General features: G+C 34.3%; 94 protein-coding genes and 2 tRNA genes (2 of these 96 cut by a window edge). 45 read left to right on the forward strand and 51 right to left on the reverse strand.

Going from position 1 to position 115,343, the window contains the following annotated elements; genetic code table 11:
• A protein-coding gene (locus tag E0F98_RS09670) for a sodium:solute symporter family protein (RefSeq protein WP_132110895.1) crosses the window boundary here: on the reverse strand, nt 1-955 show its 5' portion. It extends 923 nt beyond the left edge of the window; only the first 955 of its 1,878 coding nucleotides appear in the window; the start codon lies at nt 953-955; the stop codon falls past the left edge of the window.
• Nucleotides 956-961: 6 nt separating this feature from the next.
• Nucleotides 962-3,229 carry a GH92 family glycosyl hydrolase gene (locus E0F98_RS09675; protein WP_132110897.1) on the reverse strand — a complete coding sequence of 756 codons (2,268 nt, stop codon included), beginning with the start codon at nt 3,227-3,229 and terminating at the stop codon, nt 962-964.
• A gap of 462 nt (nt 3,230-3,691) precedes the next feature.
• Here E0F98_RS09675 and E0F98_RS09680 point away from each other — a divergent pair, with 462 nt between their 5' ends.
• Both E0F98_RS09680 and E0F98_RS09685 read left to right on the forward strand, forming a co-directional pair.
• Nucleotides 3,692-4,513: a sensor histidine kinase gene (locus E0F98_RS09680; RefSeq protein WP_317126195.1), complete on the forward strand. Its 822-nt coding sequence runs from the start codon at nt 3,692-3,694 to the stop codon at nt 4,511-4,513.
• Nucleotides 4,514-4,567: 54 nt separating this feature from the next.
• Nucleotides 4,568-5,278 (forward strand): LytR/AlgR family response regulator transcription factor, encoded by a 711-nt coding sequence (locus E0F98_RS09685; protein WP_132110901.1) that lies wholly within the window; start codon nt 4,568-4,570, stop codon nt 5,276-5,278.
• 290 nt (nt 5,279-5,568) lie between these two features.
• On the opposite strand, the gene E0F98_RS09690 is transcribed toward E0F98_RS09685, so the two are convergent.
• From E0F98_RS09690 to E0F98_RS09705, 4 genes are all read right to left on the reverse strand, one after another.
• Nucleotides 5,569-7,482 carry a SusD/RagB family nutrient-binding outer membrane lipoprotein gene (locus E0F98_RS09690; RefSeq protein WP_132110903.1) on the reverse strand — a complete coding sequence of 638 codons (1,914 nt, stop codon included), beginning with the start codon at nt 7,480-7,482 and terminating at the stop codon, nt 5,569-5,571.
• A gap of 19 nt (nt 7,483-7,501) precedes the next feature.
• Nucleotides 7,502-10,624 (reverse strand): SusC/RagA family TonB-linked outer membrane protein, encoded by a 3,123-nt coding sequence (locus tag E0F98_RS09695; RefSeq protein ID WP_132110905.1) that lies wholly within the window; start codon nt 10,622-10,624, stop codon nt 7,502-7,504.
• Nucleotides 10,625-11,237: 613 nt separating this feature from the next.
• Nucleotides 11,238-11,927, reverse strand: a complete 690-nt coding sequence (locus E0F98_RS09700) for an SIMPL domain-containing protein (protein ID WP_132110907.1) — start codon at nt 11,925-11,927, stop codon at nt 11,238-11,240.
• A gap of 53 nt (nt 11,928-11,980) precedes the next feature.
• Nucleotides 11,981-12,619, reverse strand: a complete 639-nt coding sequence (locus E0F98_RS09705; protein WP_132110909.1) for a rhomboid family intramembrane serine protease — start codon at nt 12,617-12,619, stop codon at nt 11,981-11,983.
• Between the two features lie 115 nt (nt 12,620-12,734).
• On the opposite strand from E0F98_RS09705, the gene E0F98_RS09710 reads away from it, so the two are divergent.
• Complete coding sequence (locus tag E0F98_RS09710) at nt 12,735-13,604, forward strand: lysophospholipid acyltransferase family protein (RefSeq protein WP_132110911.1); 870 nt, start codon at nt 12,735-12,737, stop codon at nt 13,602-13,604.
• A gap of 79 nt (nt 13,605-13,683) precedes the next feature.
• Nucleotides 13,684-15,249 (forward strand): protein adenylyltransferase SelO, encoded by a 1,566-nt coding sequence (locus E0F98_RS09715; protein ID WP_132110913.1) that lies wholly within the window; start codon nt 13,684-13,686, stop codon nt 15,247-15,249.
• Nucleotides 15,250-15,330: 81 nt separating this feature from the next.
• Here the strand turns inward: E0F98_RS09715 and E0F98_RS09720 are convergent, their stop codons facing one another.
• From E0F98_RS09720 to E0F98_RS09735, 4 genes are all read right to left on the reverse strand, one after another.
• On the reverse strand, nt 15,331-16,818 hold the full coding sequence (locus tag E0F98_RS09720; protein WP_132110915.1) for an aminotransferase class V-fold PLP-dependent enzyme: 1,488 nt from the start codon (nt 16,816-16,818) through the stop codon (nt 15,331-15,333).
• A 211-nt stretch (nt 16,819-17,029) separates the two neighbouring features.
• Entirely contained in the window at nt 17,030-17,611 is a 582-nt protein-coding gene (locus tag E0F98_RS09725) for a porin family protein (protein ID WP_132110917.1), read from the reverse strand.
• A 32-nt stretch (nt 17,612-17,643) separates the two neighbouring features.
• Nucleotides 17,644-18,420: a zinc metalloprotease gene (locus E0F98_RS09730; RefSeq protein ID WP_132110919.1), complete on the reverse strand. Its 777-nt coding sequence runs from the start codon at nt 18,418-18,420 to the stop codon at nt 17,644-17,646.
• A 95-nt stretch (nt 18,421-18,515) separates the two neighbouring features.
• On the reverse strand, nt 18,516-19,559 hold the full coding sequence (locus tag E0F98_RS09735; RefSeq protein ID WP_132110921.1) for a hypothetical protein: 1,044 nt from the start codon (nt 19,557-19,559) through the stop codon (nt 18,516-18,518).
• Nucleotides 19,560-19,966: 407 nt separating this feature from the next.
• Here E0F98_RS09735 and E0F98_RS09740 point away from each other — a divergent pair, with 407 nt between their 5' ends.
• The 5 genes from E0F98_RS09740 to E0F98_RS09760 all read left to right on the forward strand — a co-directional run bounded on the left by E0F98_RS09740 (nt 19,967) and on the right by E0F98_RS09760 (nt 26,634).
• Nucleotides 19,967-20,482: an RNA polymerase sigma factor gene (locus E0F98_RS09740; protein ID WP_132110923.1), complete on the forward strand. Its 516-nt coding sequence runs from the start codon at nt 19,967-19,969 to the stop codon at nt 20,480-20,482.
• 62 nt (nt 20,483-20,544) lie between these two features.
• The gene (locus tag E0F98_RS09745; RefSeq protein WP_132110925.1) at nt 20,545-21,453 is read left to right on the forward strand and encodes a FecR family protein; all 909 of its coding nucleotides are present in this window, start codon (nt 20,545-20,547) and stop codon (nt 21,451-21,453) included.
• A complete protein-coding gene (locus E0F98_RS09750; RefSeq protein ID WP_132110927.1) occupies nt 21,446-23,971 on the forward strand; it encodes a TonB-dependent receptor in 2,526 nt (841 codons plus the stop codon). Before E0F98_RS09745 ends, E0F98_RS09750 begins: the two co-directional genes overlap by 8 nt.
• 147 nt (nt 23,972-24,118) lie before the next feature.
• On the forward strand, nt 24,119-26,035 hold the full coding sequence (locus tag E0F98_RS09755; protein ID WP_132110929.1) for a DUF294 nucleotidyltransferase-like domain-containing protein: 1,917 nt from the start codon (nt 24,119-24,121) through the stop codon (nt 26,033-26,035).
• A 2-nt stretch (nt 26,036-26,037) separates the two neighbouring features.
• Nucleotides 26,038-26,634: a 3'-5' exonuclease gene (locus tag E0F98_RS09760; RefSeq protein ID WP_132110931.1), complete on the forward strand. Its 597-nt coding sequence runs from the start codon at nt 26,038-26,040 to the stop codon at nt 26,632-26,634.
• Nucleotides 26,635-26,638: 4 nt separating this feature from the next.
• On the opposite strand, the gene E0F98_RS09765 is transcribed toward E0F98_RS09760, so the two are convergent.
• The 14 genes from E0F98_RS09765 to E0F98_RS09830 all read right to left on the reverse strand — a co-directional run bounded on the left by E0F98_RS09765 (nt 26,639) and on the right by E0F98_RS09830 (nt 42,772).
• Nucleotides 26,639-27,127, reverse strand: a complete 489-nt coding sequence (locus E0F98_RS09765) for a 4'-phosphopantetheinyl transferase family protein (protein WP_132110933.1) — start codon at nt 27,125-27,127, stop codon at nt 26,639-26,641.
• Between the two features lie 2 nt (nt 27,128-27,129).
• Nucleotides 27,130-27,378, reverse strand: a complete 249-nt coding sequence (locus E0F98_RS09770; RefSeq protein WP_132110935.1) for an acyl carrier protein — start codon at nt 27,376-27,378, stop codon at nt 27,130-27,132.
• 10 nt (nt 27,379-27,388) lie between these two features.
• Nucleotides 27,389-28,663, reverse strand: coding sequence for a beta-ketoacyl-[acyl-carrier-protein] synthase family protein (locus E0F98_RS09775; protein ID WP_132110937.1), 1,275 nt, complete (start codon nt 28,661-28,663; stop codon nt 27,389-27,391).
• A 228-nt stretch (nt 28,664-28,891) separates the two neighbouring features.
• Nucleotides 28,892-29,320 carry a 3-hydroxyacyl-ACP dehydratase FabZ family protein gene (locus tag E0F98_RS09780; protein ID WP_132110938.1) on the reverse strand — a complete coding sequence of 143 codons (429 nt, stop codon included), beginning with the start codon at nt 29,318-29,320 and terminating at the stop codon, nt 28,892-28,894.
• Between the two features lie 19 nt (nt 29,321-29,339).
• The gene (locus tag E0F98_RS09785) at nt 29,340-30,392 is read right to left on the reverse strand and encodes a type III polyketide synthase (protein ID WP_132110939.1); all 1,053 of its coding nucleotides are present in this window, start codon (nt 30,390-30,392) and stop codon (nt 29,340-29,342) included.
• Nucleotides 30,389-31,102, reverse strand: a complete 714-nt coding sequence (locus tag E0F98_RS09790; protein WP_132110940.1) for a methyltransferase domain-containing protein — start codon at nt 31,100-31,102, stop codon at nt 30,389-30,391. Before E0F98_RS09790 ends, E0F98_RS09785 begins: the two co-directional genes overlap by 4 nt.
• Before the next feature lie 6 nt (nt 31,103-31,108).
• Entirely contained in the window at nt 31,109-32,236 is a 1,128-nt protein-coding gene (locus E0F98_RS09795) for an NAD(P)/FAD-dependent oxidoreductase (RefSeq protein WP_132110941.1), read from the reverse strand.
• 103 nt (nt 32,237-32,339) lie between these two features.
• Entirely contained in the window at nt 32,340-34,247 is a 1,908-nt protein-coding gene (gene acs / locus E0F98_RS09800) for an acetate--CoA ligase (RefSeq protein ID WP_132110942.1), read from the reverse strand.
• Between the two features lie 523 nt (nt 34,248-34,770).
• The gene (gene ilvC / locus E0F98_RS09805; RefSeq protein WP_132110943.1) at nt 34,771-36,240 is read right to left on the reverse strand and encodes a ketol-acid reductoisomerase; all 1,470 of its coding nucleotides are present in this window, start codon (nt 36,238-36,240) and stop codon (nt 34,771-34,773) included.
• Nucleotides 36,241-36,250: 10 nt separating this feature from the next.
• A complete protein-coding gene (gene ilvN / locus E0F98_RS09810; RefSeq protein WP_132110944.1) occupies nt 36,251-36,778 on the reverse strand; it encodes an acetolactate synthase small subunit in 528 nt (175 codons plus the stop codon).
• A gap of 4 nt (nt 36,779-36,782) precedes the next feature.
• Entirely contained in the window at nt 36,783-38,477 is a 1,695-nt protein-coding gene (gene ilvB, locus E0F98_RS09815) for a biosynthetic-type acetolactate synthase large subunit (RefSeq protein WP_132110945.1), read from the reverse strand.
• A gap of 38 nt (nt 38,478-38,515) precedes the next feature.
• Nucleotides 38,516-40,189, reverse strand: a complete 1,674-nt coding sequence (gene ilvD, locus E0F98_RS09820; protein WP_132110946.1) for a dihydroxy-acid dehydratase — start codon at nt 40,187-40,189, stop codon at nt 38,516-38,518.
• Nucleotides 40,190-40,465: 276 nt separating this feature from the next.
• The gene (gene leuB, locus E0F98_RS09825; RefSeq protein ID WP_132110948.1) at nt 40,466-41,584 is read right to left on the reverse strand and encodes a 3-isopropylmalate dehydrogenase; all 1,119 of its coding nucleotides are present in this window, start codon (nt 41,582-41,584) and stop codon (nt 40,466-40,468) included.
• A gap of 12 nt (nt 41,585-41,596) precedes the next feature.
• Entirely contained in the window at nt 41,597-42,772 is a 1,176-nt protein-coding gene (locus tag E0F98_RS09830; protein WP_132110950.1) for a 2-isopropylmalate synthase, read from the reverse strand.
• Nucleotides 42,773-42,926: 154 nt separating this feature from the next.
• On the opposite strand from E0F98_RS09830, the gene E0F98_RS09835 reads away from it, so the two are divergent.
• Nucleotides 42,927-44,471, forward strand: coding sequence for a hypothetical protein (locus tag E0F98_RS09835; protein ID WP_132110952.1), 1,545 nt, complete (start codon nt 42,927-42,929; stop codon nt 44,469-44,471).
• Between the two features lie 79 nt (nt 44,472-44,550).
• Here the strand turns inward: E0F98_RS09835 and E0F98_RS09840 are convergent, their stop codons facing one another.
• The 3 genes from E0F98_RS09840 to E0F98_RS09850 form a co-directional block, all read right to left on the reverse strand.
• Nucleotides 44,551-44,775 (reverse strand): hypothetical protein, encoded by a 225-nt coding sequence (locus tag E0F98_RS09840; RefSeq protein ID WP_132110954.1) that lies wholly within the window; start codon nt 44,773-44,775, stop codon nt 44,551-44,553.
• 430 nt (nt 44,776-45,205) lie between these two features.
• The gene (locus E0F98_RS09845) at nt 45,206-46,954 is read right to left on the reverse strand and encodes a DUF885 domain-containing protein (RefSeq protein WP_132110956.1); all 1,749 of its coding nucleotides are present in this window, start codon (nt 46,952-46,954) and stop codon (nt 45,206-45,208) included.
• A gap of 68 nt (nt 46,955-47,022) precedes the next feature.
• Nucleotides 47,023-48,999 (reverse strand): alpha-ketoacid dehydrogenase subunit alpha/beta, encoded by a 1,977-nt coding sequence (locus tag E0F98_RS09850; protein ID WP_132110958.1) that lies wholly within the window; start codon nt 48,997-48,999, stop codon nt 47,023-47,025.
• Nucleotides 49,000-49,171: 172 nt separating this feature from the next.
• On the opposite strand from E0F98_RS09850, the gene E0F98_RS09855 reads away from it, so the two are divergent.
• The 3 genes from E0F98_RS09855 (at nt 49,172) to E0F98_RS09865 (ending at nt 51,605) form a co-directional block, all read left to right on the forward strand.
• Nucleotides 49,172-50,122, forward strand: coding sequence for an isopenicillin N synthase family dioxygenase (locus E0F98_RS09855; protein WP_132110960.1), 951 nt, complete (start codon nt 49,172-49,174; stop codon nt 50,120-50,122).
• A gap of 161 nt (nt 50,123-50,283) precedes the next feature.
• Nucleotides 50,284-50,613 (forward strand): translation initiation factor, encoded by a 330-nt coding sequence (locus E0F98_RS09860; protein WP_132110962.1) that lies wholly within the window; start codon nt 50,284-50,286, stop codon nt 50,611-50,613.
• Nucleotides 50,614-50,735: 122 nt separating this feature from the next.
• Complete coding sequence (locus E0F98_RS09865) at nt 50,736-51,605, forward strand: nucleoside phosphorylase (protein WP_132110964.1); 870 nt, start codon at nt 50,736-50,738, stop codon at nt 51,603-51,605.
• Between the two features lie 80 nt (nt 51,606-51,685).
• Here the strand turns inward: E0F98_RS09865 and E0F98_RS09870 are convergent, their stop codons facing one another.
• Nucleotides 51,686-52,504, reverse strand: coding sequence for an AraC family transcriptional regulator (locus E0F98_RS09870; protein WP_132110966.1), 819 nt, complete (start codon nt 52,502-52,504; stop codon nt 51,686-51,688).
• A gap of 163 nt (nt 52,505-52,667) precedes the next feature.
• On the opposite strand from E0F98_RS09870, the gene E0F98_RS09875 reads away from it, so the two are divergent.
• From E0F98_RS09875 to E0F98_RS09885, 3 genes are all read left to right on the forward strand, one after another.
• Entirely contained in the window at nt 52,668-54,188 is a 1,521-nt protein-coding gene (locus E0F98_RS09875; RefSeq protein ID WP_132110968.1) for a succinate CoA transferase, read from the forward strand.
• A 154-nt stretch (nt 54,189-54,342) separates the two neighbouring features.
• Nucleotides 54,343-55,194, forward strand: coding sequence for a substrate-binding domain-containing protein (locus tag E0F98_RS09880; RefSeq protein ID WP_132110970.1), 852 nt, complete (start codon nt 54,343-54,345; stop codon nt 55,192-55,194).
• A 21-nt stretch (nt 55,195-55,215) separates the two neighbouring features.
• A complete protein-coding gene (locus tag E0F98_RS09885; RefSeq protein WP_132110972.1) occupies nt 55,216-56,148 on the forward strand; it encodes a transglutaminase in 933 nt (310 codons plus the stop codon).
• A gap of 5 nt (nt 56,149-56,153) precedes the next feature.
• Here the strand turns inward: E0F98_RS09885 and E0F98_RS09890 are convergent, their stop codons facing one another.
• The gene (locus tag E0F98_RS09890) at nt 56,154-57,155 is read right to left on the reverse strand and encodes an LLM class flavin-dependent oxidoreductase (protein ID WP_132110974.1); all 1,002 of its coding nucleotides are present in this window, start codon (nt 57,153-57,155) and stop codon (nt 56,154-56,156) included.
• Between the two features lie 216 nt (nt 57,156-57,371).
• Here E0F98_RS09890 and E0F98_RS09895 point away from each other — a divergent pair, with 216 nt between their 5' ends.
• The gene (locus tag E0F98_RS09895) at nt 57,372-59,630 is read left to right on the forward strand and encodes an acyl-CoA dehydrogenase family protein (protein WP_132110976.1); all 2,259 of its coding nucleotides are present in this window, start codon (nt 57,372-57,374) and stop codon (nt 59,628-59,630) included.
• Nucleotides 59,631-59,689: 59 nt separating this feature from the next.
• Here the strand turns inward: E0F98_RS09895 and E0F98_RS09900 are convergent.
• A tRNA-Val gene (locus tag E0F98_RS09900) sits at nt 59,690-59,764 on the reverse strand.
• Nucleotides 59,765-59,979: 215 nt separating this feature from the next.
• On the opposite strand from E0F98_RS09900, the gene E0F98_RS09905 reads away from it, so the two are divergent.
• Nucleotides 59,980-61,767, forward strand: a complete 1,788-nt coding sequence (locus tag E0F98_RS09905; protein WP_132110978.1) for an ABC transporter ATP-binding protein — start codon at nt 59,980-59,982, stop codon at nt 61,765-61,767.
• A gap of 103 nt (nt 61,768-61,870) precedes the next feature.
• On the opposite strand, the gene E0F98_RS09910 is transcribed toward E0F98_RS09905, so the two are convergent.
• The gene (locus E0F98_RS09910) at nt 61,871-63,040 is read right to left on the reverse strand and encodes a proline dehydrogenase family protein (RefSeq protein WP_132110980.1); all 1,170 of its coding nucleotides are present in this window, start codon (nt 63,038-63,040) and stop codon (nt 61,871-61,873) included.
• A gap of 92 nt (nt 63,041-63,132) precedes the next feature.
• Between E0F98_RS09910 and aroB the strand changes: the two genes are divergently transcribed.
• The 6 genes from aroB (at nt 63,133) to E0F98_RS09940 (ending at nt 70,670) form a co-directional block, all read left to right on the forward strand.
• Complete coding sequence (aroB, locus tag E0F98_RS09915; protein ID WP_132110982.1) at nt 63,133-64,200, forward strand: 3-dehydroquinate synthase; 1,068 nt, start codon at nt 63,133-63,135, stop codon at nt 64,198-64,200.
• A 290-nt stretch (nt 64,201-64,490) separates the two neighbouring features.
• On the forward strand, nt 64,491-65,891 hold the full coding sequence (locus E0F98_RS09920; protein ID WP_132110984.1) for a type III PLP-dependent enzyme domain-containing protein: 1,401 nt from the start codon (nt 64,491-64,493) through the stop codon (nt 65,889-65,891).
• A 92-nt stretch (nt 65,892-65,983) separates the two neighbouring features.
• A complete protein-coding gene (locus E0F98_RS09925) occupies nt 65,984-66,955 on the forward strand; it encodes a deoxyhypusine synthase family protein (RefSeq protein ID WP_132110986.1) in 972 nt (323 codons plus the stop codon).
• A gap of 9 nt (nt 66,956-66,964) precedes the next feature.
• On the forward strand, nt 66,965-67,399 hold the full coding sequence (locus tag E0F98_RS09930) for a DNA primase (protein ID WP_132110988.1): 435 nt from the start codon (nt 66,965-66,967) through the stop codon (nt 67,397-67,399).
• A 112-nt stretch (nt 67,400-67,511) separates the two neighbouring features.
• Nucleotides 67,512-69,623 carry a DNA helicase RecQ gene (recQ, locus tag E0F98_RS09935; protein ID WP_132110990.1) on the forward strand — a complete coding sequence of 704 codons (2,112 nt, stop codon included), beginning with the start codon at nt 67,512-67,514 and terminating at the stop codon, nt 69,621-69,623.
• 93 nt (nt 69,624-69,716) lie between these two features.
• Nucleotides 69,717-70,670, forward strand: coding sequence for an alpha/beta hydrolase (locus E0F98_RS09940; protein ID WP_243699227.1), 954 nt, complete (start codon nt 69,717-69,719; stop codon nt 70,668-70,670).
• Nucleotides 70,671-70,824: 154 nt separating this feature from the next.
• Here the strand turns inward: E0F98_RS09940 and rocF are convergent, their stop codons facing one another.
• Nucleotides 70,825-71,787, reverse strand: coding sequence for an arginase (gene rocF, locus E0F98_RS09945; RefSeq protein ID WP_132110994.1), 963 nt, complete (start codon nt 71,785-71,787; stop codon nt 70,825-70,827).
• A 12-nt stretch (nt 71,788-71,799) separates the two neighbouring features.
• Nucleotides 71,800-73,083, reverse strand: coding sequence for an ornithine--oxo-acid transaminase (gene rocD, locus E0F98_RS09950; RefSeq protein WP_132110996.1), 1,284 nt, complete (start codon nt 73,081-73,083; stop codon nt 71,800-71,802).
• Nucleotides 73,084-73,309: 226 nt separating this feature from the next.
• Here rocD and E0F98_RS09955 point away from each other — a divergent pair, with 226 nt between their 5' ends.
• The 3 genes from E0F98_RS09955 (at nt 73,310) to E0F98_RS09965 (ending at nt 75,912) form a co-directional block, all read left to right on the forward strand.
• A complete protein-coding gene (locus E0F98_RS09955; protein ID WP_132110998.1) occupies nt 73,310-73,762 on the forward strand; it encodes an Lrp/AsnC family transcriptional regulator in 453 nt (150 codons plus the stop codon).
• 129 nt (nt 73,763-73,891) lie between these two features.
• A complete protein-coding gene (locus E0F98_RS09960) occupies nt 73,892-74,665 on the forward strand; it encodes a dienelactone hydrolase family protein (RefSeq protein WP_132111000.1) in 774 nt (257 codons plus the stop codon).
• Nucleotides 74,666-74,895: 230 nt separating this feature from the next.
• Nucleotides 74,896-75,912, forward strand: coding sequence for a M28 family metallopeptidase (locus E0F98_RS09965; RefSeq protein ID WP_132111002.1), 1,017 nt, complete (start codon nt 74,896-74,898; stop codon nt 75,910-75,912).
• A gap of 106 nt (nt 75,913-76,018) precedes the next feature.
• Here E0F98_RS09965 and E0F98_RS09970 read toward each other — a convergent pair.
• From E0F98_RS09970 to E0F98_RS09985, 4 genes are all read right to left on the reverse strand, one after another.
• Nucleotides 76,019-76,094 (reverse strand) — tRNA-His (locus E0F98_RS09970).
• 75 nt (nt 76,095-76,169) lie between these two features.
• The gene (bshB1, locus tag E0F98_RS09975; protein ID WP_132111004.1) at nt 76,170-76,886 is read right to left on the reverse strand and encodes a bacillithiol biosynthesis deacetylase BshB1; all 717 of its coding nucleotides are present in this window, start codon (nt 76,884-76,886) and stop codon (nt 76,170-76,172) included.
• 61 nt (nt 76,887-76,947) lie between these two features.
• Nucleotides 76,948-78,009: an isochorismate synthase gene (locus E0F98_RS09980; RefSeq protein ID WP_132111006.1), complete on the reverse strand. Its 1,062-nt coding sequence runs from the start codon at nt 78,007-78,009 to the stop codon at nt 76,948-76,950.
• 46 nt (nt 78,010-78,055) lie between these two features.
• Nucleotides 78,056-78,493 (reverse strand): PaaI family thioesterase, encoded by a 438-nt coding sequence (locus E0F98_RS09985; protein ID WP_132111008.1) that lies wholly within the window; start codon nt 78,491-78,493, stop codon nt 78,056-78,058.
• A gap of 139 nt (nt 78,494-78,632) precedes the next feature.
• On the opposite strand from E0F98_RS09985, the gene E0F98_RS09990 reads away from it, so the two are divergent.
• On the forward strand, nt 78,633-80,147 hold the full coding sequence (locus tag E0F98_RS09990) for a hypothetical protein (protein ID WP_132111010.1): 1,515 nt from the start codon (nt 78,633-78,635) through the stop codon (nt 80,145-80,147).
• A gap of 211 nt (nt 80,148-80,358) precedes the next feature.
• Nucleotides 80,359-84,012 carry a phosphoribosylformylglycinamidine synthase gene (gene purL / locus E0F98_RS09995; RefSeq protein WP_132111012.1) on the forward strand — a complete coding sequence of 1,218 codons (3,654 nt, stop codon included), beginning with the start codon at nt 80,359-80,361 and terminating at the stop codon, nt 84,010-84,012.
• 260 nt (nt 84,013-84,272) lie between these two features.
• Here the strand turns inward: purL and E0F98_RS10000 are convergent, their stop codons facing one another.
• The 3 genes from E0F98_RS10000 to E0F98_RS10010 all read right to left on the reverse strand — a co-directional run bounded on the left by E0F98_RS10000 (nt 84,273) and on the right by E0F98_RS10010 (nt 86,471).
• Entirely contained in the window at nt 84,273-84,767 is a 495-nt protein-coding gene (locus tag E0F98_RS10000; protein ID WP_132111014.1) for a DUF4920 domain-containing protein, read from the reverse strand.
• Nucleotides 84,768-85,062: 295 nt separating this feature from the next.
• Nucleotides 85,063-86,013 carry an NAD(P)H-dependent flavin oxidoreductase gene (locus tag E0F98_RS10005; RefSeq protein ID WP_132111016.1) on the reverse strand — a complete coding sequence of 317 codons (951 nt, stop codon included), beginning with the start codon at nt 86,011-86,013 and terminating at the stop codon, nt 85,063-85,065.
• 233 nt (nt 86,014-86,246) lie between these two features.
• Entirely contained in the window at nt 86,247-86,471 is a 225-nt protein-coding gene (locus E0F98_RS10010) for a hypothetical protein (RefSeq protein WP_132111018.1), read from the reverse strand.
• 735 nt (nt 86,472-87,206) lie between these two features.
• Here E0F98_RS10010 and E0F98_RS10015 point away from each other — a divergent pair.
• The 7 genes from E0F98_RS10015 (at nt 87,207) to E0F98_RS10045 (ending at nt 95,787) form a co-directional block, all read left to right on the forward strand.
• Entirely contained in the window at nt 87,207-88,982 is a 1,776-nt protein-coding gene (locus E0F98_RS10015) for an AMP-dependent synthetase/ligase (RefSeq protein ID WP_132111020.1), read from the forward strand.
• Between the two features lie 189 nt (nt 88,983-89,171).
• A complete protein-coding gene (locus E0F98_RS10020; RefSeq protein WP_132111022.1) occupies nt 89,172-89,639 on the forward strand; it encodes a MarR family winged helix-turn-helix transcriptional regulator in 468 nt (155 codons plus the stop codon).
• Complete coding sequence (locus E0F98_RS10025) at nt 89,623-92,013, forward strand: 3-hydroxyacyl-CoA dehydrogenase/enoyl-CoA hydratase family protein (RefSeq protein ID WP_132111024.1); 2,391 nt, start codon at nt 89,623-89,625, stop codon at nt 92,011-92,013. The genes E0F98_RS10020 and E0F98_RS10025 overlap by 17 nt, the downstream gene beginning before the upstream one ends.
• Nucleotides 92,014-92,076: 63 nt before the next feature.
• A complete protein-coding gene (locus E0F98_RS10030; RefSeq protein WP_132111026.1) occupies nt 92,077-92,433 on the forward strand; it encodes a four helix bundle protein in 357 nt (118 codons plus the stop codon).
• Between the two features lie 56 nt (nt 92,434-92,489).
• A complete protein-coding gene (locus tag E0F98_RS10035) occupies nt 92,490-93,671 on the forward strand; it encodes an acetyl-CoA C-acyltransferase (protein WP_132111028.1) in 1,182 nt (393 codons plus the stop codon).
• 125 nt (nt 93,672-93,796) lie between these two features.
• The gene (locus E0F98_RS16275; protein WP_317126196.1) at nt 93,797-93,859 is read left to right on the forward strand and encodes a hypothetical protein; all 63 of its coding nucleotides are present in this window, start codon (nt 93,797-93,799) and stop codon (nt 93,857-93,859) included.
• Nucleotides 93,860-93,996: 137 nt separating this feature from the next.
• On the forward strand, nt 93,997-95,787 hold the full coding sequence (locus E0F98_RS10045) for an acyl-CoA dehydrogenase family protein (protein ID WP_132111030.1): 1,791 nt from the start codon (nt 93,997-93,999) through the stop codon (nt 95,785-95,787).
• Between the two features lie 83 nt (nt 95,788-95,870).
• Here E0F98_RS10045 and E0F98_RS10050 read toward each other — a convergent pair whose 3' ends face one another.
• From E0F98_RS10050 to E0F98_RS10060, 3 genes are all read right to left on the reverse strand, one after another.
• Entirely contained in the window at nt 95,871-96,392 is a 522-nt protein-coding gene (locus E0F98_RS10050) for a DUF4251 domain-containing protein (protein ID WP_132111032.1), read from the reverse strand.
• A 79-nt stretch (nt 96,393-96,471) separates the two neighbouring features.
• Nucleotides 96,472-96,903, reverse strand: coding sequence for an META domain-containing protein (locus E0F98_RS10055; RefSeq protein WP_132111034.1), 432 nt, complete (start codon nt 96,901-96,903; stop codon nt 96,472-96,474).
• A 447-nt stretch (nt 96,904-97,350) separates the two neighbouring features.
• A complete protein-coding gene (locus E0F98_RS10060) occupies nt 97,351-99,372 on the reverse strand; it encodes a BCCT family transporter (protein ID WP_132111036.1) in 2,022 nt (673 codons plus the stop codon).
• A gap of 703 nt (nt 99,373-100,075) precedes the next feature.
• On the opposite strand from E0F98_RS10060, the gene E0F98_RS10065 reads away from it, so the two are divergent.
• Nucleotides 100,076-100,603, forward strand: coding sequence for a superoxide dismutase family protein (locus E0F98_RS10065; RefSeq protein ID WP_132111038.1), 528 nt, complete (start codon nt 100,076-100,078; stop codon nt 100,601-100,603).
• A 101-nt stretch (nt 100,604-100,704) separates the two neighbouring features.
• A complete protein-coding gene (locus tag E0F98_RS10070) occupies nt 100,705-101,904 on the forward strand; it encodes an LETM1-related biofilm-associated protein (RefSeq protein WP_132111040.1) in 1,200 nt (399 codons plus the stop codon).
• Between the two features lie 33 nt (nt 101,905-101,937).
• Here the strand turns inward: E0F98_RS10070 and can are convergent, their stop codons facing one another.
• The 4 genes from can to E0F98_RS10090 all read right to left on the reverse strand — a co-directional run bounded on the left by can (nt 101,938) and on the right by E0F98_RS10090 (nt 105,315).
• On the reverse strand, nt 101,938-102,573 hold the full coding sequence (can, locus tag E0F98_RS10075; protein ID WP_132111042.1) for a carbonate dehydratase: 636 nt from the start codon (nt 102,571-102,573) through the stop codon (nt 101,938-101,940).
• A 106-nt stretch (nt 102,574-102,679) separates the two neighbouring features.
• Entirely contained in the window at nt 102,680-104,335 is a 1,656-nt protein-coding gene (locus tag E0F98_RS10080; RefSeq protein WP_132111044.1) for a SulP family inorganic anion transporter, read from the reverse strand.
• Nucleotides 104,336-104,417: 82 nt separating this feature from the next.
• Complete coding sequence (locus tag E0F98_RS10085) at nt 104,418-104,702, reverse strand: hypothetical protein (protein WP_132111046.1); 285 nt, start codon at nt 104,700-104,702, stop codon at nt 104,418-104,420.
• Between the two features lie 139 nt (nt 104,703-104,841).
• Nucleotides 104,842-105,315 (reverse strand): Dps family protein, encoded by a 474-nt coding sequence (locus tag E0F98_RS10090; protein ID WP_132111048.1) that lies wholly within the window; start codon nt 105,313-105,315, stop codon nt 104,842-104,844.
• Between the two features lie 95 nt (nt 105,316-105,410).
• Between E0F98_RS10090 and E0F98_RS10095 the strand changes: the two genes are divergently transcribed.
• Nucleotides 105,411-106,352, forward strand: coding sequence for a LysR substrate-binding domain-containing protein (locus E0F98_RS10095; protein WP_132111050.1), 942 nt, complete (start codon nt 105,411-105,413; stop codon nt 106,350-106,352).
• Nucleotides 106,353-106,395: 43 nt separating this feature from the next.
• Here E0F98_RS10095 and E0F98_RS10100 read toward each other — a convergent pair whose 3' ends face one another.
• Both E0F98_RS10100 and mnmD read right to left on the reverse strand, forming a co-directional pair.
• Nucleotides 106,396-106,593, reverse strand: coding sequence for a hypothetical protein (locus E0F98_RS10100; RefSeq protein WP_132111052.1), 198 nt, complete (start codon nt 106,591-106,593; stop codon nt 106,396-106,398).
• Between the two features lie 135 nt (nt 106,594-106,728).
• Nucleotides 106,729-107,394, reverse strand: coding sequence for a tRNA (5-methylaminomethyl-2-thiouridine)(34)-methyltransferase MnmD (gene mnmD / locus E0F98_RS10105; protein WP_132111054.1), 666 nt, complete (start codon nt 107,392-107,394; stop codon nt 106,729-106,731).
• Nucleotides 107,395-107,698: 304 nt separating this feature from the next.
• Here mnmD and E0F98_RS10110 point away from each other — a divergent pair, with 304 nt between their 5' ends.
• A complete protein-coding gene (locus E0F98_RS10110; protein WP_132111056.1) occupies nt 107,699-108,766 on the forward strand; it encodes a branched-chain amino acid aminotransferase in 1,068 nt (355 codons plus the stop codon).
• A 156-nt stretch (nt 108,767-108,922) separates the two neighbouring features.
• Here E0F98_RS10110 and E0F98_RS10115 read toward each other — a convergent pair whose 3' ends face one another.
• A complete protein-coding gene (locus E0F98_RS10115; RefSeq protein ID WP_132111058.1) occupies nt 108,923-109,309 on the reverse strand; it encodes a pyrophosphohydrolase domain-containing protein in 387 nt (128 codons plus the stop codon).
• A gap of 739 nt (nt 109,310-110,048) precedes the next feature.
• Here E0F98_RS10115 and E0F98_RS10125 point away from each other — a divergent pair.
• The 4 genes from E0F98_RS10125 to E0F98_RS10140 all read left to right on the forward strand — a co-directional run bounded on the left by E0F98_RS10125 (nt 110,049) and on the right by E0F98_RS10140 (nt 112,787).
• Nucleotides 110,049-111,242, forward strand: a complete 1,194-nt coding sequence (locus tag E0F98_RS10125; RefSeq protein ID WP_132111062.1) for an SRPBCC family protein — start codon at nt 110,049-110,051, stop codon at nt 111,240-111,242.
• Nucleotides 111,243-111,305: 63 nt separating this feature from the next.
• Entirely contained in the window at nt 111,306-111,848 is a 543-nt protein-coding gene (locus E0F98_RS10130) for an RNA polymerase sigma factor (RefSeq protein ID WP_132111064.1), read from the forward strand.
• A gap of 33 nt (nt 111,849-111,881) precedes the next feature.
• Nucleotides 111,882-112,301, forward strand: a complete 420-nt coding sequence (locus tag E0F98_RS10135) for a hypothetical protein (RefSeq protein WP_132111066.1) — start codon at nt 111,882-111,884, stop codon at nt 112,299-112,301.
• Between the two features lie 33 nt (nt 112,302-112,334).
• Nucleotides 112,335-112,787, forward strand: a complete 453-nt coding sequence (locus E0F98_RS10140; protein ID WP_132111068.1) for a sensor of ECF-type sigma factor — start codon at nt 112,335-112,337, stop codon at nt 112,785-112,787.
• 58 nt (nt 112,788-112,845) lie between these two features.
• Here the strand turns inward: E0F98_RS10140 and E0F98_RS10145 are convergent, their stop codons facing one another.
• Nucleotides 112,846-113,910 carry a sialidase family protein gene (locus E0F98_RS10145; RefSeq protein WP_132111070.1) on the reverse strand — a complete coding sequence of 355 codons (1,065 nt, stop codon included), beginning with the start codon at nt 113,908-113,910 and terminating at the stop codon, nt 112,846-112,848.
• Between the two features lie 117 nt (nt 113,911-114,027).
• Here E0F98_RS10145 and E0F98_RS10150 point away from each other — a divergent pair, with 117 nt between their 5' ends.
• Nucleotides 114,028-115,343: the 5' portion of a hypothetical protein gene (locus E0F98_RS10150; RefSeq protein ID WP_132111072.1), read on the forward strand. It continues 61 nt past the right edge of the window; 1,316 of the gene's 1,377 nt are visible here — the first part of the coding sequence; the start codon lies at nt 114,028-114,030; its stop codon lies off the right edge, out of view.

Below are 115,343 nucleotides of genomic sequence, written 5' to 3' on the forward strand. Positions count from 1 at the left end.
ATAAATAACGTGGAATAAACAGTACTAGGTTTGTAAAACCACTCATGTATGCTGCTTCTTTTACTGATCGTGTGGATAAAATGCGCTGCATATCATAACTCGGTGTTGGACCAGCAATACTTGCAAAAAAACCTTTAAACAAAGACATACCTATAAAAGCACCAAACATTTTATATCCTTGCGTGTCAATAAGATTATTAAACGCTTCAAACTTGCCAGTCCACGAACCTTCTAGTTGACTTGAAAATAAGACATTAGACCATTCTGTCGAAATAACATGATTTATTTGAACATCAGTTACTGTGATAAAAGCATAGCCGGCGATTAAAACACCTGCGATAACCATAATCCCATATTGCAACACCTCAGTCGCTACTACAGAAAACATTCCGCCTTTAATGGTGTAAATCGTTGTCAAAAATATAATAAGGAGTGCATAATTTTGATCTGATGTTAGAAAGACCGCATCGTTTAGCATCAGCGTTAAATCCCATGGCAAAATGATGGTCATAAATTTACCTACACCTTCAAAGAAGTATGCTATAAATCCTATGGATGCAACAATAGCAAAAATAGCCACTACTAAGTGCGAAGCCCGACCAGATTTATCATCACCAAAACGTGTTAAAATCCATTCAGATCCCGTCATAATATTAGACCGCCTTATCCAAGCTGCTAAGAAAATCATGATAAAAATTTGGTTCCAAATAGGCCACATCCACATGAACATAAAACTCTTTACGCCATATAAAAAAAGGATACCAACCATCCAGGCTGTTCCGGAGACATCAAACATTCCCGATCCATTACTAAGCCCTAAGTAGTACCATTTGATACTTTTCCCACCCAGGAAATAAGAATCTAATCCTTGGGAAGCTCTTTTTGAAATCCAAATTCCAACACCCAAGGTTAAGGCGATGTAAATTGCAATAATTGCAACATCAATTATATTCATTTTCCTTTAGTTTTTAGTTTGTTGTTGCGCTTTGTCTCTTATTCCCCAATTTTTATTGGGTTTATTCCCCATAACAAAATGCAACGTACCGCCTTTTAAAATATCTTGATGTGACAATGTCGTTTTATTAAAAGGTTTTCCGTTTAATGTAGCTGATTGTATGTAGAAATTATTATGCGAAACATGTTTAGCTTCAATCACAAACGTTTTATTTTCTGGAAGATTAATAGTTGATTTTTCGAAAATTGGACTTCCTATTTCATACTCGCCCGAAGCAGGATTCATAGGATATAAACCAATAGAACTCAAAACGTACCAAGCACTCATTTGTCCGCAGTCTTCATTACCACTTAATCCATTTGGCGTTGTATTGTATTGGGTATCCATAATATGACGCGCCCAATATTGTGTACGCCAAGGTTGATTAGCATGATTGAACATATAAGCGATGTGGTGACTCGGTTCGTTACCATGCGCATATTGACCAATAAGTCCTGTAATATCAGCAGAAACATTATCACCTGTAATTTCAGAACTCTCTGTGAATAGTTTTTCTAAACGACCTGCAAATTGCTCGTTACCACCATGAATTTCAATTAAATTATCCACTGCATGCGGTACAAACCAACTGTGTTGCCAAGCGTTACCTTCAGTATAATCAGTTTGTTCTCTATGGTTCGAATGTTTAGGATCGAAAGGTGTATTCCACGATTTTCCATCAACTGATTTTCCGCGCATAAACCCACTTTCATTATCAAAAAGATGTTGGTATGCTTTAGATCGATTTAAGAAATACTGATAATCAGCCTCTTTACCTAGTTCTTTGGCCATTTGAGCCACACACCAATCATCATAAGCATATTCTAAAGTAATAGTAACTGATTCATCTATTAAACTATAAGGTATAAACCCGTATTTTTTATAATAGATAAGTCCTCGGTCGTTTTTCATCATGGTGTTTTTCATCGCTTCAAAAGCTTTTTCAGCATCAAAGCCACGAATTCCTTTTTTATATGCTTCTACAATTACTGGAATCGAATGATATCCTGTCATCGTGTTAGTTTCGTTTCCGTATAATGTCCAAACCGGTAATGTTTTTTTAGTTTCGTAATAGGCTAACATCGAATTAACAATATCAGAAACTCTATCAGGAGCAATTAGCGTTAACAAAGGATGCTCCGCTCTAAAGGTGTCCCAAAGTGAAAGTGTCGAATAAGCCGTGTAATTCTTGGCAGTGACAATACTGTCCTTTTCTAATCTAAACTGTCCGTTTTTATCACTAAAAGTTACTGGCGCTACTTGTGCATGGTATAATGCAGTGTAAAATATAGTTTTTAAAGAATCTACCGGAGTCTCGACAACAATGTGCGATAAAGCCGAATTCCATAATTTATTAGCCGCTTTCTTCGTGTCTTCAAAAGTAGCGTCTGCTGGATCTAAATTGTCTTTGGCATTAGCTACACTTACAGAAGAAAGGGCTACTTGAACGTTTAACTCCTTAGTATTAGCAGCGTCAAAAAATAATTGTGCCGAAGTCTTAGGTGCTTTGACTGAAGCTTCTTTGGTAATTTCACCACTTTGATACAAATTATGAGTTGCTATTGGTTTTGAAAATTTGGCAACAAAAAATACTTTTTGGTTGTTAGCCCAACCTTTGCTGTGACGGTAACCGCTTATCGTATAATCATCTTCTACTTTTAAGGAAGTTTCAACAGCTTTATCCCAGTTGATGGCAAACCCTAAATCAATAGCTACCGCTTGTTTATCACCTTCTTTAAAGGTGTATTTATGAAAAGCAGTTCTTGTCGAAGTAGTAAGTTCTACATTAACATTGTGGTCTTCTAAGAAAACTTGATAGTAACCTGGGGTCGCTTTTTCGTTTTTATGGCTGTAAGACGATTTGTAAGCGATGCTATCTCGCGAAGTTGCCTTTACAGATAAATCTACTTCTTTGTTTACTGGCATAAAAATAATATCAGCTAGATCTCCAATACCCGTTCCGCTCAAGCTCAAATGACTGAAACCAATCGCTACATCATCTGAATAGTGGTAACCTGAACACCAGTCCCAAGCACTCACTCCGTTTACCGGACTTACTTGTAACATTCCAAAAGGAACAGTCGCACCTGGATAGGTATGTCCGTGTCCTCCGGTTCCAATAAATGGATCCACATAACTACTTAGGTCTGTAATCTCATTCCCTTTTTCTTCTGCAGTTTTATTACAGCTTATTAGTAGAGCAGCGGCTAGAATAATTAGATACTTATTTTTCATGATTCTATTTTAATCTGATTTATTAAATGCTTCTTGTGTATAAAAATTCTAAAATAATAATGAAACTATTAGCTATTCCTGCTTCTCGGGTGATAAGCGTTTTTTAGCAAAAAATAAATTCAAAATAACTTCAATTGATAAATTTTCATAAATTTAGCCGAAATTAAAATAAATTTAGACGTACGACACCTTAAGTCTCCTGAACATCATAAAAAATATTTTTTAATGAACTATACATCTAATCGATTACACAAAATATCGTTTTGGCATCACATTATTTTTTGGTCTGTCTATTTTCTTTTCAATACTTTTAGATGGGGAAGTTACTTTAATGACTACTTATATTCTTTAAAAACAAATCTTCTGGGATTCCCTATTCATATTATTTTATGTTATTTCAATATTTATTTCCTGATGCCAAAATTCTTGTTCAACAGAAAATATTTTTTGTATTTAATTCTAATGATATCTGCGCTTTTTTTAATGGTGGTTATCAAGTTTAATCTTACTTATTTCTTAATAAGCACTAATGTCTGGCCCGAGGGACCGCACACCATAACCAAGCTATCATTAAATTACAGTATTGATATGATGTTGGGCGAGCTGTATGTCATCACTTTTGTTACCGCCATTAAAGTAACCTTAGATTTTCTTAAAGAACATAAAAGGGTTGCCGATCTTGAAAAAGCCCAATTAGAAACAGAACTACTGTTTTTAAAATCACAGATATCCCCACACTTTTTCTTCAACACACTCAATAACATTCACTCCTTAGCGCTCGAAAAGTCTAACAAAACACCAAAAATTATTTTAAAGCTTTCAGAGTTAATGCGATACCTACTTTATGAAACAAAACTAGAACGACAATCTTTAGAGAATGAAATACTTTGCATTCAGAATTATTTAGATTTAGAAAAAATTCGCCATGATGATTTATTGCGTATCAATATGACTATTTCGGGTGATATATTGGATAAGGAAATAGCGCCCATTTTATTGCTGACTTTTGTCGAAAACGCCTTCAAACATGGCGTAAATAAAAACATCGGAATTGTTAAAATCGATATTGACTTTACTATCATTAAAAATTTCCTTTACTTTACCATTACAAATCCACTACCTGCCGTATCACAGATCAAGAGCAGTCTAGATCAATCTAGCGGAATAGGCTTGGAAAACGTAAAAAAAAGATTAATATTAGGCTACGATCAGCAAGAATATGATCTTAAAATAAGTACTGATAATAACATATTTACCGTCATATTAAAAATAAAAGTAAGTTAAAGAGTATACCGTTATTTCACATAGATTAGGCTCTCATTTTTTAAATTAATACGTATGAAACTTAAATTTTTAATTATTGACGACGAGCCATTAGCTGTTAATGTCATCAAGAATTATTTACAACAAATAGAAAACGCTGAAATAGTAGCGACTTTTAATAATGCTATTGATGGATTGAATTTTTTAAATAACAATACTGTTGATGTAATCTTCCTTGATATTAATATGCCTATTTTGGATGGACTAAATTTTATTAAAAGTTTAAAAGAACCACCTCTAATCATCATTACAAGTGCCTACACCGAGTATGCATCTGAGAGTTTTAACCTTGACGTTCTTGATTATTTAGTAAAACCAATAGAGTTCCCAAGGTTCATGAAGGCTTTAAACAAAGTATATAGCCGTTTAGAAAGCAACAAAGTTGCAGTAGACACTAATAAAAAACGTCCCTTTATTTTCATTAAAATCGATAAGAAAAAAATGAAGAAGATTTTTTTAGACGAAATATTAGTTATCGAATGCCTTAAAGACTATTTAAAAATAAATACCATCAATGGTAAATTTCTTATTCACAGCACCCTATCTGATTTTACAGACCAACTGCCGTCTGGAGAGTTCATAAGAATTCACCGATCGTACACGATTGCCATTAATAAAATTGATACTGTAGAAGGTAACAGCCTTGAAATAGATGGAATGCGCTACACCATTGGAAGATCGTATCTGGAAGAGGTCAAGGAAACGATTTTAAATTCTTCTCTTTAATTCTACAAGACGATTCTATTAATTCATTTACTTTATAAATCATCCAAAAAAAAACAGCAATTAATTGCTGTTTTTTTTTAGCCCCTATGTCTTATTTCCACTTTAGTGATAATTTTCAAACACAAAAACACTTGCAAATTAGAGATGCAAGTGTTTAAATATTTTAACTCGATCTTCTGAAAATGAGAAGAAGTTTTATGAAACTAATTTCATAAAACTTCTTCAAATTCAATACATAGCAACTTAGAAAAGCTAGTATGTATTTTTAATAATTATCTATAAAAACTAACTTACTGTTGTTTTGCCCACCACAATGGAGTAAATACAGAATCAGGACCACCTAATTTACCTAAAGCTTGCTGATATCCACCGGGAATATTACTACCAAAGTTAGAAGGATATTTTAAACGCTGTCCATAAAACTTAATACTGTTAGTCATGTAATTAGCCGTTGTTAAAGCAGGCATGTCTGTCAACGGCGTTTCAATAGCTGGGTTTTCGAAAAATGGCAAACCAAGTCTTCTATGATCACTCCAAGTTTCTAATGGCAACCATGGCGTTTGAGCAATAAACTTCTGAGTTATAATCTTAGTCAAAAGGTCATTTTTCACAGTTCCATTTTTATATATATTATTTACAGGATACTTCATGTTATAAGTTCCTGTAGCATTAGTATATCCATCTTTAAACGTCATTACTACTGTTGCTGGTGGCTCTGCTGTATGTCCCCAACTAACAGAAGTTCCAACTCTGCTGTAATCTTGCGAAGCCAAATAAGTACTTAATTGTCCCGAAACACCATTGTAAGCAAAACTAGCAGCAATTCCTTGCTCGTAAGCAGATTGTCCGCTCATAGGTACACTCCAACCTCTTACTGCTGCTTCAGCAATTAAGAAATAAGATTCCCATGACGCAAAGAAAATTCTTTTATTAGAGCTATTTCTATATTTGTTGGCTAAACGAGGTAATGTCCCTGTGTAGGCATAAATATTATTTTTAACTCCTTTAGCTCCCCAATTTCCACCAACATAAGCATTCCAACTGTAAGCAGCGTCAATTTCTTTTACAACTTTATTATCAGCATCTACTAACGTTCTTTTAGTCGTTTTCGCTCCGTTCGTCCAAGATGGGTAGGTATTAAATTCTGGGTTGTTAAAATCCCCTGGGATTGCATACAAATCGTAAGCTCTTGGATCAATCGTATTGTGCAAACCGTCAAAGAAAAACCCAGCCGAAGGATCATTTGTTAACGATGTAAAATGGTTCTCAAATTTAAGCCCCATATAATTTGCAGGCTTAATATATGAAAGTTTATCTGCAGACAACATATTCGCAGAAGGAACTCCACCTAAACCAATCATTAAGTTGTTTAGGGTTGCTGATATTTCATGATCCCACCACTCTCTTGTCATTACACCAGTATAATCGTTGTAACCTGCAACTTCCTGTACCGCGAAGTTATCAGAAGCATCTTTGATGTATACATCAGCTACAGCAGCTTCAAACTCTTGTTTTGCTTTAGCTGCATCTACTTCTGACAAACGCATCGCTAAACGCATTCTTAGAGAGTTACCATACTTTTTCCATTTTACATAATCGTATCCATAAGCTGGATCTAATTTTTTCAATGAATTGTCTGCATTATCAACGCTAAGATCTAACGCAGTAGTAGCTTCTGCTAATTCTTGCAACATGTAATAATATACCTCTTTCACATCACTGTATTCTGGATTTGAACCTTGAAATCCATTCACTGGAATCGGTCCGAAATTATCACTCATTTCGCTCATCATATAGGCGCGCCAAATTCTAGCAACTTGTTTAAGATTTGCAGTATAAGGTCTAGCTTTACCAGCTTCCAATTGCTCATCTGCAATTTTAATACCTGCATTAATATTTCTTAACCAAGAAGAAACATAATTATTATAATATTGACTGGTCCAGTCATCATTTGAAGAACCTTCAGATAAAGTTCCTACTCGAGTCATTCTTCCTGCATCATCCCAATACAATACAAAAACACGTTCTGCGATGTTTGGGTCTTGCTGTGCTCCTCCGATAGAACTATTGATAAAATATTCTATTTGTACTTGATCCGCATTTGCTGCAGTCGGGTCTACGTTAACCTCTTCAAAATTGGAACAAGACAGGGAAGTTGCTAACACGAGTCCCATCAAGCTTATATTTCTTATTATTTTTTTCATAACTAATTTGCTTTAAATTTTAGAAACTTAATGATACGTTAAAAAACACACTACTTGTTGTAGGTGATGACAAATACTCAAAACCTGTTGCATTTGTACCTGTTGCAAAAACAGACTCTGGATCAATACCGTTTAAGCTGTTTTTTATCATCCAAACGTTATTTGCAGACAATCCGATCTTAGCACTTTGAATACCTGTAGCTCCTAACCAGTCTTTTGGCATGGCAAAGTTTACGTTAATATTTCTCAAACGAATATTAGTTGCATCATATATATTAGCCTCATTAATACCTAAGTTACCTGTTCTAGCAGTTATTGCCTCCCAGTATCTTTGTGCAGAAACTGGTAAAGTATTTGCTGTAAATCCTCCAGTTCCATTACTAACAACTCCATCTACAATAAGATCATTTCGTTCACCATTAACAACAGTAACGGCAGCATTTCCAGATTCTTGTAGTGCATGATTTGATCCTGAAAATATTTCACCACCAAAGCGCGCGTCAATCAAGAAACCAAAGGAAAAGTTTTTATAAGTAAATGTATTAGAAAAACCTAGCATAGCATCTGGTTGTTGCGAACCTAATTTAAATTTCTCACTTGAGGCGATAGGCAATCCATTACCATCCACAATGATTTTTCCAAAATTAGGACTTGTCTTATCTTCTACTCTTGAGTATCTAGTTCCCCAAATTTCACCATAACCACCTCTTTCAACTGCCAAAACAGCTAAATTATCAAAACCACCTAAACGGAATTGTGTTACATCATCTGCTAAACTTTCGATTGTGTTTCTGTTGTGAGAATAGTTTAAACTTGACTCCCAATTGAATCCTTTTGGATTGTGAATTACTTTTCCAATAATTGACAGTTCAACACCTTTATTTTGAACATCTCCAGCGTTAACTTTTTTAAAATTGTATCCACTTAATGGATCTAAAGGCAAATCGATTAATTGATTAGTAGCGTTAGACTGATACCAAGCAAAATCTAATCCTAAACGATTTTGGAAAAAACGAACTTCTAAACCAAGTTCTTTAGATTTAATTAACTCACTTTTTACCTCAGGGTTGAAAAGTGTTTTATTTGATCCTGCAGTAGTATTATTATTTGCATCGTTTCCTATTGAATAATAATTATACAATTGGTAAGGATTCAAGTCATTACCTACAGTAGCATACGACGCTCTAAGTTTACCAAAACTCAACCAAGCAGGTAACTCAGCACCTTGTTTAGTCAACATATCAGTTACTACAAATGAAGCACTTATAGATGGATAAAAGAATGATCTGTTTTCTTCACTTAAAGTAGAAGACCAATCATTACGCCCTGTAAAATCAAGGAAGGCATATCCATCATAATTAATTTGGAAAGTTCCATAGATAGAATTTGTTCTTCTTTCGCTTGAACCTTGTCCTATTGACGGGCTATTTACGCCATTGTTTAATGAAAACAAGTTGGGAACAACAAGATCTCCAGAACTACCATTAAGGTAATTAGATTTTCTTGCCATTAAATTTCCTCCAAGAGTTGCAGCAGTACCGAATTTACCTACAACGTCATCTTTGTTTGCAAGTAACAAGAAACTATAATTTGTTTCAATGAACGAATCTTTTCCAAAACTGTAGCGACCTGTATTATTTCCTGGACTACCTGAATACAATTTAGCTTCGTTTGTAGTGTCGTATAAATCGGCTCCCGCTTTAACTTCAGAACTCAACCAATCGTTAACTTGGTATTTTAATGAACCATTTAATAAGAAACGATCTCTTGTATCTGTACTTAATCTATTTTTTGCTGACCAATATGGATTTTCAGAGTTTTCGGCAACAAACCATCTCATTTTTCCGAATTCATCACTAGCATCTCTGTACTCATTAACATCTATTGACGCTGGCATTTGAGCAATAGTACCAAACGCATTATTTACATTACTACCGTTTAAAGGTCTGTTACCAGCCTCCATATTAATGTACTGCACTTTTACATCGGAAGTCCATTTTTTATTTTCACCAAATTTTGAAACTGCTCTGGTCATCAAATTCAGTCTTTGTAAAGTTGCTCCAGGAATATTACTATCATCTTTTAGATAGTTAACTGATGAATAAAGTGATGTAGCATCTGAAACTTGTTGTTGAAACGACAAACTATAAGTTTGATTGAAACCACCTGTGTAAAAGTTTCCTATATTATCATGAGAACTTAATCTTGTAGTATTACCGTTAAAGTCAACTACTTCTTGTCCAGCAATTTTAGGCCCCCAACTTGTACGGGAATCATTTCTAAAAACGCCTTCACTACCTTGACCAAAAGATCTTTGCGTTTCTGGCTCTAAAAACAATCGTTCAAATCCTGTTGTTACAGAAAAAGTAATACCTAAACCTTTTCTTGATTTACCGGTTTTTGTAGTAATTAAAATCACACCATTTCCTGCACGTGAACCGTATAAGGCCGCTGCAGAAGCTCCTTTTAAAACGGTCATTGTTTCAATATCGTCGGGATTTAAATCACCTAAACCGTTACCTAAATCCTGAGAAGGATTAAAGAAGTCATTATTATCTGCTCCAGTAAAGTTATCCATAGGAACTCCATCCACAACAATAAGCGGCTGATTATCACCTGTAAGCGAACTATTACCTCTTAAAACAATTTTTGAAGAACTTGCAGGTCCGTTACTTCCTTTAATAACCTGTAATCCAGAAATTTTTCCAGACAAAGCATTTGCTACATTAGTTTCTCTTGCTTCAGTAAGACTCTGTCCTTTCAATTCTTGCACAGAATATCCTAAAGATTTACGGTCTCTCTTAATACCAAGTGCCGTTACGACAACTTCATCCAGCTTACTAATATCTTCTATAAGTGAAATATTAATAGTACCTCTTCCATTAACTTGAGCTACTTGCGACACAAAACCTATATAAGAAAACTCTAAGGCCGTCTCATTATTAGGAACATTTATACTATAATTCCCATCAAAATCTGTAGTAGTCCCATTTGATGTTCCTTTAATAACGATACTTACACCTGGCAGTGCAACTTTCGTAGCCGAATCTACAACAACTCCCTTTACAGTTGTTTGTGCATTCATACCATAAGTACATACCATACATAGTACAAACAGCAATCTGATTACTTTTTTTGTCATAATTTGTTATTTCTTTGATTAGTTAAGTTAAATTAACAACATTAAACATTATCTGATGAAATATTTTCGACTAACAACAATTTTCAAGATGAGTTGGTTCAAATTTTGTTAATTATGTTAAAATACCAGCTTCATTCTTAACATAGAATTAACTTAAAAAATCATTTAAAATAGTAGGTAGAAATTTAATTGTAACAAAACATTTAAATTAAAAAATTACAACGAGCTAGCTCAGAAACAGATCGCATGCGTCATACGTATGAAAGATATTGTCTGAAAACAGAAAAGCAAACGGTTATAAATTCGTTAGTTAAACTTGAATAACGGAACTACTTTTTTTATTTTACATCTAAAATAAAACCAATTTTAACAGATACTTAAACATAAAATAAAACGGCAAAATGACGCTTTATTTTCTTTATATTTCCTGCTGTTTTAGAGCAAATTTCAAACAAAAAAACACTTGCAATTTTTAATCACAAGTGTTTTTTTTTTTTTATTTTTAATAACCGACAAACGAAAAGATGGTTTATGAAATGAACTTCATAGAATCCATCCTATTCAATTTGGAATGCTCCGTAAATAAAATTTGTTTAATTTTAAAAAGTTAAAATTATTCTAATATAAAACTCACGCTTACATTTGCAGTTATCGTGATTTCACCTTCAGCCAGCGTCTCTCTTGGAGCCGAGCTGTCTTCCATAGCCATCGATTTCATTCTTGCATAAATAGGCTGTGGTTGGTAGTTTTGAGAGTTGTCTGATACAGTCATCGCTTTGCCTACTTTTTGCCCCAATACAGACACATAGTCTTCTGCTTTGAGTTTAGCGTCTTTCATCGCTAATTTTCTAGCTTCTGATTGGTGTTGTGCTAATTTTGAAGATTGGAAAACCACATTATCAATTCTATTGATTCCCTGATTCACTAGTCCTTCCATCAACTCATCGTACTGCGATAAATTTCTCAATAGAATTTCAACGGTTTGCGTCGCATTATAACTCGTTTTCTTTTTCTCATAGTCATAAACTGGATTCAATGAAACACGCTGGGTTCTATAATCAGCTGGTGCCAAATTCATCTTTTTAATGATTTTAAGAACCGCTTCCATTTGTTGGTCATTTTGCTTTTTTACGTCCTTAGCATTATTCCCCTTTGTTTCCACAGTCGCTGTAATAGTAGCTTGGTCTGGAACAACTTTTACCTTTCCTTCTCCTGCAACACTGATTTGCGGAACTTGTTTGATTTCTTGTGCGTATGACATGGTCATCAACATCATCGACAGAGCTATTAGCGCTTTTTTCATTTTGATTTATTTTAATTAATTTATGAAGTATTTACCTTTCAAAAGTTGTGCCACTATAGTTTTCCCATTTTTGCCATCACAAAAAGAATAATTATTGGAATAGTAAGTAACACCACCATAAAAGTATGATCAACCACTAAACTTGGATTAGAAATCAGAGTAATCAAATACCCTCCGATAGCGCCTCCAAAATGTGCTGTATGTCCAATGTTGTCATTCTTAGCTCTCATTCCGTAGATAGAATACAGTAAATAAAGGATTCCGAAAAGATAAGCTGGCATTGGAATTATAAAAAAGATACCTAACATCATATCGGGCTGTAATAATATCGCCGAATATAAAACACCCGTAACAGCTCCCGATGCTCCTACTGCTCTATAATTATAATCGTCTTTATGAAATAATATGGTCAATAAACTTCCGAAAACTAAACTTCCTAAATAGATAATTACAAATGACAAACTTCCTAAATAACCAATAACTACGGGAGCGAAAAAGTAGAGCGTGATCATATTGAAAGCTAAATGCGCTATGTCAGCATGAAGAAAACCGGAGGAGATTAGTCGAATTTGCTCACCAGCGCGAACACTTCCCATATGGAATTCATATTTTCTAAAAAAAGATAAGTCATTAAAGCCTTTAAAGCTAAACAATGCATTTGCAATAATTATTGCAATTAAAATGGTATTCATAAAGTCTGTTTATTGTTATTTACAAATGTAGTAATTCTCACAGATAAGACTTGTACCACTTCAATATATCTATGCCTATTTGTTTTTGACTTATATTTGCAAGAAAAAGTACCGCATGCAATTTCTAGTTTTTATAATAGCTTATCCTTTTCTTTGGTTCATTTCCATTCTTCCATTTCGCATTTTTTATTGGTTGTCAGATGGTGTCTATTTTTTAATTTATTACATTATTGGCTATCGAAAAAAAGTAGTTAGAGCAAACATCGCTTTGGCATTACCTCATCTTAGCGACAAAGAGAGATTGGTAATCGAGAAAAAATCATACCATCATTTATGTGATATGTTTATGGAGATGATAAAAACCATGACCATATCATCAGAAGAGATGAACAAAAGATTTGTAATCACAAATCTCGAATTAATGAAAGAATATGAGCAAAAAGGAAGAAGTATTATGCTTATAGCTTCGCATTATGCAAGCTGGGAGTGGCTTATTACACTTAATCAAAAAATTAGTTATCAAGGTGTCGCTGTTTATAAAAAGTTAAGTAATAAATATTTTGATAAGCTCATCAGAGACATTCGCTCAAAATACAATACTGAACTGGTTTCCACAAGCAAAACAATACCCTATATCGCCCGCAATCAAAAAGAAAGCATTCTTTCCATTTATGCTTTAGCGAGCGATCAATCCCCAAAAGCAGATCGAATCTTTCATTGGAAATCTTTTATGGGAGTTGAAGTACCAGTGCATACTGGTCCAGAAATGTTGGCAAAAAGATATGATCTTACTGTTGTTTTTGCGAAAGTAAAAAAAGTAGGAAGAGGTTATTATGAAGCTACTTTGATTCCCCTTAGTGAGGAACCTACTTCTGTTCCCGATTTTGAAATTACCGATGCTTTTATTCAGGAAGTGGAAAAACAAATCCATGAAGCGCCCGAATATTATTTCTGGACTCATAAAAGATGGAAGCACAGACGCTAACAAGCGCGTAATAATTTTAGTTTTTATTAACTGTAGGTCTTAATATATTTGATTAATTTTGATTCTTATGCAAAACAAAATGAAGTTAAAAATCAATAATAGATTTAGTACAGAATTACCCGCAGATACTGATGAAACCAATGATACACGTCAAGTCAAAAATGCTTGTTTTTCTTATGTTACCCCCAGAATTCCATCAAAACCCACATTAATTCATTTTTCGGAAGAAGTCGCAGCGATGCTTGGTATTTCTACTGAAGAAACTAAATCTGCTGAATTCACAAACGTATTTTCAGGGAAAGAAATCTTGCCTGATTCTCGTCCGTATTCAATGAGTTATGCTGGGCATCAGTTTGGCAATTGGGCAGGACAACTAGGAGATGGTAGAGCCATAATTCTAGCAGAAATAGAACGTCAGAAACAAGTTTACACCTTGCAATTAAAGGGAGCCGGCATGACTCCCTACTCTCGTAGAGCAGATGGATTAGCTGTATTGCGCTCTTCTATCCGCGAGCATTTATGTAGCGAAGCCATGTTCCACTTGGGTGTTCCCACTACCCGTTCCCTATCATTAATACTTACAGGCGATCAAGTATTGCGTGACGTAATGTATGATGGAAACCCAGCCTATGAAAAAGGTGCTGTAGTTTGCAGAGTAGCGCCATCATTTATCCGTTTTGGAAACTTCGAATTATTCTCTTCTCAAAACGATCTCAAAACATTAAAAACACTTGCTGATTTTACGATAAAATATCATTTTCCCGAAATTAAAGAAAACACACCAACTAGTTATGTTGATTTCTTTCAGGCTGTAGCCAATAAAACCCGCGAGATGATTGTGCACTGGCAGCGAGTAGGTTTTGTACATGGCGTGATGAATACTGATAACATGTCCATTCTAGGACTTACAATAGATTACGGACCTTATGGCTGGTTAGAAGATTACAATCCTAACTGGACGCCTAATACAACGGATCGCGAAAATCGCAGGTATCGCTTTGGCAACCAAGCCGAAATAGCACTTTGGAATTTATATCAGTTGGCCAATGCTTTGTATCCTCTAATTAAAGAAGCAGCTCCCCTTGAATCGATCTTACAAGTTTTTCAAGCGCAGTATGAGAGCGACTATTTAAATATGATGCGAAATAAATTAGGCTTATCGAAAGCAGAAGAACAAGACAACCAACTAATTCATATACTCACCGAAAATCTTCAGCTAACAGAAACTGACATGACTATTTTCTTTCGAAAATTAAGTCTAATTAAGAAAGAAGATGCTGTAGAAGATGCTTTTGAATTAGTTAAAGAATCTTTCTACAAAATCGAAGAAGTTGCAGAAAAAACAGAGGATTCTTGGATGTATTGGTTTACCCAATATTTAAATAGACTGCAGCAAGAGTCGAGCTCAGATACTGATCGAAAAGTAGCGATGGACAAAGTAAATCCTAAATATGTATTGCGAAATTACATGTCGCAATTAGCCATTGAAGCGGCTGAAAAAGAGGATTATTCGCTAATCGAAGAACTCCACCTTTTATTAAAAAATCCATACCAAGAGCAAGACGAATACCAAAAATGGTTTGCTAAAAGACCAGATTGGGCCCGAGAAAAAATTGGAAGCTCTATGCTGTCTTGTAGCTCTTAGAACAAAAATATCAACCCAACAAAAAGCCCTTTAAAACATATTTTAAAGGGCTTTTTCGATATATAAAAAGATTTTTATTGGCTAATTTGAAAACCAACTCTTAACTAATTCGTCTTCTACTGGCAGTGCATCCTTGTGGATAAATTCATTACTATCCCGATTGTAAGTATAATCTAAAGCCCATGTTTTATGATTTTCGGCCAAAGCTTTAATACCATCGCAAACGTATTCAATTTCAGCAGTTGTCGTTGTAGGATGAATAGACATTCTAATCCAACCCGGCTTTCTAATTAAATCACCTAAGGTAATTTCGTCAATCAATTTATGAGAAGTTTCTTGATCTACGTGCAATAAAAAATGGCCGTAAGTACCTGCACAACTACATCCACCACGAGTTTGAATTCCGAATTTATCGTTCAGTAATTTCACTCCTAAATTGAAATGCAAGTCATCTACATAGAATGAGATTACACCCAATCGATCTTGGTGCTGGCCTGCCAAAATTTTAATATTCGAAACAGACTCTAATTCAGCAAATATGTAATCTACAAGTTCGTGCTCTCTTTTCAAGATATTATCAATTCCCATTTTATCTTTCAACTGAATAACTAGCGCCGTCTTAATCACTTGCAGAAAACCAGGAGTTCCCCCATCTTCTCTATCTTCGATATTTTCGATATATTGATGTCCGCCCCAAGGGTTAGTCCAGGAAACGGTTCCTCCTCCTGGATTATCAGGAACTAAATTTTGATATAATTTTTTATTAAAAACTAACACACCGCAGGTTCCAGGTCCGCCAAGAAACTTATGTGGTGAAAAGAAAATTGCATCCAGATAACTTTCTGGATCTTCAGGATGCATGTCAATTTCGACATAAGGTCCGGAACAAGCAAAATCGACAAAACAAAGTCCGTTATGTTGATGCATTATTTTTGCCACCTCATGATAAGGTGTACGAATTCCTGTTACATTAGAACAAGAAGTAATCGATGCAATTTTAAAACTTCTGTCTTTGTATTGCTCTAATAAAGTTTCTAAATTTTCGATACTTAACAGTCCGTCTTCAGTAGAAGGAATAACTTCTACATCAGCAATTGTTTCTAGCCAAGAAGTTTGATTAGAATGGTGTTCCATGTGAGATATAAAGACGACTGGTCTTTTTTCGGCAGGTACATTTATGTAATCCTTTAGGTTTTCAGGTACTTTTAATCCTAGAATACGTTGGAATTTATTTACAACTCCCGTCATACCGGTTCCATCTGTAATTAGTACATCGTCACTATTTGCATTTACATGCTTTTTGATAATGGTTCTGGAATGGTGGTATGCTTTGGTCATGGCCGTACCAGACACGGTAGTTTCCGTATGAGTGTTGGCTACAAAAGGACCAAATTCATTCATCAATTTTTCCTCTATAGGACGGTACAAACGACCACTTGCGGTCCAGTCTGTATAGACAATTCGTTTTTCCCCATAAGGAGACTCAAAGTCTTGATTGATACCTATGATGTTTTTGCGAAATTGTTGGAAATACTGCTCTAATTGCGTTGGATTCTCTTTAATTATCATTCTAATCATTATTTGACCTCAAAGATATTGATTTTTAGGGAACTTGCAATTACGATTAAATATCATTTAACAGCGTGCTGATTTCGGAAATTATAATTTCCGCTTTTATTCCAATGCGCAAGCAAATTGAAAATACTTCTATTCGAAAAAAAACAATACCCCTTTCAAAGTAGTACTCTGAAAGGGGTATTGCCAGTATTAAAATCAGAAATTACAAATCAAATCCAACTGAAAATTGCCAAACTCGATTTCGTGCTTTTCCTTCATCATATAAATCTCCAAGACCTAAGTGGTAACGAACTCCTAAGCTGATTCCAGAATTAGTTTTAAAACCTCCTCCAAAGTTCATTCCCCAATCTAAGTTATTGGGATCATACTCACGACTACCGCCAAATAAGCCATCATATTCTTCTTTATGAGAAATGGCTAAACCAATTTGTGGCCCTGCTTCTAAAAAGAAGTTTTCAGATGGATACGCTTTTAACATTACAGGTAAATTGATATAATTCAACTTTTGGGTAAACGTTCCGCCACCATCTTTAATCTCATATCCTTGTTGCGAATACATTAATTCAGGTTGGATCGAAAAGTTATCGCTAATAAAAGACTCTCCATAAACCCCAACATGAAAACCATGTCGTTGCCCAGTTTCTCCATCTCCGTCAAAACTTACTGCGGCAAGACTATATCCCCCTTTTATACCTGCATTTGATTGATGTGTTGTTCTTTCCTGTGCGTTCATGGACGCCATTGTAGCTACTAATAAGGCTACTGTTAAAAATTTAGTTTTCATCTGTTTTAAATTTTTGTTAGACTTAATTGTATTTATTTTCCTCCGTTTGCTTTAAGATCTGCTAAACATTGGGCATCCAGTTTTGGGGCCGAACCTCCTGAAACCATATTGGCAACACCACTTCCTGATTCTGCAGACCAATACATTAAACAACTTTCGACATTGCAATGTTTTTCATGTGCAGTATCTTCATGGTTGCTTTGCAAAGGTGCTCCTAGATTAGTTAGACCAAGAATATGACCAAACTCATGCGTTATTATTGTTGTTTCAAATAAAGATCTATTAGGTTCAAACGGACTATCGCTTAAACTCTGAATCGTCTTTTCATAAATTACAAAGGACGTATTTCGATAAGCAGTTCCTAAAACATAGCTGTTTCCAGAGTCAGAAGCAGAAGCTCCATCAATAAAAAGAGCCCAAACTGCAATCTGATTTGCCGTGTTGTACTTCGTTCTATTGGCATCTTCGATAGCGACAATTTCTTGAACAGTAAAAGTAGCTTTGCCCGGTGATGCAATGGCTCGCTTTACAACTGTAATTCCCCCTGGCTTGTTAATTCGAGCATTCAAAAAAGAAGTAAAATTACTAATTGCTGTTGCTGATGGTTCGTATCCTTGAACATAAACTAATTCAATTACCATACTTTTAAAAGTATCATCAGATAATAAATCATGAGATGAACTGCCCGTTGCCTTTTTGTTATTAATGATTGAAAACCCACCTACAGTATTTGTATCTGTACTATCTTCTTTCGAACAGGAAATTAATAAGGCAAAGACCATCGTTACTAATGCAATTCTTTTTTTCATTTTACTCTTTTTTTAGGAATCCATTTTTTAAAAACAGCAACCATTTCCAGTTGCTGTTTTAAACTAATTCAATATTTCTAAGCTAATCGCTTTAATTATATTTGCGTTAAAACTACAGTTACAGCGGCATTTGTTTTACTTTGTAAGGTAATCGTAGAAGCTGATGAGCTAACTACTTTCCATGTATTGTTTAATGCACTAAAAGTAGTATTTCCTGAGAAGTTAAATTTCAAAAATACATCTACACTTGAACTTACCTCATAAGTACCAGTTGCTTTTGTTACTAAAAAACTCACCGCTTTAACTGACCAATCATTTGTAAAATCTAAGGTATTGTCTTTGTAATTACTTGCTGTATTTACACCTGCACTAATAAAAGATTCAATTTTAAATGTACCTTTTTCTAAAATCGCTTCTAATTTTTTGCTGTTTTCTGTTGCTTGCTTTATTGCTGCTTCAGTTGTAAGAGCAGCGGTAATGCTTGACTGAAATTCAGCATCACTATTTACAGTTGTTGTCGTTCCATCTTCTAGTTTAACTGAAATAGGGTATTTAACGGAATACAATTCTGTCCCGCTCACTGCACTCATGTACGCATATAATTGTTGTTTGGATGTTATAACCACACTTCCTGTTTGTTCAAAACTTACGTTATAGGTTAAAATAGTAATTGGAAATTTAATTTCTAAAGCTGAAATGGCATTCTCACCTTTAGATTCTGCTGTACTACATGCGCTTAAAATTGCATTGTACTCGGCTTGACTATTTACAGTTACTTCTGTATAATTACTTGTTTTAACTTTTAAAGGAAAATCAAAAACAACTGTATCAGTATCATCATTAAATCTACCTAAAATTGTGATAACTTGTGAGTAACTTAATTCTGAAAGAAGTGAAACCCTAGTTCCATTTACTGTTGCAAAAGCTGGAAATGCAATTGAGGTACAGGAGTTACCGTCCAAAAAATCATCGTCTGAACCATCATACATTGCAGTACGTTTGTAATTAGTTGTCGTTGTTGAAGTTGAATTATTTGTATTTGGATTTTCACCGCTTACATCATTAACTTCATTTTGACATGATGTAAAACCTAATATTGACATCAATGCAATTCCTGTAATTACTCTTAACTTTTTCATAATTTTAAATTTTAAATATTTATATCTTTTTTATTGACGTGTTAATTTCGCCGTTCTAAGAGTAAGACAACCATGTCTAGTTTTACCCTACCCTTTTCTTAAAAAAAATTAAAATATTTTTTATTTGCTTGTAACAAGCTATTTTTTTGCCAAACTTATTTACAAACACAGCACTTCGTTTTATAATATTAAATCTATAATTTATAAAATTCTTAGAATACTAAAATTACCTAAAAAACAAAACCGCAACTAAGTTATTAGAATTCAGATGTATAATTTAAAAATAAGCTATTCAAAATGATTTTTTCAAGATATAGATACAAATTACTTCACGTACCATAATAATCGGAAATAATCCTATTTAAAAAATTAAATTACTTTTACAAAAAATAAAAGAACACAAACTGATGAACAACGGAAACAATAATCTTTGCGAAGAAAATCAATTTAGAGACTTTTACTTAAAAAATATACAATCGGCGACAAATTTTGCCTACTATAAATGTGGCGACCGAGATTCGGCCTTAGATTTAGTGCAGGATGCTTTCGCTAAAATTTGGGAGAATTGTTCCAATATAGAATTTAGCAAGGTAAAGACCTATTTACTAACTACCGTCAACAACTTATTCCTTAATACTATTAAACACAATAAAGTAGTTTTAAATTATACCAAAGAAGCTCCCAACTTAGATACAAACAACCAAAGCCCTGAATATTTACTAGAAGAGGAAGAATTTAAAATAAAATTACAAAATGCTATCGCTACCTTAAGCGAACCGCAGCGAGAAGTCTTTTTAATGAATCGAATTGACGGAAAAAAATATAGAGAAATAGCAGCGTTACTTGATATTTCGCAAAAAGCAGTAGAAAAAAGAATGTCTGGAGCACTCAAAATATTAAAGGCTCAAATTGAAAACATATAAATATTTGATTAATAGTAGGGTAAATTCTCTTTTGATTGTCTTATTAGTATAGTACCAAAGAAATGAAAAACGAAAAAGAAATATTAAAGTGGTTAAATAACGAACTTTCGAGTAAAGAAATTGCCGATTTAAAACAATCCGGTGATTTCCAAACTATTGAAAAGATCGCTCATTATGCATCAAAATTAGAAACACCAACTATAGATGCACAAGCGGCGTTAGCGTCATTTAAAACCAGATCACTTTCGAAAAAAGAAACCAAAGTAAGAACACTCAACTTCAACAGCTTCTTTAAAGTAGCGGCTGTTTTAGTAGTATTGCTTACCTCTTCTTATTTTCTATTTTTCAACAATAACCAAAGTTATGAAACCGGAATCGCACAAACAAAAACGTTCCATCTTCCTGATAACTCCGAGGTTTTACTGAATGCGGCTTCGAAAATTACATTCAATGAAAAAAGATGGGAAGACAACCGAGATCTGACTCTTGATGGAGAAGCCTATTTTCAGGTGCAAAAGGGAGAAACTTTCAGTGTGAAAACTGCTGATGGTGTTGTAAAGGTTTTGGGAACCCATTTTAATGTAAAACAACGCAAGGATTACTACGAAGTAACTTGTTATGAAGGGCTGGTAAGTGTAACTTATGATAATGAAACCGTTAAACTTCCACCCGGAAAAACCTTTAGAGTCATCAATAAAGAAATCCACGATGTTCCTGATTCTTCCATCGAAAATCCATCATGGATGCAAGACGAATCCAGTTTTACAGGAATTCCTTTGAATCAGGTAATTGCCGAATTAGAGCGTCAATACGATCTAAAAATTAAAGCCGAAGGTGTGGATAAAAAGAAGCTATTTACAGGTAGTTTTACACATAACAATCAAAAAATCGCTTTAGAAGCAGTGACCATTCCTTTAAAATTAAGCTACAAAATAGAAGGAAAAACTATCATATTCTATAACTATGAATAAATGGATTCTTTATTTATTATTAGCTACAGTCAGTATTGGTCAAGCACAGACCTCATCATCTAAAACCGCTTTAACGGCAATTATTAGCAACATTGAGAAACAATTTAATGTAAAATTCTCTTATGCTGTAGAAGATGTGGCGGCAATTACTATCGAAAAACCAGCAGCTGATCTAACGCTTTCGCAAACTATAGAATACCTCAACTCAAAAGTACTTTTAAACTTCAAAGCGCTTGATAATCGCTATGTAACCGTTTCTGTTTTAAACAAAACTTTGCCCGTATGTGGAATCGTGTTCGCTCAAGATTCTCAAACTTCCTTGCCCGGAGCCTCAGTTCGAATTGATGATAGTTCCAAAGGAACCGTAACCTCTAAAAATGGCGGATTCACATTGGAAAATGTAGCCTTGGACGCCACTATTACTATTTCATTTATTGGCTATGAATCTAGACAGTTTACCGCTAACGAACTATTTGCACAAGATAACAATTGCAAGAAAATATTTTTAAAACCGTCAAAAGAAGAACTCAATCAAGTCTTAATCAATGTTTACCTAACCGCGGGATTGCAGAAGTACATTGACGGAAGCACCGTTTTAAACACTAAAAAATTCGGTATCCTTCCCGGGCTTGTAGATCCAGATGTACTACAGTCTATCCAAGCTTTACCCGGAATAGAAAGCACTAACGAAAGTATAGCCAATATTAACGTAAGAGGCGGTACCAATGACCAAAATTTAATGCTTTGGGATAATATAAAAATGTACCATTCCGGACATTTCTTCGGTTTGATTTCGGCCTACAATCCTAACGTCACTAATAAAGTTGTAGTAAGTAAAAACGGAACTAGTGCGGCCTTCAGTGACGGAGTTTCCAGTACGATCAACATGAGTACAAACGATAAAGTGGGAACTGCATTTTCAGGTGGTGGCGGTGTAAATTTAATTAGCGCTGATGCTTTTTTAGAGATTCCACTGGCTAAAAACCTTGAGTTGGACGTAACTGCACGTCGATCTGTTACTGATCTATTGAACACACCAACTTTTACCAACTATTACCAGAGGAGTTTTCAAGACTCAGAAATAAATGCTAACATCGATGATAAAAGTACCAACTCTGATTTCTATTTTTATGATTTCACAGCCAAACTACTTTTCGACTTAAACGACAAACATGCCTTTAGAGCTAATATTATCGGAATCAATAATGCATTGAATTATGCTGAATATTCGAATCCCGACCAAAGTGAGTCTAAAATAAGTACCCTTTCGCAAAAGAATATTGGATACGGAGGAAGTTGGAAAGCCCAATGGACAGACGCTTTTAACACAGAGGCTATAACTTATTTTTCCAGATACAATATTGACGCCACCGATTATCGTGTACCAACGGACCAGTTATTGACAGAAGCCAATGAAGTTCTTGAAACTGGAACGAAACTGAACGCATTCTATAAAGTAAATGCAAACCTTAGCTTATTAGTAGGATATGAAGTCAATGAAACGGGAATGCTCAACCAAACTACCGTAAGCGCGCCTGCTTATTCGAGTACTATAAAAGGCGTTTTACTGAAACATGCTGTTTTTACAGAAGCAGAGTACAACAAGAATAATACCTATTTAAGACTGGGAGCGCGCTTGAATTATTTTCAAAAATTTGACAAACTCCTGGTAGAACCTCGATTTAATCTTCGCCAACAAGTGACTAAACAATTTGCCCTAAAGCTGGAAGGCGAATTTAAAAATCAAACTACAACTCAAATTATGGATTTTCAAGACGATTTTCTAGGCGTTGAAAAAAGACGCTGGGTACTGGTCAACAATGAGGATATTCCTATCGCTACCAGTAAGCAAAGCTCTTTTGGACTGGAATTCAAACAAAATAAATTGAATATTGAGTTAACAAGTTTTTATAAAATAGTAGATGGAATCACAGCCTCTAACCAAGGATTTTACAACAGCTTTCAATATAGTAATGCAAACGGTAGTTATACTGCAAAAGGAATTGAGTTTTTAGCTAATAAAACGGCAAGACGCTTCAGTACCTGGATTAGTTACACTTATAGCACTAACGACTATAAATTTGACAGCTTTACTCCTAGCACTTTCCCTAACAATGTAGATATTAGACATTCTGTTTCACTAGGTCTAAATTATGATATCTTAGAAAATTTTAAAATTTCAGTAGGAGGAATTTGGCGTAATGGACAACCTTTCACCAGTCCAATCGAAGGTAATGAAACCGTAAAAAGCGGCAACAATACTATTGTAAACTATGGTGCTCCTAATAGCAAGAATCTAGATGATTTTATGCGCTTTGATGCTTCTTTTAGTTACACCTTCAATTTTAGCCCTACAATTAAAGCGAGTTTGCGCGGCGGGGTCATCAACATCACTGACGAAGACAATGTCATAAATCGCTATTACAAGATAAATCCAAACGATAGCAACAAAACTATTGAAGTGAGCAATAAATCTCTTGGCATGACTCCTAATATAAGCTTTAGAGTTCACTTTTAACTCCCTTAATTCAAGCAACTCTGACTTATTAGAATCAATAAAAAACGAGGATAAGATGTATATAATAAAACCAAGATTTAACATTAGTTATGCTGATATATAACTAATAATTTCATTAATTTTACGCTTAGATTTTATCCTAAAAACATGAACACGATTGTAGAGCACATTGCTGATTTTTTAAAGGAATATTCACCATTTGATCATTTGACTTACCCCGAGTTATCTGAAATTGCAAACAGTATTCGTGTTGTAAACTTGGAAAAAAACAAAACATTGTTCCAGTATAACGACGTATTACATGACAGTTTTTATGTTGTTGCTTCAGGAGTTATTCACTTGTCTGTGATAGCTGATGCCGAAGAAACAATTTTAAATAAATGTCACGAAGGTGCTATTTTTGGTTTACGTCCATTTTTTGCAAAAAACAATTATAGAATGACAGCCAAAGCGCGAGAGGAAAGCATAGTGTATGCTATTCCTATCGCCGTTTTCAGACCATTTGTAGCTAATAATACTGCGGTTTTAGACTATTTATTAGAAAATTTTGCTACAAATACACCGAGCTCTAAAGACAATGAAAATTCACGTGGGAGTCTAATTTCCGATACCGTATTTTACACAGATCAACAATCGGAAATGCAATATTTCCAAACGCTTTCGTACAATACTACACCACTCACAACAACTGCAACTAGTATTGTTAGCGAAGTGGCACAGCTTATGGCCGAAATGAGAATTAATAGTGCTGTCATTTGTGAGGCTACTTTTCCCATCGGAATTGTTACCAATACTGATATGTCTTTTAAAATTGCCACAGGTCGATTCCCAATCACTGTTTCAGTAGATAAAATAATGTCATCTCCAGTAGTAACCGTGCCCGAAAATGTTTCGCTAGCAGAGGCACAACTACTAATGTTAAAAAATAATGTCACCCATTTATGCGTTACGGCAGATGGTACAAATAAATCGAATGTAAAAGGAGTTATTTCTGAACACGATTTGATTGTCGCTCAAGCCAGTAATCCTGGTGTTTTGATTCGAGAAATTAAACGTGCTCAAAATCCGAAAGAGCTTAAAAAAATCCGTGTAAGACTGACAGATCTTGTTCAAACTTCCATTTACAAAAACATTCCGCTTACCCATATTTCAAATATTACCTCTGAGATTAATTTTGCCCTTTTAAAGCGCGCGATTGAACTCTCTATACTTGAAATGGGATCTCCACCTGCACGTTTTGCCTGGTTGAGCATTGGTAGTCAAGGAAGAAAAGAGCAAATGTTACTTACTGATCAAGATAGTATCTTAGTTTTTGAAGATGTAGCTACAGAAAAACACCGAGAGGTAAAGGATTATTTTGTCAATTTAGGTAAAAGCACGAGCTTGACACTTGAAAAAATAGGCTATGAATTATGCCCAAACGGACATATGGCAAGTAACATGTTGTGGTGTAGATCACTAACTGACTGGATAAAACAATATGACAGCTGGATGAAAACTCCTGGTGAAAAGAGCAATAATTTGAGCAGTATATTCTTTGACTATGAGATTGTTTTTGGAGAACAAAGGATCGAAGATGCGATAAGTAATGTAATATTCAAAAACGCGAGTAACAACACTTTATTTTTTGACTTTTTAGGAAATGATGCTTTAAGAACAAATTCACCTTTAAGTTTTTTCAAAAAGTTTATTCTTGAAGAAACGGGTCCTAATAAAGATAAATTTGACATCAAGACACGTACTTTGATGCCGCTTATAGATGGAGCTCGATTGTTTACGCTAAGTCACGGTATCAAAGGAATTAACAACACCTACACCCGCTTTAAACAATTGGCAATTAGCGATCCTAAATATTCAGAAATATATCTGAATTGTGCGGAAGCTTTCATAACTTTATCGAAATTAAGAACTGTAGAGGGCTTGAAAAACGAAAATTCAGGACAATATATCAATCTAGAAGAATTATCTAAAATTGATAGAGAAAAGCTGAAAAATGCGCTGGCTCCAATGCGTGAATTAGAAGAATTAATTAAAAATAAGTTTCAACTGACTCAATTTTCATAACTATGCTCGAATGGCTGAAATACATCAATAAAGAGCTTCCTGAATTCTGGAAGACCTACCTATCTAAATTTGATAAAAAATCGAATCGTTATGTGGTGATCTCTACTGAAACTTCAGGTACAAATCCGCATAAAGATGTCATTTTCTCGATCAGCGCATTTGCCGTTGTAGATGACAGCATCTATATTGGAGATAGTTTTGAAGCCATATTATTACAATATATATTCCTACATGATAATCAGCTTTCAAATGAATTTATTATTGAAAGCAAGATGACTAAACTAGGAGAAACAGAGGCCATAAAAGCATTTATTGAGTTTATTGGCAATTCGATTTTAGTAGGACATCACATAGATCATGATGTCGAAATGATCAATGCAGCCTTAGAAAAACTAGATTGTGGCCGATTGAAAAATGAAGCCTTAGATATCGATATGATGCATTTGAAATTAAACGATATTACCGACAAGCAATTCACATTGGACCAATTGTCCGAAATTTATAAAATCCCAAATAGCGAGAGAAATTCGTCAATTAACGACGCTTATAAAACGGCTTTGTTATTTCTAAAATTAAAGTCAAGATTGGGAATTAAATAAAGATCTATTTTAGCCCAACCAATGCACTGTAGCGCCCGTGATGACTCAATGAAACTGGTTTTAAAATATTTCTAGTGGTATCGAATAAAAACGGAATTCCCTTTTCTTTAACGATTTTTATTTCTGTACCCAGTTCCATTGCTCGTTCAAAATCCTTAATATTAGTTACTGAAATCGTGTGTATTTCATCCTGAACTATTTTAGTATTTGAATAGAAAATAGAGCCGTTGCACGATACAGAACCCGTCTCGGCATTTTCATAAACACATTCTAACTTCAAGGGGAAATATCCTCTAATTCCGGTTAACCGATTGTAGATTTTATACGCTGCTTCCTTCCTACTCCATAGATTCCAAACCATAATAGTGGGATCCAGAGCAGTGGAAATAAGCAATTGCTCCGATGCCGTAAATATTTTATCTAAATATCCCCGTCGGTTCCAATTGCTTTCTTTTCTGGCTAAAGCCAAATCTACAATGTCGTTTCCAATCACGTCTAAGTTAGTTTTCTGGCTATTATTTCTAATGTTGCTTTTACGTTCACCATTTTTTCCATCGACTCCGTATCAATATGGATTTTAAAATAATCCTCCACATCTAAAATGATATCAACGAGATTAGCCGAATTGATATTCAAATCCGTTATAAAGTCAGTGTTTTCTGTGAAATTTTCGAAAGCTTCTATATTATTAATATAGGGTTTTACGATAGTTCTTAATTCTTCTAAAATCTCTTCCTTGTTCATCTTTACGTTTTTAAACTGTATATTTTTTAAAAATTACACAACCATTGACATCTCCAAAACCAAAACTAGCTTTAGCAACAATCGTTAATTCTTTTTCAATCCTTTTTTGCGGAATTCTTGAGGCGTCAATTATATTTGTGATACTAGGGTTTAAATCCTCACAATTAGTATTTGGAAAAATAAATCCATTATGCAATTGTAATACCGTAGCAACGCTTTCTATACTTCCCGCCGCTGACAAACAATGACCAACCAATGATTTCAGAGAGTTAATATACGGAAAATCGATTCCGCTTCTACCTAAAGCTTCACTCCAGTTTGCGATTTCTAAACTGTCTTTGGAGGTGGCTGTCAAATGACCGTTTATAGTATCAATATCAGCTGCTTGAATACCCGCATTAGCAATCGCATCCTTGATACACTTTTGAACCGCTATAGGATTTGGAGCCGTCATTGTTCCCAGACCGCGTTGTCCGCCAGAGTTTACATTTCCTCCCAAAACTTCAGCATATATTCGCGCCCCGCGCGAAAGCGCCGATTCTAAATCTTCCAGTACAAAGGCTCCTGCACCACTTCCGGGTACAAAGCCAGAAGCGCTTACGCTCATTGGCCTTGAAGCTTTTTCTGGAGATTCATTATGTTTATAAGTACAAACGCGCATTGCGTCAAATCCTCCCCAAATATATGGACCGCTGTCACTCGTACTTCCAGCCAAAATTCGATTAGCCAGTCCTGACTTTATCCGCTCATAGGCCATCAATATACTTTCGGTCCCAGTTGTACAAGCCGAAGAATTTGTGGTTACCTGATTTCCTAAACCTAATTTCCCACCTAGATAAGCACTGACACCACTATTCATTGTTTGCGCAACCGCTGTACTGCCCAATCTACGAGTTTGTAAATCGTCAATTTTATAAATGCTTTCGCGAAATTTTTCGATCCCCGAAGTCCCGGTTCCAAAAATAGTTCCAGTGTCCCAATCCGGTTCTTCTGTATTTTCTTTTGATAATCCTGCATCTTTCCAAGCATCCATACCAGCAATTACGCCATATAAAATACCCGAAGAATTAAAGTTTCTTAATTCTAATTCTGTGAAATACTGTAATGACAACGCCTCTGAAATTTCAGGTTTTCCCGAAATTTGACATGAGAATTGTAGGCGTTCTAAATCAGGGTCTTTCCGAATACCAGAAATTCCGTTTTTAATGGCTTGAGCAAAAGCATCAAGTCCTATTCCATTTGGTGCCACTACTCCGAGTCCAGTGATTACTACTCTTCTACTCATTTATCGGTTTTTTGAACAATTAAGATCAGTATGTTTTTTTCTAACCAAGTACTTTTTGTCATTCCGACGAAGGAGGAATCTAATCAAACTACTGACTTAATAGAAATTATTCGCTCCTCGGAATGACAGTAAGCGAATTTTCACTAACAACTAATATAAATACAATTCTTATGACTATTTATCAGACATAAACATTTTGAAAAATGTCCTTTATATCGTTTTTAATAATTAAACTATCATTCCCGCAATTTCCCCTGTGCAAACAACAATTCCACTTTCATTTTTCATACTCATTTTGCACTTTAGTTTACCAAATCTAAAGTATAGTTTCTCTGATACCACCGTAACTTTCTCATTAGGAAAAACTGGTTTAATAAATTCCATATTTGTTGATGTTAAAGCTATTGAAGTATTTTCATTAAAAGAAGTGTCTAGTAAAAAAATCCCTAAACAAACTAATCCTATTTGAGCCATAGTCTCCGTTAGAATTACTCCGGGTGTCACGGGATGGTTTTCAAAATGCCCTTTGTAGAAATCTAATTTTTCGTCGAAAGTAAAGCCGCCTTCAACACCGTTTTCATCGATATTTACGATTTCATCAACAAATAGAAACGGCTTAGAATACGGTAATTTTGCTATTATTTCTTGGCTTTTCATGTTTTTCTAACTTGTTTGACTAAAATTGCAACAAAACCCTTTGTGCTGAAAATCCCGGGCCAAAACTCAACATTAATCCTTTGTCTCCCTTTGGAGGCTTATTATCCATAAATCGCTCCAAAACATATAGCACAGTTGCACTCGACATATTACCGTACAAACGCAACACCTCTTTTGTGTCATCAATATTTTTACCCAAATCAGAAAATAAAGCTTCGACCGTTTGCACAATTTTTTTACCGCCGGGATGAAATATTAAATGATCCATATCTTCAATACTTAGATTATTTTTTTCTAAAAACGGATGAATAATCGCCGAAAAATGGGAAGCAATAGTATTAGGAACTTCGATGTCTAAAATCATTTGCAAACCGGTGTTCGTCAATTTAAAGCCCATCATGTGTTCATTTTCATAAAAATGATACATTTCCTCCGCCAGAATTTCGGGACCTTCGTCGTCTTCGTGAGATGAAAGTAAGACACAAGCTGCTCCATCACCAAAAATTGCAGCACTAACAATATTAGCCATCGAAAAATCATTCAGCTGGAAGGTTGCTGTCGGACTTTCAATTGCGATTACTGCTGCGCGTTTGCCCGGATTCGACTTCAGGAAATTTTTCGCATAAATAATCCCTGAAATTCCCGCGGCGCAACCCATTTCAGTTACCGGTAGTCGTACAATATCTTGACGTAATTTCAGCTTGTTAATTAAATAAGCATCCAGCGAAGGAATCATGATTCCAGTGCAACTCACTGTAATAATATAATCTAAATCTTCTGGCTTCCATTTGGATTTCAACAAGGCTTTTTCCAGTACCTTTTCCCCTAAGTCGATAACTTCACGAACATAAATATTATTTCTTTCTTCAAATGAAGTCTTTGTAAAAACTTCAATCGGATCCATTATAGAATAACGTTTATCCACTGCCGCACCTTCAAATATTTTTTTTACTTTTCTAATGAAACGTTCTTCTTGGCCTATGAGCCAGGCATCCAGAAAAGGGATGATTTCTTCGGTGGTTCTGGAATATTTCGGAAGCTGTTTTGTAACTGTATGTATTTTTACACTCATATCTTTGAAATTATCCATTGGTATCTAAAAGCCCATTTCCATTTAATTGTATATTTATTAAAATTTAATTTTTTCGAAAAGCCAAACAAGTCTTCTTTCTTAAATCCTCTTAATATCGAAACTAAGCCGTCTTTTCTTGACATATCATTCAATCGAAAAACAAAACATAAGGCTTGAAATAATCGGTACGCGACGACACTTCGATGTAAATCATTAATCACAACTCCAAGACTTGCATTTTTATAAAACAAACCCATTAAATCAATAATTTCACCTTCCTTAAAATGATGTAAGGTCAAAGTACACAAAACAATATCGTATTTTAATTGTCCAAAAGGCTTTTCAAAAATATCCTCACAACGGTATGTTACATTTGGATATTTCTTTGATAAGTCCATCGCGTGATTAACCGTAAATTTATTAGCATCAACACCTATTAGTTTGAATTTTAAATGATGTTGCAAACCATATTCTGCCAGCGTTCTCAACATATCACCGTTTCCACAACCCACATCTACAATTGTAAATTCAGTCGTTTTAAGATTACGGGCAATTAGTTCCTGCACTCCAAGTAAAGTTAGCTTGTTTCCACCCAATAGCTGATTTATTTTAGCGATTTTATCTAAAGCTTCACGCAAAACTTCGCCTTCGAGAGCAAAATCGTCCATAATCTCCGATGCATCAGTTCTGTATTTAGTATTTAGCAACATCACTGATTACTGTATAATAGGTTTACCATGCGTTTTTCTAATTATTCCTTTTAAAATGAAAGGGAACCTAACTACTATACTCAAAACAACTTCTGACAGTTTTTGCTGCTGTAATATTTTCGATAAAAGTCGTCCCATTCTCAATCTTTTATTAAAATTACAATTCCATTGCTCTAAATATTTTTTTTCCAATGAAGCTCTAGATTTAATTTCGCCCGAAAAATAAGCACCAACTAAATCAGAAGCAATTTTAGCACTGTGAATTGCCATTGCCATTCCGTTGCCGCACAAAGGATGGATCAGTCCGGCAGTATCTCCTATCATTAAAATTCCATTTTCTACAACTCTTTTTTTCTCGAAAGATATCTGACTGATGGTTAAAGGCTTGTCAAAAATCAGAGTGCTGTTATCAAAAATTGCTTTTAAATGATGATTTTTACAAATCACTTCATTCTGATACTCCCTTATATTTTTATGTTTTTTAAAAGTAGAATAATCGGCCAAGTAACAAATGTTTATCGCATTATTTTCCACTTTTGAAACACCGCAATAACCACCTACGAAATTATGTAAGCCAACCAAATTGTCTGGGAAGTTTCCTTTATAATGTGCTTTTACCGCGAGCCAAGATGATTTTTTCTGAATAAATTTTCGATTTAACTTCTGATCAATATTCGAACGTTTGCCAAAAGCGCCAATCACAATCTCCGCTTGCAACACAGTATTATCAGCTGTCCTTATTGTAAATTCATTCTCTTTAAAATCAATACTTTCGACAGTATCTTGAATAATTTCACAACCGTTTTCCAAGGCTTTATTGTACAAAAACGCATCTAAAGCGTATCGACTGATTCCAAAACCTCCAAGTGGCAATTCAATCGTAATTGATTTTCCATTTTCTGTCGAAAACTGAAGTTGGTTAATACTCGTAGGCTTTAATAGAGAAAGATTTATATTTAACCATTCGATATAAGGCACCACTTCATTTGAAATATATTCTCCACACACTTTGTGTTTTGGAAACTCGTTCTTTTCTATCACAATTACAGTAACGCCTATTTTTGACAAATGAATGGCTGCGGTAAGTCCAGCTAATCCACCACCAACGATAATAACAGACGCTTTCTTTTCCATAGTTCAGCTAATTTAGGTAATTTCTTGCAAAGAAAACAGCTGAAAAACAAAAAAACCGCTCTATATTCTAGAGCGGTTTTCAATTGGTTAATATTATGTGGCCTTAAATTCTTTCGTTTTTAATTTCGTCTACAATCTCAGGATTTAACAAGGTAGAAGTATCTCCAAAATTAGAATAATCACCTTCTGCTATTTTGCGTAAAATTCTACGCATAATTTTTCCAGAACGCGTTTTTGGTAAACCGGAAACAAACTGTATTTTATCTAGTTTTGCAATAGGTCCAATATGATCTGAAATGTGTTGGTTGATTTCTTTGGTAAGATTCTCTCTATCACGGTATTCTCCAGATTCTTTCAAAATTACAAAACCATAAAGAGCATTCCCTTTTATATCATGAGGAAAACCAACAATAGCGCTTTCGGCCACTGCAGGATGTTCATTTATAGCGTCCTCAATAGGTGCCGTTCCTAGATTATGACCTGAAACGATTACCACATCATCTACACGTCCGGTAATTCTATAATAACCTACTTCGTCTCTTAATGCACCATCTCCTGTAAAGTATTTACCTGGAAAAGTAGAAAAGTAAGTTTGTTTGTAACGCTCGTGATCACCCCAGATAGTTCTTGCAATCCCAGGCCACGGAAACTTGATACACAAACTTCCCACTACCTGATTTCCTTCAATTTCATTTCGTTTTTCATCCATCAATACGGGCTGAATCCCTGGTAATGGTAAGGTAGCATAGGTAGGTTTTGTAGGTGTTACAAATGAAATAGGTGCAATCATAATTCCACCAGTTTCCGTTTGCCACCAAGTATCAACGATTGGGCATCTTTTTCCTCCCACGTGGTCGTTAAACCAGTGCCATGCTTCTTCATTAATAGGTTCCCCAACAGATCCTATCACTTTTAAAGTACTCAACTGATATTTTTGTACATATTCTAAACTTTCTTTTGCCAAGGCACGAATTGCTGTAGGAGCCGTATAAAATTGAGTTATTTTATGTTTTTCGATTATCTCCCAAAAACGACTATAATTAGGATAAGAAGGAACTCCTTCAAAGATAACAGTCGTAGCACCGTTTAATAATGGCCCGTAAAGAATATAAGAGTGTCCTGTTATCCAACCGATATCAGCGGTACACCAAAAGATATCATTGTCTTCATAATTAAATACATTTTTGAAGGTATAAGCCGTATGTACCATATATCCTGCAGTAGTATGCACCATTCCTTTTGGTTTTCCTGTTGAACCGGAAGTGTACAATATAAACAAAGGATCTTCAGAATCCATTATTTCGGCTACACTATTATCTGAGGCTTCGTCCAGCAACGGCTGTAACCAAATATCTCTTCCTTCTTGCATGTTTACTGGAATATTGGTTCTATTTACAACCAAAACACTTTCTACCGAAGGACATTTTTCCAAGGCCTCGTCCACAATGGATTTCAATTCAATAGATTTATTTCCACGAAAACTACCATCAGAGGTGATGACCATTTTACACTCGCTATCAATTATTCTGCTAGCAACAGCCGAAGCTGAAAAACCTGCAAAAACAACGGAGTGAATGGCTCCAATTCTCGCACAAGCTAGAATAGAAACCGCTAATTCTGGAATCATAGGTAAATAAATACAAACGCGATCCCCTTTAGTGATGCCTTTCTCACGCAAAACATTTGCCATTTTACAAACGCGTTGGTGCAACTCGTTATAGGAGATATGCAAGGCTTCTTCGGTAGGGTCATTAGGCTCAAAAATGATGGCCGTTTTATCTCCTCGTTTGTTTAAATGTCTGTCTATACAGTTTTTAGCTATGTTTACTTTTGCTTCGGTAAACCATTTTATATCGGCTTCAGCCATATCAAATTCCACCACTTTATCCCATAATTGGTACCAAGTGAAGTTCTCCTCTGCTATTTTCCCCCAAAATTTTCTAGGCTCACGAACTGATTTATTATAATGTTTGAAGTATTGTTCGAAGTTTTGAATTTTGTAGTAGCTCATCCTTTTTTAATTTTTTATAAAAGTATTAAAATTCCCCCTATTCCAAAAAAAAATAAATTGATTAATTACCCCAATAAATCAAATACTATTTAACAATACAGCGATATAATTACGTATTCCTTAAAAACTGGCTTTTTTTCTACAAAATGATAATACGCAAAAAAGACGAAGTAGATTTTTCTACCCCGCCTTTTCTCATTAACAATAATTATAACAATTTATTTAGCAACCAAAAAATTAGATAAAACGTATTTGAACTAACAGATTCGTGTTAACCATATTAAAGACTCTAAAGCCTTCTTGTAACCAATCTTCGAATTGAAAATCGGTACAAATTTCACTATGTAAAATAAGGAACTACTTCACTTAATTTTCCCTCGCTAAAACTTAAGTGAATGTAGCACGCTTCCATACCCAATTCAAATGATTAAATACCTTGTTAACTAACTCAAAATACAAAAAGAGATTTGATATGGAGCAAATTACAGCACACCCTCTTGTGTGGCAATTTCCTTATTTTTAATTATCCTATTTTTTTCATCGCTGTCATAGACTCTCTCAACCATTCACCAGTTTCTTCTATTGGATGTTGACGAATGCTTCTATTTACAGCAATAAGTACCGCATTATCTACACCATTTGAAGTAGAAAATGGCTTACCGATGATATTTGTTTCGACAGTTTTCATAAACTCAGTTAATAACGGTTTACAAGCGTGATCAAACAAATAACAACCATATTCTGCAGTGTCAGAAATGATTCTGTTCATTTCATATAGTTTTTTTCTAGCTACTGTATTTGCAATTAAAGGCAATTCATGAAGAGATTCATAATAAGCCGATTCTTCGATGATTCCGCTTTCAGTCATAGTTTCAAAAGCTAATTCTACTCCTGCTTTTACCATTGCAATCATTAAAACTCCGTTGTCAAAATATTCTTGCTCAGAGATTGCATCAGCAGTAGGCGCAGTTTTCTCAAAATTAGTTTCAGCAGTCGCTGCTCTCCAAGTCAACAAATTAACATCATCATTATCCCAGTCAATCATCATGTTTTTTGAAAACTCACCAGAGATGATATCATCCATATGTTTTTGAAATAAAGGACGCATAATGTCTTTTAATTCATCTGCTAATCTATAAGCTTCTACTTTTGAAGGATTGTTCAAACGATCCATCATATTAGTAATTCCACCATGTTTCAAGGCTTCCGTTACTGTTTCCCAACCGTATTGGATTAGTTTAGAAGCATAAGCAGGTTCGATTCCTTTTTCGACCATTTTATCAAAACATAAAATAGATCCTGTTTGCAACATTCCACAAAGGATCGTTTGCTCTCCCATTAAATCCGATTTTACTTCGGCAACAAAAGAAGAGTTTAAAACTCCCGCTTTATGTCCACCTGTAGCAACTGCATAAGCTTTTGCTTGTTCGAAACCTTCATTATTTGGGTCATTCTCAGGGTGAACCGCAATTAGTGTTGGTACACCAAATCCTCTTTTGTACTCTTCACGTACTTCAGATCCTGGACATTTTGGAGCACACATAATGACAGTGATATCTTTACGTATTTGCATTCCTTCTTCTACGATATTGAATCCATGAGAATAAGCTAATGTCGAACCTTTTTTCATTAAAGGCATAATTGCAGTAACTACTGCAGTATGTTGTTTGTCTGGCGTAAGGTTACAAACCAAATCAGCCGTTGGGATTAAGTCTTCATACGTTCCCACTGTAAAACCATTATCGGCAGCGTTCATAAAAGAAGCTCTTTTTTGTGCGATTGCCTCAGCTCTTAGCGCATAAGAGATATCTAAACCTGAGTCTCTCATGTTTAAACCTTGGTTCAAACCTTGAGCTCCACAACCTACAATAACGACTTTTTTTCCTTTTAAAGCTTCGATGCCATTTGTAAATTCTGATTGGTCCATGAACTCACAAACTCCTAATTGTTCTAATTGTAATCTAAGTGGTAATGAATTGAAATAATTTGCCATTGTCTCGTTTTTATTTATTTTTTAGTTCTTCTAATAGTGTTGATATTTCCATTTTCTCTTTGGAAACCGATATTCTTCCTGAACGCACAAACTGCATGATTCCGAAAGGTTTTAATTTGTTGTATAAGTCTTCAATCTCTGAACGTCTTCCTGACTTTGAAATCACAAAAAAGTCTCTTGATACAGTTACAATTTCAGAGTTGCTTTCTTTTATTATATTCTGAATTTGTTTTTCGTCGAATAACAAACCAGATTCGATTTTGAAGATGGCATTTTCCAAAAATATAGTTTCTTCATCGGTGTGATAAAAAGTCTTAATAACTTCAATCTGTTTTTCGATTTGACCAACAATATTATGAACCCATTTTTCTGTAGTGTGCACTACAATCACAAATCGAGAAACATTTTCAATCTCAGATTCTGACACATTTAAACTAAGGATGTTGATGTGGCGTTTTAAGAATATACCCGATATTCTATTTAATAGACCAACGTTATTTTCTGAGTAAACAGAAATCGTGAATGTTTGATTTTCCATAATATTAACTTAATCTGATATCAGAAACAGAAGCTCCTGTTGGAATCATTGGGAATACATTGTTTTCTTTTTCTACCATAACCTCAAGGAAATAAGACTCTTTTGAAGCCATCATTTCAGCAACAGCAGCATCTAAATCTTCTCTTTTAGTTACCTTCTTAGCTTTGATATAATAGCCTTCGGCAATTGCAACAAAATTAGGATTGATCATTTCAGTTGAAGCATAGCGCTTGTCGAAAAACAATTGTTGCCATTGGCGAACCATTCCTAAAAATTCATTGTTTAGTATTACAATTTTAACTGGGACTTTCGTCTGAAAAATAGTTCCTAACTCCTGAATTGTCATCTGGAATCCACCATCACCAATAATTGCTACAACTTCTCTGTCTGGCATTCCCATCTTAGCTCCGATTGCTGCTGGTAAAGCAAATCCCATAGTTCCTAATCCTCCAGAAGTAACATTACTTTTAGTCTGGTTAAATTTAGAGTAACGGCAGGTAAACATCTGGTGTTGCCCCACATCCGAAACCATAATTGCATCTCCTTTTGAGTGCTTATTGATCATTTCAATCGTCTCACCCATAGAAATACCTTCTTTCTTAGGTTTCAACTCCTCGTTGATTACTGCTTCTAGCTCAACTTTGTATAACTCTTTGAATTCATTATGCCAAGACTCATGCGTTTTACTTTCGATAAAAGGAAGTAAAGCAGTTAGTGATTCTTTAACATCTGCTAAAACAGCCACATCTGTTTTTACATTTTTATCTACTTCCGCAGGATCAATTTCGAAGTGAACTACTTTGGCTTGTTTTGCATAAGTAGCTAAATTTCCAGTCACACGATCATCAAAACGCATTCCTAAGGCGATCAAAACATCGCATTCATTGGTTAATACATTTGGACCGTAGTTTCCATGCATTCCTAACATACCCACATTTAAAGGATGTTCAGTAGGCAAAGCGGAAAGACCTAAAATCGTCCAAGCTGCCGGTATACCTGATTTCTCAACGAAAGCTTTTAGCTGAGCTTCAGCTTCTCCTAAAATAATTCCTTGACCAAAAACAATAAATGGCTTTTTAGCATTATTGATTAATTCCGCTGCTTCCTTTACTTTTTCAATGTTTAAAGTTGGCTTTGGATTATAACTTCGAATACTGGTGCACTTTTTATAGCTGAAATCGAGTTCATCAAATTGCGCATTTTTAGTTATATCTACTAAAACTGGTCCCGGACGTCCTGATCTGGCAATGTAAAAAGCCTTTGCCATAATTTCTGGAATCTCAGAAGCTTCGGTAATTTGGTAATTCCATTTGGTCACCGGAGTTGAAATCCCGATGATATCTGTTTCTTGAAATGCATCCGAACCTAGTAAATGTTTACCAACTTGACCTGTAATACAAACCATAGGAGTGGAATCAATTTGCGCATCGGCAATTCCAGTCACTAAGTTTGTCGCTCCAGGACCTGAAGTTGCGATCGCCACCCCAACTTTTCCAGTTGCTCTTGCAAATCCTTGTGCTGCATGTGTAGCACCTTGTTCGTGGCGAACTAAAACATGGTGCAATTGGTCTTTGAATTTATACAATTCATCGTAAACTGGCATGATTGCTCCACCTGGATACCCGTAAACCAAGTCTACTCCTTCTTCTAATAAGCATCTAATAATGGCTTCGGCGCCTGATATTTTATTTGTTCCCATCGGTATTTATTTATTCGAAAGCGCAAACGCTCTAGGCTTTAGTTATCAGTTACACAACCTGTAGAGGCACTCGAAACTGATCTTATATATTTTAGTAATACTCCTTTTTTTACTTTTAAATCAGGTTGTACCCAATTTGCTTTTCTCGATGCAAACTCTTGATCTGAAATTTTCAGGTTTATCGTGTTTTTTATTGCGTCGATGGTAATTATATCTCCATTCTTGACGAGTGCAATTCCGCCTCCATCAAATGCTTCTGGCGTAACGTGACCTACAACAAAACCATGTGATCCTCCAGAAAAACGACCATCTGTAATTAAAGCGACGCTTTTTCCAAGTCCGGCACCCATAATGGCCGATGTTGGTTTTAACATTTCTGGCATTCCAGGTCCTCCTTTTGGTCCGCAGTATCTAATGACGACTACATTTCCTGGTTTAACGTCACCATTACGAACACCTGTTATCACATCATGCTCATTTTCAAATACAATAGCGTCTCCTTCAAAGTACTCTCCTTCGTTTCCGCTTATTTTTGCAACACAACCTTCTTCTGCAAGGTTTCCGTATAAAATCTGAATGTTTCCTGTAGATTTTAACGCTTTTTGAATTTCGTGAATCACTTCTTGACCATCGTTTAAATCTGGAACTGCAGCTAAGTTTTCAGCTAATGTTTTCCCAGTTACAGTTAAACAATCTCCATGCAACAATCCTTGTTTCAATAGATATTTCATTACTGCAGGAACTCCTCCAGCTTCATGTAAATCTTCCATTAGGTATTTACCGCTTGGTTTTAAATCAGCAAGTAAAGGTGTTTTGTCACTAATATCTTGGAAATCTTTAAGTGTGATTTCGACATCAACCGAATGTGCCATAGCGATTAAGTGCATCACAGCATTTGTAGAACCACCTAAAACAGCCACCATAGTAATCGCATTTTCAAATGCTTTACGCGTCATGATGTCTCTTGGTTTGATATCTTTTTCTAATAAGATTCTTATCGCTTTTCCAGCATCAATACACTCTTGCTTCTTTTCTTCGCTTAAAGCGGGATTAGAAGAGCTATAAGGCAAACTCATTCCTAAAGCTTCAATAGCCGAAGACATGGTATTTGCCGTGTACATTCCTCCGCAAGCTCCTGCTCCAGGACAAGCGTTTTGAATTACTCCTTTGAAATCTTCTGGAGCAATTGTATTGCTGAATTTTTTTCCCAAAGCCTCAAATGCGGAAACAATATTCAATGATTCCCCCTTCCATTTACCAGAATGGATGGAACCACCATATACCATAATAGAAGGGCGATTTACTCTACCCATAGCAATTACAGAACCCGGCATGTTTTTATCGCAACCTGGAATCGCGATCAAACCATCATACCACTGCGCTCCCATTACTGTTTCGATAGAATCTGCAATAACATCTCTTGAAACTAAAGAAAAACGCATTCCGTCAGTACCATTAGAAATACCGTCACTTACACCAATAGTATTAAAAATAAGTCCAACTAAATTTTCTTTCCAGACCCCTTTTTTAACGTCTTTAGCCAAATCATTTAGGTGCATGTTACAGGTATTTCCTTCGTAACCCATGCTTACAATTCCAACTTGTGCTTTCTTTAAATCTTCTTCAGTTAGACCAATTCCGTACAACATCGCTTGCGCTGCAGGTTGCGTTTCATCTTGAGTTATGGTCTTGCTATATTTATTTAATTCCATTTATGATATATTTTTGTAACTTTAATTTTATTCCAAAAAAAAACTCCCAATTTCTTGGGAGCTTTTATAATATTATCTTTCAATTATATTAATATCCTTCCCTATGCAGTTGTTGAATCAACAATGACATTAATGACAGATACTATAATAATTGAATTTTTCATTTTCTTTTTTTGATACTGCAAAAGTATAAAAACCTTTAGTTCTAAAAAAATTTAAATTCAATATTTTATCAGTTTTTCTGTTATTAATTGCAACTATTTAACATTTATACCGTTAAACAATTGTTGACTGACCTATTTGTACATTATCGTTATTAAAATACAGTAAATCGTCTTTATTGAAAATAAAATTAGAAATAAACTCTCCGATTTCATTTGTTCCAAATTTAGAATCCGCATTCAAATCAGTTGTTAAAACGCCATAACCTATAGCAATTTCGACACCTTCATATATTTTTTTAGCTTCTTCATGAAGACCAAAATGCTCTAGCAACATCGCTGCAGATAATATGGAAGCGATTGGGTTTGCAGTGTTTTTCCCTTTAGCTTGCGGATTATATCCGTGTATTGGTTCAAATAAAGCATTAGTAGTTCCTAATGAAGCTGAGGCTAATAATCCAATAGAACCAGTTATTACACTAGCTTCATCTGATAAAATATCTCCAAATAAGTTCTCTGTCAAAATAACATCAAACTGTCGTGGATTAAGAATAATTTGCATCGCGGCATTATCTACATACAAGAAATCTAAGGCTACATCCGGATAATTTTCGCTAACCGTTTTCACGACTCTTCTCCATAAACGGGAAGTTTCAAGAACATTAGATTTATCAATCAAAGTCAATTTTTTTCTTCTGTTTTGAGCCGACTTAAAAGCCAAGTGAGCAATTCTCGCAATTTCTACTTCTGAATACTCACATAAATCAGAAGCTATAGTTCCTGAATCATTTAATTTTTTCTCTCCAAAATAAGAACCACCAGTCAATTCTCTAAAAATCACAATGTCAGTTCCTTCAATAATTTCTTTTTTCAAAGGAGAAGAATCTAATAAAGCTGTATATGGTTTTATGGGTCTAATGTTAGCAAAAAGACCTAATTCTTTTCTCAATCTTAATAAACCCTGCTCAGGACGCACTTTTGCATCTGGATTATTATCGTATTTTGGATCGCCGATAGCACCAAACAAAACCGCATCTGTATTAAGACAAAGGTTTAATGTTTGCTCAGGAAGTGCGCTTCCCGTTTTATCTATAGCAATAGCTCCAATGAATGCATCTTCAAAAACAATTTCATGCTCGTACACAGTACCGATAGCGTGTAATACTTTTTTCGCCTGTAAGATCACCTCAGGACCTATACCGTCTCCGGATAATACTGCTATTTTTAAATTCATGGCGTTCGGTTATTAATTTCTTATTAAATCACTTTCTATTTTACAAACCTCGATGATTTGATGTATATCATCATCAAGCACTTCTTTTTTTACATCAGCAAATCTCAAAAACTCAATGTAAACTATATCTAATTGCACTTTTGTAAGTTCGTATCCCACTTTCTTAGCTCTGTAAGCTAATGCTGCTCTACCACTTCTAGCAGTAAGAACTATTGAAGATTCATTAACACCAACATCTAATGGATCCATTATCTCATAAGTAGCTCTATTTTTAATAACTCCATCCTGGTGAATTCCTGAACTGTGAGCAAACGCATTGGCTCCAACAATTGCTTTATTAGGTTGTACAATCATTCCCATACTTTCAGAAACCAAACGACTCATTTCATTCAATTGCTTGGTGTCAATATCTGTATATAAATTCAGGTAAGGATGTTGTTTGAAAATCATAACCACCTCTTCAAGTGCAGTATTTCCAGCTCTTTCTCCTATTCCGTTAATTGTACATTCAATTTGTCTGGCTCCGTTTATCGCACCAGAAACAGAATTAGCAGTCGCCATTCCTAAATCATTATGACAATGACAGGAAAGAATAACATTTTCTATCCCTTTTACGTTTTCACGTAAATATTTAATTTTCGCACCATATTCTTCCGGCAAACAATATCCAGTTGTATCTGGTATATTTAATACAGTAGCCCCAGACTTTATTGCTTCTTCACAAACTCTCGCTAAAAAATCGTTATCAGTTCTTCCAGCATCTTCAGCATAAAACTCTACATCTTCTACATAAGATTTAGCATGAGAAACTGCAAATTTTGCTCGAGCAATAATATCTTCTCTTGTTGTATTTAATTTATGAACAATATGTGACTCCGAAGTACCAATTCCTGTATGAATACGAGGTCTTTTGGCATGTTTTAAAGCAGCTGCGGCAACGTCAATATCATTTTTTACAGCTCTTGTTAAACCACAAACAGTAGCGTTTTTTACAATCTTACTAATTTCTGAAACAGACAAAAAATCACCAGGGCTTGAAACAGGAAATCCAGCTTCAATTATATCAACACCCATTTCATCCAATCGATTTGCTATAACGAGTTTTTGTTTGGTATCTAATTTGCATCCAGGAACCTGTTCTCCATCTCTTAAAGTAGTATCAAATATTTGGACTTTCTCTCTATTCATTTTCATTTATTTAATGTAATTTCACATCTCGATAACAAAGTTAGATTTCATTGGAGCGAAATAAAACTCCATTTAATGAAATATACTGTTTATAAAGCCAGTAAAAACTTTGTAAACTACTGAAGAATATACAATTAAGCTCCAATTTTATACAATGGCTAACCATCAAAAAGATTTTTTATTCGTATTAATTAAATCATTATCAAAGTCGGAAAAACGACAATTTAAGATTTTTGCAAGCCGACTTGAGGCAAGTTCGAATACAAAATTTATAGAATTATTTAATATCTTAGACAAATCTGAAGCCTATGATGAGAAACTTATTTTAAAGAGTGGAATCATCAAAAAAGTACAACTATCGAATCTAAAATCGTATTTATACAAACAAATCCTAGTGAGTATTCGATTGAATATTCCAAGTCAAAATGTTCGTTATCAACTAAGAGAACAAATTGATTTTGCAACAATTTTGTATAATAAAGGCTTGTACAAACAGAGTTTGAAAATTTTAGACAAGACAAAGATTAACGCATTAGAAAACGACGAAAAATATATCGCTTTTGAAATTGTAGAATTCGAAAAATTAATTGAATCACAATACATCACCCGAAGTATTCAAGGACGTGCAGATGAATTAGTAATTCAGGCCAAGGAATTAAACTATCGTAATACCATTTCAAGTAAATTATCTAATTTGTCACTGCAACTTTACGGCATAATGCTAAAAACTGGCTATGTAAAAAGTGACGAAGACCAGCAGTATATCGACACTTATTTCCATAAGCATATTGCTAAATTTGATGAAAATAAATTTGGTTTTCGAGAGAAATATTGGTTTTACAATGCAAACCTATGGCATAGTTTTTTAGTCCAGGACTTTTTAGGGAGTTACAAATATGCCTACAAATGGGTTACGCTGTTTTATGATAATCCAAACATGATTTATTTGAATCCGGTATTTTTCATAAAAGGAAATCACTATTTGCTGGAGTCCTTATTTATGTTGAAGTACAAATCTAAATTTAAAAAATACCTACTCAAACTAGAGGAGACGATTCAAGACCAACGTTTTCCAGTTAATGATAATATAGCATCATTGTCTTTCCTTTACTTGTACAACAATAAATTAAACTACCACATAATGGATGGTACATTCGAAGAAAGTGAGTATTTAATTCCAGAAGTGTTAGAGAAGATTAAAGTACATAGCGAACATCTTGACGAACATCACGAAATGATGTTTTACTATAAAATTGCGTGCATCTATTTTGGAACTGAAAAGTATGCCGAATCAATTCACTATTTAGAGAAGATAATAAACAATAAAAACCTCATCATGCGTGAGGATTTAATGTGTTTTGCCCGCCTGTTATATCTAATAGTGCATTACGAAATGGGGAAAGATTTTAATTTAGAGTCCCAACTAAAAAGCACCTACAAATTTTTATTGAAAATGAATGACATGCATGAAGTGCAGAAAGAAATCATTCGATTCATGAAAAACTTAAATTCGCTTTATCCAAGTGATATTAAAAAGGAATTTGTAAAAATGAGAGCGCGCTTTATTGAATTAGAGAAAAATACTTATGAGAAAAGAGCTTTTAATTACTTAGATATTATTTCTTGGTTAGAAAGTAAAATTGAAAATAGAAAAATTGCTGATATTATTCGAGAAAAAGCAAAACTAAGTAACCGCTAAAAATAAAAAGGAATAGCGGAGATTTACAGTTAAAAAAGAGTCCGCCTAAATTAATTTTAAGCGGACTCGTTTTTTATGATTATTTAAATTCTTTTCGTGCCCTAATAATGTCTTCAAAAGAGCTGCACTTTACGAATTCTTGTTCGCCATCTATCGTAAATGGTAAATAGATAAATTCCACTTCAGATAAGTCTTCCTTTAAATAAAAAGCCATATCATCCAATTTATAAAACCATTCTTTATCAAATTGCACTTTATTTATAGTGGCGTCTTTCAGTATTAATTTTTCATTTAAAGGCTTCATTCTTGGAATAAAATATAAGGTTGTATTTTTTTTTACAAAACTACGTTATGATAGCCTAGTTCCCAAATTATCGTAAAATGAACTTACACATTCGTCCTAACAAAGGAATCGTTTCTATAAATGCGACAATTACGATATTTTTTTTCAAACTAACATTGTTGCAGTGTCTTAGTCTTTCAAAATTAAAAGTTTTTGTTTCAACATTCTACTGCAAAAGTAATTACTACGTTTTAATAGTTTAATTTTGATAGGAACAGAAATACTAATTAAAAAACTTAAACCATGAACGGATTTTTCAAGACAATAATAGCAGGTTACGGAGCAAAAAAACTAGGTGGTGGATGCATAGGAACCATTATCTTGTTTATAATAATCTATTGGATATTAGGAATGTTTTAGCATAGTAAAAACAACTAAATGCTGAATCGATTTACTTTTTTATCTCTTTCAGCATTAGTTCTTTGATGTATTTTACAGGAGCACTTCCGTAGCTCAAAAATTTCTCATGAAATTGTTTGAGGTTAAAAGTAGCTCCTTGCTCCTTTTTGAGCATTTCTCTAAAATCATAAATTTCAGTGTAGCCTGTAAAATAAGAACTAAGTTGAACCTGTGATAAATTCACACGACTCCATTTCCCTTCAGCCTCTGCTTGCTGCTGAAAAGCTTCATTTATCAATAAATACATAGCTTCATCCTTAGTCATGTTTTTTGTGTGAACGCTATAATCTAAAATAGCATTGCAAGTCGTTCTTAGATTCCACTTATAATACATCAACCACATTTCGGCTGAGTTTTTGTATCCGCTTTCTAACATCATTCTTTCGGTATAAACCGCCCAACCTTCTACCATCGCTCCATTTCCAAAAATTGCTTTAATGAGACTTGGAGATTGATTGCTATAGACTAGTTGCGTATAATGTCCTGGAATTGCCTCATGAATATTTAGAATTTGTAAAATATAATCATTGTATTCTCTTAAGTAGCTCTCTGATTTCTCTGCACTCCAACCAGACATACTCCCTACATTATAATATGTATTGGCATTTTTATCATAAGGTCCCGGTGCCGAAATAGATGCTCCTGCAACACCAGCCATGTAAGCTGGTTCTTTGCGCACAACCAATGGTTTTGAAGGATCGATATAAAGTAAATCTTTTTCTTTTACATAGGCCTCGAGCTCAGGAATTTGTTTCTCTATCTCCGATTGGAATTTAGCTGGCGTCGTATGCTGAAGCGAAATCTTATCGATTACCATTTTGATAAGTTGTAATTTATCCGCTGGCTTAGGCGTTGATTTCATATATTTTGGCCACAAAGTGTCGGCCAAAGCAAACATTTTTCCGTGCAAATCTTTTTTATGATCCACTGCCTTTTTAAAAATAGTATCAGCACTATAGCTGGACTGAATATCCAAATCAAATTTTTCAGCGTATAATTTACTGCCTAATCGAAAAGAACGTGGTGTTTTATTGTCTAAATCCTTCAACCAATTCGTATAAACAATAATTGCATTCACGGCTGTTTTTGCTTTTCCTCTAATTTCTTTTTTCTCAGCATTAGATAGTTTACTTTTTGCCAAAGCAGCAATCAAATCTTTTTCAAATACAGAAATTCCTCCTAAATTCTGCGAAATCGCAAGTGCAGTATGCTCTAAAGTGGGATTTTTAATGTTTGCTTTTGCTGCTTCGTAATAAGCCGGAATTGCATTCATTTTAATATTGAAGTTATGCAAACGAACATCTAAATCATCATATTTCCCATTTAAGATTTCAGCAAAAGCACCACTTACATTATATTCTGCCGGATTCCATTCGTAAGATCTTAGTTTGTTGATATAGAATATGGAGCTTTTTAATTGATTTTGTATCATATAGAAATCAATAATATTATTATCCGAAAGATTTTTCAAAGGATAATTTTGAAGAGAATCCAGGTGCGCGTGAGCAAAATCCAACTGTCTTTTTCTATACACGGAGTCCGAAACCACCAAAACACTATCCAGCTTATGATATCCTTGATTAGCAGCCCAATATGGATACAATTCCCATAGAGAAGTAACAAAGTTTTCTTTGTAATTTTCGAAGTTCTTATTTAGATCTTTTGGAGTTACAGCTTCCTCTTTTTTCTGACAAGAAAAAAGTAAAACAAGGAACAAAATGGAGACGATAGATTTTTTCATTGGTATTTTTTAAGATTTTAAAGATAAAAAAAAATGCTATTCAATGAACAGCATTTTAAAATCGATAACTAAAACTCTAAAAGCTCCAATAAATCTTTTTCGAATCGGCCTTTCGGCAAATATTGATCTTCGAGTGCTTTTGTAAACGGAATCGGCGTGTCTAAACTAGCTACCCTTTTTACTGGTGCATCCAAATACTTAAAACATTCCTCCATAATCATCGCTGAGATATCACTGGCAACTCCACCAAACATGGAGTCTTCCTGATATATAATTACTTTTCCAGTTTTCTTTACAGAAGCAAAAATAGCTTCGGTATCTAAAGGTTGAAGTGTTCTTAAATCGAGTACCTCTGCTGAAATTGTTGGGTTTTTATCCAAAGTTTCTAATGCCCAATGCACGGCTGCTCCAAAAGCAATAATCGTCACCTCATTTCCTTCTTTCAATAAAGCCGCTTTACCTATTGGTAAGGTGTAATATTCTTTTGGCACCTCTTGATACACGCTACGATATAATTGTTTATGCTCAAAAAATAATACTGGATTTGGGTCATTAATAGAAGCATTTAACAATCCTTTTACATCATAAGGAAATGCTGGATAAACCACTTTTAAACCAGGAGTTTTAGTAAACCAAGCTTCGTTAGTCTGAGAATGAAAAGGTCCAGCTTGAGTTCCGCCACCGCAAGGCATTCGAACCACAACATCAGCATTTTCTAACCAGCGATAATGTGACTTGGCTAATAAGTTCACAATCGGGTTGAAACCTGTCGAGACAAAATCAGCAAATTGCATTTCGACAATTGCCTTATATCCATTGATTGACAATCCCATTCCCGCAGACACTACAGCACTCTCGCAGATGGGAGTATTGATCACTCTCTCTTTACCAAATTGCGTCACAAATCCATCGGTGATTTTAAAGGCACCACCGTATTCAGCAACATCCTGACCCATGATAACTAAATTATCATGACGTTCCATCGACTGTTTTAAACTATTAGAAATCGCATCAATAAATCTTATTTTTTCTGTATCTGCAGAAGGACTGATTAACTCAGCATTGTAAGGTTTGTATATATCATTTAATTCGCCCTCTAATGTTGCTTCAATTTCTGGTTCTGCATTGGCAATAGCCAGACTATCATCAATATCTTTTTTGATCTCGCTTCTTAGCGAATCATCAAAACCATCAGTTAGTATTCCGTTTTCTTTCAAAAAGCTACGGTAATTTTCTACAGGATCTTTCAATGACCATAAATCCATCAATTCTTGCGGAACATATTTAGTACCGCTCGCCTCTTCATGGCCACGCATTCTGAAGGTTTTGAACTCCAATAGAACTGGACGTGGTTTTTCAATCATCGAAATTTTCAATTCTGACAATAAATTATATACCTCTAGAATGTTATTTCCATCAATAATATGACTTTCCATTCCGTACCCTTTTCCTTTGTCAGCGAGGTTTTCACAACGGTATTGCTCGTTTGTAGGTGTCGAAAGACCGTAACCATTATTCTCTATGACGAACATTACAGGCAATTCCCATACAGAAGCGATATTCAAAGACTCGTGAAAATCACCTTCAGAGGTAGCGCCTTCGCCGGTAAAAACTGCTGTAATTTTTCCATTTTTCTTTAGTTTGTTGGCTAATGCGATTCCGTCAGCAACTCCTAATTGTGGGCCAAGATGTGAAATCATCCCAATGATTTTATATTCTTGGGTACCAAAATGAAAACTTCTGTCGCGTCCTTTGGTAAAACCATTAGCTTTTCCCTGCCACTGCGAGAACAAGCGGTACAAGGGAATATCGCGTCCGGTAAACACTCCCAAATTTCTATGCATCGGCAAAATGTATTCATCATTGTCCAAAACCGCCGTTACTCCCGCAGAAATGGCTTCTTGGCCAATTCCTGAAAACCACTTGGATACCTTTCCTTGCCTAATCAGGATTAGCATTTTCTCTTCGATAAGCCGTGGCTTAAGTATTCTTTTATATAAATCTAATAAGGTATCGTCAGTAAGGTTTTTTCTGTCAAAGTTCATTTGGTTGGTTTTAATACATAATCCAAAGATAAAAAAATATAACAGTTTTGGATAATTTTGTTATATTTTTTCATATTGTTTGTATCATTTAAAATTCTAGTATAAAATTATTTAATACATTTGTATTTGCAGGCCTTTAAGGCCTTGTAAGTTATTAAAAAATAAGTATACTATGCAAAACATTCCTAGTGTTGACTTGCGTGATTTCCTTTCGGACGACCCGAAACGTAAACAAAAATTTGTAAATGAAATCGGAAGTGCATTTGAAGACATTGGCTTCGTAGCACTAAAAGGTCACTTTTTAGATGATCAATTGGTAGAAGAGTTGTACGGTGAAATTAGAAATTTCTTCGCATTACCCGTAGAAACAAAACGCAGCTATGAGATTCCAGGTATTGGAGGGCAAAGAGGTTATGTTTCTTTTGGAACAGAGCATGCCAAAGGTAGAAAAGAAGGGGATTTAAAAGAATTTTGGCATTTCGGTCAGTACGTGAGCGAAAATTCAAAATATGCTTCTGAATATCCTGAAAATGTAGAGGTTAAAGAACTTCCTCGTTTTAATGCGGTAGGGAAAGAAGCCTACCAAATGCTTGAGAAAACTGGGGTATATGTGTTAAGAGCTTTAGCCCTACGTTTAGGTTTAGATGAATTTTACTTTGACAATTATGCCAAGGACGGAAATTCGATTTTAAGACCTATCCATTATCCACCTATCACCTCAGAACCAGAAAACGCACTTCGTGCTGCTGCTCACGGAGATATTAACTTGATCACTCTTTTAATGGGAGCTCAAGGAAAAGGATTACAGGTTCAAAACCACAACGGAGAATGGATTGACGCCATTGCTGAGCCGGATGAATTAGTAATAAACGTGGGAGACATGTTATCGCGTCACACTAACAATAAATTGAAATCTACAATTCATCAAGTGGTTAATCCGCCGAGAGAATTGTGGGGAACTTCAAGATATTCAGTTCCGTTTTTTATGCACCCTGTAAGTGATATGCCATTAAATTGTTTAGAAAACTGTATTGATGCAGAAAATCCGAAACAGTTTGAAGATATTACCGCTGGTGATTATTTATACGAACGTTTAGTAGATTTAGGACTAATTAAAAAATAATCTTTAAATTCATCCTATCTGTAAAAAGACATTAGGTGTATGCTTAATGTCTTTTTCCTTTTTTATCATTTAAAAATTATGGTTTAATGACAAAAGGTTAACGAACATAAAATGCAATTTAGAAGACTCCGGTCAATCAGCATTCATCAAATAAATACAACATGGACTTACAAGACCAATTAAAAAATCTATTTCCAGATCACGAACCAGCTCCAGAAGAAGCTAAGGTGGAAGTTGCACATGAATTATATGTTCAAAAAGAACCTATGATTTGCAAATTCGAAAAAAGAAAAGGAAAAGCCACTACTATAATTGAAGGCTACGAAGGTACTGACGAAGATTTTAAGATTCTTGCAAAAGAAATTAAAACCAAGTTAAGCGTTGGCGGAACTTTCAAAGACGACTCTATAATCATTCAAGGTGATTACCGCGATAAAATTATGGAAATATTGAAAGCTAAAGGATTTAAGGTGAAACGCGTAGGCGGATAATCCCCTCCCAACCTCCCCTAAGAGGAGGAGCCAAAGCAGTATAAATAAAACTACTAACTAAAGTCGGCACTGACTCCCTCTCCTTTGGAGAGGGCTGGGGGTGAGGAAAAACAAAATATAAAATGATACAATCATCCGAATTAATACTGAATCCAGATGGAAGTGTTTACCACTTGAATCTAAAACCAGAACATATTGCTCACGACATCATCTTTGTAGGTGATCAAAATCGGGTAGAGAAAATCACACAATTCTTTGATAGCATCGAATTTTCGACCCAAAAAAGAGAATTCAAAACCCAAACGGGAATATTCAAAGGAAAAAGAATAACTGTAATGTCAACCGGAATAGGTCCTGATAATATTGATATTGTAATCAATGAATTAGATGCTTTGGTTAATATTGATCTAGAAACGCGTAAGCCAAAAGAAAAATTAACTTCGCTAAATATCATCCGAATTGGAACTTCAGGCTCTTTACATGCAGATATTCCCGTAGACAGTTTTGTGATGTCTAAATTTGGTTTGGGACTTGATAATATGCTTCGCTCCTATCTTATTGACGAAGTATCAAACTTAGACATGGAAGACGCTTTTGTAAAACATACTAATTGGGACATCCGCAAAGGAAAACCGTATGTAATTGCTTGCTCAGAAAAACTAGAAAAAATCATAGAAAGCGATAAAATGCACAAAGGAATCACCGCTACTGCCGGAGGTTTTTATGGACCACAAGGTCGTGTATTGCGTTTGAATATTCAAGATGCGTCGTTGAATTCTAAAATGGATAATTTTGAATTTGATGATAATAGAATTACAAATCTGGAAATGGAAACGGCGGCTATCTATGGTTTATCGGCACTTTTAGGACATAAAGCTCTTTCTTTGAATGCTATAATTGCTAATCGCGCTTCGGGAACTTTTAGCGAAGATCCTTATAAAGCAGTTGATGAATTGATTGCTTATACTTTAAATAAATTAATAGGTCAATAATTCAAATTATATAAAAATGGAACGGCACTTCTTGTCAGAATTTAATTCTTAAAAGAAGTGCCGTTTTCATTTAATTACAATCAATCCACTTTCTTTTTCTTGAAGATTTCAATTCCTCTCAAGTAATCAGATGGTCGTTGACTTAATAGCTTACAAAAGGTATTTGAAAAAGTGGGTACGCTACTATATCCCACTTTCAATGCGACTTCATTAATGGGAAGTTTCTTTTCAATAATCAATTCAATTGCCTTTAACATACGTTGAACGGTATAAAACTGCATAAAGGACATTCCTAAATCCTTTTGAAACAACCGATGCAAAGAACGCTCACTAAAACCATATCGTTCTGAAAGTTCTGAAAACAGGATCGCTTGATCTAAATTTTCAGACATATACTCAATGATTTTTTGCAACCGAGCTTCTTTTGCTAAAGGAAGAGAAAGACTTAAATTTACTTTCAAAATCTCGGGGAGTAACAATTTAAACGCTTTAGCAATTGTAAATCGTTTTTTATCGTTTCTTAAAATATGACCATTCCATCGATTGGTAAATAACATTAAATTTAAAACAAGATCATTAACCGGATATATCCCTTCGTTTCTATAAAAATCATCCTCTGCTTTGTCGACAGGAAAATATAAATTTCGCATAATTACGTCAGGAGAACTAGGATGAATACTATGTTCTACCCCCGAAGGAATCCACATACAATGGCGTGCAGGAAGAAAATAGGTTTTAGTTGTTGTTTTAACATAAACTATACCTCCTTCAGTATAAAGAAATTGAGCTTTTTTATGAAAATGAGTTTCTATAAAAGACTCACCCATTAGGTCATGATGACAATAAATACTGCTATCATTTGCATCAACTTCAGATAAATAATATTTTTCTTTCAGCATAGTTTTAAGATGTCTTAAACGAATATTTATTTGTCTATATTGAATAATCCGACAAGTGGAAAAAAATATAATTTAGTAAAGTAAAATTACTATATTTTATAAATAGCACCCATAAATTAAATAAACCACAAACATAACGGTTTATTTTTAATAAATAATCAATATGACAGGGATCGATAGATTACTTTTTGAAAAATATAAAGATAGAATAATTTCCGCTGAAACAGCTTCAAAATTAATAAACAATAATGATGTCGTTGGTACAAGTGGTTTTACAAAAGCAGGTGATAGTAAATCCGTTTTACCAGCATTTGCAAAAAGAGCTTCTTTAGAAAATATAGCCATAACACTCATAACTGGAGCTTCTTTAGGTCATACAACAGATGCTGATTTAGCTTCCAATGGAGCTTTGTTTAAAAGAATGCCTTTTCAGGCAGATGCTACTTTAAGAAGGCACATTAATAATAATGATGTTTTATATATCGATCAACATCTAAGTGAAACCGCTGAACTACTCCAAAATGGGCACCTTCCCAAGTTAAATATCGCTATAATTGAAGCCTCTGGAGTTGATGAAAATGGAAATATAATCCCCTCAACATCTATTGGAAATTCAGCTACTTTTGCCGCCTTAGCTGATAAAATTATAATCGAAATTAACACTTCTTTTCCTATCGAGTTAAAAGGTATCCACGATGTTTTTATTCAAGAAGAGTATCCAAACAAACAAATCATTCCAATAACTGCAGTTGATACTCGAATTGGGAGTGAATACATCACTATTAATCCTGCTAAAGTAGTTGGAATTGTATTTACAGAAGCTCAAGACAGCCCCGCAGACATTGCCGCTGCTGATGAAAAAACGACTGCAATTGCCAACCATCTTTTGCGATTTTTTGAAAAAGAAGTGGCCTCAGGCAGACTTTCAAATTCATTATTACCCTTACAAGCGGGAATCGGTAAAGTTGCAAATGCCGTACTTTCAGGATTTATAAATAGCAAATTTGAGAATCTAAGCATGTACTCTGAGGTATTACAAGACAGTACTTTTGACCTTATTGATTCTGGAAAAATGACATTTGCTTCCGCTTCTTCGATTACGGTTTCAAAAGATTGTTATTCGAAAATAATGAATAATTTTTCCTTCTATAAAAACAAAATGATACTAAGGCCTCAAAATATCAGTAATGCTGCCGAAGTAATTCGACGTTTGGGAATAATCGCAATTAACACTGCAATTGAGTTTGATATCTACGGAAACGTTAACTCTACCCATATTTCTGGTACAAAAATGATGAACGGAATTGGTGGCTCTGGAGATTTTGCTCGAAATGCTTATCTAAGTGTTTTTGTTTCGCAATCTGCCTCAAAAGAAAATAATGCCATTTCACACGTTCTTCCGATGGTTTCTCATGTAGACCACACCGAGCACGATGTTGATATTTTAGTGACTGAGCAAGGTTTGGCCGATTTAAGAGGTTTAGCACCTGTTGAACGTGCTAGGATTATTATTAAAAACTGTGTGCATCCCGATTATAAAGAGCAGCTTGAAGATTATTGCAATAGAGCTCAAGCCTTAGGTGGTCATACACCACACATTTTGAGTGAGGCACTCTCCTGGCATACCCGCTTTACCGAAAACAAAAGCATGAAACACGAATACCAGCTTGAAAAAATGATCTAATTGGTTTTCTATTTACATTAAAAAGCTTTCTTTGAAACTAACTATTTCAAAGAAAGCTTTTTGGTTTTGAAATACTTGAAATAACTAAATTTGGCTCTTTTATTTTAGTTGATTCTAATATTCTGTTAGTACCTTTAGCATCAAATTCATAAAAATGAAAACACTAAAAATAGCCGGGGTTCCTGAACATTTCAATTTGCCTTGGCAACTATCCATAGAAAACGGAGATTTTGAAGCCCAAAATATAAATTTACAATGGACTGATGTTCCTGAAGGTACTGGGAAAATGTGTCAGATGTTGCGTGATGGAACCACTGATATTGCAGTAATTCTAACCGAAGGCATTGTCAAAGATATCGTTGCAGGAAACCCCAGTAAAATAGTACAGGTTTATGTACAATCTCCTTTGATATGGGGCATTCATGTAGCAGCAAACTCCAGTTACAAAACCCTTGCTGATCTAGAAAATACTAAAGCGGCTATTTCCCGTTTGGGTTCTGGTTCTCAATTAATGGCTTATGTCAATGCAAATAATCAAGGTTGGAAAACAGACAATCTTCAGTTCGAAATCGTAAATACTATCGACGGAGCAGTAGAAGCTTTGACCGCGGGAACTGCAGATTATTTTATGTGGGAGCGCTTTATGACTAAACCTTTGGTAGATCAAGGAATATTTAGACGAATTGGTGACTGTCCTACTCCGTGGCCTTGTTTTGTGATTGCCGTACGCGACGAGCTTTTAGAAAATAATCCAGAGATCGTTAAAAATATATTGAGCGTCATCAATAAAACTACAGAGACTTTTAAGGATATTCCGAATATAGATGAATCCCTAGCTGCGACTTTTAACCAAAAAAATGCAGATATTCAAGAATGGTTATCTTTAACAGAATGGTCATCACAGCCATTGACAATAAAAATGTTAAACAATGTTCAAAATCAACTATTTCAACTGAAACTCATTAATAAAATAGGTACTTTTGATGAAATTGTAAAACAAATCTAGATTTAGATTTTTGTGGGCTCTATGATAAACATTAAAAATTTTTCTTTTAATAATAGTATTCAAAAACTTCGGGTTAAAAAACCCTGGGATGACGTTATTATTTTTATTCTAAATATTTTAATTGCGATACCTCTTTTTATAATCGTCCATCAAAATTTGATAGAGTTTAACTGGGTTTTTAATTTAGATCGAATCCTGCTTTTCTTACTAATAATCGTTGTAATACAATTGATATTAAGGCTCTTAAGAACCATTATCATTATATGCATCTTCTTATATGTTCTAGTTTTATTTTATGGCTCTGCCTCTGGGAATTATGGATTTAATAGCATTTATGAAGATTATGACTCTATGTTATACACCATGTCTGACAATCCATTTCCCCAAGATATCATCATTGCTAAACTGTTGCCATTTCCCAATAAATCTAAAATTCTTGCGGCAATAGAATATCAAAATCCAAAAGTGAGAAATTTTGCGATTATGGCCACCACAAAACACTTTAAGGATATAAAAGGATATGCTGATTATAGAACATTAATACAATGTTTTGCCGTATTTAAAGAAATAAACAAGCGATGGAACTACGTAAGTGACCCATCAGACCGTGACTATATTGCCACGGCGAGTGAATCATTAGATTATTTTTCGGGAGATTGTGACGACCATTCTATTCTTATGGCCGCCGCTGTGCGAGCTATTGGTGGTACTCCTCGCCTTATTCATACCAAAGGTCATATTTATCCTGAAATTTTGATAGGTTCCGTAAATGATTTGGAATCGATAAATTTTCTGATTAAAAATGTATTATTCGAAAAAGACAGCTACAAAAAACAACTTCATTACCATATTGATGAGCGTGGTCAAGTATGGCTAAACTTAGATTATACCGCCAAATATCCTGGAGGGCCATTTATGTCTGAGGAAATTCTCGGAGCTCTTACGCTAAATTAATACAACTAGCTTTTTAACTGCCCCAATATTTCATAAGAATGAAGTCTCGCTTTGTGATCATAAATAGCAGAAGCGACCATCAATTCATCAACTTTTGTTTTTTCAAGAAAGTAATCTAATTCTCTTTTTACTTTTTCTGGTCCGCCTATGAAAGTATAAGCAATCATTTGTTGCAACGCTGCCTCTTCCATTGGATCCATAAAACCTTCACCAGGATCAACTGGTTCTTTAAGCTGCTCTCTGTTTCCAGTTATAATTCCCAGAAACAATCTCTTGAATGAAGTCGCTAATCTCGCAGCTTCTTGATCAGTGTCGGCTGCAATTACATTAACACAAGCAATCACATAAGGTTCCTTCAAGTACTCCGAAGGCTGAAAATTATTGCGGTATATCGATAAAGCAGTTAATAATTGCGCAGGAGCAAAATGACTCGCAAAAGCATAAGGCAATCCCTTTGCAGCAGCTAAATAAGCACTATCTGTACTTGAACCTAAAATCCAAATAGGTATATCCAGTCCTTCTCCAGGAATAGCGCGAACACGTCCCTTTTTATTCCCTTCTGAGAAATACAGCTGTAATTCTTCCACATTCGCAGGGAATTCCTGAGCAGCATGTTGATCTCTATTCAAAGCAGCAGCAGTGAACTGATCTGTCCCAGGAGCTCGACCTAAACCTAAATCTATTCGTTCAGGAAAAAGTGTGGCCAGTGTGCCAAATTGTTCTGCAATGACAAGCGGTGCATGATTAGGCAGCATAATACCTCCTGATCCCACTCTCAACGTCGATGTTCCAGATGCAATATGTCCTATTAAAATCGAAGTTGCACTACTTGCAATTCCTGGCATGTTATGATGTTCTGCTAACCAAAATCGCTTGTAACCCCATTTCTCCACCTGCTGAGCAAGTTCGAGACTGTTTTTAAAGGTGTCAGCGGCATTTCCTCCATCTCTAACTATTGCTAAATCTAGAACTGATAATTTTATTTGGGAGAGATTATTTGTACTCATAAACTACTTTTTTTTGTGACTGCAAAAGTAAGGATTGTATTAACGTTTATGACACAAACAAATACTAATAGGAAGTTAAAAAGAGTACATTCGACATATTCAATTTCGCTCCATGTGTTAATCCTTACTAACATTATCTATTTTCTTTTTGGCTCTCTTTTTCAATGGTAAAATTTCGTTATCTTAACAAATTTTAAAACACAATTCAAATTTACCATGGAAAATTCAAAACTTAAAGCCTTTATACCACTTTTCTATCTAGTGTGGTCTGACGACCTGTTGAGCAAAAAAGATTTTTTGACTTTACAAAAGTTTATCATTTCCCAGAACTGGCTTTACAAAGAGGAAAAAGAAACTATACTTTCAAAAATTGCTATTTCATCACCGCCTTCTAGAGAAGTAGTGGCTAATTGGAAATCTGAAATTGAAACTATTCTTCAGAAAAACTCTTTGGTAAAATCTATTTTTGACATTTCAATTTTACTTTCTGAAAACGATGAAATGATCAAAGATAACAGATCAGCTTTCGTCCAACTCGAAAATGACTTAGGAATTTCTGGTGAAGAAGCCTTAGCCGATTTCAAAACAATTGCCAATACATTCACCGCAAATTATCAAACGAATGACAGCTTTGAAGTCGAAAAACTGACTAAAATTCTAGATGGTAATCAATCTGGAATAATTAAAAAAGTAAAGTCTATTATCAGCAAACCTGAGTTTGCTTATGAAACATCGACTGACACTGCTGTATATCGTGAGAAAGTCTACGACTGGTGTAAAATCTTGGCGAAAGAGAATCTAGGGAATATGGCATATCCAAAAGCATATGGCGGTGGAGAAAATATTGCCGATTATTTTGCCATTATGGAAACATTGAGCTACCACGATTTAAGCTTGGTAATCAAATTCGGAGTACAATTTGGACTTTGGGGAATGAGCATACAATCTCTGGGAACAGAAAAACATTACAGCAAGTATTTAAAAGATATTGGCTCACTGCGTCTTCCTGGATGTTTTGCAATGACAGAAACCAATCACGGTTCGAATGTCAAAGGATTAGAAACCACAGCAACATATAATCACGAAAACCAAACTTTCACGATCCACACACCGCATGAAAAGGCACAAAAAGAATATATTGGTAACGCAGCTTTACACGGACAAATGGCCACTGTTTTTGCTAAATTAATTATTGGTGAAACTGATTATGGTGTTAATGCTTTTGTAGTTCCGCTTCGCGATGCAAACAATTTTATTCTAAAAGGCATAACTATTGGAGATTGCGGACTTAAAATGGGACTTAACGGTGTTGATAATGGAACAATACGTTTTGATAATGTGGTTATTCCAAAAGAAAACATGCTCGATCGTTTTGCTTCGGTAAATGACAAAGGAGAATTTGAAAGTCCGATTCCTAGTGATAATAGACGATTTTTTACCATGCTAGGAACTTTAGTTGGTGGCCGAATTGGGATTCCAAGGTCTGCTTTGGCTGCAGCCAAATCTGGATTAACAATAGCTATAAAATATAGCAATCAACGCAGGCAATTTGACCCCGAAGGAGGAACCGAAGTTCCAATATTAAATTACCGTATTCATCAACGAAGACTCCTTCCCTTGCTGGCAAAAACGTACGCAACCCACTTTGCATTACAATATGTCACGAAACGATTCATTAATAAAAGTGAATCTGAAATGCCCGAAATTGAAGCCCTCGCTGCGGGAATGAAAGCCTATTCTACTTGGAGCACAACTAATATCTTACAAGAATGTCGCGAGGCTTGTGGCGGAAAAGGCTATTTATCAGAAAATCGTATTGATGCGTTGAAAAACGATACCGAAATCTATACCACTTTTGAAGGTGACAACACTGTTTTGATGCAGTTAGTTGCTAAAAACCGTTTGTCAGAATTTCGAAAATCTTTCGGAAAAATGGATGCTATGGGAATAATAAATTATGTTTTTGAGAATGCAAAAACCGCTTTTTCTGAAAAGAATCCACTTATAACGAGAAAAACGGATGAGTCTCATTTAATTGATGAGGAGTTTCATTTACAAGCTTTCCATTACCGAGAAAAAACAACTTTGGCATCTGCAGCAAAGCGATTAAAAAAACTTATCGATAGCGGACTAGATCCTTATGATGCATATAATGTGGCACAGCATCAAATGATTGATGTAGCTCAAGCCTATCTCGAACGAATTGTATTAGAACAGTTTCAACAGGCTATTCCAACCATAGAAGACAAAAATTGTAAGGAAGTCATGATGCGATTATATCAATTGTATGCACTTTCGCAGATTGAAAAAAATAAAGGATGGTATCTAGAAGATGGCTACATGGAAGCTGTAAAAACAAAAGCCATACGTAAAATGGTCAATCAGCTATGCTGGGAAATTAGGCCGGATGCTGTTTCTCTGGTGAAAGCTTTTGATATTCCAGATAGTTGTCTAGGTGCTCCAATTGCCTTTTAGATCGCATATTTCATACAAATACGAACAAAAAAAACTCCTCAATTTCTTGAGAAGTTTTGTGGGCGATGAGGGGTTCGAACCCCCGACCCCCTCGGTGTAAACGAGGTGCTCTGAACCAGCTGAGCTAATCGCCCTATTTCACATTTCGGATAATTTCTTGTTCCTTATTGCGAGTGCAAATATAAGCCTAGATTTTATATTTACAAGCAAAAAATGAAAATAAATTAATAATAATTTCGCCTAAATCCCTTTCATACTCACTAACAGCGTATTAATACAAATAGCTACAGCTACTATTTTTTTGTATTGATTCCCGATAGTGTTACATTTGCATTATAAACAGCAAATAATGGCAAGGTTCAAAGAAAATGATTTACCAAAATCAAAAATTACCGCAAGTTCTCTCAACAAAGCAATCCTCATATTTAAATATGCCGAAAATCATCGCTGGAAGTTTTACGTAGGATTAGTTTTTTTATTGCTAACAGGAGCCACTGCTTTGGCATTTCCAAAATTGATGGGAATGTTAATCGACAGTGTAAAAAATAAAAGTTACACTGATGCTAATAACATTGCTTTATTTCTGATTGGGATTCTTTTTATGCAATCCATATTTTCGTTTTTTAGATTGTCCTTATTTATCAATTTTACAGAACATACTCTAGCCAATCTCCGATTGTCGTTATATAGTAATCTAGTAAAGCTACCTATGTCTTTCTTTTCGCAAAAACGCGTTGGAGAACTAAACAGTAGAATCAGTTCAGATATTACACAAATTCAAGATACTTTAACCTCCACGATTGCTGAGTTCTTAAGACAACTCATTTTAATTGTGGGTGGAGTGGCATTACTAGCTACCGAAAGTATCAAACTAACTTTACTAATGTTGTCTGTAGTTCCTTTAGTGGCTGTGGCGGCAGTTATATTTGGTCGGTTTATTCGAAAATTTTCAAAAAGCGTTCAAGATCAGGTAGCAGAAAGCCAGGTAATCGTTGAGGAAACGATGCAGGGAATCAGTATTGTTAAGGCTTTTGCCAATGAATGGTACGAAATTGCCCGTTACGACGGAAAAATAAAAGAAGTGGTAAAATTAGCCATCAAAGGCGGAAAATATCGAGGATACTTTGCTTCCTTTATTATATTTTGTCTTTTTGGAGCCATCGTAGCCGTAGTTTGGTTTGGTGTTCGTTTGAGCATCAGCGGAGAAATGAGCGTAGGCCAATTGATTTCATTTGTATTGTACTCTACGTTTGTAGGAGCTTCTTTTGGAGGAATCGCCGAATTGTATGCGCAAATCCAAAAAGCGATTGGAGCTACAGAGCGTGTTTTTGAATTATTGGAGGAAACTCCAGAAAAAATCAACTCTAAACAAAACGCTTCTTCACTTGAAAAAATCAAAGGAAATGTTACTTTTAAAAATGTAGCCTTTAGCTACCCTTCTAGAAAGGAAATAAAAGTGTTAAAGGATGTCAATTTCACGGCAAATTTTGGTCAAAAGATTGCCATTGTAGGTCCTAGTGGAACTGGAAAATCAACAATTGCTTCGTTATTATTACGCTTTTACGATATTGATTCGGGAGAAATATTAATTGACGGGAAAAACATTTATGATTTCGAATTAGAAAATCTACGTGGCAACATGAGTATTGTTCCCCAGGATGTAATTTTATTTGGAGGAACCATAAAAGAAAATATCGCTTACGGAAAACCAGAAGCTACCGAAGATGAAATTCTATTGGCTGCCAAACAAGCTAATGCCTTTAATTTTATCGAAGGATTTCCTGAAAAATTTGAAACTATTGTAGGGGAAAGAGGAATTAAACTTTCTGGAGGTCAAAGACAGCGTATTGCAATTGCCAGAGCACTTCTTAAAAATCCAAGTATCTTAATTCTTGATGAGGCTACATCTTCACTAGACAGCGAAAGTGAAAAATTAGTACAAGAAGCTTTAGAAATTTTGATGCAAGGAAGAACAAGTATCATTATCGCGCACAGACTATCGACTATTCGAAGTGCTGATCAAATATTAGTACTTGACAATGGAGAAATAACAGAGCAAGGAACACATCAAGAATTAATGACTTTAGAAAACGGAAAATACAAGAATTTAAGTAATTTACAGTTTAGTCATTCTTAAAGTTCCTTCCCCTAGCCCCCTCAGAAAGAGGGGGAACTATAAGGAAGTGGATTTATAAATTGTAATTTGAAAGTGGCAACTAAAAACTGACCACTGAAAACTATTATTTCCCTTTTCTTCTTTTGCGTTCTGTCTTAATCAAACCTAACTCACGACTAGTTTGACCAGCTACCGAAGTATTTTCCTCAGCACGACGAATCAAGTACGGCATGACATCTTTTACGGGACCAAAAGGCAGGTATTTGGCAACATTATAATGATGATCTGCTAGGTTATAACTGATATTATCACTCATACCATACAATTGACCAAACCAAATTCTATCGTCCTTAGAACTAATTCCTTTGGCTTTCATCATCTCCATTAAACTATAAGTACTTTCTTCATTATGAGTACCTGCAAAAATAGACATTGTATCTAAATGCTCAAGCATGTACTGCACTGCAGCATCATAATTAGCATCTGTAGCTTCTTTTGTAGGGCAAATAGGTGACGGATATCCTTTTTCTTTGGCTCTGTCATTTTCCTTTTCCATATAAGCACCACGTACTAACTTCATCCCTATAAAAAAACCTTCTTCTTTAGCTTGCTCATGCAATTTTTTCAAATAATCCAAACGATCCCAACGGTACATTTGTAAGGTATTAAAAACAATTGCTTTTTCTTTATTGTATTTGCGCATCATGGCAGTAACCAATTCATCGGCTGCATCTTGCATCCAACTCTCTTCACCGTCGATAAGCAATGCTACATTTTTTTTATGTGCTTCGCTACAAACTAAATCAAAGCGAGCCACTACTCTATCCCATTCTTCTTGCTCTTTTGCAGTTAAAGTCTGTTTTTCTCCAAGTTTTTCATACAATTCAAAACGACCCAAACCTGTTGGCTTGAAAACAGCAAATGGTATTGCATCGCGCTCTTTGGCAAAATCTACCGTTTTTAATGTCATCGCTAAAGCAGCATCAAACTGATCTTCTTCCTCTTTTCCTTCTACTGAATAATCTAGTACAGAAGAAACACCTTTAGTATACATTTTATCAACAACAGAAAGGCAATCATTTTCATTTACTCCGCCACAAAAATGATCAAAAACAGTAGCACGAATCAATCCTTCCACTGGAAGATGCGCATTCAAAGCAAAATTAGTAACTGCCGCTCCTATTCGCACCAACGGTTCGTTAGAGATCATTTTAAAAAGAAAGTACGCTCTATCAAGTTCTGTATCGCTTTTTAAAGCAAAGGCAACTTGTGTATTATTGAATATTTTTTCCATCTATTGTGATATTTTTATGCAAATATAGCCAGAGTTTTGAATATTGTTTAGCAAAAAATACCTTATTTTGCGCTTTCATTTAATCCAATAAGATGCAAACGATTCAAGCCGACAATTATCCGATTAATTTTAATGAAAAAGGATATGAAGCTCTAAACCTTCACCTCAAGGAAAATAAGTACTCTAACTTATTCATTATAGTAGACAGCAATACAAATGATTTGTGTTTACCTACATTTCTACCCTTTCTAGAAACGGAATTGACTATTGAAATTATCGAATTTGAAGCGGGAGAAGAAAATAAAAATATTGAGACTTGCGTCCAAATATGGAACGTTTTAACTGAACTTGGTGCTGATAGAAAAAGTCTTGTCATTAATGTAGGTGGTGGAGTTGTAACAGATTTAGGCGGTTTTGTTGCTTCAACATTCAAACGCGGAATTGATTTTATCAATGTACCTACTACACTACTATCTATGGTCGATGCTTCGGTGGGCGGGAAAAACGGAGTGGATCTAGGAAATTTAAAAAATCAAATTGGTGTTTTTAACCTACCAGCAATGGTAATCGTAGATACTAATTATTTAGAAACATTATCTCAAAACGAGATGCGTTCTGGTCTTGCCGAAATGCTTAAGCACGGTTTAATCTTTGATAAAGCCTATTGGGAACAATTTTTAGATTTAAAAACGATTGACTTTGCTGATTTTGATGATTTGATTCATCGCTCCGTAGTAATAAAAAACGAAATCGTAACATTAGATCCTACAGAGAAAAACATTCGAAAATCACTCAACTTCGGTCATACCTTAGGGCATGCAATTGAAAGTTATTTTTTAGAAAATGAAAACAAAACTACCTTGTTACATGGTGAAGCCATTGCGGTAGGCATGATTTTAGAAAGTTATATTTCATTAGATAAAAAATTGATCAGTGAAGCCGAGTATAATCAAATCAAAACAACGATAAAATCTATCTTTGATGACATCGCCTTTGAAGAAAATGACATTGAACCAATACTCGAACTACTGATTCATGACAAGAAAAATGAATATGGTTCCATACAATTTGCCCTTATTGAAGGTATTGGTAAAATAAAAATCAATCAATTGGTTGAAAATGAATTAATTCTTGAAGCATTTAAAGATTATAAATCTTAAATATTTTTTAGTTAAAAGGATTGGATTGCGTATAATTTATTTTTTACATTTGCCCCGATGAAAAACAATCAAAAACAAGGGAATTACAGCTCAAATAAAAACACAAACAATAAAGCTTTTTTAAGATTATTGAAGTGTTTTTATGCGATCAAAGGATATTTTTGTTTTGATCATTCTCAACATTTAAAAGTAGATCACGAAAAACTGCAGATTATTTATGCAAATATTAGGGTTTGAAAATTAGTTTAATTCAAAATCCAATTTAATTAATCTAAAACACTAAAAGCTAAATGAATACAAAATATTCAGATCTAATAAATCAAACATATTATTTCCCACAAGAAGAGTTTACTTTAAACAAAGACACGCTAAAGTTCCACAATATTGACTTGATGAAACTTGTGGAAGAATATGGAACTCCATTAAAATTCACCTATTTACCTCAAATTTCAAATAACATCAACAAAGCCAAAAACTGGTTTCGTAAATCGATGGAAAAAAATAAATATGAGGCAAAATATTACTATTGCTATTGTACAAAAAGCTCCCATTTTGAATACATTATGAATGAAGCTTTTAAAAACAATATTCATGTCGAAACCTCATCGGCTTTTGATATAAATATTGTTGAAAATTTGATGGCAAATGGAAAAATAAACAAAAGCACTTATGTTATTTGTAATGGTTTTAAAAGAGACCAATACATTGAAAATATCGCACGATTAATCAATAATGGACATAAGAATACTATTCCTATTATTGATAATTATGAAGAGCTAGATTTACTTCAGGCAGAAATTAAAGGAAAATTCAAAATTGGAATTCGTATTGCTGCTGAAGAAGAACCAAAATTTGAGTTCTATACTTCCCGACTTGGAATTGGGTATAAAAACATTGTTAGTTTTTATAAAAAACAAATTCAGGAAAATGAAAATTTAGAGCTGAAAATGCTCCACTTTTTTATCAATACTGGAATCAATGACACAGCCTACTACTGGAATGAATTAGTAAAATGTATCAAGGTTTACATTGCATTAAAAAAAGAATGTCCCACATTAGATGGTTTAAATGTTGGTGGAGGTTTTCCAATAAAAAATTCACTAGCATTTGAATACGATTACCAATACATGATTGATGAAATTATCAATCAAATAAAAATTGCCTGTGATGAAGCTGACGTAGACGTTCCAAACATCTTCACTGAATTTGGTTCCTTTACAGTAGGAGAAAGTGGAGGCGCTATCTATCAAATTTTGTATCAGAAACAACAAAATGATAGAGAAAAATGGAACATGATCGATTCTTCTTTTATCACTACCTTACCTGATACTTGGGCAATTAACAAGCGTTTTATAATGTTAGCCATCAACCGTTGGAATGATACATACGAACGGGTTTTGCTAGGTGGTTTAACTTGCGACAGCGACGATTACTACAATTCTGAGCAAAATATGAATGCCATTTATTTACCAAAATACAACAAAGAAAAGCCGTTATACATCGGATTTTTTAACACTGGTGCTTATCAGGAAACCATTGGTGGATACGGAGGATTGCATCACTGTTTAATTCCGCAACCAAAACACATCTTAATTAACAGAGATGAAAATGGAATTTTGGGAACTGAAGTTTTCTCAGAACAACAAACAGCCGATGATGTTTTAAAAATATTAGGTTACGACAAAAAATAAATAATTAAATACACAATTAGTCAATTTAAAAATTATTATATTTGAGTGTAAACATTCAATGAATTGATTTTTAAATCTTTAAATCCAACAAAATGAGTAAAGGACCAATAAGTCAGTTCATTGAGAAGCATTATTTGCATTTCAATTCGGCTGCTTTAGTAGATGCTGCAAAAGGTTACGAACAACAGCTAGCCAATGGCGCTAAAATGATGGTAACGCTTGCTGGTGCGATGAGTACCGCAGAAATCGGAAAGATATTTGCAGAAATGATTCGTCAAGATAAAGTGCAAATTATTTCTTGTACAGGAGCAAATCTTGAAGAAGATATCATGAACCTAGTAGCTCATTCTCATTATGAAAGAGTGCCTAATTACCGTGATTTGACTCCGGAACAAGAATGGGATTTGATGGAAAGAGGTTTGAATCGAGTAACTGATACTTGTATACCAGAACACGAAGCTTTCCGTCGTTTGCAAAAGCACATTTATAAAATCTGGAAAGATGCAGATGATAAAGGTGAACGTTTTTTGCCACATGAATTTATGTACAAAATGTTACTTTCTGGTGTTCTTGAAGAATATTATGAAATTGATTTAAAAGACAGCTGGATGTATGCTGCAGCAGAGAAAAACTTGCCAATTATTTGTCCAGGTTGGGAAGACAGTACAATGGGAAATATTTTCGCTTCCTACGTAATCAAAGGAGACTTAAAAGCTTCTACGATGAAATCAGGAATTGAATACATGACATTTCTTGCGGATTGGTATCCAAAAAATTCCGCTAATGGAATTGGTTTTTTCCAAATTGGTGGTGGTATCGCAGGAGATTTTCCAATTTGTGTGGTTCCAATGTTGTACCAAGATATGGAAATGCCTGAAACTCCATTTTGGAGCTATTTCTGTCAAATTTCAGATTCAACAACCAGTTATGGTTCTTATTCTGGAGCAGTTCCGAATGAAAAGATTACTTGGGGTAAATTAGATATTAAAACTCCAAAGTTTATCATTGAGTCTGATGCTACCATCGTAGCACCTCTAATTTTTGCTTATTTATTAGATTTATAGAATAACCTTATGAAAAGAGTAATTGTTGATTACGCAAAGTTAACTAACGAAATTTTAAACCTTTTAGTGGAGAAATTTCCTGATGGTTATGATGATTCGAATATCGTTCGTTTTAGAAATGCTAAAAACGAATTGATCGAGGCCGTAGAAGTACGCACTGATGATACTATTTATTTAGTAAAAGTAAGTACTAAGCTGGCTGATCGAATTGAAAACTTTGATGAAGATGATGAAATCGATGATGTTATCGAGCCAATTATCCCAATGAAAGCTTTGGGTATCGATGACGACATGGACGATGACGATGATGATGACGATGATCACAACGATCGAGACAAACCAGATTCTGATGAAGATGATGACGATGAAGATGACGACAATCGTAGTAATCGAAAAAAACGTCCCTCTATTGATGAAGACGACGAAGACGACGATGAAGATTAATTTCATTTAAAAATACAAAAGGAGCTCTTAATCGAGTTCCTTTTTTTTATCATTATCAAAACGCTTTTTCTTTTTACACCCATTTAATACTAAAAAGACACTCTTCTCCATCATGATCACATCACAAATACTACATGAGGCTCTAAAAGAAAATTTTGGTTTTGAGAAATTCAGACCCAATCAGGAGAACATTATAAATACTATTTTATCTGGTCATGATACCTTGGCAATTATGCCTACCGGAGGAGGAAAATCTATTTGTTTTCAATTACCAGCACTTTTATTTCCCGGAATCACCATCGTAATTTCGCCATTGATCGCCTTAATGAAAGACCAAGTGGACAGTCTAAAAGCAAACGGAATTGAAGCCTGTTTTATCAACAGCAGTCAATCTAGCGAAGAGCAGCAGCTACACATTCAAAACCTGAAAGACAATAAAGTCAAAATGGTTTATGTAGCTCCCGAAAGCTTATCTTATTTAGAAAATGCATTTAGCCAAATCACCATAAGCCTTATAGCAATTGATGAAGCGCATTGTATTTCTTCCTGGGGACATGATTTTAGACCTGCTTATACGAACTTAGGATATTTAAAAAACCGCTTCCCCTCTACTCCTGTTTTAGCTTTGACTGCAACCGCAGATAAGGCAACACGTAAAGACATAAGCAAGCAATTAAATTTAATAAATCCTAAGTCGTTTATTTCTTCTTTTGATCGAAAAAATCTTAGTTTAGAAGTTCGTCCTGCATTAGACAGAGTCAAGCAAATAATTGATTTCATAAGCGATAAACCTACTGAGTCTGGGATAATCTATTGTTTAAGTAGGAAGACTACCGAAGAACTTGCAGCTAAACTTAAAAAAGCGGGCGTAAACGCAAAAGCGTATCATGCCGGTTTAGACACTGCGGTGCGATCACAAACGCAGGATGAATTCATTAACGACGATTGTCAAGTCGTTTGTGCCACTATTGCTTTTGGAATGGGAATCGACAAATCAAATGTTCGCTGGGTTATTCATTATAATCTACCCAAAAATATTGAAGGCTATTATCAAGAAATAGGACGGGCTGGACGCGATGGCTTGCCTTCTGAAACGATATTATTCGAAAGTTATGGTGATGTTATCCAATTGCAAAAATTTGCTTCTCAAGGTTTAAATGCAGAGGTGCAACTGGCGAAACTCGAAAGAATGAAACAGTATGCCGATGCCTTGAGCTGTCGCAGAAAGATATTACTGTCCTATTTCGGTGAGCTAGTAACTGAAAATTGCGGGAATTGCGATATTTGTAAAAATCCACCTGAATTTTTTGATGGAACTATCATCGCACAGAAAGCATTATCGGCTATTATTCGATTGAAAGAATCAGAACCTTTGCCTGTAATTATTGATTTCTTGAGAGGCTCGAAGAATGCTTATATATTCGAAAATGAATATCAAAATTTAAAAACCTATGCTGTAGGTAGTGATACATCTTGGTACGACTGGAATCAATATATCATTCAATTGATCAATCAAGGACTTTGCGAAATCGCTTTTCACCGCCAAAATAAAATTCGCCTCACCGCATTAGCACGTGAAGTTTTATTTGAAGGCGATAAAGTACAATTGACCACAGTTCAAAAAATCAGTGCCGAAAAAACAGAGCTTAAAGAAACCAAGATTAGATCGGTAGCCAATTCTCTTTTTGAAACCCTACGAAAATTGCGTTACGAAATTTCTAAAGAAGAAAGCGTTCCTGCCTATGTGATTTTCAGTGATGCCGCTTTACGCCAAATGGAAACGATACGACCAATGAGTGATGACGAATTCATTACAATTGACGGTGTAGGAAAAGCAAAACTAGAAAAATACGGAGATGCGTTTATAAAAGCAATAATTGCATTTCAAAAAAATAAAGTTGCAAAACCAAAAAAAGAAGCTAGCACCTATAAAGAAACCCTACTTTTATTTCAAAGCGGCATATCAGCTGCCGAAATTGCAGCTAAACGAAAGCTAGGAATCGGTACGGTTATGTCTCATTTAGCCAAACTATATTTAGACGGCGCAGCAATTGACTTATATCAATTTGTTTCTAAAGAAGAGGTGAAATTGGTCGCTAAGGCAAAGATAGAGCTCAAAAATCCGTCGGCTTTGAAACCGTATTACGATCATCTCGAAGAAAAAATAGCGTACGACAAAATCAGATTGGCTTTGGCTATTATCGAAAAAGAAAATCGAAACTGATAAAAGTTTGCTGTTATTTATTTCGAATAAATAGAATAACTAGCTTACTTCTAGGAAAATTAGTTAATTTTATTTCTCATACACATTTGCTGTATGTCTATTCTAATTAACAAAGCAAGGATGAATCTCGATACAGACTTTACCTTTAAAACCCTTCAACTAACTCCGGATTACGAAGGAGAAGTTACGGCTACGTTTATTTCTTCAAATCGTAATTTGAGAACAAGAAAAAGTGTATTGTACTTACATGGATATAATGACTATTTCTTTCACCCACATCTGGCTGAAAAATTCAATGACAATTCGATTGATTTTTATGCGCTTGATCTGCGCAAATACGGTAGGTCGCTATTAAAACATCAGCATCCCAACTATTGCAAGAACATTGAAGAATATTTTGAGGAAATTTCTATCGCTATAACTGAAATTGATAATAGAAGCAGAAATCAAATTTATCTTTTAGGTCACTCCACTGGAGGATTGATAGCAAGCAATTACATGAATACCGGTTGCGAAAGAAACAAAATAGATGCTCTTATTTTAAATTCACCATTTTTTGACTTGTATCAGTCGGAATTTGAGAAGTTCCTCAGTTACTGGGGTTCCAAAATCATTTCTTCTATAGCGCCGTATGCAAAAATCGAAGGTGCATTAGCTGCTGTTTATGCCCAAAGTTTACATAAAGACTTCTATGGTGAGTGGGATTTTAATCTAGACTGGAAACCAATAAAAGGTTTCCCTACTTATCTTAAATGGGTAGTTGCGATAATCAACGCTCAGAAAAAATTAGCAAACTCAAATATAAAAGTACCCATTCTAATTATGCATTCTTCAGACTCAAAAAAGATGACCACTTTTACTAAAGAAGCTATATCTAGAGATACGGTGTTGAATATTGAGGATATAAAAAGAGTTGGAGCAACTCTGGGAGATAATGTAACACTGTTGCAAATCGACAATGCTTTGCATGATATCTTTCTATCTCCAAAACCGGTGCGAGATTCCGCATTCGATAAAATGCTGTCGTGGTTATCAAAAATGGAGTAAGCTCTATCAATAACAATTGCAATGTCAATATCAATAAAAAAGAGACAAGTAATTGCAACATATCGATTGCCCATTTATCAAAAAAAAAGAAAATCCCAAAATCTAATCACTAGATTTTGGGATTATATATTTAATCTGAATCGTATTAAAATAACTATTCGATAGGTAAAATTATAGTGGAGGTAATTTGCTCTAAAACTTCAAAAGCAGTTTCCGCCATCTTATTTCCTTTTGTATCTAAAAGTGGATTAACCTCAACAACCTCAATACAAACTACTTTTTTACTTTTAATAATCTGATTGATAATAGCGATTACTTCATGTTGATCAAATCCTTTAGGAACTGGAGTTCCCGTTCCATATGAAATCATATCACAATCCATTGAATCCACATCAAAAGAAATATAAATTAAATCGCAGTTTGACAATTTAGATAAAGCCTCGGCAACACAAGTTTGTAGACCACGGTAACGCACTTCGTCAACTTTGTAGTTCTTGATACCCAATTTTTCAATTTGGCTATCTTCAGCCTCTTCTGTATCACGAACGCCAAAATAAATTAAGTTTTCGGGAAGTATCTTAGTGCCAGAAGTACCAATATTTTTCATGTTCTCCCAGTGCTGTACCGTTTCTGGACTAACCTCGTTGACTTTACAATCTAAATTATCTTCTCCCAATGCCGCTGACAATGGCATTCCATGAATATTTCCAGATGGTGAAGTGTAAGGCGAATGCAAATCAGCATGCGCATCAATCCAAACGACACCCACTGCTTTTGTAGGATAAACTGCTTTAATACCACTTATTGTTCCCAATGCTGAGGAATGATCACCAGATAGTACAATAGGAAAATAATTTTCTTTCAAATTATGCTTTACGGCATATGAAACACGCGTGCATTGCTCCACAACGTGTTCGATTCTTTTGGCAAAAGTATTTCTATTTTTATCATAGATGCTTTCGTTGTGGGTTTTCACGTCTTCAAACTCAAACTGATTAAAATAATCACTGTTGCGATTGATAGCAGCAATTTCGATAGCATCAATCCCTAGATCAGATCCTCTTGTCCCCGCACCAATATCTGAGCGATTCTTTATTAATTTTATAAACCGTTCCATACTAAATAGAAATTATTTAAAATCGTTAAGTGCTTTTTCAATAATCGAGAGACAGTCTTGTATTTGAGCTTCAGTAATAACTAACGGTGGAGCAAATCTAATTTTGTTACCATGAGTTGGTTTAGCCAACAATCCATAGTCTCTAAATTTCAAGCAAATTTGCCAAGCTAAATCAGATTCTTCATCACAATTGATTACAATTGCATTCAGTAATCCTTTTCCTCTCACTAAACTGATTAATGAATTTCTTGAAGCGATATCATTCAATCCTTTTCTTAATAAAATTCCGAGACGTTCCGCATTTTCAGATAAATTTTCATCACGCACAACTTCTAGTGCAGCCACTGCTACAGCAGCAGCTACTGGATTTCCACCAAAAGTCGATCCGTGTTGTCCTGGTTTTATAACATTCATAATTTCGTTATTAGCCAATACTGCCGAAACGGGATAAACACCTCCCGAAATCGCTTTCCCTAAAATAAGAATATCAGGTTTCACCTCTGGCGTATTTTCACATCCTTGAGTGCAAGAACAATTTCCACAAGTAGCCAATAATCTTCCGGTACGAGCAATTCCTGTTTGAACCTCATCTGCAATAAATAATGCATTATGAGCTGCACATAATGCTTTGGCTTTCGCCAAATAACCCTCGCTAGGAACATAAACTCCTGCTTCTCCCTGAATTGGTTCCACTAAGAAACCAGCTATATTTGAATTTAATTTTAAAGCGGCTTCTAAGGCGTCGATGTCATCATAAGGAATTTTAATAAAACCTTCTGTAAAAGGACCAAAATTCTTACGCGCATTTTCGTCATTTGAAAACGAAATTATCGTTGTCGTTCTTCCATGGAAATTATTTTCACAAACAATAATTTGCGCTTGATTTTCTGGAGTTCCTTTCACTTCATACGCCCATTTTCTACAAATTTTTAAAGCGGTTTCAACAGCTTCAGCTCCTGTATTCATTGGTAATACTTTATCAAAACCAAAATATTTAGTCACATATTCTTCAAAAACTCCCAATTGATCGTTATGAAAAGCACGCGAAGTCAATGTTAAAGTTTGTGCTTGTTTTACCATTGCCCCCACAATTTTTGGGTGACAATGACCTTGGTTTACAGCCGAATATGCTGATAAGAAATCATAATATTTTTTACCATCAACATCCCAAACAAAAACCCCTCCTCCTTTTTCGAGAACTACCGGTAATGGATGATAATTATGGGCTCCATATTTATTTTCTTTTTCGATTAACGCTTCTGATTTAGAAGAAAGTACTTGTTGTGTTTGTGCCATGATAAAATATATTTTAATGCTTAGATCACAAAAATACAAATATTTTTAAATTAAGCAATAAAATTCGGTATTTTTGATTTATTAGCGATTAAATAAAGTTAATTTTTAAAATTAAAGTCGTTTTTAAAGTCATTTTATTAAATTAAGCTGCGCTATGGCCTGTAACATAAAAAATTTTAATTACTTTTATAGCTACAAAATAACATTTTAATTTAAAATATTTTTCATGGATGTATTAGATGAATTCGACATAAAAATCTTAAAGGAATTGGAAAAAGATGGCCGAATGGCTTACTCTGCAATTGCTGCAACCTTAAAAGTATCTAATACCATGGTTCATCAGCGCATCAATCGCATGATGGAGCAAGGAATCATTACAGGAATAAAACCCATCATAAACGAAAAGAAAATAGGCTATGACTGGGGATCATTTACTGGGATTACACTTAATAAGGACGAAGATTCTAGTAGAGTTATAGACGAACTTAAAAAAATCCCTGAAGTTACGGAGTGTTATTACATCACTGGCTCTTTTACTTTGTACATAAAAATGATTGCACGTGATCATGAACACATGAGAAAATTACTTTATGAAAAAATTGACAGTATTCAAGGAATTGCAAAAACAGACTCCATGATTGAATTGGGCTGTGCCTTCAAAAGAAATATCTCCTTGTAACATCATAGCAGTAAAACAGTTGAAATTTTCATCTTTTTTAAAATAATACAATACCGCAATAAATATATTCTATAGTGTAGCTTAATTTTTTTGGTTTTAATTCAGATATTTGTGTAAAAACACTACGTTATGAAAAATTTAAAATATTTTATTTTAGGAGTTCTTATATACTCAAACGCATCTTTTGGCCAACTAAAAGCTGTTACTTATCAAGACGAAAATCAGATTTTAAATGGTTTTAAGATTGCACCATCAAAGAAAAGTTCGCAAAAACCGGGGATTTTGATTCTTCCTGCTTGGCATGGAATTGACAAAGCATCAAAGGATATTGCGGGAGATTTGGCTAATTTGGGCTACTATGCTTTCATAGCAGATATTTACGGTGCGGGAAATTACCCAAAAGACAATGCAGAAGCCGGTCAAAAATCTGGTTATTATAAAACCAATTATAAGGAATATCAAACAAGAATTTCATTAGCGCTGCAACAACTGATAAAAGCTGGTGCTAATCCAGATAATATTGTAGTTATTGGATATTGTTTTGGAGGTACAGGAGTTCTTGAAGCAGCGCGTGGTCATCTCAATATAAAAGGTGTAGTTTCTTTTCACGGTGGCTTAGGTAGAGATACCACAAGACCTACTGAAGCAATTACTACTAAAGTTTTAGTCTGTCATGGTGCTGACGATCCTTATGTGTCAGCAGAAGAGATTACGGCTTTCCAACAAGAAATGCGTGACACAAAAGCAGATTGGCAAATGATTTATTATGCAAACGCAGTTCACGGTTTTACTAATCCCGAATATGGAAATGACAATTCAAAAGGTGCTGCTTATAATGCCACTGCAGCAAGACGTTCATTTGAACATTTGAAACTTTTCTTGAATGAGGTTTTAAAAAAGTAATCTATTTTACAAATGCATGTAACTATTAAAGCTCAGGTGGTACTAACACTATACCTGAAGGTGATTTTTTGGAAAATACTTTTTGGAAAACCTTAAAAAACCTTTGATTAATACCGTGAAATTTGACCTTAACATGCCTTTTCGATAATATAGAATTGAATACTATATAGTTATAACAAATTGTACAGTATTTTAATTTTAAACTTTCATCAATCTAAAATAACCCCAAAATGAAAAAAATTATTGCCTTATTTGTGGTAGCCACTACCCTATCGTGCAGTACCACAAAAGTTACTAAATCAGTAGATAATTCTGATCCTACAAAGTATATGAATACAATCACTGCAAATGAGCTAAAAACACATCTTTACATTGTTGCATCAGACGGAATGGAAGGCAGAGAAACGGGTTCTGCAGGACAAAAAAGAGCGGGAAATTACCTTATTAGCCAATATGTAAAAAACAAGGTTTCTTTTCCTATAGGCGCTACAAGTTTTTACCAGCCAGTACCTGCTGCCTTTTTGAATGCCAAACGAAATGCAAATCTACCTGATTCAGAGAATATATGGGCCTTTATAGAGGGTTCAGAAAAGCCCAACGAAATTGTGGTTGTATCTGCTCATTACGACCATGTGGGAGTTAAAAATGGCGATGTTTATAACGGTGCTGATGACGATGGCTCAGGAACGGTAGCCTTATTAGAGATGGCTGAAGCTTTTCAAAAAGCCAAAAAAGATGGTCACGGCCCAAAACGTTCGATTATGTTTTTACACGTAACAGGAGAAGAACATGGTTTATTAGGCTCTAGCTACTATTCTGAAAATCCTTTATTTCCTATGGCAAATACCGTAGCAAATATCAATATTGATATGATAGGTCGTCGCGATGAGGCTCATGCCAATACAAACAATTATGTTTACGTGATTGGCGCAGACCGTCTATCAAGTGATTTAGACAATATCACTACCGCAGTGAATAAAAAATATATTCAAATGGAGCTGGACTACAAATTCAATGACCTTGCCGATCCTAATCATTTTTATGAGCGTTCTGACCATTATAATTTTGCAAAGCACGGAGTTCCTTCCGTTTTCCTATTTAATGGCGTTCACGCAGACTACCATCAAAAAACAGATACACCAGACAAAATTGAATACGATGCGTTAACAAAGAGAACGCAACTCGCTTTTACTATGGCCTGGGAATTAGCCAATAGAGAAAATAGACCCGTTGTAGACAAGAAATAAATGTAAGAATCATATAAAACGAAAGCTTTGAAGAAATTCAAAGCTTTTTTCATTTCACTTAATCCCACAAAAAAAGCCTCTCATTTCTGAGAGGCTTTTGCCTTTTGGGTGGGAGACGGGGCTCGAACCCGCGACCCTCGGTACCACAAACCGATGCTCTAACCAACTGAGCTACAACCACCATAATGCTTAGCGGTGGCAAAGATACAACATAAGTTCACTTCTGCAAATATTTTTTTCAAAAAATTACATGAAATTTACATCAAATCTCCTAAACTATTGACTGCCAAATATCTTTCTACCGTAAAACCTTCAGCATAATCTACTCCTACAAGTCGGCCGAGATCCTGCGAACGATAATTCAAGCTTTCAAAGAAGTTTTTAGAGGTGATTGGCGACTCTGGCTCTTTCGAATCCTTGTCATAAAACTGCGAACCGTATGCTAATATCGATTCTATCTTTTTTTCTGTAAATCCTGAAATATCGACAACAAAATCTGGAACAATATTTTTCCACTGAATGTAATGATAGACTATTTTTGGTCTCCATGCCGTCTGCTTCTCTCCATCTAATTCGGTTTCGATTTTCATCAAACCAGATAAAAAACAAGCATCCGAAACTAATTTACTTCCTTTTGCATGATCTATATGGCGGTCATCGATTGCATTGCACAATACAATTTCTGGTTGATACTTCCTGATCATTTTTATAATCTCACGTTGGTGCTTTTCATCATTCACAAAAAAACCGTCCCGCATTTCTAAATTTTCTCTTACGGAAACCCCTAGAATTTTTGCAGCAGCATTTGCCTCCTGATCTCTAATTTCAGCTGATCCTCGTGTTCCTAGTTCCCCACGAGTTAAATCAATAATACCAACTGTTTTCCCTAAGGATATTTCTTTTAAAAGTGTCCCCGAACATCCCAGTTCTACATCATCAGGATGAGCTCCAAAAGCTAATATATCTAATTTCATTTCTATTTTTTCTATCTATTTTCTATTCTCTATTCTATGTATTCTTTACTCTATTCTCTAACTACAAAACTTTCTTCATTGTCCCCGATTTATTAACGCTTTCCTCCCACTCGCTTCTTGGATCACTATCTTTTGTAATACCGCAACCCATGTACAAATACGCCTTATTTTCTTTTATTTTCATACATCTTAAATTGACATATAAATCAGATTTTAAAGTCTCATTATCAAAGCCAACTTTATTTAACTCTCCTAAAAAACCAGTATAATATTCCCTATCATAATCTTCGTTTCCCAAAATAAAATCCTTTGCTTTCTGTTTAGGTAATCCACAAACAGCAGGTGTAGGATGTAGAACAGAAATCACTTGTTTCAAATTTGAATCATCGTTTAACACACCTTCAATATCCGTTTTTATATGAAATAGCTCACCCGCTTTTAAGGCATAAGGGCTGGATATCGCAATATCTGATGTCAGATCTTTTAAATTTTTTAGAATAAAGTCGGTAACAAACTGTTGTTCTTCTACTTCTTTTTTCTCCCAGATCACTTTTTGTGAACCTTTGCTTTTTTGGGTTCCCGCTACTGCCATAGTAGAAAACTTCTTATTATCAGATTTAAGCAATCTTTCTGGTGTTGCTCCCATCCATAAACCTATTTTGGGATGATACCAACAGTAACAAAAAGCATTTGGATAACTTTGAATCAATTTTTCGAAAACCGAAACCAAATCAAATTTTTGCAATTCGACTGTTTCTTTCCTTGATACCACAACCTTTTTAAAAACATCCTTTCTGATCGCGTCAATTCCTTTTTGAACTAGAAATTCAAAATGCTCTTGAGCTTGCTTATTTTCAGACATTGAAAAATCAGAGTCAGAAGTTTCTTCGCTAGCCGTTATCAATGAACTCCATTTCACGGACTGATCAAAAGGAATAAGTATTCTTTGATTCCCTTCAAAAGGTGCAAAAACAAAACCGGACTCTTCAAAATTTTCAGCAAAGTACAAATGATCGTTTTTCTGAAAATAGCCCACTACTTTGATATTATCGGGCTTTCTATATAGTACAAAAGGCAATTTTTGCAATTCCTGTTGTTTCACTTTGATAAAAAAATCAATCATATTTACTTAATTCTAAACCGAAGTTTAATTAATAAAAAAGTACCACTTATTCTTCTTTTCTCTTTCTTTTTGGCAAAACCATATTAGTCAATTTGCACAGTGAAATCAAATTATTATTTTCATCAGTAATTCGTATTTCCCAAAGGTGAATACTTCTACCCTGATGAATTATCTTAGCCGTAGCAGTTACTATACCATTGCGTTTTGCCTTAAGGTGATTTGCCGAAATCTCAATTCCACGCACTTCACTAAGCTCGGGATTTATAAATAAAAAGGAAGCCGCACTTCCCACACTTTCTGCCAGGGCCACCGAAGCGCCGCCGTGCAACAGACCCATAGGCTGATGAACAGTAGGATTTACAGGCATTGTTGCTGTCAAAAAATCCTCACCAGCATCAACATACTCAATATTTAAGGTTTCCATTAAAGTGTTTTTGGAAATACGATTGCAGTATTCCAGTATTTTTTCTTTATCGAATGTCATGAATTTAATTTTATATAGATTGTAAAAATAAATAAAAGATAAGACACAAAAAGTAATTCCAATACTTATTCTGCATTCAAAATAAAAATCCTTTCACTCTGAATGAGTTTTTTCTTATTTTTACAGAAAATCAACCGAAATGCGTGCTTTTTCTCTATTGTTTTTTATCGGAATATTATTGTCAATTTGCTCATGTCGTTCTGATTTTGAAACCGTGGCAAGTACGGGTGATTTAACTTTTTCAAAAGACACGATCTACCTTGATACTGTTTTTACGAATATCGGTTCCAGCACCTACCGTCTAAAAGTATACAATAAAAGTAAAAACGACATCAGCATTCCTACTATAAAGCTAGCCAATGGTCTTAATTCTAAATATCGAATGAGCGTTGATGGCATGCAAGGAAGCAGCGGAAAAATTTTCAATAATGTAAATTTATTAGCGAACGACAGTCTGTATATTTTCATCGAAACTACAGCAAGTATTACAGATGCTAACCCCAATGATTTTTTATATACAGACCAAATTGAATTTGATTCAGGAACAAATTTACAAAAGGTAGAGTTAGTGACGCTCATTCAGGATGCTGTTTTCTTGTATCCAAAACGTTTTGCAGACGGAACTACCGAGACCCTTCCTGTTGATGATGAAAAAATTTATGGCTTTTACTTGGATGAAGACGATCCTATAAATGGCAACGAACTCCATTTTACCAATACTAAACCCTATGTTATATATGGCTACGCTGCGGTTCCAGCAGGAAAAACAGCTGTTTTCGACGCCGGTTCCAGAGTCCATTTCCATGCTAATTCCGGACTGATTGTAAGCAATAGTGCCTCTTTAAACATAAATGGTGCTGCCTCAACCTCAACCAAATTAGAAAATGAAGTCGTTTTTGAAGGCGATCGATTAGAGCCTGGATATAATGATGTTCCTGGACAATGGGGAACAATCTGGCTTACAAATGGAAGCACTAATAACAAAATCAATCATTTAACCATAAAAAATGCGACGATAGGACTACTAATTCAAAACAATGACGGCACGACTGTATCGATTAAAAACACCCAAATCTATGACTCGTCTAATTATGGAATTCTAGCGCAAACAGCAAAAATTAACGGAGAAAACATTGTGATTAATACAGCTGGATTAGCAAGTTTAGCCTGCACTTATGGTGGAAATTATAAATTTACCCATTCCACATTCAACAATAACTGGAACAGTTCGTCCCAAGTGGCAGTTGCAATAGATAATTTTATTACAGCTGCCATTCCCGAAGTAAAAGATTTGACGCAAGCGACTTTCAATAATTGTATTATTTATGGTTCGTATACGAATGAATTGAGCCTAAGAAAAAAAACAACGGCTGCATTTAATTACCAATTCAACAATTGTTTGATCAAATATGATGCGACGTCCACAAATCCCGATTATCAATTTGCAACTGATGCTACTCATTATTCAGCAATTATTTTAAATCTGAGTCCGAAGTTTTACAATATCAACTTGAATAAATTGAATATTGATGGGAATTCGGCTGCTTTCGCAAAAGGGAATTCGGCATACTTGATTCCGACAGATATTTTAGGAAAAACGAGAGCTACACCTCCAGATTTAGGTGCGTATCAGAGTATGGAGTTTCCAAAATAAAGTTGATCAAATTACCCATAACTTCAACCAATAAGAAATTAATTAAACACACTAAGAAGATTATATTTCTTTACGCTCGAAAGAAAAACAAACATTAATTTATTTTTAATATTTGGCACTGAAGTATCGTCTTTTAAAAAGTGTTTTTTGCTCTTGCCAAAACTACTTTTTTAGACTAAATTTGCACCGTAATACAACAAACTACACAACAATGATCCATTTCTTTGAAAACCAAAGCAAAACTGTTTTTGCCGTACAAACGCAAGACGAAATTTCAGCTCAAGACATTTCAAAATTAAACTGGCTTTTCGCCGACTCAAATAAAATAGAAAAATCCGTACTGACGGATTTTTTTGTTGGTCCCCGCGCCGCTATGGTCACTCCTTGGAGTACCAATGCAGTTGAAATCACTCAAAATATGGCGATTTCAGGAATCATCAGAATTGAGGAATTTTATTATGCTACCGCTGATTCTGAAGATTTTGACCCTATGCTTTCGCAAAAATATACTGAGTTAAATCAAGACATTTTTACCATCAATATCGCACCAGAAGTAATTTTGGATATTGATGATATTGCAGCATACAACAAAAAAGAAGGATTGTCATTAAGCCCTGAAGAAGTGGAATACCTAGACAACTTAGCTGTTAAATTAGGTAGAAAACTAACTGATTCTGAAATATTTGGTTTCTCACAAGCCAACTCAGAACACTGTCGTCACAAGATTTTCAATGGAAAATTTATTATTGACGGTGTAGAAAAAGAATCTTCTTTGTTTAAAATGATTAAGAAAACATCGTTAGAAAATCCTAACGACATCGTTTCAGCATACAAAGACAATGTGGCTTTTGTAAAAGGGCCTCGTGTAGAACAATTTGCTCCAAAAAGCGCTGACAAACCTGATTTTTATGAAGTAACAGAATTTGATTCGGTTATTTCTTTAAAAGCAGAAACACATAATTTCCCTACAACTGTAGAGCCTTTCAACGGAGCTGCAACTGGTTCTGGAGGAGAAATTCGTGACCGTTTAGCAGGTGGACAAGGTTCTTTGCCTATGGCAGGAACGGCAGTTTATATGACTTCCTATTCTCGTCTAGAAGAAAACAGACCTTGGGAAAACGGAATGACAGAAAGAAAATGGTTGTACCAAACTCCAATGGATATCTTAATCAAAGCCTCAAACGGAGCTTCTGATTTTGGAAACAAATTCGGACAACCGCTTATTACGGGTTCTGTACTGACTTTCGAACACGAAGAAGATGCCCGTAAATTAGGTTTCGACAAAGTGATTATGCAAGCCGGCGGAATTGGTTACGGAAAATTAGATCAAGCTATCAAGAAAACGCCACAAACCGGAGACAAAGTTGTTATCCTAGGTGGAGAAAATTATAGAATCGGAATGGGTGGAGCTGCAGTTTCTTCTGCAGATACGGGAGCTTTTAGCTCTGGTATTGAGTTAAACGCAATCCAACGTTCGAATCCAGAAATGCAAAAAAGAGTTGCTAATGCCATTCGTGGATTAGTAGAAAGCAATGAAAACCCAATCGTATCGATTCACGATCACGGAGCTGGAGGACATTTAAACTGTCTGTCAGAATTAGTAGAGGATACTGGAGGTTTAATTGACTTGGACAAATTGCCTGTGGGTGACCCTACCCTTTCGGCAAAAGAAATCATCGGTAACGAGTCTCAAGAAAGAATGGGATTAGTTATTGGTCAAAAAGACATTGACACCTTACAAAAAATTGCCGATAGAGAGCGCGCTCCTATGTATCAAGTAGGTGACGTGACTGGAGACCATCGTTTTACTTTCGAATCAAAAACTACAGGGGCTAAACCTATGGATTTTGCTTTGGAAGACTTTTTTGGAAGTTCTCCAAAAGTGGTGATGACAGATTCAACTATCGACAGAAAATATGCTGATTTAGAGTACAGCGTAAAAAAAATATCAACTTATCTAGAACAAGTGCTTCAATTAGAGGCTGTGGCTTGTAAAGACTGGTTAACGAATAAAGTAGACCGTTGTGTGGGTGGAAAAGTAGCCAAACAACAAACTGCTGGACCATTGCAATTGCCGTTGAATAACTGTGGTGTAATGGCTTTAGATTACAACGGAAAAGAAGGAATTGCAACTTCTATTGGGCATTCACCAGTAGCCGCTTTACTTGATCCTGTTGCAGGAAGTAGAACCGCTATTGCTGAATCTTTATCGAATATTGTTTGGGCTCCAATTAAAAATGGTTTGGATGGAATTTCACTTTCGGCAAACTGGATGTGGGCTTGTAAAAACGAAGGAGAAGATGCTCGTTTGTATGCTGCAGTAGAAAGCTGTTCGAATTTTGCAATCGAATTAGGAATCAATATCCCAACAGGAAAAGATTCCCTTTCGATGAAACAGAAATATCCAAATGACGAAGTAATTGCTCCAGGAACAGTAATTATTACAGCTGGTGGTAACTGTACTGATATTAGAAAAGTGGTAGAACCAGTTTTACAAAGAGACGGTGGTTCTATTTATTATATTAATTTATCGCAAGATGAATTTAAATTAGGAGGTTCGTCATTTGCACAAACCTTGAATGCTATTGGGAAAGATGCACCAACAATTAAAGATGCTGCCTTTTTCAAAAAAGCATTCAATACAATTCAGGAATTAATCTTAGAAGACAATATTCTTGCAGGCCACGATATAGGAAGTGGTGGTTTGATTACTACTTTATTAGAAATGTGTTTCGCCGATAACAATTTAGGAGCTAAAATTGACTTCTCTGTTTTTGAAGAGAAAGACATTATCAAATATTTATTTGCTGAGAATATCGGAATTGTATTCCAAGCTAAAGACGATGCGAGTTTAGAGAATAAACTAAACACAAATGGAGTTTCTTTCTACAAATTAGGAACAGCAACTTCTGAAGCAACTTTAGACTTTGGTCCTTGCAAATTAGACATTGCGAAATACAGAGATGTTTGGTTTAAAACTTCGTTTTTATTAGACCAAAAACAATCTAAAAACGGAATGGCGCAAGCGCGTTTTGACAATTACAAAAATCAACCGTTAAACTATACTTTTCCAGCACATTTTACAGGAAAAAAACCAATAATCGATGCTTCTAAACCGCGTCCAAAAGCAGCTATTATTCGTGAAAAAGGAAGTAATTCTGAACGCGAAATGGCAAACGCTATGTACTTAGCTGGTTTTGATGTAAAAGACGTTCACATGACCGATTTGATTTCAGGTCGTGAGACTTTAGAAGACATTCAATTCATTGGAGCTGTTGGAGGTTTCTCTAACTCTGATGTATTAGGTTCAGCTAAAGGTTGGGCTGGAGCTTTTAAATACAACGAAAAAGCAAATACTGCCTTGAAAAACTTCTTCAAACGTGAAGATACTTTATCTGTGGGAATTTGTAATGGTTGCCAGCTTTTTGTTGAATTGGAATTAATCCATTCAGAACATGAAGAAATGCCTAAAATGTTACACAACAAAAGTAAAAAACACGAAAGTATCTTTACATCAGTAACAGTACAGGAAAACAAATCAGTGATGTTGTCTAGCTTAGCTGGATCTACATTAGGAGTTTGGGTTTCGCATGGTGAAGGAAATTTCGAATTGCCATTAGGTGAAGAAAATTACAATATTGTTGGTAAATACGCTTACGATGGGTATCCTGCTAATCCAAACGGTTCTCATTATGATGTAGCCATGCTTTGCGATCTTACAGGACGCCATTTAGTTATGATGCCGCACATTGAGCGTTCTACGTTTCAATGGAACTGGGCACATTATCCAAAAGACAGAAACGATGAAGTTTCACCTTGGCATGAAGCCTTTGTTAATGCTAAAAAATGGATTGACAACAACTAAATTACACTGTTATTTATATAGTAAAAGCGTTCTCTTTTGAGAACGCTTTTAGTTTTATATAGAAAAATAAGTTCTTTAAATTTTAAATTTGATTAAAATTAAAGTACCTGTTAAGGTTTGCATGTTTAAACACTTCTGCGGTAACTTTAAAATTGAAATTAAATAAAGCTATAATCTACATTTGATAGTTTATATTGCTCGTCTATAATGCTTTGTTTCCAAATTTTATTTCCAGAACTATTCAATGAAAGAAATAGTACTTACATTTTTTTTATTAAAATACCATTAGCCATCAGCGAGTATTTTGTTTTTGGAGTAACGATACTATCAATAGCAGCTTGAGATTTACCACCGTCTTTTGCGTAATGTTTCAAATCCGCAACGCTTTCCACACTAACATACGCTTTCCCGCTAATTACAACTTCTTCGTTAGCTGCATCTGTAGGAACGAAAAAAGCATAATCTTTAAATTTAACAAACACTTCTTTATCATTAGATAAATCTAAATTCATCCAACATCCTTTCTGCTTACATACTTCTTTTATTTTTGACTTAAATTTTACATCAATTGTATCTCCTTGGGAAAGTTTATCAAATTTGGCCAGCATCTCCTCTTTAGACAATGCATTTTCATCTGAAATACTATCCCCAAAAGTAGCATACGCTATTTCCGTTTTTATTTCTTGAACTTTATCCTCTTTTTTACAACTCGATAATACCAGAATCGAGCAAGCAATTAAAATCGATTTTTTCATTAGTTTCATTTTTAGTTAGTTATTTTGGTTATTCTAATTTTCAAAAATAGCTAGAATATTGAGACAGCGATTAATTATCTTTAAAATTTTAAAATAAAACGTACTTTAAACTTACAATTTTGCAACTAACTTCGGAAAAATATCCAATTGAAATATAACGCTTCTCCATGACAGAAAGTTTTTTCGAATGCATAAAAATATAATCTTAATTATTGTTATAGGAAAAATATTCTCGAAAAAGAGTGCTTTTTTTAGTTAGCAATTAATGCATATTGGACGTTACTGTAATAAGAAATTAAACCGTAATTACATCGACAATTGCCGAAACTGGACGTATTGCCCTCGTATCTTCAATTGTGGGTCCAGCAACCCAAACGGTTTTATAGGTAACTTCGGTAGCTGCTTTTGTTACGGCATTTGATCCCATAACATATCGGATCATTTTCACCCATTTTTTCAAGGTTTTATTTTTGCTCAAGGTTTTCTCTATCCAAGATTGTTTAGTCCCTACTTTTTGGACATACGGCGTATTAATCACCGTGCAAGGTGTTCCTGATATTTTCTCGGTCAAAACTATATCATTGGCACCATAATCAACACAAGCTTGTTTGTATTCCTCCGAAACTCCAGATTCAAATGACGCTATAAAAGGACTACCAACTGATACTCCAATCGCTCCGTAGCTTAACATTTTATCTAAATCTGATTTAGTGCTCACGCCACCTGCCGAGATAACAGGTAATCCTGTATTTAAATTTAACTCTTTAATTAAGGCTTCTGGAGGTGTTGGTCCTCTATGTCCTCCAGCCAGATTATTAACCGCAATTAATGCATCGGCACCTAAGCTTTCTACTTTTTTGGCAAAAGCCAAGTCGGTTACATCACAAAAAACTTTAATCCCTGCCTTATGTGCGGCATTAATGGTTTCTTCTGGTGAACCCAGAGAAGTAATGATAAAATCTACTTTTTCATCACACAAAACAGCCAGCTGATCTTTGTATTTGATATTTGATTTATTCACAATCAAATTATAACCAAAACTACCTCCTGAAACTTTCGCAGCTTTTAATTCCAAAATCGAAGCTCGAAGTTCCTCTAATGTACGGTAATTTAAAGCTGGAATACATCCCGCAACACCAGATTTCATTCCTTCGATGACCATTTTAGTATTCGAAACTAGAAACATTGGTGCTATTATCAAGGGGCGATCAATATTCAAAAGGGAGGTCAACGTAGGCTTTGCCATTACTTTAAGTTTTATTTGAAACAAATATAACAAAATATGCTATGCGTGCCTAGTATTTACAAAGTTATAGACTAAGCAGTATTCTTTCTCATTAATTCGACCTACTGTACAAAAAGGACTAGAAAGTATCTTTTTTTACTTTCTAATCCTTTTATAGTAGCGAACAGTATACAATTATATGCCTTAACTGTGTGAATATACATCAACATTATACTAGTCTCTCTTACTGATAATTATTCCTGTGGTACTAGTTCTGGTTCGGTTGCTTCATCTAAGAAAATTTCGACATTAGCCATAAAAATTTCAGGTTCTCTTACAGTTACCCAATAATCTGAAACAATACTTAATACGACATCCTTTAAACCACACAAAGAGCTTCCGTCTTGATGTTCCTCATCTCTTATTACTTCAATAAGCAGCTCGTTCACCTTTCTAATTTTTTCTAAATTCGTCATCATCTTTATTATTTTATTGCTGGTTATGTTTTCGCTAATCCAAAAGATTTCCTGAAGATATCGGGCTATGAGCTCTCTAATTGTTGTCAAATTTAGAGAACTAAAATCTTCATTATTTTGCATTGAAAAGTATATAAAATAAATTTTTACCACAATACCCACTTTTAGTGATATTTCAATAAAAATAGATTTTTTTGGCAAACCCTTTGTTTAATTTATAGTTCACAAAAAATATTGTAAGAAATATAACCCGAAATTAACAGTTTTAGTGACCGATATGAATGTGTATAAAAAACAAAATAGTTCAAGTTGTAAGCAGACCGTTACCTACTATAAATGATAATAAATAAGATTAAACATGTGCTGAAAATGAAAAAGGACCTTCTATTTTTCTACTTGAAATATAAAAAAATAATTCCTGATAACGGAAGAATTAATACAGCATTAATAAAAACTAACAGCTCAGATTAAGTTTTATCATACTTCAAATCAGAGTCAAAATAGCCAATTTTTCGATTTATTACATGATTTCAAATCTAAACAAACATTTAATAAAATATAGTAAAACTGAATACTAAAACACCTTTTTTACTAATAATCAACCTATTAAACCCTATTTTAAGAAATCGTTTTCGTAAAAGTTTAATTATAAGGTTTAAATTTTCGACTTTAATTTTTAAAATCAGAAATTATTGTCATTTTTTATTTAATTTGCAATAAAATTCAATCATTCGAATAATGACAACAATAACCAGACTCTTTGATTTTCCTTATTATCAACAAGATAAATATACTTCAATTCCAGATGCACTGGTAACAAAGCAAAATGGTGTTTGGGAGAAAACTTCTACCCAAGAATACATTGCTAAAGCCAATAACATCTCCAGAGCATTACTGCGTATGGGAGTTAAAAAAGATGATAAAATTGCTATTATTTCTACTAATAACAGAACTGAATGGCATATCATGGATATTGGGATATTACAAACAGCTGCACAAACAGTTCCTGTATATCCAACTATTTCTGAAGATGATTATGAATACATTTTAAATCATTCAGGAGCAATATATTGTTTTGTTTCGGACGAAGAAGTACTTAGGAAAGTAAATTTAATCAAACACAAAGTACCAAATTTAAAAGAAGTCTATTCGTTTAATCCAATAGCTGGATGCAAAAGCTGGAAGGAGTTGCTGGTTCTTGGCGAAGACCAAAGCAATCAAGAAGAAGTTGAAAACCGAAAAAACGATGTCAAACCAGACGATTTGGCAACCATTATATACACTTCGGGAACAACGGGCCGACCAAAAGGAGTAATGCTTTCGCATAACAATATTGTTTCAGACGTATTAAGTAGTGCATCGAGAATTCCATTTGAAGCGGGAGCCACTCGTGCTTTGAGTTTTCTTCCTATTTGTCATATTTTCGAAAGAATGATTTTGTATTTATACCAATATTACGGTGTTTCGGTTTATTTTGGTGAAGCTATAGATAAAATTAGCGACAACCTTAAAGAAGTCCAGCCTACTGTAATCACTGCTGTTCCTAGGTTATTAGAAAAAGTATACGATAAAATATATGCCAAAGGAACAGAACTAACCGGAATCAAAAAGAGCCTTTTCTTTTGGGCCATTGATTTAGGATTGCGTTATGAACCCTATGGAGCCAACGGTTTCTGGTATGAATTTCAACTTAAAATTGCTCGAAAATTAATTTTCAGCAAATGGAAAGAAGGATTGGGAGGAAACTTGGATTTAATGGTTTCCGGTAGTGCCGCATTACAACCTAGATTAACTAGAATTTTTGCTGCAGCTAACATTCCTGTAATGGAAGGTTACGGATTGACTGAAACTTCGCCGGTTATCTCAGTGAATGATATGAGAAACAAAGGTTTTAAAGTAGGAACTGTAGGGAGAGTAATCGATAATGTAGAAGTCAAAATTGCCGAAGACGGAGAAATACTTTGCAAAGGTCCGAACGTCATGATGGGTTATTTTAAAGACGAAGAAAAAACTGCTGAAGCTTTGCAAGGCGGTTATTTTCATACAGGAGATATTGGGAATATAGATGAAGAAGGTTTCTTAAAAATTACCGATCGTAAAAAAGAAATGTTCAAAACTTCGGGCGGGAAATACATTGCACCTCAAATTATTGAAAACACGATGAAACAATCTCGTTTTATAGATCAAATTATGGTTATTGGTGATGGACAAAAAATGCCTGCCGCTTTCATTCAGCCTAATTTTGATTTTGTAAAAGAGTGGAGCAATATTCATAAGTTAAATTTGGGTAACAGTAATCAAGAAATTATCTCCAATGAAAAAGTGATCGCAAGAATTCAAGAAGAAGTTGACTTGTATAACGAAAAATTTGGAAACTGGGAAAAAATCAAACGCTTTGAGTTGACACCTGAAGTTTGGTCTATTGAAGGAGGCGAATTAACACCTACATTAAAATTAAAACGAAAAATCATATTGGAGAAATATATGGACTTATTCCAAAAAATATACAGTTAAATACTATATTTATACTAATTACACCTATCGAATATTTACATAATACGCTGTAAACTATTCTTTTTCAAGATAAAACTCCTCTTTTTTAGAGGAGTTTTTTTATATTTATTACTTTTTAACAAAAATATTGCTTAATATATTATGCATGCATAGTATTTTTTATTATATTTGAAATCGATATAGTTATATATGAAAGATAAAACAATAGATTACATATTAAGAGCTACTTGGCAAGCCGTTTCAAGAATGTATAACGAAGAAGCTTCTAAGTACGGTGCCACTATGGCAACCGGTTTTGCATTATTGAGTATGGACAAAAATGCAGGCACTCCTTCTACTGCATTAGGTCCAAAAATGGGCATGGAAGCCACCAGCCTTACCAGAACCTTAAAATCCATGGAAGAGAAAGGCCTGATCATTCGAAAGAAAAATCCAGATGACGGACGTGGTGTCTTAATTTTCTTGACTGAACTAGGTAAAGAAAAAAGAGACCTTTCAAAAAACACGGTTTTAAAATTCAATGACACAGTAAAAAATCACATTTCCGATGAGAAATTGCAACATTTTATTGAAGTCTCGGAAATGATCAACGAATTAATTCATAATAAAAATATATTTAATCAAACTGAAAAATTAGACAATGAAACGCACAATTAAAAAAGTTGCAGTAATCGGATCCGGAATTATGGGTTCGGGAATTGCTTGCCATTTTGCCAATATTGGTGTCGAAGTTTTACTTCTTGATATCGTTCCCAGAGAACTTACTGAGGTAGAGACAAAAAAAGGATTGACATTAGAAAGTAAAATTGTTCGCAATCGTTTAGTAAATGAGCATTTAATGAATGCTTTAAAATCAAAACCCTCTCCTATTTACAGCCAAAAATTCGCGAACCGCATTACAACTGGAAACACGACCGACGACATGGCTAAAATTGCCGACGTTGATTGGATCATAGAAGTAGTTGTTGAAAGATTAGATATTAAAAAATTAGTGTTTGAGCAAGTAGAAAAATATCGCAAACCGGGTACTTTAATTACTTCAAATACTTCAGGAATTCCGATTCACTTTATGAGTGAAGGAAGGTCAGAAGATTTCCAAAAACACTTCTGTGGGACTCACTTTTTTAATCCAGCACGTTACTTAAAATTATTCGAAATAATTCCTGGTCCACAAACTTCATCTGAAGTATTGGACTTCCTTACTATATATGGAGAGAAATTTTTAGGAAAAACTTCGGTTGTTGCTAAAGATACTCCAGCTTTCATTGGAAACCGTATTGGGATTTATGGTATTCAAAGTTTATTCCATTTGGTTAAAGAAATGGGCTTAACGATTGAAGAAGTAGATAAATTAACTGGTCCAGTTATCGGCCGTCCAAAATCGGCTACTTTTAGAACTGTCGATGTTGTAGGTTTAGATACTTTGGTACACGTTGCAAACGGTATCTATGAAAACTGTCTAAACGATGAGCAGCACGAATTGTTCAAATTACCAGATTTCGTCAATAAAATGGTCGAAAACAAATGGTTCGGAAGTAAAACTGGTCAAGGATTTTATAAGAAAGTAGACAAAGATATCCTAACTTTAGATCTAGACACCTTAGAATACCGAGCCGCTAAAAAAGCGTCATTCGCAACACTTGAATTAACTAAAACTATTGATAAGCCTATCGACCGTTTTAAAGTTTTAGTAAAAGGTAAAGATAAAGCGGGTGAGTTCTACCGTAAAAGTTTTGCTGGTATGTTTGCTTATGTTTCGAATAGAATACCTGAAATCTCAGACGAATTATACAAAATTGACGACGCTATGAAAGCAGGTTTCGGATGGGAAAATGGTCCATTCGAAATTTGGGATGCCATTGGTGTCGAAAAAGGGATCGAGATCATGAAAGCTGAAGGTCTAGAGCCTGCTGCTTGGGTAAATGATATGTTAGTTTCAGGAAGCAAAAGTTTTTATACTATAAAAGAAGGTGCTACTTTTTTCTATAATATTCCATCTAAAGCACAAACTAAAGTTCCGGGGCAAGATTCATTTATTATCTTGAACAACATTCGCGAAAGCAAAAAAGTGTGGAGTAATAGTGGTGCTATTATACAAGATTTAGGCGACGGAATATTGAACTTAGAATTCCAGTCTAAAATGAATACTATAGGTGGTGATGTTTTACAAGCGATCAACAAAGCAATCGATCTATCAGAAAAAGAATATCAAGGACTTGTTATTGGTAACCAAGCAGCAAATTTCTCTGTAGGTGCTAATATTGGAATGATATTCATGATGGCGGTTGAGCAAGAATACGACGAATTAAACATGGCTATCAAAACTTTCCAAGACACGATGATGCGTGTGCGCTATTCTGGAATCCCAGTAGTTGTTGCTCCGCACGGAATGACTTTTGGTGGTGGTTGCGAAATGAGTTTGCATGCAGACAAAGTTGTTGCGGCAGCAGAAACATACATGGGATTAGTTGAATTTGGCGTAGGAGTAATACCAGGTGGTGGTGGATCTAAAGAAATGGCTTTAAGAGCTTCTGATTTATTTCATAAAAACGATGTGGAGCTGAATGTATTGCAGGAATATTTCTTGACAATTGCTATGGCAAAAGTATCTACTTCTGGTTACGAAGCTTTTGATTCTGGATTATTGCAACAAGGAAAAGACATCATTGTTGTAAACAAAGACCGCCAAATTGCAGAAGCTAAGAAACATGCTTTATTAATGGCCGAAGCGGGTTACACGCAACCGATTCGAAGAAATGACGTAAAAGTACTTGGAAAACAAGCATTAGGAATGTTCTTAGTAGGGACTGACCAAATGGAAGCTGGAAAATACATCTCAGAACACGACAAGAAGATTGCTAACAAACTGGCTTATGTAATGGCTGGTGGAGATTTATCTGAGGCAACATTAATTTCTGAGCAATATTTACTTGACTTAGAACGTGAAGCTTTCTTATCGCTATGTACGGAGAGAAAAACATTAGAAAGAATCCAATTTATGTTAACCAAAGGGAAACCGTTGAGAAATTAGAAATTTGAGTATTAAGGTTTGAGTATTAAGTATCAAGAGTTAATAATTTAAGTAACGACAATTATGCACCAATTTGAAAAATTAAAAATCTGGCAAAAAGCAATGGACATTACTGAAACTGTTTATCGAGCTTGCACTACTCTACCTCAAGAAGAAAAATTCAATCTTACTAGTCAAATGAAAAGATGTTCAGTTTCAATACCTTCAAATATTGCAGAAGGCTCTGGAAGAAATTCTAAAAATGAATTTGCACATTTTTTAGGAATAGCTAATGGCTCAACTTTTGAATTAATAACTCAATTAATGATTTCTAAACGTCTTGGATTAATAGATGAATTAAAAATTACACCAATAATAAATGAATTAGTCGAGGTGAGTAATATGAATTTTGCACTTCAAAAAACACTAAAAAACCAATAATTATAACGATTGGGAAGTCTTAATACGTAATACTCCAATCTTAATACTTTTTATAAATGAAAACAGCCTATATAGTAAAAGCATACAGAACAGCCGTAGGAAAAGCTCCAAAAGGTGTGTTCAGATTTAAAAGACCTGATGAGTTGGCAGCAGAAACTATTCAGTACATGATGAATGAATTGCCCCATTTTGACAAGACTCGTATTGATGATGTTATGGTAGGAAATGCCATGCCTGAAGCAGAACAAGGACTTAATGTGGGACGTTTAATCTCTTTGATGGGATTAAAAATTGAAGATGTTCCCGGAGTAACAGTAAATAGATACTGTGCATCTGGATTAGAAACAATAGGAATGGCTACAGCCAAAATTCAGTCAGGAATGGCACATTGTATTATTGCTGGTGGTGCCGAAAGCATGAGCTTTATTCCGATGGGAGGTTACAAACCCACACCGGATTATGCTGTTGCTAAAGCAGGAAACGAGGATTACTACTGGGGAATGGGATTAACAGCCGAAGCAGTTGCAAACCAGTTTAAAGTCTCTAGAGAAGATCAAGATGAGTTTGCTTACCACTCTCATATGAAAGCCTTGAAAGCCCAAGCTGAAGGTAAATTTGACAAACAAATTGTTCCAATCACAGTAGACCAAACGTTTATCAATGAAAACGGTAAAAAAGAAACTAAATCTTATGTAGTCAATAAAGATGAAGGGCCTAGAGCAGGAACTTCAAAAGAAGCTTTGGCTGCTTTAAGACCTGTCTTTGAAGCTGGAGGAAGTGTTACCGCTGGCAACTCTTCACAAATGAGTGATGGTGCCGCTTTTGTACTTGTAATGAGTGAAGAGATGGTAAAAGAACTTAATCTTGAACCTATCGCAAGATTAGTAAACTTTGCCTCTGCAGGAGTTGAGCCAAGAATAATGGGAATTGGACCTGTAAAAGCAATTCCAAAGGCATTAAAACAAGCAGGATTATCCATAAATGATATCGACTTAATTGAATTAAACGAAGCTTTTGCCTCACAATCGCTAGCAGTTATAAGAGAACTTAATTTAAATCCTGACATTATCAACGTAAATGGTGGCGCCATTGCATTAGGTCATCCACTAGGATGTACAGGTGCAAAACTATCTGTGCAACTATTTGACGAAATGAAACGCAGAGGAAGTAAATACGGTATTGTAACCATGTGTGTGGGAACTGGGCAAGGAAGTGCTGGAGTATACGAATTGTTGTAAAGTTATTTTAAATGATGAATTTTAAATAAGCATGAAAGAAAACATAATTGCTGTAAAAACATTTGATTTTGCATTGTCAATTGTAAATCTTTTCACTCAACTTAAAAAAAGAAAATGAATTCATTATTTCGAAACAAATACTAAGATCAGCAACTAGTATTGGAGCTAATATTGGTTGCGTTTATTAGACAAATCAAAGCTAACAACAATCTCAATGTCAAATTATTTGATTGATATTGAACACATAATAAACATAATAACAAAAATTATTAAAACTTCTCAGGAAGACAATACAAAATAATTCAAAATTTAAAATAACAAAGTCATGAGCGACGTAACAAGAGGTGGTCAATTCCTCGTAAAAGAAACTAAATGTGAAGATATCTTCACTCCTGAGGATTTTTCAGAAGAGCAATTAATGATGCGTGATTCTGTAAAAGAGTTCGTAGACAAAGAATTATGGGCACACAAAGATCGTTTTGAAAAAAAGGATTATGCTTACACCGAAGAATGCATGAAAAAAGCCGGAGACTTAGGTCTTCTTGGAGTTGCGGTTCCTGAAGCTTATGGTGGACTCGGAATGGGGTTTGTATCAACAATGTTAGTTTGTGATTATATTTCAGGTGCAACGGGATCTTTCTCGACTGCTTTTGGAGCGCATACAGGTATTGGTACAATGCCAATTACCTTATACGGAACAGAAGAGCAAAAACAAAAATATGTACCTAAATTAGCTTCTGGCGAATGGTTTGGAGCCTACTGCCTTACTGAGCCAGGTGCAGGATCAGATGCCAACTCAGGAAAAACAAAAGCAGTTTTATCTGAAGATGGAAAATACTATTCGATCACAGGACAAAAAATGTGGATTTCGAATGCAGGTTTCTGTTCCTTATTTATCGTATTTGCTCGTATTGGAGACGATAAAAATATTACTGGTTTCATTGTAGAAAATACTGATGACAATGGAATTTCAATGGGTGAAGAAGAGCATAAATTAGGAATTCGTGCATCATCTACACGTCAGGTTTTCTTTAGTGAAACGAAAGTTCCAGTTGAAAATATGTTGTCTGAAAGAGGTAACGGTTTCAAAATCGCAATGAACGCTTTAAATGTAGGACGTATTAAATTAGCTGCAGCTTGTTTAGATGCTCAAAGAAGAGTAATATCGGCTTCGGTAAACTACGCTAACGAAAGAATACAGTTTAATACACCTATTTCAGAGTTTGGAGCGATTCGTTCTAAATTAGCTGATATGGCAACTAGCTGCTATGCTGGAGAAAGTGCTTCTTACAGAGCTGCAAAAAATATTGAAGACAGAATCATTGCTCGTGAAGCTGAAGGAGCTACTCATCAAGAAGCAGAATTAAAAGGTGTGGAAGAATACGCTATTGAGTGTTCAATCTTAAAAGTTGCTGTATCTGAAGATATTCAAGCGTGTTCTGATGAAGGAATTCAAATCTTTGGTGGAATGGGATTCTCTGAAGACACTCCGATGGAAAGTGCTTGGAGAGATGCTCGTATTGCACGTATCTATGAAGGTACTAACGAAATCAACAGAATGTTATCAGTAGGAATGTTGATTAAAAAAGCAATGAAAGGACACGTTGATTTATTAGGTCCAGCGATGAAAGTTGGTGAGGAATTAATAGGTATCCCTTCTTTTGAAACTCCTGATTATTCTGAGTTATTTGCAGAAGAAAAAGAAATGGTGGCCAAATTGAAAAAAGCGTTCTTAATGGTTGCTGGTAGTGCAGTTCAAAAATTCGGAACTGAATTAGACTCTCATCAACAAATTTTGATGGCAGCTTCAGATATGTTAATCGAAATATACATGGCTGAAAGTACGATCCTTAGAACTGAAAAACTAGCTAAAAATCAAGGTGAAGATAAAGTACAAGAGCAAATTGCTATGGCAAAATTATACTTGTACCAAGCAGTAGATATCGTTACTCAAAAAGGAAAAGAAAGTATTATTTCTTTTGTTGAAGGTGACGAACAACGTATGATGCTTATGGGATTAAGACGTTTCACTAAATACACCAACATGCCAAATATTGTTGGATTAAGAGAAACAATCACTACGAAATTAGTTGCAGAGAACGCATATTGCTTCTAAAAGCAAAGACCGATACTAATTCAAAATGCTGAAAAACCGTCAAGTTTTAATTAACGAGACGGTTTTTTTATATTCGAATTTTACTATTTATCTTTTTTCTTATCAATTTTAAATATTTCTCCATAATAAGAAATGGCACTACGATTATTCGAGTTAATTGTAAGTGTTGCGCTACCAGTGAATGATACTGAAAGTGATATTTTAAAAACATCGGCTTCTCCCCTAACCGTAGCTCTAATTTCATACGCTTTTCTCCTTTTCTCAATCGTAAAGTCGATTGGTTTTCCCTCAAATTTCAATCCGCTATCTCCACCATATCCAATTCCGCTGTAACCCCTTCCAAAAAAAGGCATTTCGCTTTTGATAAAATCGGGTTTGAATTCAATAAAATTCGGGTTCGTAGTTAAATCAATGGCATTAAATCCTTGAGGTAAAGCTTTCTGACCAACAAAAACAAATTTTCTAGAATCTACTAAAGCAGCTGTTCGTTTTACTTTTTCAACCTTCCTTTCCTGTCTTAGCTGCGTTCTCGATTTTTCTTGGGCAAAGCCCATAGTAACTACCAATAAGAACAAAGCTATTGAGATTGTGCATTTAAGTTTCATGGCTACTATTTTTTTAGGTAAAGAATGTTATCATCTCTATAAAAAAAATGATGCCCTTAAAAGGGCATCATAAATAATTTTATTTCTTAGTAAAACGCATCATTTCTACGTCTCCCATAATAAAGCTCAAAGTTTTACCGTCTTCAGAAACTTTATAAGTCTCAACTTTTTCCAGTGTAGACATAAAAACACCTTCTCCAGAACCTTGGCAAGCCATCATGGTCATTGCAATTTTCGAATCTTTAAAGTTAATTTTATTTGCCTCTACAGACAAGGGTCCCATAAAATTATTACAACTACTGTTTCCTGAAATTTTATTCTCTTTGACATCAAAGTTAATTGTTGGCTTTTTTTCTGGATACAATCCCTCAAAAGTAATCCTTGGTCCAGTGATGTAATTCAATTCCCATGCTCCTTCAAGTGAAGAAACATCCTTCACTGTTGATTTAGTGGAATTACAAGATACAAACGCTAAACATAAAATTGCTACGGATAGAAATACTTTTTTCATACTTTTTATTATTAAATTATTTGAGTAAATACTCGTTAAAAAACTACTACAAAATTAAGTCTAAAATCTATCAATCTATCCTATAGAATTGTTAAATCGGAGCCATCACTACATTAAATATCTCCAATTATAACAAGACTTCAAAGAAATTCTATATTCCAAAAATCATTTTTGTTTTACATTACGATATATAGAAATTGCTCTAGAAATAATGACAATAATTTTGTTGTGAATCTGTAAGTGCACAAACTATACCAAAAGAACAAATAGCGTAGAAAATAGTTGTTTTATTAGCCCACAAACCTCACTTACAGTACCATATTTAGTAGGATTCTTTTTGATTCTGCTAAACAAACATAGAGCATTTTTACTTTTACCTATTTAACTGAAAAACAGCAATCATCAAGGACAATTCCGGCTTTTCTATCAATAAACAATGAATTATGATCAATTGGGTTTCATCAATAAATCATGCATCCCATCTGATCCTAATGTTAAGAAACGCTCGTACTCTCTTAATACATCCGAAATAATTTCATCCTTACTCAAATATTGAATATCGTAACCCATGCGATGATCTCCAAAATAACTGATTGGTAAAAAGACAGTCTCTGAATCGATATTCGGAGTGTTTTGTTCGTTAATTAAGGTTTCTGAAATAGTTTGTGGCTGCGCCATAACACCGTAAACGAAATCGCGCAATTGGTCGTGCTTAATAACAAGTTCGATAGAGTTATTTGGAGTAGTATGATGAATTATACTAGCTGCAATTTCATTTTTTTCTAACTCTTTTACCAATTCCTCAAATGAAAGACGAACTGTTTCATTTAAAAACTTCCTAATATCTTTCTTTTGCGAATAGGTAAGTATTTTTTCTAATCGCACTTTCCAATGGTAATCGTTCCAATTTAAACTTCCATGAGAATATTTAGTAGTACTATACTCATCGTCTGCTAATAGAGCTTTCCATAAATTAACACATAATAATAACATGATTATACCAAAAGGCAATGCAGTAACCAAAGTCATCGTTTGCAAAGAGGCTAAACCTCCAGAACTCAACAAACTTAAAGAAACAACGGTAAGCAATCCTCCCCAAAATACATTTTGCCATTTTGGAGAATTAGTAGCTCCCTTAGAAGAAATTCCATTCATAATGAAAATACCTGAGTCAGCCGATGTAATAAAGAATACACATATAATTGCAATCGATACTATATTAAGCAAAGTTGTCAATGGAAAGTAATTAAAAAAATTAAATAACAATGTATCTGTGTTTTTAGCAAACTCACTCAAAGCCCCATTGGCAATAAATTCATCAATCCATATCGCACTACTTCCAAAAATTGTCATCCAAACAAAATTAAAAAATGCTGGAATAAACAAAACAGCTAATATAAATTCGCGTATTGTTCGTCCCTTAGAAATTTTAGCGATAAATAAACCTACATACGGCGCCCACGCTATCCACCAAGCCCAGTATAGAATTGTCCAGTTAGAAAACCATTCTTGGCTCTCTTTCTCAAAAGCATACGTGTTAAAAGTTAACGACATGAAGTTACTAATATAATGACCAATTCCTTCTGTTAGTGTACTTAATATATAAATTGTTGGTCCTGCCACCAAAATAAAAAGCATTAATAAAGTCGCCATTATAATGTTAATCTCACTTAATTTCTTCACCCCTTTTCCTAAACCACTTGTGGCAGATATAACGGCAATAACCATCACGATAACAACAATCCCTACTTGATACTCAAAACTAGTGTTCGGAATAATACCTAAACTCTGTAGTCCTGCACTTAATTGTAATACTCCAAAACCTAAGGTTGTAGCAATACCAAAAAAAGTACTACACAAAGCAAAAACATCTACAATGTTTCCAAATTTACCATGAATTTTATCTTTCAACATTGGATAAAAACCACTTCTAATAGCCAATGGCAAATTATGACGATAGGCAAAATAAGCCATAGAAAGACCTACAACTCCATAGATCGACCAAGCATGAAAGCCCCAGTGGAAAAAGGTGTATAATTGCGCTTCTTTAGCCCTTAAATGTTCGTCAAGATTGCTAATCGCTGGGTTAGCATAGTGAGCCATGGTTTCGGCTACACCAAAATACATTAGCCCAATTCCCATTCCTGCTGCAAAAAGCATCGCAACCCAAGAGAAAAAAGAATACTCTGGTTTTGTGTCGTCTGCTCCTAATTTAATTTTACCAAATTTACTAACGGCAATACCCACTAGAAATAGTACAAAAACGGTAACTATCAAAACATACAACCATCCTAAATTTTTAAAGATGACAGCCTTAACTTCATTAAAAAAATCATTAGCTTCAGTTGGAAAAAAACCACAAAACATGGATATGATAATAATTATAGTCAAGCTCGGTAGCGCGACTGACCTGGTAAAGTCTGTTTTAAAGTTATATTTCCGTTCTAAAAAGTGCTTTAATTTGTTCATAATTCATCAAATTGGGTTAACTATACATTTAAAATCTATAGTATTAAGATTAGTCATTTAATGTATATTATTTTCGAATAATTACATAAAATTCACTAACCATAAGGATACATTTCCTTGATTAATAAGTGGGTAAAAGTTACTCTTATTTCTCTTTAAATAAAAAGAGCAAACAAGATCTCAATAAACAATAAGGAAATAAAACCATACTATTTATGTCAAAAAAAAAACTTTAAATGAGTAAATGATTAAAGATCTTTAATCAATGTCAACCTGTTAAATAAAAACAGTCTTAAAAAAGTAAAATATTGGACTGCAAATTTATGAAAAAAAACAGCCTTTCCATCCTAATTTAAAAATTAGAAACAGAAACCAAGAATACCACAACTATAAAAACAGAATACTAAACTATTTTCATTTCTTCTATTAAAAAGGTAGATTATAGTCTTTAACAAAATACTTAAAAAATCATTTTTTACAAAATTCAAGCGGTAATGAGCATCAAACCCTTCGAGAATAGTCACTATAGATATATTAAATCGTAGAATTAGCTCAACATTCACAGGTTTTTTCGAATAAAAGACGTGGTTTTTGCTTTTATTAACTTTGTAAGATAAGCCTAACGAAAATTTAATGGTAATTTAATTTACTACTTATAATTTTATACGTAATTTTATGTACTAATTGAAAAACATCCAATATCATGAAAAAAATAATATTTTCGATCGCATTAATAATTGCCGTACTTATTGCTTGTAAGACAAACAGTAGCTCTAGCGACACTAAGAAATTATCTATCGTATTTGAAGCGAAGAGCAATAGTAGCGTTTCAGGCACCGCCACTTTTATCGAAAAAAATGGCAAAGTAACTTTCGTTGCAAAAATGGCAGGATTAAAACCAGGAGTTCATGCCATTCATATCCATGAAAAATCAGATTGTTCAGCTGCAGATGGAAGTTCTGCTGGAGGACATTGGAACCCTACTTTCAAAAATCATGGTAAATGGGGCGTTGGCCAATACCACAAAGGAGATATAGGTAACTTTACAGCCGATGCTAATGGAAATGGAACCATCACCTTCACTACTGATGAGTGGAATATTGGTTCTGGAGATCCAACAAAGGACATACTAGGTAAAGGACTGATTGTACATGAAGGAAGCGATGATTTCGTTTCGCAACCAGCGGGTAATGCAGGAGCAAGAGTAGCCTGTTCAGCAATCATAAAGTAATTTAATACTGCACGCATCCCCTAATTTCAAACTAACTGTACAGTATTTTATTTAAGACAAGACCCGAAAATAGCATAGCTTTGTACTATTAAAATTTAGCAATGATTAACCCTTCAGCATCAGGTTGGATAGATAAGTATTTTGTAAAACAAAAATCAAAGGAAAAGCTCGTTTACGAGAATCCCCAGTTGTTTTACACCAATATTAGAAAAACAGGATTCATATATGGTCACATCGTCTCATTTGAAACGGCAGTTCCTATTGTAACGAAAGGCTGGGTTCATAACGAAATGCCAAAAGTTGCCTTACTAAGCACACTGTATGCTATGTACGGGCTTACTACCTGTGATAAAAATCATGCTGATTTTCTAGACAAAGCCTTATCATTTTATACTGAAATGACTCCAAAAGGGTATAATTTACTTAAAAAAATATTACCTGATAGTCCGCCTTCTTTAAATTTAGAAAAAATAATTGATGACAGAGTACAAACTAACATCGATATCTTTAGCAAGAACTTTTCTCATATTGTAACAAACGCTTTGCTTTTTATAGATGTTTTAGCTTTTCGCCAATATTTGATTCATGGTTCAATTCCCGAAAAGTATTTAAAAAAGATAGAGGAAGCAGTCGTTAGCGTTGTGTCACTTGCTTTAAAAACAAAATCTAATAAATCAAAATACGATGATTTATTAATAAAATTATTTGAAGCATCAGTTCGCTATAGTAAATTTTCTAAAGTTAGTGTTCAAAATCTAGACGAACTAAATCTGAACTATTTCACCTCTGAATTAGAAAAATATTATCTAATTGACATGGCAGGAATGGCGCTATGGAGCGATGGAAAGATTGAAAATGAAGAGGCTTATTTTTTATACAAATTATCCGAACTAGTTGCAATTCCTGATGCTTTTGTAACGGAGAGCATTAGCAATACCGATGCATTTATTACAGAACATAAAAGTAAAATTCCCTATTTTAATTATTCAAATCCTGTTAAACATTTTTACGATCAAACAACTGAAACTGTAATTACGTTAATCACAAGAAATAAAAATCGCTTAGTCAAAGAAATTCTTCAAAGTAGAGATCTAATGATTCTTTTAGCTATTTCTACCAGGAGAGACTTGGATGAAAAAGAAAAGAAAAAAGTAAAAAAACAGTTGTTGGACGTTTGTAAAACCATTCCTTCACTGACTATATTTCTACTTCCTGGCGGTAGCTTGCTATTGCCAATTTTGATCAAGTTTATTCCTAAAATGTTACCCACTGCTTTCAATGAAAATTTAGATATAGATTAAAAAAAAAATCGCCCGAAGGCGATTTTTTTTTTACTATAAGTTTAATTGGTAAACTTCATCTAGCTCCTTATTTGAACTTATATTCACTTTTAAATCTGTTACAAAACCAGAATTTAATCCGTAAACCCAACCGTGTAGGGTTAAATCTTGTCCGTTTTTCCAAGCGTTTTGCACTATCGATGTCTTTGATAAATCAAAAACTTGCTCTTTGGCATTGACTTCAACAAAAGCATTAAATCGTTCTGTCTCGTCTTCGATAGAATCCAGGTAAGTATTGTGTAAACGATACACATTCTTGATATGTCTAATCCAGTTATCGATAATTCCAATGGATTCATTACCCATTGCTGCTTTAATACCTCCACAACCATAATGTCCACAAACAATAACATGTTTTACTTTTAAAACATTTACCGCATAATCCAATACACTAAGCATATTCATATCTGAATGTACTACCATATTAGCTATGTTTCTATGTACAAAAACTTCTCCTGACTTAGCTCCGATAATTTCGTTTGCCGGAACACGACTGTCTGAACAACCTATCCACAATAATGGCGGAGTTTGTCCTTTAGCTAAATCTGCAAAATAATTTGGATCTATTGCCAAATTTCTCTCAACCCATTCCTTATTATTATCTAATATTTTTTTATAAAAATCGCTCATTTTATTTATTTATCTTTTGTTGTGAATTCTAATCTCAATTTCAAACCTTAAAAACAGTGTAAAGAAAATACTTTTTAAAGTTTAATCTCCACTTCTATATTTTTAATTATTCTTGAAAAACTTCTTTGAACACTTCTTTTTTTACCATCTCTCTTTTGGCAACATCATAATAATGTTCAAATGTAACATGATTGATAGTGTCTGGACTATTTGCTAGGTCATAAGCTTTTTTAAATCCTTTAAGCTTTACTTTTATGTTTTCGTCCACTGCTCTGGTTTCTTTAAACTCACGTATCAAATCTAAGATATCATGAGCTATATAAACAGTATCGTGAGCATTTATTACCACTTTTGAGTTTTCTGGAAGATCATTTAAAGTGCTTTTTATGGCAGCTTTATTTAAAAAAGAAACCTCTTGCGCTAAATCAATATGAATGATATCACCGTCAACATACTCTTTCTTCTTAAAACTGTAAGCTCTTTTTAAATTTCCTTTTAGAATAAAAATAATACTAATTACAATACCTAATAGTACTCCTTTCAACAAATCTGTTGTAACTACCGCTATTAAGGTGGCGATAAAAGGAATAAATTGATACTTTCCTTTTTCCCAAAAATGCATAAATGTTGCTGGCTTTGCCAATTTATAACCCACTAAAATTAATATAGTTGCTAAAGTAGCTAGTGGAATTTTATTTAATATTACTGGAATAGCAAGTACACTTAATAGTAAAAGTACACCGTGAATTATCGTTGACATCTTTGATTTGGCTCCAGCATTATTATTTGCCGAAGAGCGCACGACTACAGATGTCATAGGCAAACCTCCTAAAAGCGCACTTAAAATATTACCTACTCCTTGCGCTTTCAATTCCACATTAGTATCTGTATATCTTTTATGTTCATCCATTCTATCTGATGCTTCAATACACAATAGTGTTTCAATAGAGGCTACAATCGCGATTGTTAAACCAACAACCCAAACTTGAGGATTCAAGAATCCTGAAAAATTAGGCGTAACCACAATCGATTTTAATTCATCAAAAGAAGTAGGAATTGGTAAAGATACCAGGTGCTCATTCGAAATAGCTAAAGAACTACCTGAGATAATGAAAATTTCGTTCAACACAATTCCTGATATTACTGCTATTAAAGCACCAGGAACTAATTTTAATTTCTTTAAAAAAGGAACTTTATCCCATGAAATTAATATGATTAACGATACAACAGTGACAACAATTGCCCCTAATTGAAATTGATTAAAGACTTCAAATAAAGAAGAAAATGTGTTGTCTCCATTACTTTGAATAAAAGACTGATCTCCTTCAAAATCAGCATCATATCCAAATGCATGGGGCAATTGTTTTAAAATAATAATAACACCAATACCAGCAAGCATTCCTTCAATAACATTAGTAGGGAAGTAATTTGAAATACTCCCTGCTTTGATATATCCTAATGCAAGTTGCATAAATCCAGCGATTAACACCGCTGTTAAAAAGATGTCAAAAGCACCAAAATCAGTAATCGCTGTTAAAATAATCGCTGTTAAACCTGCTGCAGGTCCTGAAACACTTATATGTGATTTACTTAAAAAACCTACAACGATTCCTCCAATAACTCCTGAAATAATTCCTGAAAATAAAGGTGCTCCAGAAGCCATCGCTATTCCTAAACACAAGGGTAGCGCCACCAAAAAAACCACTAAACCAGATGCGAAATCAGATTTAAGGTTGGCAAAAAGATTAATTTTTTTTGTCATAATACTAAAATAAATTATACGTAAACGTGCTACAACATTAATTAATGTAGCAGTTCATTTTTTTAAAATTTAAACGGAAGTATTATGCCAAGTTAGGCGGAGGGGAAAATATAGTTGCCGCAATCTTATCGTGTTTCGATAGATTTTCGGATAAGATCAGACTTGATCTATTGTGTTCTAATGCTAGTAATCCAAGATCTAAATTGCTGTAATAATTAAAAACTTTTACCTCTTTTGGGGTGTGTTCTTCTTCGGATAAACTATAAAAAATAGAAGTGTCGCATGATTTATCTATCATCCCCACAACTGCGGGAGTTGATAGAAAAGCTATAAATATGAATAAAAAAATGCGAGCTATTATTTTCATAATTGCAAAAGTAAGATTAAATATATAAAATTGAAACTTCGATAAAAAAATTTGCGAAAATTTAACATTAGTAAAAAGCCAAAATAATACTCAAAGTACTAATAAGGCTTTCATTTTATTTTAAAGGCCGGGAGCTTCATTATTCCTCTAACCAAGCTTGCATCATCCATATTGTTTTCTCTTGCTCAGCAATAAAGTCGCTCATCATTGCATTAGAACCTTCATCATTAACTTCTGCTGATTTATTGAGAATTTCTCTTTCTATCGTTAGTAAGTGAGATAATGAATTTACAATCAATTGAACCGCTTTTTCATCATTTGAAATATTTTTACCAACTGTCAATTTATTATGTTTTATGTAGTCCTCAAATGTATGCAGTGGAGTTCCTCCTAACGTTAAAACACGTTCCGCGATCATATCAATCTTTAACTGCGAGTCATTATATAGTTCTTCGAATTTTACATGCAAATCAAAAAAACGTTTTCCACGGATGTTCCAATGAATTCCCCTTAAGTTCTGATAATAAACTTGATAATTGGATAATAAGGAGTTTAATTCACCTATTATTAGTTCTGTTTCTTTAACGGGTAGACCTAAAATATTTGTTTTCATGATTTTAATTTTAACAAAGAAATGAAGAAATTCACAGAAAGCACTATAAATTAAATTGATTGTTTTTATATTTACATCGTAAAATACTATCAAAAATGACAATCACTCAATTAAAATACGTCTTAGCAGTTGCTGAGCATAAAAATTTCACTTTAGCTGCAGAAAAATGTTTTGTTACCCAACCCACTTTAAGCATGCAAATTCAAAAAATCGAAGAAGAATTGAGTATCTTGATATTTGATCGCTCGAAAAAACCCATTCAACTTACTGATATTGGGCAAAAAATTGTGAATCAAGCTAAAAATATTGTCAATGAAGCAGATCGAATTCACGATATAGTTGAACAACAAAAAGGATTTGTGGGCGGTGAATTCAGATTAGGAATAATTCCGACAATTATGCCAACTCTGCTTCCCATGTTTTTAAACAACTTTATAAAAAAATATCCAAAAATTAAGCTGATTATAGAAGAATTAAATACGGATGAAATTATAACTAAACTTAATAATGGCCATCTCGATGCCGCAATCGCGGCCACTCCGTTGATGGAGGAAAAAATTAAGGAAATAGTTTTATATTTTGAACCATTTGTAGCATACATTCCCGAAAGTCATCATCAATTTAAAAAGGAAGAAATTTCGATCTCAGATTTAAATATAGATGAAATTCTTTTATTGCAAGATGGCCACTGTTTTAGAGATGGAATTTTGAATTTATGTAAAAATAATCCAAAAAATGAATCTAGCCATTTTCAAATAGAAAGCGGAAGTTTTGAAACATTGATAAAATTAGCTGATGAAGGACTAGGGACAACACTCCTTCCCTATTTACATACTTTAGATCTAAAAGAAGCCGATAAAATAAAATTACGCCATTTTGTAGAACCTAAACCAGCTCGTGAAGTAAGCTTGGTTTTTCCAAAAAGTGAATTGAAAATGCATATAATTGATGCTTTGCGCACGAGTATCGCCGGCGTTATAAAAGGAGCTATTGTTTTCCAAAACGTACAAATTATAAGCCCGTTGAAAAGCAAATAGACAAAAAAAGAGGCTATTCTTGTGGAATAGCCTCTCTAATATATTATGAGTTTACTTTTAATACACATTGTTTTAATTCTGGTTTTTCTATAATATAATGAAATAACCATTCTTGTAATTGTTCTATCTCGTAAGGCAATAGTGTTTTGATGGCTTTTTCTAATTCTTTGCAAAAAAGTATCGGGTCGAAACTCACTCTTTCTAGTATTGATTTTGCGTAATCAAACGTTATTTTAGACATAATAATTTGAGAATTTATGGTTAAACTAATTTTGAACTTAGCGTAAAAATACAGCTTTTAAAACAACCTCTACTCTATTTAACGTTTAATTTACATTATTAGTATGAGGTCTTGAAATAATAATGGAAATATAAATTATTCTAATTTACTGGCACGAAACATCTCTCTTTTTCCCGGTGGCCCTGCCAGTTTCTCGACTTTAAAACCTACTTCGATCATACTCCTTTTCACTACCCCACGAGCTGCATAAGTAACTAGTGTCCCATTAGACTTCAGTGCGTCATACATTTTTTTAAATATAACCGTACTCCAAAGTTCTGGCTGCACACGATAGCCAAAAGCATCAAAATATATCAAATCGAATCGATCCAAGTCATTAATTTCTTCGAAAAATTGTTTTCTTTTAGTTAAAGTAAAATAATCATTAATAACAACAGCTTCTTCCCAATTGCATTGATGCATTTTTTCGAAAATCCCTTTTTTATCTACAGCATTCAACTCCTCCACATAATTCATAGAAACTAATTCATCTGCAGATATTGGATAGGCTTCTACTCCTACATAATCGATTGATTGATTCATTTTCTTTCCTTCGAGAAAAGTAATAAAAGCATTCAAACCCGTCCCGAAACCAATTTCTAAAATAGAAATGGTTTTATTTTGAAATAAGGACAATCCGTTTTTAATAAAAACATGTTGTGCTTCTTGAATCGCACCATGCTTAGAATGATAACATTCGTCCCATTCCTTAATTTGTATGGTCGTAGAACCATCAAGTGTATGTATAATTTCTCTTTTCAAAATAGTGTTTTTGAAGGTATTAATATTTTATACTTTTCGTATTGGGTCAAAATTAGTAAAATCTACAATAGTTCATTCAAAAAGCGTTCTTTATTATGTATTTCATAGAAAACACAAGCTTTTTATTTGATTTTTATACTTGTAAATAATTCACCTTTTAAAGCTATAATTATTGAAGTTTTGACAAGAAATTCGTTGTTTTTTATTTAATTTTGCATGAATCAGAGTTTAATTTGCATATAAAGTATGCTTTAGACGATTGACTAGACTATTTCCAACTTTAAAATAAAAACAACATAATATTATGAGCACAACTCACACTGGCAAAATTGATATCATAAAAGCAGCGGCTTCTAAAATCAATGAAGTAGATTTTGAAAATTTAAGCTTTGGTTCAGTATTCACTGATCATTTACTTGAATGTGATTTTATAAATGGAGAATGGCAAAAACCGGTCATTAAACCGTATGCACCATTTTTGTTAGATCCTTCTGCTAGAGTTTTTCATTATGGTCAAGCCATTTTTGAAGGGATGAAAGCATATAAAGATGAAAGTGATGACATTTGGCTTTTTAGACCTGATGAAAACTTCAAAAGATTCAATAACTCAGCAGTAAGAATGGCGATGCCAGAAGTTCCTGAAGATGTTTTTATGAATGGTCTAAATGAACTATTGAGGTTAGATGAAGCTTGGATTAAAAAAGGAAAAGGAAATACACTATATATCAGACCGTTTTTAATTGCTACTGGTCAAGGAGTAATTGCAAATCCATCTGACGATTACAAATTTATGGTTATTTTATCGCCAGCAAAATCATATTATTCTGGAGAAGTAAAAGTATTAATTGCAGAGCATTTTAGTAGAGCTGCAAACGGTGGAATTGGAGCTGCAAAAGCTGCAGGAAACTACGCTGCTCAGTTTTACCCAACTAGCTTAGCAAATGCAGCAGGATTTCAGCAAGTAATATGGACAGATGATGCAACACATACAAAACTGGAAGAAGCGGGTACAATGAATGTGTTTTTTAGAATAAATGACACTTTATATACTGCTCCTACAAGTGAGAGAATTCTTGATGGTATTACTAGAAAAAGCCTTATTGACATGGCTAAAAAAGAAGGTATTGCAGTTGAAGTGCGCCCAGTTTTAGTTTCAGAGCTTGTTGAAGCATCTAAAAATGGTACTCTAAAAGAAATATTTGGTGCAGGTACTGCAGCAGTAGTTAACCCGATCATTGGATTCTCTTATAAAGAAGTGTATTATGAATTACCAAAAATTGAAAATTCATATGCATCTCAACTTAAAGATAAATTAACAAACATACAACACAAACTAGCCGAAGACACCTTTGGCTGGACTGTAAAAGTATAGTTTCATATTCTATTATTTGACGGTGCAACTTTAAATACAAAAGCGATTCCCAATTATGGGAATCGCTTTTTTTTATATCTTATTTATTCACTGGTTAAGGCTTTATTTGCCGTTGATGAAAACCAGCAACTATATACAAGAACGAAAGAAACTTTGTTATTCTCCCAAAATTTTAGAAAAATTGGGTTTGAAATAATTTGGCCCCTTCATTACTTTTCCGTCTTCACGATAGATAGGATTTCCTTCGGCGTCTAATTTACTCATATTACTACGTTGAATTTCATCAAAAACCGCTTCTATTTTATCTTGTAACCCATGTTCAATGATCGTTCCACATAGGATATACATCATATCGCCTAAGGCATCTGCTATTTCTACCAAATCATTATTTTGAACAGCTTCCAGATATTCTTCATTTTCTTCCTTCATCAAATGATAACGTAACATTTTCTTATTTTCTCCCAAATCGGCGACTGGAGTTTCACTATGTCCAATCTTAAATGCCGTGTGAAATTCTTTAACTGAATCGATTTGTTTTTGCATAATTATATTTGATTAAATGAGGGTACAAATTAGCAACTTATTCTAAACAATTGATTAAATTTGCACAAAATAATTCAAACGTATGTTTAGTCAAGGACAATTAATATTTGCAGGCTGTTTTTTTATTGCTTTTGTAGTAGCAATGATTTTTGCTTATAGAAAAGATGTGAAAATTCATCAGGAGTTTTACAAAGGCAACTATAAAGTGTTATTAGCTTTCGTATTTTTTATTGGGATGCTATTTGTAATAAAAGTTTTTTTTAAGCGCTAATTTAAGTCTTAAAAAATAGCGCTCCGCAGCAAGCAGTATTTTGCCTATTCTGCTTTTCTAAGACTTGAAAATATTTTCTAATAGCACACTATTATTATTGAATAGGAATTTGGTTTTATTTCAAAAGACAGACTACTTCCTTCAAAATCTTTTCCACAAGATTTCACAAAATCCTATTTCAGATAGATATTACTGCTACAGAGGCCACATTCGCACATTGCAAACCAATGTTAATTATTCGAATGTTAACCTACAATCAACTTTATTCAGTAACTATTTTCGCTCCCTCATTAATAAACCGTAATATTACATTAAGAATAAATAAGTTCAAATAATAGTATTCGAATTAAAAAATAATTGAAGAAAAACACTCCGCCGAAATCCTGTGCAATTTTCATAATTTCTTTATGATTCGTCCTACATATTAATAAAAATTCTAACTTTACAACTGAATTCAACCAATAGATTATGCGTATTTTAAAATATATATTTCTTTTGTTATTACTTAGTATAGTAGCCTTGTCCATTTTTATTGCCACACAAAAAGGTGAATTTACTATCGAAAGAAGCAAAATTATCAATTCACCAAAATCAGCTGTTTTTAACTACGTTAATGATTATAGAAACTGGGCCGACTTCGGTTCTTGGACTGCCGAAGATCCGGAGATAAAAGTTCAATATCCTGCTGTAACTATTGGTAAAGGCGCATCCTATTCTTGGGAAGGAAAAGATGGAACTGGTGAAATGCGTACATTATTTGTAAAAGAAAATGATAGTATTGCTCAAAAAATGAATTTCAACGGAACCAATTCATCCGTTTTCTGGACTTTTAAAGATACCATCGGTGGAACAAACGTAACATGGAAAACTAAGGGAAACATGAGTTTTCTATTTAAAGTCTATACTGCTTTAAACGGCGGCGTTGACAAGGTTATTGGAAGCATGTATGAAAAAAGCTTAACTAACTTAGACATAGCACTGGACTATGAAATAAATACATTTTCGGTGAAAGAAAACGGACTAGTAAAAAAACCTCAAACTTTTTATTTGGCTCAAACTTTCACAAGCGAATTATCAAAAGTCAATAAAAACGCTAAAATTGTTATTCCAACTATCGTCGCTTTTTGTGAACAAAATGACATTTCTGTAAATGGAAAGCCATTTGTAATTTATCACACCTATGATATCGCAAAAGGATTGGCAAAAATTTCAATTTGCGTTCCTATTAAAAAGGAAATTTATATAAGTCCTGGAAGTGATATCGTTTCTGGAAAACTAGACGCATTTGAAGGAGTGAAAACAACCTTAACCGGAGACTATTCGCATATCACAAAAGGATATGATAAGGCATTGGCATTTATTACTAAAAACCAATTAGCCTCAGATCCAAAAATATCACATATCCAGATTTATTCGACTGGAAAAACTGAAATAAAAAACCCGTCAAAATGGGTTACTGAAGTATACATACCGATTGTACCAAAAATTGTTATTCCGGTAAAAACCTATGTTCCCGCTACTGCTGAACCCTCTACTACCACACCAGTAGCGCCTATAACTGCAATAACTCCAGTAAAAATAGACAAACCTACGGTGAAACCTACTCCATCAAAAAAATCACCGACCACTAAAACCACAGAAGAATTGCCTTCTGAATTCTAGTTTTTTTTTCGTAGCTAATTAAACCTTCCTACCCAATATCAATCTAACCTATAAACTATCGCTTTGCAGGAAGAAGAGGAATTTATTCAGCAGTTATTGAACCCTACGACACAAAACGAGGCGTTCCAAAAACTCCTATTAACCTATCAAAAGCCACTTTATAATCACATTCGAAATATTATTTTGAATCATGATGATACAGATGATGTGTTGCAAAATACCTTTATTAAAGTTTATCAAAATTTAAGTAAATTTAAAGGAGAAAGCAAACTGTTTTCCTGGATGTATCGCATTGCTACAAATGAAGCACTTACATTTTTAAATCAAAAAGCTAAAAGAGGAGGAATCTCATCTGAGACATTGCAGAATAAAACAATTGACAATCTTACATCTGACAGCCATTTTGATGGCGATGAACTTCAAATAAAATTGCAAAAAGCGATTATTACCCTTCCTGAAAAACAACAATTGGTTTTTAAGATGAAATATTTTGAAGAACTAAAATACGAACAAATATCAGAAATATTAGGGACTTCAGTTGGTGCATTGAAAGCTTCCTACCATCATGCGGTAAAAAAAATTGAAGCATTTGTAACTTCAAATTAAACCTTTTTACTAAAATTAAGTCTTATACATGTTATGAAAGAATTTAAATTAGAAAACGAACCTAAAATTGAATCTGGATTTAAAACTCCAGAACATTACTTTGAAAATTTCTCAAAGAACTTCATGCAGCAATTACCTGAAGAAGAACCGAAGGTAATTTCTCTTTTTCAAAAAAATAAAAAGATTGTAATGATGGTTGCTGCGGTTTTAACTATTTCGATTCTAATTCCTGTAGTTTACAATAATAGCATTAATGCAAATAATAATGAGATAGACGCAACAGCTTTGGAAAATTACCTAAGTTATCAATCTAATATCAATCAATATGAATTAATTAATGGTCTAGAGGCTGATGAAATCGATAATATTAAAACAACAGTAGTTCTAGAAAATGCAACTATTGAAGACATATTAGCAACTAATGGTAATTTAGAACTCCTTATGCTAGAATAAACTTTGTAGAAAATTATAATAAAAAATATAAAAATGAACATTAAACAAATAATCCCATTTCTATTGTTGTTGACCTCTTTTAATTTTTATGGTCAAGATGCAGGAATGAAAGAGAAAAAAGAGCAAATCAAAACACTAAAAGTGGCTTTTTTGACTACCGAATTAGACTTAACAACTCGTGAGGCAGAAAAATTTTGGCCTATCTACAACACCTTTGATGATAAGCAATTTGAGATAAGACATCAAAAAATGCGAGCATTTAAAAGCCGCATGAGCGATAGCGCATTCAATAATATGACTGAAAAAGAAGCAAATGCACTACTTACACAAATGGACAGTGCAGATGAAGAATTATATTTATTACGAAAAAAATTCACAAAGAATTTGAGAGAAGTGATGAGCGCTAAAAAGATTATTAAGCTGAAAAAATCTGAAGAAGATTTCAATAGAAAATTATTGCATCAATATAGATCTTCAAAAAAATAATACTAGATTAAAATAAAACTATTACCCTATCCATAACATCGACGTATGAGATAGGGTTTTATTTTATAAAATTAATACGTATCATTTTATTTTTACCAGCTGCAATTGCAGTATGATTGTCTAAGAATCTAATGGTAAATAGACTCGGATCAGTAGTTAACTGCCTCCATGAATTTCCTCTATCAGCGGAATAATATAGTCCCGATGCACCAACAGTAACTAATGATTTTCCATTACTACCTGGAACATATTGTACACAAGAAGCATATCCAAAACCTTCGTTTTCTGCCATTAGCTCCCATGTTTTACCACCATCTTGAGTGCGAGCTTTATTTCCGAAATTTTGATTCGGAGCCTCATAATCTCCTCCAGCTATAAATCCGTTTTTCGAGTCATAAAAATCAGCAGTGAAAATACCAGCCATTGCTTTTCCTTGCACAATGGGTGTGTCAAATACTTCCCAATTATTTCCCTTGTCAGCAGAATAGAATACTCTCGCTTTTTTACCTCCTGAAACAATCCAAGTATCATTTCCCTTTATCACAATATTAGTATTACTGGCGGCAAAAGCGGCTTCACCATCAACGATTTTTGGTAGTTTACTATTTGAGATTTTATTCCATGAGTTACCGCCATCTCTAGTTATAATTATCGAAAGATAATCCGTAATAGGATCTCCCATTGCAATTCCTTCATTTTTATTCCAAAATTTCATGCTGTCGTAAAACACTTTCTCATTATATTCCTGATACACTAATGTCGTTTCTAAATTCTCCTTATTCACTTTATAAAGTAAACCTGGATTAGCAACGCTCAACAAAAATATATTTTTTGGTGTTTGTGCAATACTTCTGAATTCTAGCGTTAAAGTATCCTTAGAGATTTTCCTTTCAAATTTTTTGTTTTTTTCCAAATCAAAAAAACCAAATCTTGAATTATTTGCTGCGTACCAAATTTTATTCCCATCTACGGTAATAGCTCTAATACTGATATTATCTTGAAACAAAGTATCAATTGTTACTGTATTAAAAATAACCTCATCATCAACTGTATCTTTATAATTTACTGTTTTACATGAATTTAAAAACACAAAACCCAATGCCATTAAAAAAATATTTCTCATTTAAATCCTTTTATTTAAAGCTAATTTACAATTTAATATAGTAAAAGCAAACGGCCCAAAAACTAATTGGCACAATAATTGAATATTAGCCTATTGTTAAATAAAAACACACATACTATGAAAACTAAACTATTAATATTAAGCCTGATGACTTCGGTTTTTATAGTGCATGCGCAAGATAGAAACAGGGTTTATGCATCAAACAATGAAATTAGCGATAATTTAGATTTGAGAGCCGTTGCTGATATTTTTGGAGATTCTAGAAATCTTCAGGATTTTGAAAGACAGTTAAATGACCCAGAACTTCAAATATCTAATCTAGATTTAAACAATGATAACCAAGTAGATTATTTACGAGTTATAGAAACTGTAGAAAATAGAACTCACGTTGTTATAATTCAATCTGTACTTGATCGTGATGTTTATCAAGACGTGGCAACTATCGAAATCGAAAAGGACAGATATAATAAGATTCACCTACAAGTTGTGGGAAATGAATATATGTATGGTCCAAACTATATTTACGAGCCTGTATATTATAGAACTCCTGTAATTTATGCCTCTTTTTGGTCTTATAATTACAGACCTTATGTATCAAACTGGTATTGGAATTACTACCCATCGTACTATTATGCCTGGAATCCATTCCCTGTATATCGATATAGAAATAATATTCAAATAAGTTTGAACATTTACAACAACTATAATTATGTGAATTACAGAAGAAGTAATCAAGCAGTAGTACTTTACAATTCAAGACGTTCAAATGGGTATGAAAGACAATATCCGAACAATAATTTTACGAGGAGAAATGCTACTGTTTCAAATCGATATGAATTAGAGCAAAGAAGAGGAAATCGTAATACAGGATCTCGAAGTGAAGTTGGTAATTCTCAAAACAGAAACAAATCTTCAAGGGATGTTGCTTCTCGAAGAAGCGATAGCCAAAGAGCTAATTCTCAAACCAGAACTAGTCCTTCAAGAGAAACTACCACTCAAAGAGCAGGAAATCAAAGGGACTATTCTCAAAATAGAAGTACTACTTCAAGAGAAAGTGTTCCACAAAGAACTGAATCACAAAGAAGCAACTCGCAAAACCGTGCTGTTCAGTCAAGAGAAAGTGCTCCACAAACAACTCAAACGCAAAGAGACTATTCTCAAAACAGATCAAATCCATCAAGAGAAAATGCACAAAAAAGAACTGAAACGCAAAGAAACTATTCTGAGAACAGAAATAGTTCTGCTAGAGAATCTGCTCCACAAAGAGTTGAATCGCAAAGAAGCAACTCTCAAAACCGAGCTACTCAATCTAGAGAAAGTGCACCACAAAGAACTCAAACGCAAAGAGATTATTCTGAAAACAGAGCTAACACTTCTAGAGAAAGTGCTCCTCAAAGAGCTCAAACTCAAAGAGGAAATTCTCAAAAGAGTGC

It is taken from the genome of Flavobacterium hiemivividum (genome assembly GCF_004349145.1).
Taxonomy (GTDB): Bacteria; Bacteroidota; Bacteroidia; order Flavobacteriales; family Flavobacteriaceae; genus Flavobacterium; species Flavobacterium hiemivividum.

Excerpts from the sequence above, each read along its gene's own strand:
- E0F98_RS10140 (WP_132111068.1), top strand. The coding sequence starts at position 112,335 with ATGAACATTAAACAAATAATCCCATTTCTATTGTTGTTGACCTCTTTT.
- E0F98_RS09940 (WP_243699227.1), top strand. The coding sequence starts at position 69,717 with ATGTCTATTCTAATTAACAAAGCAAGGATGAATCTCGATACAGACTTT.
- E0F98_RS09745 (WP_132110925.1), top strand. The coding sequence starts at position 20,545 with ATGAAAAACGAAAAAGAAATATTAAAGTGGTTAAATAACGAACTTTCG.
- E0F98_RS09990 (WP_132111010.1), top strand. The coding sequence starts at position 78,633 with ATGCGTGCTTTTTCTCTATTGTTTTTTATCGGAATATTATTGTCAATT.
- E0F98_RS09855 (WP_132110960.1), top strand. The coding sequence starts at position 49,172 with ATGCAAAACATTCCTAGTGTTGACTTGCGTGATTTCCTTTCGGACGAC.
- E0F98_RS09730 (WP_132110919.1), bottom strand. The coding sequence starts at position 18,420 with ATGAAAAAAAGAATTGCATTAGTAACGATGGTCTTTGCCTTATTAATT.
- E0F98_RS10065 (WP_132111038.1), top strand. The coding sequence starts at position 100,076 with ATGAAAAAAATAATATTTTCGATCGCATTAATAATTGCCGTACTTATT.
- E0F98_RS09845 (WP_132110956.1), bottom strand. The coding sequence starts at position 46,954 with ATGAAAAAATCTATCGTCTCCATTTTGTTCCTTGTTTTACTTTTTTCT.
- E0F98_RS09890 (WP_132110974.1), bottom strand. The coding sequence starts at position 57,155 with ATGAGTACAAATAATCTCTCCCAAATAAAATTATCAGTTCTAGATTTA.
- E0F98_RS09725 (WP_132110917.1), bottom strand. The coding sequence starts at position 17,611 with ATGAAAACTAAATTTTTAACAGTAGCCTTATTAGTAGCTACAATGGCG.
- E0F98_RS09760 (WP_132110931.1), top strand. The coding sequence starts at position 26,038 with ATGCTCGAATGGCTGAAATACATCAATAAAGAGCTTCCTGAATTCTGG.
- E0F98_RS09695 (WP_132110905.1), bottom strand. The coding sequence starts at position 10,624 with ATGACAAAAAAAGTAATCAGATTGCTGTTTGTACTATGTATGGTATGT.
- acs (WP_132110942.1), bottom strand. The coding sequence starts at position 34,247 with ATGAGCTACTACAAAATTCAAAACTTCGAACAATACTTCAAACATTAT.
- rocF (WP_132110994.1), bottom strand. The coding sequence starts at position 71,787 with ATGGAACGGTTTATAAAATTAATAAAGAATCGCTCAGATATTGGTGCG.
- E0F98_RS09860 (WP_132110962.1), top strand. The coding sequence starts at position 50,284 with ATGGACTTACAAGACCAATTAAAAAATCTATTTCCAGATCACGAACCA.
- E0F98_RS09865 (WP_132110964.1), top strand. The coding sequence starts at position 50,736 with ATGATACAATCATCCGAATTAATACTGAATCCAGATGGAAGTGTTTAC.
- E0F98_RS10145 (WP_132111070.1), bottom strand. The coding sequence starts at position 113,910 with ATGAGAAATATTTTTTTAATGGCATTGGGTTTTGTGTTTTTAAATTCA.
- E0F98_RS09690 (WP_132110903.1), bottom strand. The coding sequence starts at position 7,482 with ATGAAAAAAATAATAAGAAATATAAGCTTGATGGGACTCGTGTTAGCA.
- E0F98_RS09850 (WP_132110958.1), bottom strand. The coding sequence starts at position 48,999 with ATGAACTTTGACAGAAAAAACCTTACTGACGATACCTTATTAGATTTA.
- purL (WP_132111012.1), top strand. The coding sequence starts at position 80,359 with ATGATCCATTTCTTTGAAAACCAAAGCAAAACTGTTTTTGCCGTACAA.
- bshB1 (WP_132111004.1), bottom strand. The coding sequence starts at position 76,886 with ATGAAATTAGATATATTAGCTTTTGGAGCTCATCCTGATGATGTAGAA.
- rocD (WP_132110996.1), bottom strand. The coding sequence starts at position 73,083 with ATGGCACAAACACAACAAGTACTTTCTTCTAAATCAGAAGCGTTAATC.
- E0F98_RS09840 (WP_132110954.1), bottom strand. The coding sequence starts at position 44,775 with ATGAAGCCTTTAAATGAAAAATTAATACTGAAAGACGCCACTATAAAT.
- E0F98_RS10035 (WP_132111028.1), top strand. The coding sequence starts at position 92,490 with ATGAAAACAGCCTATATAGTAAAAGCATACAGAACAGCCGTAGGAAAA.
- E0F98_RS10000 (WP_132111014.1), bottom strand. The coding sequence starts at position 84,767 with ATGAAAAAATCGATTTTAATTGCTTGCTCGATTCTGGTATTATCGAGT.
- E0F98_RS09920 (WP_132110984.1), top strand. The coding sequence starts at position 64,491 with ATGAATACAAAATATTCAGATCTAATAAATCAAACATATTATTTCCCA.
- ilvN (WP_132110944.1), bottom strand. The coding sequence starts at position 36,778 with ATGGAAAATCAAACATTCACGATTTCTGTTTACTCAGAAAATAACGTT.
- E0F98_RS10045 (WP_132111030.1), top strand. The coding sequence starts at position 93,997 with ATGAGCGACGTAACAAGAGGTGGTCAATTCCTCGTAAAAGAAACTAAA.
- E0F98_RS10100 (WP_132111052.1), bottom strand. The coding sequence starts at position 106,593 with ATGTCTAAAATAACGTTTGATTACGCAAAATCAATACTAGAAAGAGTG.
- E0F98_RS09710 (WP_132110911.1), top strand. The coding sequence starts at position 12,735 with ATGCAATTTCTAGTTTTTATAATAGCTTATCCTTTTCTTTGGTTCATT.
- E0F98_RS10115 (WP_132111058.1), bottom strand. The coding sequence starts at position 109,309 with ATGCAAAAACAAATCGATTCAGTTAAAGAATTTCACACGGCATTTAAG.
- aroB (WP_132110982.1), top strand. The coding sequence starts at position 63,133 with ATGCAAACGATTCAAGCCGACAATTATCCGATTAATTTTAATGAAAAA.
- E0F98_RS09795 (WP_132110941.1), bottom strand. The coding sequence starts at position 32,236 with ATGGAAAAGAAAGCGTCTGTTATTATCGTTGGTGGTGGATTAGCTGGA.
- E0F98_RS10090 (WP_132111048.1), bottom strand. The coding sequence starts at position 105,315 with ATGAAAACAAATATTTTAGGTCTACCCGTTAAAGAAACAGAACTAATA.
- E0F98_RS10010 (WP_132111018.1), bottom strand. The coding sequence starts at position 86,471 with ATGATGACGAATTTAGAAAAAATTAGAAAGGTGAACGAGCTGCTTATT.
- E0F98_RS09925 (WP_132110986.1), top strand. The coding sequence starts at position 65,984 with ATGAGTAAAGGACCAATAAGTCAGTTCATTGAGAAGCATTATTTGCAT.
- E0F98_RS10060 (WP_132111036.1), bottom strand. The coding sequence starts at position 99,372 with ATGAACAAATTAAAGCACTTTTTAGAACGGAAATATAACTTTAAAACA.
- leuB (WP_132110948.1), bottom strand. The coding sequence starts at position 41,584 with ATGAATTTAAAAATAGCAGTATTATCCGGAGACGGTATAGGTCCTGAG.
- E0F98_RS09870 (WP_132110966.1), bottom strand. The coding sequence starts at position 52,504 with ATGCTGAAAGAAAAATATTATTTATCTGAAGTTGATGCAAATGATAGC.
- E0F98_RS10080 (WP_132111044.1), bottom strand. The coding sequence starts at position 104,335 with ATGACAAAAAAAATTAATCTTTTTGCCAACCTTAAATCTGATTTCGCA.
- E0F98_RS10055 (WP_132111034.1), bottom strand. The coding sequence starts at position 96,903 with ATGAAAAAAGTATTTCTATCCGTAGCAATTTTATGTTTAGCGTTTGTA.
- E0F98_RS10005 (WP_132111016.1), bottom strand. The coding sequence starts at position 86,013 with ATGGCAAAGCCTACGTTGACCTCCCTTTTGAATATTGATCGCCCCTTG.
- E0F98_RS09705 (WP_132110909.1), bottom strand. The coding sequence starts at position 12,619 with ATGAATACCATTTTAATTGCAATAATTATTGCAAATGCATTGTTTAGC.
- E0F98_RS09780 (WP_132110938.1), bottom strand. The coding sequence starts at position 29,320 with ATGAAAAGCCAAGAAATAATAGCAAAATTACCGTATTCTAAGCCGTTT.
- E0F98_RS10025 (WP_132111024.1), top strand. The coding sequence starts at position 89,623 with ATGAAACGCACAATTAAAAAAGTTGCAGTAATCGGATCCGGAATTATG.
- E0F98_RS09785 (WP_132110939.1), bottom strand. The coding sequence starts at position 30,392 with ATGAGTGTAAAAATACATACAGTTACAAAACAGCTTCCGAAATATTCC.
- E0F98_RS09965 (WP_132111002.1), top strand. The coding sequence starts at position 74,896 with ATGAAAAAAATTATTGCCTTATTTGTGGTAGCCACTACCCTATCGTGC.
- E0F98_RS09985 (WP_132111008.1), bottom strand. The coding sequence starts at position 78,493 with ATGACATTCGATAAAGAAAAAATACTGGAATACTGCAATCGTATTTCC.
- E0F98_RS09885 (WP_132110972.1), top strand. The coding sequence starts at position 55,216 with ATGATAAACATTAAAAATTTTTCTTTTAATAATAGTATTCAAAAACTT.
- E0F98_RS10015 (WP_132111020.1), top strand. The coding sequence starts at position 87,207 with ATGACAACAATAACCAGACTCTTTGATTTTCCTTATTATCAACAAGAT.
- E0F98_RS09735 (WP_132110921.1), bottom strand. The coding sequence starts at position 19,559 with ATGAAAAAGTTAAGAGTAATTACAGGAATTGCATTGATGTCAATATTA.
- E0F98_RS09770 (WP_132110935.1), bottom strand. The coding sequence starts at position 27,378 with ATGAACAAGGAAGAGATTTTAGAAGAATTAAGAACTATCGTAAAACCC.
- E0F98_RS09835 (WP_132110952.1), top strand. The coding sequence starts at position 42,927 with ATGGCTAACCATCAAAAAGATTTTTTATTCGTATTAATTAAATCATTA.
- E0F98_RS10125 (WP_132111062.1), top strand. The coding sequence starts at position 110,049 with ATGCGTATTTTAAAATATATATTTCTTTTGTTATTACTTAGTATAGTA.
- E0F98_RS10020 (WP_132111022.1), top strand. The coding sequence starts at position 89,172 with ATGAAAGATAAAACAATAGATTACATATTAAGAGCTACTTGGCAAGCC.
- E0F98_RS09960 (WP_132111000.1), top strand. The coding sequence starts at position 73,892 with ATGAAAAATTTAAAATATTTTATTTTAGGAGTTCTTATATACTCAAAC.
- E0F98_RS09930 (WP_132110988.1), top strand. The coding sequence starts at position 66,965 with ATGAAAAGAGTAATTGTTGATTACGCAAAGTTAACTAACGAAATTTTA.
- E0F98_RS09830 (WP_132110950.1), bottom strand. The coding sequence starts at position 42,772 with ATGAATAGAGAGAAAGTCCAAATATTTGATACTACTTTAAGAGATGGA.
- E0F98_RS09700 (WP_132110907.1), bottom strand. The coding sequence starts at position 11,927 with ATGAAAAAAGCGCTAATAGCTCTGTCGATGATGTTGATGACCATGTCA.
- E0F98_RS10110 (WP_132111056.1), top strand. The coding sequence starts at position 107,699 with ATGAGCACAACTCACACTGGCAAAATTGATATCATAAAAGCAGCGGCT.
- ilvD (WP_132110946.1), bottom strand. The coding sequence starts at position 40,189 with ATGGAATTAAATAAATATAGCAAGACCATAACTCAAGATGAAACGCAA.
- E0F98_RS09980 (WP_132111006.1), bottom strand. The coding sequence starts at position 78,009 with ATGATTGATTTTTTTATCAAAGTGAAACAACAGGAATTGCAAAAATTG.
- E0F98_RS09880 (WP_132110970.1), top strand. The coding sequence starts at position 54,343 with ATGAAAACACTAAAAATAGCCGGGGTTCCTGAACATTTCAATTTGCCT.
- E0F98_RS09905 (WP_132110978.1), top strand. The coding sequence starts at position 59,980 with ATGGCAAGGTTCAAAGAAAATGATTTACCAAAATCAAAAATTACCGCA.
- E0F98_RS09895 (WP_132110976.1), top strand. The coding sequence starts at position 57,372 with ATGGAAAATTCAAAACTTAAAGCCTTTATACCACTTTTCTATCTAGTG.
- E0F98_RS09720 (WP_132110915.1), bottom strand. The coding sequence starts at position 16,818 with ATGATAATTAAAGAGAATCCAACGCAATTAGAGCAGTATTTCCAACAA.
- E0F98_RS09715 (WP_132110913.1), top strand. The coding sequence starts at position 13,684 with ATGAAGTTAAAAATCAATAATAGATTTAGTACAGAATTACCCGCAGAT.
- E0F98_RS09685 (WP_132110901.1), top strand. The coding sequence starts at position 4,568 with ATGAAACTTAAATTTTTAATTATTGACGACGAGCCATTAGCTGTTAAT.
- E0F98_RS09675 (WP_132110897.1), bottom strand. The coding sequence starts at position 3,229 with ATGAAAAATAAGTATCTAATTATTCTAGCCGCTGCTCTACTAATAAGC.
- E0F98_RS09755 (WP_132110929.1), top strand. The coding sequence starts at position 24,119 with ATGAACACGATTGTAGAGCACATTGCTGATTTTTTAAAGGAATATTCA.
- E0F98_RS09790 (WP_132110940.1), bottom strand. The coding sequence starts at position 31,102 with ATGTTGCTAAATACTAAATACAGAACTGATGCATCGGAGATTATGGAC.
- E0F98_RS09740 (WP_132110923.1), top strand. The coding sequence starts at position 19,967 with ATGAACAACGGAAACAATAATCTTTGCGAAGAAAATCAATTTAGAGAC.
- E0F98_RS10135 (WP_132111066.1), top strand. The coding sequence starts at position 111,882 with ATGAAAGAATTTAAATTAGAAAACGAACCTAAAATTGAATCTGGATTT.
- E0F98_RS10095 (WP_132111050.1), top strand. The coding sequence starts at position 105,411 with ATGACAATCACTCAATTAAAATACGTCTTAGCAGTTGCTGAGCATAAA.
- E0F98_RS09875 (WP_132110968.1), top strand. The coding sequence starts at position 52,668 with ATGACAGGGATCGATAGATTACTTTTTGAAAAATATAAAGATAGAATA.
- recQ (WP_132110990.1), top strand. The coding sequence starts at position 67,512 with ATGATCACATCACAAATACTACATGAGGCTCTAAAAGAAAATTTTGGT.
- can (WP_132111042.1), bottom strand. The coding sequence starts at position 102,573 with ATGAGCGATTTTTATAAAAAAATATTAGATAATAATAAGGAATGGGTT.
- E0F98_RS09910 (WP_132110980.1), bottom strand. The coding sequence starts at position 63,040 with ATGGAAAAAATATTCAATAATACACAAGTTGCCTTTGCTTTAAAAAGC.
- E0F98_RS09955 (WP_132110998.1), top strand. The coding sequence starts at position 73,310 with ATGGATGTATTAGATGAATTCGACATAAAAATCTTAAAGGAATTGGAA.
- E0F98_RS10070 (WP_132111040.1), top strand. The coding sequence starts at position 100,705 with ATGATTAACCCTTCAGCATCAGGTTGGATAGATAAGTATTTTGTAAAA.
- E0F98_RS10085 (WP_132111046.1), bottom strand. The coding sequence starts at position 104,702 with ATGAAAATAATAGCTCGCATTTTTTTATTCATATTTATAGCTTTTCTA.
- E0F98_RS09680 (WP_317126195.1), top strand. The coding sequence starts at position 3,692 with ATGATATCTGCGCTTTTTTTAATGGTGGTTATCAAGTTTAATCTTACT.
- E0F98_RS09775 (WP_132110937.1), bottom strand. The coding sequence starts at position 28,663 with ATGAGTAGAAGAGTAGTAATCACTGGACTCGGAGTAGTGGCACCAAAT.
- ilvC (WP_132110943.1), bottom strand. The coding sequence starts at position 36,240 with ATGGCAAATTATTTCAATTCATTACCACTTAGATTACAATTAGAACAA.
- E0F98_RS10030 (WP_132111026.1), top strand. The coding sequence starts at position 92,077 with ATGCACCAATTTGAAAAATTAAAAATCTGGCAAAAAGCAATGGACATT.
- E0F98_RS09750 (WP_132110927.1), top strand. The coding sequence starts at position 21,446 with ATGAATAAATGGATTCTTTATTTATTATTAGCTACAGTCAGTATTGGT.
- E0F98_RS10050 (WP_132111032.1), bottom strand. The coding sequence starts at position 96,392 with ATGAAACTTAAATGCACAATCTCAATAGCTTTGTTCTTATTGGTAGTT.
- ilvB (WP_132110945.1), bottom strand. The coding sequence starts at position 38,477 with ATGGGAACAAATAAAATATCAGGCGCCGAAGCCATTATTAGATGCTTA.